General features: G+C 29.3%; 119 protein-coding genes, 10 tRNA genes and 1 riboswitch (2 of these 130 only partly in view). Of the genes, 100 read left to right on the forward strand and 29 right to left on the reverse strand.

From position 1 onward, the window contains the following. From O3I44_RS01085 to O3I44_RS01125, 9 genes are all read left to right on the forward strand, one after another. Positions 1-299, forward strand: partial view of a hypothetical protein gene (locus O3I44_RS01085; RefSeq protein ID WP_303717353.1) — the 3' portion only. Its footprint begins 94 nt before the window's first position; the window shows 299 of its 393 coding nt (coding positions 95-393); its start codon lies off the left edge, out of view; it ends in the stop codon at positions 297-299. Positions 300-501: 202 nt separating this feature from the next. Beyond that, on the forward strand, positions 502-1,443 hold the full coding sequence (locus O3I44_RS01090) for a Rho termination factor N-terminal domain-containing protein (protein ID WP_303717354.1): 942 nt from the start codon (positions 502-504) through the stop codon (positions 1,441-1,443). A 1,001-nt stretch (positions 1,444-2,444) separates the two neighbouring features. Then, the gene (gene rpsL / locus O3I44_RS01095; RefSeq protein WP_303717355.1) at positions 2,445-2,864 is read left to right on the forward strand and encodes a 30S ribosomal protein S12; all 420 of its coding nucleotides are present in this window, start codon (positions 2,445-2,447) and stop codon (positions 2,862-2,864) included. Next, positions 2,864-3,334: a 30S ribosomal protein S7 gene (rpsG, locus tag O3I44_RS01100; RefSeq protein WP_303717356.1), complete on the forward strand. Its 471-nt coding sequence runs from the start codon at positions 2,864-2,866 to the stop codon at positions 3,332-3,334. Before rpsL ends, rpsG begins: the two co-directional genes overlap by 1 nt. 9 nt (positions 3,335-3,343) lie before the next feature. Next, the gene (gene fusA, locus O3I44_RS01105) at positions 3,344-5,419 is read left to right on the forward strand and encodes an elongation factor G (RefSeq protein WP_303717357.1); all 2,076 of its coding nucleotides are present in this window, start codon (positions 3,344-3,346) and stop codon (positions 5,417-5,419) included. 196 nt (positions 5,420-5,615) lie between these two features. Continuing rightward, on the forward strand, positions 5,616-5,936 hold the full coding sequence (locus O3I44_RS01110; protein ID WP_303717358.1) for a hypothetical protein: 321 nt from the start codon (positions 5,616-5,618) through the stop codon (positions 5,934-5,936). Between the two features lie 225 nt (positions 5,937-6,161). After that, positions 6,162-6,341 carry a hypothetical protein gene (locus O3I44_RS01115; protein WP_303717359.1) on the forward strand — a complete coding sequence of 60 codons (180 nt, stop codon included), beginning with the start codon at positions 6,162-6,164 and terminating at the stop codon, positions 6,339-6,341. A gap of 703 nt (positions 6,342-7,044) precedes the next feature. Then, complete coding sequence (gene tuf, locus O3I44_RS01120; RefSeq protein ID WP_303717360.1) at positions 7,045-8,232, forward strand: elongation factor Tu; 1,188 nt, start codon at positions 7,045-7,047, stop codon at positions 8,230-8,232. A 663-nt stretch (positions 8,233-8,895) separates the two neighbouring features. After that, positions 8,896-9,723: a hypothetical protein gene (locus O3I44_RS01125; protein ID WP_303717361.1), complete on the forward strand. Its 828-nt coding sequence runs from the start codon at positions 8,896-8,898 to the stop codon at positions 9,721-9,723. A gap of 25 nt (positions 9,724-9,748) precedes the next feature. Here O3I44_RS01125 and O3I44_RS01130 read toward each other — a convergent pair whose 3' ends face one another. After that, entirely contained in the window at positions 9,749-10,594 is an 846-nt protein-coding gene (locus tag O3I44_RS01130; RefSeq protein WP_303717362.1) for a DegV family protein, read from the reverse strand. Between the two features lie 74 nt (positions 10,595-10,668). On the opposite strand from O3I44_RS01130, the gene O3I44_RS01135 reads away from it, so the two are divergent. The 6 genes from O3I44_RS01135 (at position 10,669) to O3I44_RS01155 (ending at position 15,914) form a co-directional block, all read left to right on the forward strand. Beyond that, on the forward strand, positions 10,669-11,565 hold the full coding sequence (locus tag O3I44_RS01135) for a DnaJ C-terminal domain-containing protein (protein WP_303717363.1): 897 nt from the start codon (positions 10,669-10,671) through the stop codon (positions 11,563-11,565). A 37-nt stretch (positions 11,566-11,602) separates the two neighbouring features. Then, positions 11,603-11,700: riboswitch (TPP riboswitch) on the forward strand. Positions 11,701-11,727: 27 nt separating this feature from the next. Continuing rightward, complete coding sequence (gene cypl, locus O3I44_RS01140) at positions 11,728-12,921, forward strand: ABC transporter thiamine pyrophosphate-binding lipoprotein p37/Cypl (protein ID WP_303717364.1); 1,194 nt, start codon at positions 11,728-11,730, stop codon at positions 12,919-12,921. 34 nt (positions 12,922-12,955) lie between these two features. Then, on the forward strand, positions 12,956-13,204 hold the full coding sequence (locus tag O3I44_RS03645; protein WP_373317547.1) for an ATP-binding cassette domain-containing protein: 249 nt from the start codon (positions 12,956-12,958) through the stop codon (positions 13,202-13,204). Next, on the forward strand, positions 13,104-13,631 hold the full coding sequence (locus O3I44_RS01145; protein WP_303717365.1) for an ATP-binding cassette domain-containing protein: 528 nt from the start codon (positions 13,104-13,106) through the stop codon (positions 13,629-13,631). The genes O3I44_RS03645 and O3I44_RS01145 overlap by 101 nt, the downstream gene beginning before the upstream one ends. A gap of 133 nt (positions 13,632-13,764) precedes the next feature. After that, positions 13,765-15,249: a hypothetical protein gene (locus tag O3I44_RS01150; protein ID WP_303717366.1), complete on the forward strand. Its 1,485-nt coding sequence runs from the start codon at positions 13,765-13,767 to the stop codon at positions 15,247-15,249. After that, entirely contained in the window at positions 15,234-15,914 is a 681-nt protein-coding gene (locus O3I44_RS01155; RefSeq protein WP_303717367.1) for a hypothetical protein, read from the forward strand. The genes O3I44_RS01150 and O3I44_RS01155 overlap by 16 nt, the downstream gene beginning before the upstream one ends. Before the next feature lie 922 nt (positions 15,915-16,836). On the opposite strand, the gene O3I44_RS01160 is transcribed toward O3I44_RS01155, so the two are convergent. Next, complete coding sequence (locus tag O3I44_RS01160) at positions 16,837-17,118, reverse strand: hypothetical protein (protein ID WP_303717368.1); 282 nt, start codon at positions 17,116-17,118, stop codon at positions 16,837-16,839. Between the two features lie 251 nt (positions 17,119-17,369). Here O3I44_RS01160 and rplJ point away from each other — a divergent pair, with 251 nt between their 5' ends. Further along, a complete protein-coding gene (rplJ, locus tag O3I44_RS01165) occupies positions 17,370-18,059 on the forward strand; it encodes a 50S ribosomal protein L10 (RefSeq protein ID WP_308446396.1) in 690 nt (229 codons plus the stop codon). 1 nt (position 18,060) lies between these two features. After that, positions 18,061-18,432 carry a 50S ribosomal protein L7/L12 gene (rplL, locus tag O3I44_RS01170; protein WP_303717369.1) on the forward strand — a complete coding sequence of 124 codons (372 nt, stop codon included), beginning with the start codon at positions 18,061-18,063 and terminating at the stop codon, positions 18,430-18,432. 586 nt (positions 18,433-19,018) lie between these two features. Here the strand turns inward: rplL and O3I44_RS01175 are convergent. Beyond that, entirely contained in the window at positions 19,019-19,822 is an 804-nt protein-coding gene (locus tag O3I44_RS01175; RefSeq protein ID WP_303717370.1) for an aldose epimerase family protein, read from the reverse strand. A gap of 76 nt (positions 19,823-19,898) precedes the next feature. Here O3I44_RS01175 and hrcA point away from each other — a divergent pair, with 76 nt between their 5' ends. The 4 genes from hrcA to O3I44_RS01195 all read left to right on the forward strand — a co-directional run bounded on the left by hrcA (position 19,899) and on the right by O3I44_RS01195 (position 24,210). Beyond that, positions 19,899-20,882 carry a heat-inducible transcriptional repressor HrcA gene (gene hrcA, locus O3I44_RS01180; RefSeq protein WP_303717371.1) on the forward strand — a complete coding sequence of 328 codons (984 nt, stop codon included), beginning with the start codon at positions 19,899-19,901 and terminating at the stop codon, positions 20,880-20,882. Beyond that, positions 20,875-21,498: a nucleotide exchange factor GrpE gene (gene grpE, locus O3I44_RS01185; protein WP_303717372.1), complete on the forward strand. Its 624-nt coding sequence runs from the start codon at positions 20,875-20,877 to the stop codon at positions 21,496-21,498. Before hrcA ends, grpE begins: the two co-directional genes overlap by 8 nt. Before the next feature lie 171 nt (positions 21,499-21,669). Beyond that, positions 21,670-23,484, forward strand: a complete 1,815-nt coding sequence (gene dnaK / locus O3I44_RS01190; RefSeq protein ID WP_303717373.1) for a molecular chaperone DnaK — start codon at positions 21,670-21,672, stop codon at positions 23,482-23,484. 33 nt (positions 23,485-23,517) lie between these two features. Beyond that, entirely contained in the window at positions 23,518-24,210 is a 693-nt protein-coding gene (locus O3I44_RS01195) for a TrmH family RNA methyltransferase (RefSeq protein WP_303717374.1), read from the forward strand. Here O3I44_RS01195 and O3I44_RS01200 read toward each other — a convergent pair. Then, positions 24,207-25,115 (reverse strand): Cof-type HAD-IIB family hydrolase, encoded by a 909-nt coding sequence (locus O3I44_RS01200; protein WP_303717375.1) that lies wholly within the window; start codon positions 25,113-25,115, stop codon positions 24,207-24,209. The two genes, O3I44_RS01195 and O3I44_RS01200, sit on opposite strands and share 4 nt — an antisense overlap. Before the next feature lie 157 nt (positions 25,116-25,272). Here O3I44_RS01200 and deoD point away from each other — a divergent pair, with 157 nt between their 5' ends. The 13 genes from deoD to O3I44_RS01265 all read left to right on the forward strand — a co-directional run bounded on the left by deoD (position 25,273) and on the right by O3I44_RS01265 (position 32,322). After that, the gene (deoD, locus tag O3I44_RS01205; protein WP_303717376.1) at positions 25,273-25,971 is read left to right on the forward strand and encodes a purine-nucleoside phosphorylase; all 699 of its coding nucleotides are present in this window, start codon (positions 25,273-25,275) and stop codon (positions 25,969-25,971) included. Positions 25,972-26,360: 389 nt separating this feature from the next. Then, positions 26,361-26,867, forward strand: a complete 507-nt coding sequence (locus O3I44_RS01210) for an adenine phosphoribosyltransferase (RefSeq protein WP_303717377.1) — start codon at positions 26,361-26,363, stop codon at positions 26,865-26,867. A gap of 224 nt (positions 26,868-27,091) precedes the next feature. Beyond that, positions 27,092-27,466: a hypothetical protein gene (locus O3I44_RS01215; RefSeq protein ID WP_303717378.1), complete on the forward strand. Its 375-nt coding sequence runs from the start codon at positions 27,092-27,094 to the stop codon at positions 27,464-27,466. Between the two features lie 204 nt (positions 27,467-27,670). Beyond that, positions 27,671-27,747 (forward strand) — tRNA-Met (locus tag O3I44_RS01220). 3 nt (positions 27,748-27,750) lie between these two features. After that, a tRNA-Asp gene (locus O3I44_RS01225) sits at positions 27,751-27,826 on the forward strand. Position 27,827: 1 nt separating this feature from the next. After that, positions 27,828-27,903: transfer RNA gene (locus O3I44_RS01230), tRNA-Phe, on the forward strand. A gap of 167 nt (positions 27,904-28,070) precedes the next feature. Continuing rightward, positions 28,071-28,820, forward strand: a complete 750-nt coding sequence (locus tag O3I44_RS01235; RefSeq protein WP_303717379.1) for a glycosyltransferase family 32 protein — start codon at positions 28,071-28,073, stop codon at positions 28,818-28,820. Positions 28,821-28,898: 78 nt separating this feature from the next. After that, positions 28,899-29,717 carry an HAD-IIB family hydrolase gene (locus tag O3I44_RS01240; protein ID WP_303717380.1) on the forward strand — a complete coding sequence of 273 codons (819 nt, stop codon included), beginning with the start codon at positions 28,899-28,901 and terminating at the stop codon, positions 29,715-29,717. 63 nt (positions 29,718-29,780) lie between these two features. Beyond that, positions 29,781-30,131, forward strand: a complete 351-nt coding sequence (locus O3I44_RS01245) for an MG284/MPN403 family protein (RefSeq protein WP_303717381.1) — start codon at positions 29,781-29,783, stop codon at positions 30,129-30,131. Positions 30,132-30,162: 31 nt separating this feature from the next. Then, the gene (locus tag O3I44_RS01250) at positions 30,163-31,299 is read left to right on the forward strand and encodes an MHO_1580 family protein (RefSeq protein WP_303717382.1); all 1,137 of its coding nucleotides are present in this window, start codon (positions 30,163-30,165) and stop codon (positions 31,297-31,299) included. Positions 31,300-31,387: 88 nt separating this feature from the next. Then, complete coding sequence (locus tag O3I44_RS01255; protein ID WP_303717383.1) at positions 31,388-31,972, forward strand: MHO_1590 family protein; 585 nt, start codon at positions 31,388-31,390, stop codon at positions 31,970-31,972. A gap of 7 nt (positions 31,973-31,979) precedes the next feature. Then, positions 31,980-32,198, forward strand: coding sequence for a phosphopantetheine-binding protein (locus tag O3I44_RS01260; protein ID WP_303717384.1), 219 nt, complete (start codon positions 31,980-31,982; stop codon positions 32,196-32,198). A 48-nt stretch (positions 32,199-32,246) separates the two neighbouring features. Further along, a tRNA-Trp gene (locus O3I44_RS01265) sits at positions 32,247-32,322 on the forward strand. Between the two features lie 5 nt (positions 32,323-32,327). Here O3I44_RS01265 and O3I44_RS01270 read toward each other — a convergent pair. Then, on the reverse strand, positions 32,328-33,158 hold the full coding sequence (locus O3I44_RS01270; protein WP_303717385.1) for a DegV family protein: 831 nt from the start codon (positions 33,156-33,158) through the stop codon (positions 32,328-32,330). Positions 33,159-33,338: 180 nt separating this feature from the next. Here O3I44_RS01270 and O3I44_RS01275 point away from each other — a divergent pair, with 180 nt between their 5' ends. Genes O3I44_RS01275 through tyrS form a run of 4 tightly spaced genes read left to right on the forward strand, consistent with a single transcriptional unit; the run spans position 33,339 to position 35,867 of the window. Beyond that, positions 33,339-33,749: a hypothetical protein gene (locus tag O3I44_RS01275; protein WP_303717386.1), complete on the forward strand. Its 411-nt coding sequence runs from the start codon at positions 33,339-33,341 to the stop codon at positions 33,747-33,749. 28 nt (positions 33,750-33,777) lie between these two features. Next, positions 33,778-34,254, forward strand: a complete 477-nt coding sequence (locus tag O3I44_RS01280; RefSeq protein WP_303717387.1) for a hypothetical protein — start codon at positions 33,778-33,780, stop codon at positions 34,252-34,254. Further along, positions 34,254-34,625 carry a hypothetical protein gene (locus O3I44_RS01285; protein WP_303717388.1) on the forward strand — a complete coding sequence of 124 codons (372 nt, stop codon included), beginning with the start codon at positions 34,254-34,256 and terminating at the stop codon, positions 34,623-34,625. The genes O3I44_RS01280 and O3I44_RS01285 overlap by 1 nt, the downstream gene beginning before the upstream one ends. A 6-nt stretch (positions 34,626-34,631) precedes the next feature. After that, entirely contained in the window at positions 34,632-35,867 is a 1,236-nt protein-coding gene (tyrS, locus tag O3I44_RS01290) for a tyrosine--tRNA ligase (RefSeq protein WP_303717389.1), read from the forward strand. A gap of 25 nt (positions 35,868-35,892) precedes the next feature. Here tyrS and O3I44_RS01295 read toward each other — a convergent pair whose 3' ends face one another. Beyond that, positions 35,893-36,687, reverse strand: a complete 795-nt coding sequence (locus tag O3I44_RS01295) for an alpha/beta fold hydrolase (RefSeq protein WP_303717390.1) — start codon at positions 36,685-36,687, stop codon at positions 35,893-35,895. A gap of 28 nt (positions 36,688-36,715) precedes the next feature. Continuing rightward, entirely contained in the window at positions 36,716-37,315 is a 600-nt protein-coding gene (gene rpsD / locus O3I44_RS01300) for a 30S ribosomal protein S4 (RefSeq protein ID WP_303717391.1), read from the reverse strand. A gap of 182 nt (positions 37,316-37,497) precedes the next feature. Between rpsD and O3I44_RS01305 the strand changes: the two genes are divergently transcribed. From O3I44_RS01305 to O3I44_RS01385, 17 genes are all read left to right on the forward strand, one after another. Further along, positions 37,498-39,168: a septation ring formation regulator EzrA gene (locus O3I44_RS01305; RefSeq protein ID WP_303717392.1), complete on the forward strand. Its 1,671-nt coding sequence runs from the start codon at positions 37,498-37,500 to the stop codon at positions 39,166-39,168. Next, entirely contained in the window at positions 39,168-40,310 is a 1,143-nt protein-coding gene (gene thiI, locus O3I44_RS01310) for a tRNA uracil 4-sulfurtransferase ThiI (protein ID WP_303717393.1), read from the forward strand. Before O3I44_RS01305 ends, thiI begins: the two co-directional genes overlap by 1 nt. Positions 40,311-40,329: 19 nt before the next feature. Then, positions 40,330-43,242 carry a DNA polymerase III subunit alpha gene (dnaE, locus tag O3I44_RS01315; RefSeq protein WP_303717394.1) on the forward strand — a complete coding sequence of 971 codons (2,913 nt, stop codon included), beginning with the start codon at positions 40,330-40,332 and terminating at the stop codon, positions 43,240-43,242. After that, positions 43,235-44,149, forward strand: coding sequence for a 5'-3' exonuclease (locus O3I44_RS01320; protein WP_303717395.1), 915 nt, complete (start codon positions 43,235-43,237; stop codon positions 44,147-44,149). Before dnaE ends, O3I44_RS01320 begins: the two co-directional genes overlap by 8 nt. Before the next feature lie 238 nt (positions 44,150-44,387). Then, positions 44,388-45,281 (forward strand): replication initiation and membrane attachment family protein, encoded by an 894-nt coding sequence (locus O3I44_RS01325; protein WP_303717396.1) that lies wholly within the window; start codon positions 44,388-44,390, stop codon positions 45,279-45,281. After that, the gene (locus tag O3I44_RS01330) at positions 45,281-46,111 is read left to right on the forward strand and encodes an ATP-binding protein (protein ID WP_303717397.1); all 831 of its coding nucleotides are present in this window, start codon (positions 45,281-45,283) and stop codon (positions 46,109-46,111) included. The genes O3I44_RS01325 and O3I44_RS01330 overlap by 1 nt, the downstream gene beginning before the upstream one ends. Before the next feature lie 86 nt (positions 46,112-46,197). Beyond that, entirely contained in the window at positions 46,198-47,196 is a 999-nt protein-coding gene (gene gap / locus O3I44_RS01335) for a type I glyceraldehyde-3-phosphate dehydrogenase (protein ID WP_303717398.1), read from the forward strand. 62 nt (positions 47,197-47,258) lie between these two features. Further along, positions 47,259-47,810: a ribosome biogenesis GTP-binding protein YihA/YsxC gene (gene yihA / locus O3I44_RS01340; protein ID WP_303717399.1), complete on the forward strand. Its 552-nt coding sequence runs from the start codon at positions 47,259-47,261 to the stop codon at positions 47,808-47,810. Positions 47,811-47,865: 55 nt separating this feature from the next. Beyond that, entirely contained in the window at positions 47,866-48,831 is a 966-nt protein-coding gene (locus tag O3I44_RS01345; RefSeq protein WP_303717400.1) for a hypothetical protein, read from the forward strand. A 93-nt stretch (positions 48,832-48,924) separates the two neighbouring features. Beyond that, positions 48,925-49,362 (forward strand): 30S ribosomal protein S6, encoded by a 438-nt coding sequence (gene rpsF, locus O3I44_RS01350; protein ID WP_303717401.1) that lies wholly within the window; start codon positions 48,925-48,927, stop codon positions 49,360-49,362. Beyond that, the gene (locus O3I44_RS01355) at positions 49,355-49,834 is read left to right on the forward strand and encodes a single-stranded DNA-binding protein (protein WP_303717402.1); all 480 of its coding nucleotides are present in this window, start codon (positions 49,355-49,357) and stop codon (positions 49,832-49,834) included. The genes rpsF and O3I44_RS01355 overlap by 8 nt, the downstream gene beginning before the upstream one ends. A gap of 9 nt (positions 49,835-49,843) precedes the next feature. Next, positions 49,844-50,095 (forward strand): 30S ribosomal protein S18, encoded by a 252-nt coding sequence (rpsR, locus tag O3I44_RS01360; protein ID WP_303717403.1) that lies wholly within the window; start codon positions 49,844-49,846, stop codon positions 50,093-50,095. Between the two features lie 34 nt (positions 50,096-50,129). Further along, positions 50,130-52,097, forward strand: coding sequence for a GGDEF domain-containing protein (locus tag O3I44_RS01365; RefSeq protein ID WP_303717404.1), 1,968 nt, complete (start codon positions 50,130-50,132; stop codon positions 52,095-52,097). Next, complete coding sequence (gene rplI / locus O3I44_RS01370; RefSeq protein WP_303717405.1) at positions 52,097-52,534, forward strand: 50S ribosomal protein L9; 438 nt, start codon at positions 52,097-52,099, stop codon at positions 52,532-52,534. Before O3I44_RS01365 ends, rplI begins: the two co-directional genes overlap by 1 nt. After that, on the forward strand, positions 52,527-53,849 hold the full coding sequence (dnaB, locus tag O3I44_RS01375) for a replicative DNA helicase (protein WP_303717406.1): 1,323 nt from the start codon (positions 52,527-52,529) through the stop codon (positions 53,847-53,849). The genes rplI and dnaB overlap by 8 nt, the downstream gene beginning before the upstream one ends. Then, positions 53,849-55,057, forward strand: coding sequence for a CNNM domain-containing protein (locus O3I44_RS01380; protein WP_303717407.1), 1,209 nt, complete (start codon positions 53,849-53,851; stop codon positions 55,055-55,057). The genes dnaB and O3I44_RS01380 overlap by 1 nt, the downstream gene beginning before the upstream one ends. Before the next feature lie 32 nt (positions 55,058-55,089). Next, on the forward strand, positions 55,090-56,043 hold the full coding sequence (locus O3I44_RS01385; protein ID WP_303717408.1) for a YitT family protein: 954 nt from the start codon (positions 55,090-55,092) through the stop codon (positions 56,041-56,043). An 18-nt stretch (positions 56,044-56,061) separates the two neighbouring features. On the opposite strand, the gene trpS is transcribed toward O3I44_RS01385, so the two are convergent. Continuing rightward, positions 56,062-57,048, reverse strand: a complete 987-nt coding sequence (gene trpS, locus O3I44_RS01390; RefSeq protein ID WP_303717409.1) for a tryptophan--tRNA ligase — start codon at positions 57,046-57,048, stop codon at positions 56,062-56,064. Between the two features lie 27 nt (positions 57,049-57,075). On the opposite strand from trpS, the gene O3I44_RS01395 reads away from it, so the two are divergent. Continuing rightward, positions 57,076-57,429, forward strand: coding sequence for a PTS sugar transporter subunit IIB (locus O3I44_RS01395; protein ID WP_303717410.1), 354 nt, complete (start codon positions 57,076-57,078; stop codon positions 57,427-57,429). On the opposite strand, the gene O3I44_RS01400 is transcribed toward O3I44_RS01395, so the two are convergent. Beyond that, complete coding sequence (locus tag O3I44_RS01400; protein ID WP_303717411.1) at positions 57,426-59,108, reverse strand: ribonuclease J; 1,683 nt, start codon at positions 59,106-59,108, stop codon at positions 57,426-57,428. The genes O3I44_RS01395 and O3I44_RS01400 overlap by 4 nt on opposite strands. Positions 59,109-60,277: 1,169 nt before the next feature. After that, a complete protein-coding gene (gene def, locus O3I44_RS01405; RefSeq protein ID WP_303717412.1) occupies positions 60,278-60,817 on the reverse strand; it encodes a peptide deformylase in 540 nt (179 codons plus the stop codon). 30 nt (positions 60,818-60,847) lie between these two features. Between def and rsmD the strand changes: the two genes are divergently transcribed. Genes rsmD through O3I44_RS01435 form a run of 6 tightly spaced genes read left to right on the forward strand, consistent with a single transcriptional unit; the run spans position 60,848 to position 65,136 of the window. Then, complete coding sequence (gene rsmD / locus O3I44_RS01410) at positions 60,848-61,396, forward strand: 16S rRNA (guanine(966)-N(2))-methyltransferase RsmD (protein ID WP_303717413.1); 549 nt, start codon at positions 60,848-60,850, stop codon at positions 61,394-61,396. A 7-nt stretch (positions 61,397-61,403) separates the two neighbouring features. Next, positions 61,404-61,970, forward strand: coding sequence for a guanylate kinase (gmk, locus tag O3I44_RS01415; protein ID WP_303717414.1), 567 nt, complete (start codon positions 61,404-61,406; stop codon positions 61,968-61,970). After that, entirely contained in the window at positions 61,970-62,695 is a 726-nt protein-coding gene (locus O3I44_RS01420) for a PP2C family protein-serine/threonine phosphatase (protein ID WP_303717415.1), read from the forward strand. Before gmk ends, O3I44_RS01420 begins: the two co-directional genes overlap by 1 nt. Next, entirely contained in the window at positions 62,695-63,663 is a 969-nt protein-coding gene (locus tag O3I44_RS01425) for a serine/threonine-protein kinase (RefSeq protein ID WP_303717416.1), read from the forward strand. Before O3I44_RS01420 ends, O3I44_RS01425 begins: the two co-directional genes overlap by 1 nt. Then, positions 63,663-64,493, forward strand: a complete 831-nt coding sequence (gene rsgA / locus O3I44_RS01430) for a ribosome small subunit-dependent GTPase A (RefSeq protein WP_303717417.1) — start codon at positions 63,663-63,665, stop codon at positions 64,491-64,493. Before O3I44_RS01425 ends, rsgA begins: the two co-directional genes overlap by 1 nt. Then, on the forward strand, positions 64,486-65,136 hold the full coding sequence (locus tag O3I44_RS01435) for a ribulose-phosphate 3-epimerase (protein ID WP_303717418.1): 651 nt from the start codon (positions 64,486-64,488) through the stop codon (positions 65,134-65,136). The genes rsgA and O3I44_RS01435 overlap by 8 nt, the downstream gene beginning before the upstream one ends. Here the strand turns inward: O3I44_RS01435 and rpmB are convergent. Continuing rightward, complete coding sequence (rpmB, locus tag O3I44_RS01440; RefSeq protein ID WP_303717419.1) at positions 65,133-65,327, reverse strand: 50S ribosomal protein L28; 195 nt, start codon at positions 65,325-65,327, stop codon at positions 65,133-65,135. The genes O3I44_RS01435 and rpmB overlap by 4 nt on opposite strands. Positions 65,328-65,469: 142 nt before the next feature. On the opposite strand from rpmB, the gene O3I44_RS01445 reads away from it, so the two are divergent. The 10 genes from O3I44_RS01445 to O3I44_RS03655 all read left to right on the forward strand — a co-directional run bounded on the left by O3I44_RS01445 (position 65,470) and on the right by O3I44_RS03655 (position 74,251). Beyond that, positions 65,470-65,769, forward strand: coding sequence for a hypothetical protein (locus O3I44_RS01445; protein ID WP_303717420.1), 300 nt, complete (start codon positions 65,470-65,472; stop codon positions 65,767-65,769). Next, on the forward strand, positions 65,769-67,409 hold the full coding sequence (gene fakA / locus O3I44_RS01450; protein ID WP_303717421.1) for a DAK2 domain-containing protein: 1,641 nt from the start codon (positions 65,769-65,771) through the stop codon (positions 67,407-67,409). Before O3I44_RS01445 ends, fakA begins: the two co-directional genes overlap by 1 nt. 10 nt (positions 67,410-67,419) lie before the next feature. Further along, the gene (gene plsX / locus O3I44_RS01455) at positions 67,420-68,403 is read left to right on the forward strand and encodes a phosphate acyltransferase PlsX (protein ID WP_303717422.1); all 984 of its coding nucleotides are present in this window, start codon (positions 67,420-67,422) and stop codon (positions 68,401-68,403) included. Then, positions 68,403-69,080: a ribonuclease III gene (gene rnc / locus O3I44_RS01460; RefSeq protein WP_303717423.1), complete on the forward strand. Its 678-nt coding sequence runs from the start codon at positions 68,403-68,405 to the stop codon at positions 69,078-69,080. Before plsX ends, rnc begins: the two co-directional genes overlap by 1 nt. Further along, complete coding sequence (locus O3I44_RS01465) at positions 69,067-71,985, forward strand: SMC hinge domain-related protein (RefSeq protein ID WP_303717424.1); 2,919 nt, start codon at positions 69,067-69,069, stop codon at positions 71,983-71,985. The genes rnc and O3I44_RS01465 overlap by 14 nt, the downstream gene beginning before the upstream one ends. A 160-nt stretch (positions 71,986-72,145) precedes the next feature. Further along, positions 72,146-72,805 (forward strand): winged helix-turn-helix domain-containing protein, encoded by a 660-nt coding sequence (locus tag O3I44_RS01470; protein ID WP_303717425.1) that lies wholly within the window; start codon positions 72,146-72,148, stop codon positions 72,803-72,805. Continuing rightward, entirely contained in the window at positions 72,805-73,023 is a 219-nt protein-coding gene (locus O3I44_RS01475) for a hypothetical protein (RefSeq protein WP_303717426.1), read from the forward strand. The genes O3I44_RS01470 and O3I44_RS01475 overlap by 1 nt, the downstream gene beginning before the upstream one ends. 276 nt (positions 73,024-73,299) lie before the next feature. Further along, positions 73,300-73,542: a hypothetical protein gene (locus O3I44_RS01480; protein ID WP_303717427.1), complete on the forward strand. Its 243-nt coding sequence runs from the start codon at positions 73,300-73,302 to the stop codon at positions 73,540-73,542. Positions 73,543-73,592: 50 nt separating this feature from the next. After that, complete coding sequence (locus O3I44_RS01485; protein WP_303717428.1) at positions 73,593-74,066, forward strand: DDE-type integrase/transposase/recombinase; 474 nt, start codon at positions 73,593-73,595, stop codon at positions 74,064-74,066. A 20-nt stretch (positions 74,067-74,086) separates the two neighbouring features. Beyond that, on the forward strand, positions 74,087-74,251 hold the full coding sequence (locus O3I44_RS03655; protein WP_373317548.1) for an IS3 family transposase: 165 nt from the start codon (positions 74,087-74,089) through the stop codon (positions 74,249-74,251). 16 nt (positions 74,252-74,267) lie between these two features. Here O3I44_RS03655 and O3I44_RS01490 read toward each other — a convergent pair whose 3' ends face one another. Further along, positions 74,268-75,002 (reverse strand): potassium channel family protein, encoded by a 735-nt coding sequence (locus O3I44_RS01490; RefSeq protein WP_303717429.1) that lies wholly within the window; start codon positions 75,000-75,002, stop codon positions 74,268-74,270. Positions 75,003-75,077: 75 nt separating this feature from the next. Here O3I44_RS01490 and O3I44_RS01495 point away from each other — a divergent pair, with 75 nt between their 5' ends. The 10 genes from O3I44_RS01495 (at position 75,078) to rpsO (ending at position 79,207) form a co-directional block, all read left to right on the forward strand. Further along, a complete protein-coding gene (locus O3I44_RS01495) occupies positions 75,078-76,616 on the forward strand; it encodes a TrkH family potassium uptake protein (RefSeq protein WP_303717430.1) in 1,539 nt (512 codons plus the stop codon). A 57-nt stretch (positions 76,617-76,673) separates the two neighbouring features. Beyond that, positions 76,674-76,748, forward strand: a tRNA-Asn gene (locus O3I44_RS01500). A gap of 4 nt (positions 76,749-76,752) precedes the next feature. After that, positions 76,753-76,828, forward strand: a tRNA-Glu gene (locus tag O3I44_RS01505). A gap of 4 nt (positions 76,829-76,832) precedes the next feature. After that, a tRNA-Val gene (locus tag O3I44_RS01510) sits at positions 76,833-76,908 on the forward strand. Between the two features lie 4 nt (positions 76,909-76,912). Further along, positions 76,913-76,988, forward strand: a tRNA-Thr gene (locus O3I44_RS01515). 8 nt (positions 76,989-76,996) lie between these two features. Beyond that, positions 76,997-77,072 (forward strand) — tRNA-Lys (locus O3I44_RS01520). Positions 77,073-77,075: 3 nt separating this feature from the next. Continuing rightward, positions 77,076-77,158: transfer RNA gene (locus tag O3I44_RS01525), tRNA-Leu, on the forward strand. A 56-nt stretch (positions 77,159-77,214) separates the two neighbouring features. Further along, complete coding sequence (gene truB / locus O3I44_RS01530; RefSeq protein ID WP_303717431.1) at positions 77,215-78,033, forward strand: tRNA pseudouridine(55) synthase TruB; 819 nt, start codon at positions 77,215-77,217, stop codon at positions 78,031-78,033. Further along, positions 78,034-78,852 carry a hypothetical protein gene (locus O3I44_RS01535; protein ID WP_303717432.1) on the forward strand — a complete coding sequence of 273 codons (819 nt, stop codon included), beginning with the start codon at positions 78,034-78,036 and terminating at the stop codon, positions 78,850-78,852. An 88-nt stretch (positions 78,853-78,940) separates the two neighbouring features. Further along, a complete protein-coding gene (gene rpsO / locus O3I44_RS01540) occupies positions 78,941-79,207 on the forward strand; it encodes a 30S ribosomal protein S15 (protein WP_303717433.1) in 267 nt (88 codons plus the stop codon). A gap of 69 nt (positions 79,208-79,276) precedes the next feature. Here the strand turns inward: rpsO and O3I44_RS01545 are convergent, their stop codons facing one another. Next, the gene (locus O3I44_RS01545) at positions 79,277-80,173 is read right to left on the reverse strand and encodes a nucleotidyltransferase (RefSeq protein ID WP_303717434.1); all 897 of its coding nucleotides are present in this window, start codon (positions 80,171-80,173) and stop codon (positions 79,277-79,279) included. A 78-nt stretch (positions 80,174-80,251) separates the two neighbouring features. Between O3I44_RS01545 and rpmF the strand changes: the two genes are divergently transcribed. The 13 genes from rpmF (at position 80,252) to O3I44_RS01610 (ending at position 91,436) form a co-directional block, all read left to right on the forward strand. Next, positions 80,252-80,416: a 50S ribosomal protein L32 gene (gene rpmF, locus O3I44_RS01550; protein WP_303717435.1), complete on the forward strand. Its 165-nt coding sequence runs from the start codon at positions 80,252-80,254 to the stop codon at positions 80,414-80,416. Between the two features lie 131 nt (positions 80,417-80,547). Continuing rightward, the gene (gene mraZ / locus O3I44_RS01555) at positions 80,548-80,988 is read left to right on the forward strand and encodes a division/cell wall cluster transcriptional repressor MraZ (RefSeq protein ID WP_303717436.1); all 441 of its coding nucleotides are present in this window, start codon (positions 80,548-80,550) and stop codon (positions 80,986-80,988) included. Next, the gene (gene rsmH, locus O3I44_RS01560) at positions 80,988-81,887 is read left to right on the forward strand and encodes a 16S rRNA (cytosine(1402)-N(4))-methyltransferase RsmH (RefSeq protein ID WP_303717437.1); all 900 of its coding nucleotides are present in this window, start codon (positions 80,988-80,990) and stop codon (positions 81,885-81,887) included. Before mraZ ends, rsmH begins: the two co-directional genes overlap by 1 nt. Positions 81,888-81,890: 3 nt before the next feature. Next, positions 81,891-83,117: a cell division protein FtsA gene (locus tag O3I44_RS01565; protein ID WP_303717438.1), complete on the forward strand. Its 1,227-nt coding sequence runs from the start codon at positions 81,891-81,893 to the stop codon at positions 83,115-83,117. Next, positions 83,104-84,303, forward strand: a complete 1,200-nt coding sequence (gene ftsZ, locus O3I44_RS01570; RefSeq protein WP_303717439.1) for a cell division protein FtsZ — start codon at positions 83,104-83,106, stop codon at positions 84,301-84,303. The genes O3I44_RS01565 and ftsZ overlap by 14 nt, the downstream gene beginning before the upstream one ends. Before the next feature lie 363 nt (positions 84,304-84,666). After that, positions 84,667-84,945, forward strand: coding sequence for a hypothetical protein (locus O3I44_RS01575; protein WP_303717440.1), 279 nt, complete (start codon positions 84,667-84,669; stop codon positions 84,943-84,945). Positions 84,946-85,025: 80 nt separating this feature from the next. Beyond that, positions 85,026-85,178: a hypothetical protein gene (locus O3I44_RS01580; protein ID WP_303717441.1), complete on the forward strand. Its 153-nt coding sequence runs from the start codon at positions 85,026-85,028 to the stop codon at positions 85,176-85,178. Continuing rightward, positions 85,178-86,332 (forward strand): aminotransferase class I/II-fold pyridoxal phosphate-dependent enzyme, encoded by a 1,155-nt coding sequence (locus O3I44_RS01585; RefSeq protein WP_303717442.1) that lies wholly within the window; start codon positions 85,178-85,180, stop codon positions 86,330-86,332. The genes O3I44_RS01580 and O3I44_RS01585 overlap by 1 nt, the downstream gene beginning before the upstream one ends. A 1-nt stretch (position 86,333) precedes the next feature. Then, positions 86,334-86,711, forward strand: coding sequence for a RidA family protein (locus tag O3I44_RS01590; protein ID WP_303717443.1), 378 nt, complete (start codon positions 86,334-86,336; stop codon positions 86,709-86,711). Between the two features lie 485 nt (positions 86,712-87,196). After that, on the forward strand, positions 87,197-88,477 hold the full coding sequence (locus O3I44_RS01595; protein WP_303717444.1) for a cytosine permease: 1,281 nt from the start codon (positions 87,197-87,199) through the stop codon (positions 88,475-88,477). Position 88,478: 1 nt separating this feature from the next. Continuing rightward, positions 88,479-89,690 carry an amidohydrolase family protein gene (locus tag O3I44_RS01600; protein ID WP_303717445.1) on the forward strand — a complete coding sequence of 404 codons (1,212 nt, stop codon included), beginning with the start codon at positions 88,479-88,481 and terminating at the stop codon, positions 89,688-89,690. Between the two features lie 147 nt (positions 89,691-89,837). Beyond that, positions 89,838-90,572, forward strand: coding sequence for a class I mannose-6-phosphate isomerase (locus O3I44_RS01605; protein WP_303717446.1), 735 nt, complete (start codon positions 89,838-89,840; stop codon positions 90,570-90,572). 93 nt (positions 90,573-90,665) lie between these two features. Then, complete coding sequence (locus O3I44_RS01610; protein ID WP_303717447.1) at positions 90,666-91,436, forward strand: PHP domain-containing protein; 771 nt, start codon at positions 90,666-90,668, stop codon at positions 91,434-91,436. 27 nt (positions 91,437-91,463) lie between these two features. Here the strand turns inward: O3I44_RS01610 and O3I44_RS01615 are convergent, their stop codons facing one another. Next, positions 91,464-92,456: a hypothetical protein gene (locus tag O3I44_RS01615; RefSeq protein ID WP_303717448.1), complete on the reverse strand. Its 993-nt coding sequence runs from the start codon at positions 92,454-92,456 to the stop codon at positions 91,464-91,466. A gap of 243 nt (positions 92,457-92,699) precedes the next feature. On the opposite strand from O3I44_RS01615, the gene O3I44_RS01620 reads away from it, so the two are divergent. Continuing rightward, positions 92,700-92,987: a hypothetical protein gene (locus O3I44_RS01620; protein WP_303717449.1), complete on the forward strand. Its 288-nt coding sequence runs from the start codon at positions 92,700-92,702 to the stop codon at positions 92,985-92,987. A 281-nt stretch (positions 92,988-93,268) separates the two neighbouring features. On the opposite strand, the gene O3I44_RS01625 is transcribed toward O3I44_RS01620, so the two are convergent. After that, positions 93,269-94,654 (reverse strand): glycoside hydrolase family 1 protein, encoded by a 1,386-nt coding sequence (locus O3I44_RS01625; RefSeq protein WP_303717450.1) that lies wholly within the window; start codon positions 94,652-94,654, stop codon positions 93,269-93,271. A 356-nt stretch (positions 94,655-95,010) separates the two neighbouring features. Here O3I44_RS01625 and O3I44_RS01630 point away from each other — a divergent pair, with 356 nt between their 5' ends. The 3 genes from O3I44_RS01630 (at position 95,011) to O3I44_RS01640 (ending at position 97,637) form a co-directional block, all read left to right on the forward strand. After that, positions 95,011-95,532 (forward strand): hypothetical protein, encoded by a 522-nt coding sequence (locus tag O3I44_RS01630; RefSeq protein WP_303717451.1) that lies wholly within the window; start codon positions 95,011-95,013, stop codon positions 95,530-95,532. Next, positions 95,523-96,191 (forward strand): protein kinase family protein, encoded by a 669-nt coding sequence (locus tag O3I44_RS01635; protein WP_303717452.1) that lies wholly within the window; start codon positions 95,523-95,525, stop codon positions 96,189-96,191. The genes O3I44_RS01630 and O3I44_RS01635 overlap by 10 nt, the downstream gene beginning before the upstream one ends. Positions 96,192-96,479: 288 nt before the next feature. Next, positions 96,480-97,637, forward strand: coding sequence for an ATP-binding protein (locus tag O3I44_RS01640; RefSeq protein WP_303717453.1), 1,158 nt, complete (start codon positions 96,480-96,482; stop codon positions 97,635-97,637). An 85-nt stretch (positions 97,638-97,722) separates the two neighbouring features. On the opposite strand, the gene O3I44_RS01645 is transcribed toward O3I44_RS01640, so the two are convergent. The 4 genes from O3I44_RS01645 to dcm all read right to left on the reverse strand — a co-directional run bounded on the left by O3I44_RS01645 (position 97,723) and on the right by dcm (position 103,190). Further along, on the reverse strand, positions 97,723-99,324 hold the full coding sequence (locus O3I44_RS01645) for a DUF6119 family protein (protein ID WP_303717454.1): 1,602 nt from the start codon (positions 99,322-99,324) through the stop codon (positions 97,723-97,725). Positions 99,325-100,022: 698 nt separating this feature from the next. Further along, positions 100,023-100,430 (reverse strand): hypothetical protein, encoded by a 408-nt coding sequence (locus tag O3I44_RS01650; RefSeq protein ID WP_303717455.1) that lies wholly within the window; start codon positions 100,428-100,430, stop codon positions 100,023-100,025. Between the two features lie 547 nt (positions 100,431-100,977). Beyond that, positions 100,978-102,027 (reverse strand): MAG4270 family putative restriction endonuclease, encoded by a 1,050-nt coding sequence (locus O3I44_RS01655; protein ID WP_303717456.1) that lies wholly within the window; start codon positions 102,025-102,027, stop codon positions 100,978-100,980. After that, positions 102,027-103,190: a DNA (cytosine-5-)-methyltransferase gene (dcm, locus tag O3I44_RS01660; protein WP_303717457.1), complete on the reverse strand. Its 1,164-nt coding sequence runs from the start codon at positions 103,188-103,190 to the stop codon at positions 102,027-102,029. Before dcm ends, O3I44_RS01655 begins: the two co-directional genes overlap by 1 nt. Before the next feature lie 121 nt (positions 103,191-103,311). Here dcm and O3I44_RS01665 point away from each other — a divergent pair, with 121 nt between their 5' ends. Next, positions 103,312-104,046 (forward strand): tyrosine-type recombinase/integrase, encoded by a 735-nt coding sequence (locus O3I44_RS01665; protein ID WP_303717458.1) that lies wholly within the window; start codon positions 103,312-103,314, stop codon positions 104,044-104,046. On the opposite strand, the gene O3I44_RS03660 is transcribed toward O3I44_RS01665, so the two are convergent. The 10 genes from O3I44_RS03660 to O3I44_RS01710 form a co-directional block, all read right to left on the reverse strand. Continuing rightward, entirely contained in the window at positions 104,036-104,173 is a 138-nt protein-coding gene (locus tag O3I44_RS03660) for a DNA/RNA helicase domain-containing protein (protein WP_373317541.1), read from the reverse strand. The two genes, O3I44_RS01665 and O3I44_RS03660, sit on opposite strands and share 11 nt — an antisense overlap. A 344-nt stretch (positions 104,174-104,517) precedes the next feature. Then, the gene (locus O3I44_RS01670) at positions 104,518-105,321 is read right to left on the reverse strand and encodes a hypothetical protein (protein ID WP_303717459.1); all 804 of its coding nucleotides are present in this window, start codon (positions 105,319-105,321) and stop codon (positions 104,518-104,520) included. Positions 105,322-105,606: 285 nt separating this feature from the next. Beyond that, positions 105,607-105,888, reverse strand: a complete 282-nt coding sequence (locus tag O3I44_RS01675; RefSeq protein ID WP_303717460.1) for a KTSC domain-containing protein — start codon at positions 105,886-105,888, stop codon at positions 105,607-105,609. A 1,223-nt stretch (positions 105,889-107,111) separates the two neighbouring features. Then, the gene (locus O3I44_RS01680; RefSeq protein WP_303717461.1) at positions 107,112-109,292 is read right to left on the reverse strand and encodes an ATP-binding protein; all 2,181 of its coding nucleotides are present in this window, start codon (positions 109,290-109,292) and stop codon (positions 107,112-107,114) included. Positions 109,293-109,298: 6 nt separating this feature from the next. Further along, complete coding sequence (locus O3I44_RS01685) at positions 109,299-109,499, reverse strand: KTSC domain-containing protein (protein WP_303717462.1); 201 nt, start codon at positions 109,497-109,499, stop codon at positions 109,299-109,301. A gap of 58 nt (positions 109,500-109,557) precedes the next feature. Continuing rightward, the gene (locus tag O3I44_RS01690; RefSeq protein ID WP_303717463.1) at positions 109,558-109,818 is read right to left on the reverse strand and encodes a hypothetical protein; all 261 of its coding nucleotides are present in this window, start codon (positions 109,816-109,818) and stop codon (positions 109,558-109,560) included. Between the two features lies 1 nt (position 109,819). After that, positions 109,820-111,451: an AAA family ATPase gene (locus O3I44_RS01695; protein ID WP_303717464.1), complete on the reverse strand. Its 1,632-nt coding sequence runs from the start codon at positions 111,449-111,451 to the stop codon at positions 109,820-109,822. Next, positions 111,451-112,110, reverse strand: a complete 660-nt coding sequence (locus tag O3I44_RS01700; RefSeq protein WP_303717465.1) for a PHP domain-containing protein — start codon at positions 112,108-112,110, stop codon at positions 111,451-111,453. Before O3I44_RS01700 ends, O3I44_RS01695 begins: the two co-directional genes overlap by 1 nt. A 543-nt stretch (positions 112,111-112,653) precedes the next feature. Continuing rightward, positions 112,654-115,011, reverse strand: coding sequence for a GmrSD restriction endonuclease domain-containing protein (locus O3I44_RS01705; RefSeq protein ID WP_303717466.1), 2,358 nt, complete (start codon positions 115,009-115,011; stop codon positions 112,654-112,656). A 169-nt stretch (positions 115,012-115,180) separates the two neighbouring features. Continuing rightward, a protein-coding gene (locus O3I44_RS01710; protein ID WP_303717467.1) for a DUF262 domain-containing protein crosses the window boundary here: on the reverse strand, positions 115,181-115,343 show its 3' end. 2,135 nt of this gene lie beyond the right edge of the window; only the last 163 of its 2,298 coding nucleotides appear in the window; its start codon lies off the right edge, out of view — the gene reads right to left on this strand; it ends in the stop codon at positions 115,181-115,183.

The following is a 115,343-nucleotide window of genomic DNA, read 5'->3' on the forward strand; positions in this document are numbered from 1 at the left end:
ATCAACTTACAAATGCAATTGAAGGTGTTCAAGCAACACAAATTGCCAAAACAATGAAACACGGGAGAGCATTCTCTAAAGAGGTTGGACATAAGGTGATTATGCTAAATGTTGCAAGATATAATCAATGAGAAATAACGACTGATCTGGAAGAGGGAGGAGTTAACTTTTCTGAAATATATGAATCTCATTCTGATATTGTGTTACATACAAAGCAACTCAAACCATCTTATAAAATTCCTGCTGCAGAAACGGACTCAGTTGGTATTGCAAGTATATTGAAAAACCTTGTTTATTAGTTCAAGATAGTCATTAAAATGTTAAAATAAATTTATCATTGTTTGATAAAGACTTTTTGAATTAAACTTATTTAGAGGATTAAGCATAATTTCTCTAAAATGTTTAAAAACAAAAATTCCTACTAAATAATTTTGCCCACAAGATAGACAGAAATGTTTATTTTTTTTAAATTGATATATAATTTATTTGAAAGAGGTGATCATGATTAATCCACAAATGTTTGCACAAGGTGGTCAACTGCCCAATGTTCCATCAGTTAAAGAACTGTGAAAAAAAGAGAAATCTGAATATAGGCAATGGATACTAATTTTTGGTATTGGTATTTTAATTATTTTTGCTTTAATGTGTACTTCCATGATTATGAATTTATTATCAGAAACATCTATAAAAAGTTCCCTTGAACAAAATTTTAAGGATAATGGAACATATAAACTAGATAAAATTCCGAGTTTTGTTGATCAAACTTGAAGAGAGCAATTCTTAATGTTGCCATCAATTAAGGTTGCATTCATTGGCATAGGAATTATATTATTTATTATTACTACAATCCAATCTTATAATGAAAAATCATTCGCTAAATTATCTGGATGATCAACAATGGTAATTGGAATCGGAACGCTTCTTGCCGCATTCAATTTATTTCAAATGATGTGAAGCAGAAATGCAAGAGCATCAATGTTGGATATAAATATCCGCGGTGGTGTCTTTGCCTTTATTAACAATTTTTTAATTATCGGAGTTTACTTTGGCGCATCTATTAAAGTTAGCAAAATTAAAAGGGTATTTGCCATCTCTGAAAGGGTAGAACAGCTTAAAAATGATCCACAATATCAGGCACAAATGAATATGTTTAGAAACATGCAAAATAATCAGGGCATGAACACAAATAATGCTCCATTTGGTCCAACTAATTCTGGAAGAACTGATGGCGCTGCATCTTTCAATGGTAATGTGGCCGCTCCAATGCAGGGTGCTCCTAAAGAAACTGTGATTGAAAAAATGTCACAAGAGCGCAAAGACTTATTAGAAATGAAGGTGGAAGACTTAAAAGAAGTAGCTAAAAAATTATCAATTTCCGGTTTGTCTAAGATGACTAAAAAAGAGTTAATTGATAACATTATGAGAGTGACATCATCAGATTAAAGGAAAAAAAAGAGGAGAATAATGACAGATAAAAAAGATACAAATGAAGAAATAGCCGCTTTAAAAAACTTATCATTAGACGGGATAAAAAATGAAATACGTACTACAAAGTAACTATAATAGTTTTGCTGATATTTATTTTTATATTGTTGGCGGTGGTGGTTGCGTTTCTTGCAATCCAAGACGCATATAATTTATTATATTACATTGAATGAAAAAAAACAGGTTAAATCTAAGCTAAATCTTAGATTTTTTTATAACTATTTATTTTTCCGTTCTTTTAATTATTTTGTAATCCTTGACATCCATTTATTATTATCTTGAAGTTTTTCTTGATCACAACCAATCCATAAAAAAGCAAATAATTTTAAATTAAAGATAATCAATGAATTTTGATGAAACTTATCTAGATTCATACTAAAAATATTCGAACAAATATTTATAATGATCATGATTACAACGGCAAGATTTAAGTTACTTGCTTTTGTACAACTTTCTATGTATTAAGAAAATTCCCGATATAAGCAAGTCTAAAATGATTATAATCATAAAACATGGATTATTTAGCAATGTTTGGACAATCATTTTATCTGTATTTATGAGAATTAAAATTGAATATCGCTTACAAATATAAAATTATAAACAAACAAAGCATTAGCATGACTTAATTACATTTGTTATTCCGTAGCTAAAGAAATATACAAACATGTAATATTAAAACCAACATGATCTTTTAAAGTCTCATTTTAGTAAATACAAATAATGATTAGTGTTGAAGGTAGTAAAATCCGGCTGAATATCAACTTCCAGTAATAATAATAAGTTTATGGAAAGATTCAGATTATGGTTGTTCACAAGAGACTATTGTTTTAAATATGTAACTAAAATTATTTTAAAAATAAAACCGACACACTAGGCTATGTTGTTGTATAATTTTTTATGCTATTCAATAGCTAATAATTAAAATATTAAATAATAAAATAAATAAAGAAAGAGGAACAATGCCTACAATTAACCAACTAGTTAATAAAGGACGTACTAAAAAAGTTAAAAAAACCAAAAGACCCGCTTTGATGCAAGGTTATAATTCACTTAATAAACGTCCAATTAAAAATCCATCGCCTTTTAAGCGTGGTGTATGTACAAGGGTTGCTACAATGACTCCTAAAAAGCCTAACTCAGCTTTACGTAAATATGCAAGGGTTAAATTATCAAACGGAATGGAAGTAACGGCTTATATCCCCGGAGAAGGACATAATCTTCAAGAGCACTCCGTTGTGCTAATTCGTGGTGGAAGAGTTAAAGATTTACCCGGAGTTAGATATACAATCGTTAGAGGTACTCAAGATACAGCTGGAGTTGATGGAAGAAATCAATCTAGATCTAAGTATGGAACTAAAAAACCAAAGGCAGGTAAATAATGGCAAGAAGAAATCAAGCACCAATTAGACAAGTTTTGCCTGATCCAAGATTCCAATCAAAAGTAGTTACTAAACTTATCAATGCAATTATGTTTGATGGTAAAAAATCTACTGCTGAAAGAATTATTTATTCTGCATTTTCAATCATTGAAAAGAAAACTAATAAAAAACCAATTGAAGTATTTGATGATGCCATCAAAAACATCACTCCTAAATTAGAAGTAAAAACAAGAAGAATTGGTGGAGCTAATTATCAAGTTCCCATTGAAGTTTCTGAAAGAAGAAAAGGAACACTATCATTAAGATGACTAGTGAATTATGCTAGACTGAGATCAGAACATACAATGGATGAAAGATTAGCGAATGAAATTATTGATGCTGCTAACAATACTGGAACATCAGTGAAGAAAAAAGAAGATACACATAAAATGGCTGAGGCAAATAAAGCATTTGCTCACTACAGGTGATAGGAGATACTTATGGCTAGAAAATTTGAACTAAAAGATTATAGAAACATAGGCATTATGGCTCACATTGATGCTGGTAAAACAACAACAACAGAGCGTATTTTATACCATACTGGCAAAGTCCATAAAATTGGTGAAACTCACACTGGTGAATCACAAATGGATTGAATGGAGCAAGAAAAAGAAAGAGGTATTACAATTACCTCAGCTGCCACAACGGCCATCTGAAATAAAAAGAGAATCAATATCATTGATACTCCTGGACACGTTGATTTTACAGTTGAAGTTGAACGTTCATTACGAGTACTTGATGGAGCGGTTGCTGTACTTGATGCACAATCAGGAGTTGAGCCTCAAACTGAAACAGTTTGAAGACAAGCGACTAACTACAAAGTTCCAAGAATGGTCTTTGTCAATAAAATGGATAAAGCAGGTGCTAACTTTATGGAAGCTGTTAAATCAGTTAAAGAAAGACTTGGAGGAAATGCTGTTCCTATTCACTGAAACATCGGACAAGAAACTGAATATGAAGGTCATATTGATTTGGTGACAATGAAAGCACACTATATAGACGGTGATGCTGATGAAACAACAATAATTAAAGACATTCCAGCAGACTTATTGGAGATTTGTCAAATTAAAAGACATGAATTAATCGAAGAAGTTGCTAATTTTGATGAAGAGCTAATGATGATTGTGCTAGATGGTAATGAACCAACTGAACCGCAATTGAAAGCAGCTATTCGTATAGCAACTATCTCATCTGAATTTTTCCCAGCCGTTTGTGGAACTGCTTTTAAAAATAAAGGTGTTAAAGCCTTATTAGATGCAGTTGTAGATTATTTACCATCACCACTTGATGTACCACCAATGACTGGCCATGATGATGACGGAAATGAAATAGTCAGAAGACCATCTGATGATGAAGAGTTTTCAGCTCTTGCTTTTAAAATCATGAATGACCCATTTGTAGGATCATTAACTTTCTTTAGAGTTTACTCCGGAGTCCTTAAAAAAGGTTCATATGTTTATAACTCTACAAAAGAAAGAAAAGAAAGAATTGGTCGGATTTTGGCTATGCATGCTAATTCTAGAGAAGAAATTGATGAAGTAACTACCGGAGATATTGCTGCAGCTGTTGGTCTTAAAGGAACAACAACTGGTGATACACTAATTACTGAAAAAGGGCAAAGAATTGTTCTTGAAAAAATGAATTTTCCAGAACCAGTTATTACTCTTGCGCTGGAGCCAAATTCAAAAGCATCAACCGAAAAACTATCTATTGGTTTGCAAAAACTTGCTGCTGAAGATCCCACTTTTAAAACTTACTCTGATGATGAAACTGGTCAAACTATTATTGCCGGTATGGGAGAACTACACCTAGAAATTATTGTCGATCGTTTGAAAAGAGAATTTGGTGTTGAAGCTAATGTTGGCGCACCCCAAGTTTCATATCGTGAAACTATTACTAAAGCTGCTAAGGTTGAAGGAAAACATATTAAACAATCTGGTGGTAAAGGTCAATATGGGCATGTTTGAATTGAATTTGAACCAAATCCTGGAGAAGGTTTTGAGTTTGTTGATAAAATTGTTGGTGGTAAAATTCCTAAGGAATATATTAAACCAATTCAACAAGGTTTAAAAGAAAAAATGGAAATTGGAGTACTAGCAGGATATCCATTAATGGATGTTAAGGCAACTCTATATGATGGTTCTTACCATGATGTCGATTCTTCTGAAATGGCTTATAAGATAGCCGCTTCTAAAGCGCTAACAAAAGGTAAAGAAGAACTTGGAGTGGTATTACTTGAACCAATTATGGATGTATCCATTGTTGTTCCTCAAGATTACTTTGGAGATGTGATGGGTGATGTATCAAGAAGAAGAGGCCAAGTTAAAGAAAATGAAGTTAGAACTGATGGAGCTCAAGTTATTAAAGCTGATGTTCCTTTGTCTGAAATGTTTGGTTATTCAACCGATCTTAGATCAATGACTTCTGGTCGCGGTACATATCAAATGCAATTTGATCATTACCAAAAGGCGCCCAAATTTGTTACAGAAGAAATTATTAGAAAAATAAGTACTTAATGAAAATAAAAATCTGGGATTTTAATCCAGATTTTTTTATATGCTTTTTTATGTAATATTTTTTGTCAAGTGCCATCTGTATCTTGTGGATTGGAAGTTTTAATGTAACTATGATTCGTTTTCCATTTGTAGATTTTGCTCCATTACAAGAAATATTAATAGTTACTTGTAAGTATCCATCTTTGTTAATGTTGGAATGAGAATATATATAGATATAACGAGTTTTAGGAACGATCCAGTGATATTTAATGCAACACAATCAGCAATGCTATCAAATGGCGTATTAGCTACAACAAGGGTTTCACTTTCTATTTTGGTGTTGACCTTTTCCTTTGCAATGCCAACAACACCAAATTTTAATCAGAAGTGCTTTGCAGAATCTATAGTTGGAATTGGAATCATATCAATATACAATTTTGCCTTAAATTTTGCAACCGTTAACTCATCACCAAATATCACATTAATTGTAATGGGTTTTGGTTGGACACTTCGAGGAACCCCTGCTTTATGAACCTAGATTGTTACTAATAAATCTCCGCTTGTTGTAAGTGTGTCATGCGAATATATATGTAAAATTGGAATTTAAATCAGTGAAATTTGAATTAAAAATATCAAAATCAACATTGGTCTTGGATTTTCTTTATTTAAAGTAATATGATTTGCTTCAACTACCTACCCACTTTATTGGACAAATTTTAATCTTCATGTTTGTTGAATCCACATCATAATTGTCTTTGCTTTTATGGCATCCGGGAAATTAAAATTAATTAAATACATTACATATGGTGCTTTCATTGGCGTTATTATGGTATTTTATTTTGGAACTGAAATTTCTACTATTGTTAATACACATCCCAAGACTTGTCAAACATGATCTGAGGCTATCGCTGTTGAAAAACCCAAAGAATACAAACACCATTAACATGACCAACTGATTTACCAAAGAGGTTTTATTTTTTATAATGTTGACCTGGATAATTGATGATTATACGATTTTGCATTTGCTCATTTAGCTATTATGTTTTTACCATTTTTCATTAGAGCAGTTTATAGTCCAAAAGATGTCAAACAAAGAAGTTAAATGAATTATATTTGTATATAACATCGGGGCAGTTATTATTTGGACAATGAATTACTTAACAAGCATTAGTTCTAATCCTTCATGAAGAATAAACAACTGGTATATTTGCAATAACAAAACTAATTATAACCTCGATTCTTTAGGTTAATTATCGAGATGACCACAAAATCTATTTTCACTAATTATTGGAGGTTCCATTGTAACTATACTCTTTCATTATATTTGAATCTATCTTGATAAATGTCATTTCTTTATCAACAATAAAATCATTAACATTCAGAAATCAAGATCATGGATTGCAAGTAAAAAAGAGTTTTTATATCATAATAAGTAATATAATTAGATAGTTAAAGTATTTAGCAAGAATGAGACCATTTGTAATAATTACCTGCACAAAAAATATGTGCAATTTAGGAATCATTTCTATATAATAATTTAGCATACTTTGCAAGGATGATAATGGATAGGTCCCAGATTAGAGGCTGGGCTCAGGTGGTTTAAACTAGTTTAAACAAACAATTTTAAAGAAATGAAAGGAAATAATATGATAAAAGAAAATTTTGACAGAAGTAAAGAACATGTCAATGTTGGTACTATTGGTCATGTCGACCACGGTAAGACTACTCTTACCGCAGCTATTGCAACTGTTCTTTCTAAATCTGGATCATCAGAGGCACAGTCTTATGACTCAATTGATAATGCTCCAGAAGAAAAAGAAAGAGGTATTACAATCAATACTTCGCACATTGAATATGAAACAGTAACAAGACATTATGCTCATGTTGACTGTCCAGGACACGCCGATTATGTTAAAAACATGATTACAGGTGCTGCTCAAATGGATGGAGCAATCTTAGTTGTGGCCGCAACTGATGGGCCAATGCCTCAAACAAGAGAACACATCTTATTATCTAGACAAGTTGGTATTCCTAAAATGGTTGTTTTCCTTAATAAGGTTGACATGCTAGAGGGTGAAGATGAAATGATCGAATTAGTAGAAATGGAAGTAAGAGACTTACTATCATCATATGACTTCGATGGAGATAACACACCAGTTATTAAAGGATCAGCGCTTAAAGCTCTTGAAGGAGATGCTAAATACGAAGCTGGCATTATTGAATTAATGGCAGCTGTTGATTCTTATATTGAGGTGCCTGTAAAAGACTTTGAAAAACCATTTTTAATGGCCGTTGAAGATGTCTTTACAATCACAGGGCGCGGAACAGTAGCAACTGGTAAAGTTGAACGTGGAACAATTAACATTAATGATGCAGTTGAAATTGTTGGTCTTACAAACACAACCAAATCAATCGTAACAGGAATCGAAATGTTCAGAAAATTACTTGATCAAGCTATTGCTGGCGATAATGCAGGTATCCTATTAAGAGGTGTAAATAGGGAAGATATTCAACGTGGACAAGTTATCGCTAAGCCAGGATCAATTATTCCTCACACAGAATTTAAAGCTCAAGTTTATGCACTTAAAAAAGAAGAAGGTGGAAGACATACTCCCTTTTTCAAAAACTATAAACCACAATTCTACTTCAGAACTACAGATGTTACAGGTGGGCTAGTATTCCCGGATGGAACTGAAATGGTTATGCCAGGAGACAATACAGAGTTAAGTGTTAAACTTATTGCTCCAGTTGCTGTTGAAGAAGGAACAAAATTCTCAATTAGAGAAGGCGGAAGAACAATTGGTGCTGGTTCAGTTACTACAATTGTTAAATAATTAAGATTATTTAAATCAAGACAAAAAACATGTTTAAATAGGCTCTCATTGGCTTATTTTTTTAATTTTAAATAATAAAGAAAATAATATAAAGTGTACAATTGTGTTACAAATGAAAGTGTTTACACATATGACATTATTCTTTAGTTGCTCCAAATTGTAGTTAGGTGATTTTTGATATACGATATTGACGAAATGTATGATCAATTAAAGGGGATGGATGCATGTATCTAGAAAGTATATGCAACATTACTTTGATGAATTATCATTTAGACAAAATTACAGAAATGAAAATATATTTAAGGAGATTATCAAGAGATTATTTTGCCCAAGCAAGTAAAAGTTTATATAATAACTTTATGAACAAAAAAAGAAAAATTCCCAAAAAGTGATTTAATAGTGTAGTAGTCAAAAAATTATGATTTTATCAATTTTTTGGGTTCATCTTAAAATAATTACATTCACACTTATTATTAATTTGAAATATGTTATCGACATTTTGTTATAATAAATTTGTCGTTATAAGAGCCGATAGAAAAAGTGTTAAGTGTTTTAGGACGGGAGTATAGCCTAAAAACGAATCGGGTAACCGAGCTGTGATCTATTTCATCCACTTGTGCAATTAGTGTTTTTTCATATAACGCAATTATTTTAAGGAGTTTTATGAAAAAAATATCTAGTTTTCTTTTTCCCATTAAGAATCCCATAACTTTAACTGCTATGGGTGGAATGATGTTGGCTTTAAGATTGTTTATTGGCGTCTTTTCTATTAAGTTAGGACCTACAGTTCTATCGTTTTCATGATTATCATTATATTTGGCTGGTTTCATTTTAGGCCCAATCATTGGTTATTTGTTTGGTTGAATTACTGATTCAGTTTCCTATGGGATTCGTGGTGGAGTTTATATGTGGGAGTATGCCATCCAGGAATCATTTATTGTTTTGATTGGTGGTTTGTGTGCAACTATGTACCACATCTTGAAGCAATATAAATCAAAATGAACAATGTTTATTATTTTTGAAGTTGTCTTCACAACCATGATGATTTTTTCTTTTTATATGTTGCTCAAGTATTTTGACTTTTCTCATGTTGCCAAAAATGGCGGTGACCAAAAATGAATTGATTCTAAATTAATCAAAATTTTTGGTCTCATACTTGCTGCAACTTTTTATGTTTTGATCAACGGGTTTATCATTTATAAAGTGATTAGAAATAACAATGCTAATCTTTTGATCTTTGCTTCACTTGCTGTGATTATTTCATGAATCGTTTTTTCATGAATTATTGGCCCGTGAGCTCAAGTGCGATATTTGGAAAAATTAACCGGCCATACATCCAAGGGTTATCAAGAATATGGATATAAGTGATATGCATTATCAAGAATATTAAAATCAATGTTTACAGTTCCCATTGAAATATCAATTACGTATCTACTATGGAAAGCTTATGAGGTTTGAATGAAAACATCAAGAATCAGCAATCATTTTTAAAACAAAAAAGTATTTATTAAATACTTTACTTACTAAATTTTGGGAAAACATTAATACAAATAGCTCCTATTCCAGTATGAATTGCGACAACAGAAGATGTTCATGATTTAATTACGTCTTTAATTCCAGCTTCATGATAAGCATTAACAACGATATCACTTGTTTTTTTAATGCCAGAATGAATCACTTCTCAGTTGTAATTTTCAATTTTATGATCTATTGATTTGACTATCTTTGTAACTGATGATTTTACTATCTTCCCAAAATTACGTCCCACTTTAGTCACTTTAATTCCATCTAATCCCAAATCTAATCTAGGGATTAATTTGCTTTTTTGCATAATAAATTTTTTAGCATTATTTAATCTTCCGCTTCTTATTAAGGCATCAAGATCTTTCGGAATTACATAGACAAATGTATTATTTGATGTTTCGTTAATAAAATTTATTGCTTCTTCAATACTTGCTCCGTTGTTTACCATTTTAATAGCTTCAAGAGATGTATAAGTAGTTGAAGAAGAAACTAATTTATTTTCAATCACGGATATTTTTGGAAAATCAGCTGCCGCAGCCATAGCCACGGAAAATGTTGATGAAAGCCCTTTGTTCATAGGTAAATAAACTATATTTTCATATTTATTGGATATTTCCTCAAATTTTTCTATAAATAATCCCACAGACGGTAGAGATGTTTTAGCACCTAGATCTTTTTGAATGTCTTCGAAAGAATCCTTTAATTCAATCTCAATTCCTTCTTTGTATACTTTGTCAAATATAATTGTTGAGTGATTAATGTATTCTAAACCCATTTTCTCAACTTCTTTTTTTGAAAACCCACAGAATGAGTCAACTAGTATTCCTATTTTTTTCATACTTTTATTATAAACTAATAATCGCAATAAAAAAATTGGCACTCTTAATTATATTATGCTAAAATATATTAACTATGAATAAAAAAGAATATTACGAAATTCTTGGTGTTTCAAAGGAAGCATCTAAAGATGAAATAAAAAAAGCTTTTAGAAAAAAAGCGATGCAGTATCATCCTGATAAAAATAAAGATTCCGATGCTGAAGACAAGTTCAAAGAACTTAATGAAGCGAATGAGATTTTATCAGATGAAACTAAAAGAAAACAATATGATCAATTTGGTCATGCTGCTTTTCAAAATGGTGGTGGGCAACAAGGTGGAGGTTTTCAGGGCTTTGAAGGTTTTGGTGGTTTTGATGATGTTTTCAGTCAATTTTTTGGTGGAGGCAGAAGAAGTAATGCACCTCATAAGGGATCCGATGCCCAAGCAAGAATTACAATCAGCTTTTTAGATTCATATAATGGAACAAAAATTAACGAGAAATTACATAAATGAGTTGATGGTAAACATGTGGTTAAAGAAGTTGATATCAAAATTCCGGCCGGAATCACGGACGGAATGTCTGTTATTGTTAGAGGTTATGGAGGACAAGGATCTAACGGTGGTCCTAATGGAGATCTTTATCTAATTGTACATGTATCTTCTCATAAAGAATTTATCAGAGAAGGCAATGATATTCATATTTATATGCCTATTTCTTTTTTAGATATTATGAATGAAGCTAAAGTTGTTGTGCCCACACCAAATGGACAGGAAACACTTTCTTTAAAACAAGCATATACATCAGGAACTATTTTACGTATTTCTGGTAGTGGGTTCAATGATGTTAATGGTTGGGCCGCGGGTGATATTAAAGTCCATCTAAAGGTTTACGTACCAAAAATGAATCAAAAGGAACGAGATGCTATTAATAAAGCCGCTCAAAAAGTGAAAGATAAAATAAAAACAAAATGATTAAAAGATTTTAAATAAAATGGTTTTAAAAATCTTATAAATAATATATAATTATTTTAATAGACAGGGGCACCATAAATTATTTATGGTTGAGAAGTACTCTTACTAGCTGATCAGATTAATATCTGCGTAGCAAGTCTTAAGGGGGATCCTTTGCCTATTAGAAAAGGATCTTTTATTATGAAAAAAAAATTATTACTACTGAATATACCATTATTTGCAACAGCAACAGCGTTTTTGCCAATAAGTTGTTCTTTAGATAAAGAAGAAGATAAGGATGAGCATTTCGAAAATTTAAAGAGTGCTTCATGAGATAAAGAAGTACAAATACAGGTTAAGACTCCGTGAAGTACAGTAGATATAGATACATATTCAGATAATATTGAAAGAGAATTTAATAGATTGAAAAATAATGATCAATTTTTAAAAAGTAAACCAGATATAAATGTCATAGTTAATAAAGAAACATCTGATGATAAAATATTAGTTCAAAATGTGGAAGCCAAAAAATTTGATTTTGCAATATCATCAATTTCATCAGTAAATAATGCCAAAAAAAGTTTAATTAGTCCGAAATTACAAACACTAACTAATGCATTTAAATTTGATAAAACTTTAACTTATTATAAGGACGGAAATGAAAATGGAGACGAATTAAAAAAAATTGCTGAAGCACAAAATACACTTTTTCATGAAACTCTTCATAAAAATTTAGAAAATGATGATTCAAAATGAACTGGCTCAATTTATAGAAAGTTTTATGATTTTTCTACAAAAGTTAATTTTTATAGAGGGATGATTTGGATTGCAGGAGCAGATGAAGAAGTTAATGCAATTAAAGATGCATGAAGAGATAAAGATTGAGCAGGATTTAAAAGTTTTGGTATTTTGCATGGGAACAAAAAATCTGGTGGTAAGTTTATATTGCAAGAGAAATTACTAAAAAAACATTTTGGAAAAAATGCATTTACAACTCTCGCTGAAGAAATAACGAATTTTCCAAATAATTTTAGAGAGGCTGGATCGAAAACTATGATTGAAACAATTACAGAATATAAAATTGCTTTTGATTATGAAGGATCCTTTGCTTGAACAAAAAATCAAGACAGAGATAGCAATATTTTAACTTACTATGATGCTCAAAACATGCAGGTTTTGGTGGTTACTGAACCATTAAAATATGACATTGGATACTATCGAAATGACTTTGATTTGTTACAAGCCAATTTATTAACAAAGGCCATTATTAATCTTACTGAAAAATCAACATCAGAAGACATTTATGGACCAACAATCGGATACAACGGATATGAAAAAATAAATGACATTTATGAAGATGTTGAAAGACCATACAGAGAAGTAACAAGTGCTTAATTTTGAAGATGTTACAATCAACATTGATAATAAAGTGATTTTAGAAAATATAAATCTTTCATTGAAGGAAAATGAAAAATTCTTTTTAATTGGATCTTCAGGAGCAGGGAAAACATCGCTATTTAATTCGATAATTGATAGCAAAATAATCAAAAAAGGAAATCTTACTTATAGAAACAATAATGTATTGGGACTTAAAAAAAAAAAAAAAAGAAATGCTAAAGTCAATTGGATTCATCACTCAAAGAGACTATTTTTTAGAGTGAGAAACAGTTTATTATAATGTTAAAAATTTATATCCTAATTACAAAAATCATTTTTGTGAGTTTTTTAATATAATTAATGCCAAACAAAAAATAGAAATAAAAACTACTGCAAGAAAGCTTGGTATTGAAAAAATACTATTTAAGAAAATTTCAGATATATCCGGAGGAGAGAGACAAAGAATTAAAATATTATTGCTTTTACTAAAATCACCATCCTTGATTTTAGCAGATGAACCAACAACTTCTTTAGACATTAAAATTTCAAAGGATATTATTAAATTGCTTTGTGAAATAAATAACTCCTCACTAATGATAAATATTCATAATTTGGAATTAGTCCCAAGTGGCGAATACAGAATAATTGCAATTAAAAACAAGAGAATCGTATTTGATGGACCAATGAAGAAATTGTCAAATAAATTAATTAAGGAAATATATGAATAATTTTTTATTTGAAAAATCTTCGAATGATAAAGATTATTCCAAAAGAATAAGACCTATATATAAAATATTTTTGTGGATTTCAATCGTTTCTATAATAATATTTTCTTTTTGACAAATAAACTTTCGTTTAAATATGGATGGATTACATCTTTTTAAGATTAATCTTAAAAAATTGTTTTTATTTGAAAATCATGATCCTAATTTTCCGTCGAACACAATACTTTCTAATTCTTTAAAATACTTGTGAATAACGATTCGAATTACTTTGTGTGGAACTACACTTGGATATATTCTTGCTTTTTTTACTTCATTTTTGTCAAGCAAAATAATGAATAAATTTGTTGCGATATTTAATCGAATTATAATATTATTTATAAGATCATTCCCTTTAATAATATTTGTTCTTGCCACACAAAAAGGGTTCGAAAAAGAATTTGCTGCTTTTTTAATTATATTTTGATTTACATGAATATGATCAAATAGATATTTGTCTGATATTATTGAAAATTTAGATTTTAATGGGTATGAAGCATGAATAAAAAAAGGATATAGTAAGCCCTATTCTTTTAATAAACAAGTTCTTTCTAGAGCTAAAAACAAATACATTGCAATTTTTCTATATTCTTTAGAGTCTAATTTAAGATGAACCACAATGCTCGCCACTGTAGGAGTAATTGGAATTGGATTCTTTATAAGTGATAACATTAAAAATCATTTTGAATTTATCGGTATTCCCCTTTTACTATTGTTTGGAATATTAATAATTTTTGAAATAATAAATACTCTTTTAAATAAATATCTTTTAGTAGTTAAATCAAAAGATAATGAAGCATTTAATTTTAAAAAAATGATAAATTATGTGCTTATATTGATACTTATTTTCATTACTATTTATCAATTGGCAATTATAAATTATGAAAATTTATTCTTTGGTAATTTTTTTAGTTTTTTTGGTAATTTAAAATCCATTGATAAAAATATGTGAAATACTAGCAATCCCGATAAAAATTCGTGATTGTTAATTTTACAATTAATCTACCAAACAATTGCTGCATTAACAATAGCAATTATTTATGCTATTATAGCTTCTTTATTTTCTTCCGAAAAAAGAAATAAATTTTATGTATGAATGCCCATTAAATTTGTCAATAATTTTATTAAAATAATTCCATTATTAGTTTTAGTATATTTATTTAATTCTTTGTTTTTCAACCCGATTGGTCTTGGGGTAGTCTTCATAGGAGTTCATACTGGTACCACTTTGTCAAATCAGCTAACAGGTTCGATTAATAACATTGATGATAAAATTGTTTATGAATACCAAAAAACGGGCTTTTCAAAATTACAAATTATTAAAAAACTTATATTGCCAACGATTATAAAAGATATAAAAAATTTATCATTGCTAAGGGCTGAAGGAATATTGAGAAACATGATTATACTTGGGACAATAGGATTATCTTTAATAGGTGCTGAAATTTCTATATTTCAAGATAGATCAAAAATCAGTGAATTTTCTTCTCATATATGAGCAATTACGATAACAATATTTACATATAATCTTTTGCAAATATTTTTTAAAAATATTAAGGGCTGAAAATTATGAAAAAAACTATAAGAAAGATTCCGTCTTCGCTTTTTGAAAATGAATATAATAATTTAATTATTTGAGAACCTGAAAAAATGGACGGAAATACTCCTGTTATTTTTATTTATGATGGACAAATATTAAAAACAGAAGAAAAAGAGTTTTTTGAAAAAAAAGGAATTGAAATATTTAAGCATTCTCAAAAAATAATTGGGAGCTGTGTAATCATAGCAGTAAATTCTATGCGTAAAAATGATAAGCATAAATATAAAAAAAGAGTAATGGAATTAAAAAATTATAAAAACAAGGATTATGCTTTCATGAAAATTATAAGAAATGAAGTTTTAGCTTTAAATAAAATTTATATTGGTCCTTGATTTGGAATCGGATTTTCTCTATCAGGATGATTAATTGGAAAGGAAAATATTTTTGATTTAAACATTATGATTTCACCATTTGTAGAAAATGATATTTATAATTTAAGTCTAAATTCAGTTGTATTTTTTGGATCAAAAGAATATTACTTTTTTTCAAATAAAAAAATTAATAAACCACTATTAAGCTTACAAGAAAAAAATAAAGATATTAAATTCTTTGAAATAAAAAAAATGAAACATACATTCAAATCATGAAATAAATATATGCATTTTATTTTAAAAGAATCAATTGCTACTTATTTAAAATTAAAAAAATAATACTGATGAATACATTTGTAACATTCTTTACTAAATATAAAGATAAATTTACTCAATAATTATATAATCTAAACATATGAAAAATTGGAAATATTGAAATTAAAGGTAAAGTAATACTGGCTCCAATGGCAGGAATTACTAATATTTTTTTTAGAAAAATAGTTGCTAAAAATTGTAGTGTGTTTTGTCCAGGGATAAGTGGATCTAATTTTCAGTAATTAAAAAAAGGTCTTTCAATGTCATTATTGGTTCTGCTTCATTATATTCTATTAAATGTTTTTGAATAGCAGTTATTGACAAATTTATTTAAATTTTTCCCCTTAGGGATTAATCTTCTTATAATTCTATGTTTATTTTCTAGTGTCCCTTTTTCTTCTGAACAATATGGATGACAATTAAACAGCTTACTTAATATCGATGATTTCATGAAGCAAATTATTTTCACCACCATTATCCATAGTGAGAGTATTAATAGTTATATCATTTGTCCCTATAATACTTTTTAAAGATTTTTTGAAACCTATCATTGTTCGATCTAGCAAGCTGAATAGAAATTTCCACTATGGATATCAATAAGGGTTAGTAGGGCTTGATCATCATCACTTTTTCAACAATACTATCTATTTCATAATTATTTAGTTGTTGCCTTAATAGTATCTTGTCAGGCCTTGCTTCTATACTGTTATATTTAACTGGTTTTTTGCGTTCATCATCTGATTTAAGACTAAAAAAGGGCTTTTTAGTGTTTGGTAATCAGAGGAATTATGCCATTGTAATATATTCAACTCCTTTTGGATGCATATCCATCAGGATATCTTTTTTTTGAACTCCCTCATAAATTCATCAACGGATCTTTTAGCTTTTACTTCCAATATTTTTTCGTGAAATAAATGCTTACAAACCTTAATAAAGTTTAGGTAAATTACTTCAGATTCAGAAGCACACATATAAGCCCGATTAACTTTACTCTGATCTCTTTGCTGTTGGTATTGCTTGAAACTATAATAGATGCAGATGCGAGGACCTTGTCAATTGTTTTGTTTATTTTTTCTTCACACTTCTCTTTGCAACTATTCAAACAACTTATTATTTTTCCGTTGGATATACCCCTTTTCCTACTAACGTCATATATTGATAATTTTTTGTTGGCTAAAGTAATAATTTCCTTGGCATTATCTAATGCTAAATGTTTGTATAATTTCATTGGTTCCTTTTCTTTCTAATTAGTTTGCAAACCAATTGTAAGGCAAGGGGTCTTTTATAATGAAATTTCTAGGTACACTTAGGTGTGGACAGAATATGATTAAAAGATTTTAAATAAAAAACATCTTGGTATATAATTAATGTGCAATATATTAAGATAGTAACTGGGAGACCTTAATTTGTTACCGAGTGTATAAACTTTTAAGTCTGACACTAGTCGGGTTTTAAATATTGCAAATAAAAGGAGATCTTATGAACGCAAACAGAATTGCTAAAGAGTCTCAAGTCAAGGAAATTGTTGATAAAATTAATAATTCTAAATCATTAGTTATTGCTGAGTATGCTGGACTTACAGTTGTTCAAACACAAGAACTAAGAAGAAAATTAAAAGCTCAAGGAGTAGAATTAAAAGTTTATAAAAACAGGCTTTTTAAGATCGCTGCCAAAGAAGCTGGATTTGATGGATTAGCAACAGACCTTGTTGGGCCAAATGCATTTGCATTCGGTATGGAAGATGAAATTTCTCCAACTAAAGTTTTAGCAAAATTTGCCAAAGAACATGAATCACTAAAACTGAAGATGGGAACTTACGAAGGAAAAGTTATTGGTCAAGAAGAATTGCATGTTATTGCAACACTTCCATCATATGATGAAGCACTTACAATGCTTGCAATGTCAATGCTTTCTCCAATTAAATTTGTAGGTTCAGGATTACACATGCTTGCTACTGAAGGACATTTAGAAGCTGGAGCACAAGATGCACCTGTCGCTAAAGAAGAAGTAAAAGTTGATCAAGTTAAAAAAGAAATTCAGGTTGAAGATTCTAAACAAACTCCTGAAACTAGTGAAGAAGCTAAAGTTGATGAAGCTCCAGAAGTTCCTGGAACTAAAGAAAAAACAAATGAAACTACTGAAAAAGTAGAGGAAGCTAAAGGAGAATAATATGGATAAATTAACAAAAGAATCATTTATCAAATCTTTAAAAGAGATGAATATTAAAGAAGTAATGGAATTAGTAGATGCAATGAAAGAAGAATTTGGAATCGACCCAACAGCCGTTGCTGTCGTTGCAGGTCCTGCTGCTGGAGATGCTACTGAAGCTAAAACAAAATTTAATCTAGTTCTTAAAGCAATGGGCGGAAATAAAGTTGCTGTTATTAAAGCTGTTAAAACTATTACTGGAGTAGGACTTATGGATGCTAAAAAAATGGTTGAATCAGCACCTGTTACTGTTAAAGAAGCATTAAAAGAAGAAGAAGCAAATACACTAAAAGCACAACTTGAAGAAGCTGGTGCTGAAGTAGAATTAACTTAATTTATGTGATTTAGTAATACAAAATTATAAAAAATAATTAAAACACTTTATACTTAATTATGTGCTGATGTAAAAGACCATGTAAATATTGTATAAAGAAGCATTAAGTGAAATTAAAATATTATGACGAATACCCAAACATTCAAGAAGCGATTGAATACTATAAAAAATATTTAATTTAGATATCGTCAAGACCACAAAACACCATGTTAATATCTGGTTTTTTGGTGAGATAACTTTATTACTTCATAAAGAGAGTTCTTTTAGATCCAAAGTTGGATATTATATTATCAAGTTTGACGATGATGAAGTTTATAAATACTATTAAATCATTAAAAAATAAAAGATGATAATGAAGTAAATATTAGTTTTGATATTATTGACGATAAATTAGGTACAACATTTTTGAGTTTATTGATAAATATGGATATAGCTGAAATATTGAAATTCACACAAGAGCATTGGCTAAATCTGAAATATAAAATTAATAAGCAAACCAAATGTAGTGGCATTATTGCAAATGTTAAAAGCTATTTGAGGATCACCCATATCTGTCAAAAATAAATTATTTTAAAGATATGATGACTTAATTATTGTGCTCTTTTATTTCAATAATCATTTTTGATTTTCACCTTTCCCCTTGTTTTAATTTCATAATGCCAAGTTTATTTTCAACTTTAGCTTCAAATAAAACCTCATCACCCGTACCATATCAGGGTTCAATACAAACAAAATCTGCGTCTATTGGTTTCCATATTTGTAGATTATTGGCATCATGGGTAATGTTTATATCATAATCTTCATTTTTTAGAGTTATTCTATTTGTTGAAACATCCCTAAAAATAAGCGTATCAAATGACTCTCCAAAAGGAATCTTATTTATTTTTTGATTAACATTTATTTGTTCATTAGTTAATTTATTTGTAATTAAAAATGGATTATTTTTATCATCACTAATTAATTCTGCATTTACATCCGTTTTAAAAGCCGGGTGTAATCCAAAGTGAAAATAAGCTGTTTCAAAAGAAACATTGGCAAATTCTGTTTCAATCATTATGCTATTATCATGGATTGAAATAAATTGTTGAATATCAATTGTGAAAGGGTATATATCATTGGCCATATGCAGACCCGACATAGCTATTGAATCATTTTCCTTATAGAACTCTCACATAATATCTTTTCAAAAGCCATGCTTTGGAAGATCATAGTTTTTCCCATTTATTTGTCAAGCTTTTGAAATTCCTAAAACAGGTCAAATCATAGGAAAGGTTTTTTTTCATTTTATATTTGTGGTGTGAAGAATTTCTTTGCCTTTAAAAAGAATTGATGATATTTCACCTTTTGTCTCATTTGTTTGGACTATTATTTTGCTATTTTCAATTTTCATATAAATATTTTAACTCATAAATGTTATTAATAAATTTAAATTAGCAAAGTATTGATGTGTTTGCTATAATTACAATATGACAAATAGACAAATGGAGTATTTAAGACTATCAATTGAGAGTTATATTGAAGATGGAGTACCAGTGGCATCTTCGAGATTAATTAATAAATATAAGTTGAAAATTTCCTCTGCAACAATTAGAAATGAGCTTCACACCCTGGAGAAAGATGGATTTTTAGAAAAAACTCACACATCTTCTGGCCGAACCCCCACAATTAAAGGTTATGAAAATTATGCCAAAAATGCTTCAAGCGATATTGATAGAAAAATGAAAGAAAAACTTACAGATATTTTTGCCAAAAGAAGAATATCCATTGATGCAACACTAGATGAGGCAGCAAGCGCTATCTCAGAAATGGCTAGTCTAACATTAGTGACTTCTACTTCCGAGACGGAAGAACTTTTAAAGTCTATTCAATTGACGCCCTTATCAGATACAAAGGCAACAGTTGTGATAGTTACATCAACCGGACGAGTAGAATCAAAATTATTATCATTAGACTCTAAAGTTGATGTCCAAGATGTTAGAATAGCTATTAGGCTTTTTAAAGAAAGGTTGATTAACACAAGATTAAGAGATCTTTCATCCAAAATTGAATTATTGGCACCCATTCTTTCAAAAACGGTAAAAAATTTCGAAGCCCTCATTCAAACGTTTATCAAAAATGTTTTTGATTTTCATACCAAAATATTTAATAAGGTTTATGGTAACGGTAACCTTATTACATCTGAAGGTGTTAAACGAGAGGATATCGCAAAACTAATTAACACAATGGAACATAAATCAGTTTGATCTTCCATTGAAGGGAAGATGGACGAAGATGAAAATATTAAGATTGACATAAGATCCAATAACACATCTATCATTTCAAAGAAAATAGAGCGTGATGGCATTTCAAAAGAAATATCTATTATTGGCTCAAACAGAATGAATTATAGTGATGCAAAACAAGCCATTAAAGCTTTAACATATATTTTAAATGGAGGTAAAGATGACTAATAAAAAAGAACACACAGCAAACAAAACAAAAGATCCTAAAGAAAAAAAGATTCCCGTTAAAGAAGTATCCAAGAAAAAAAATGTGAATTACAAAAAAGAAAACAATAAATTGAGTGACCAAATAAATCTTCTTGAAAAACAATTGGAGTCTTCAAGAGTTCAAAATCAAATTGATATTCTATCCTTTCAGGAAAAGGCAAAAGGATTTCAAAGCAAAGCCCAGGAAGAGATAAATAAAGTTCGTGATAAACTTGAGAAAAAGGCAGAAAGTTATCAAAAAGAGTTCAAGAAATTTGCTTCGCAAAAACTTTTTGAATCCATTATTGGACCATTAACTAACATTGAAATTGCGATTAATGTCGGAAAATCACAAGGTGCTGATGTTTCAGCATATGTTATGGGATTTGATATGTTATTGAACCAACTATTCTCGGAGCTTGAAGTTTTTGGTCTTAAAAAGATTAAACCAAAAGCCGGCGATGAATTTTCACCAAAACTTCATCAAGCAATTGCTGTGGAAAAAGGTGTTCATAACAAAATTTTAAAAGTTAACAAGAATGGATTCCAACTTCATGATCGTGTTATAAGTCCAGCTATTGTCATAATTGGCAAATAATTAAGAAAATATTTTTATTTGTTGATTTATTTCATAATTATATTTCCTAATAGCCTTATAAATAAAGCTTTAATTTAAATATATATATATATTTAAAAAATTAGCACTTTATTGGGTAGACTGCTAATTTTATGTTATACTTTAGTTATGTAGGAGATAAAGGAGGCTATAATGGCTAAAGAAAAAATATTAGGAATAGATCTAGGGACAACTAATTCAGTTGTTGCTATTATTGAAAACAAAAAACCGATTGTATTAGAAAATGAAAACGGAAAAAGAACAACTCCATCAGTTGTTTCATTTAAAAATGACGAGATTATTGTTGGAGAAGTTGCCAAAAGACAAGTTGAAACAAATCCCAATACAATTTCCTCAATCAAAAGATTGATGGGTACAAATAAGACCGTAAAAGCAAATGGGAAAGAATATAAACCAGAGGAAATTTCAGCAATGATTCTGACTCATTTAAAAGAGTATGCAGAAAAGAAAATTGGAGAGAAGATAACAAAAGCAGTTATTACTGTTCCAGCTTACTTTAATAATGCTGAACGTGAAGCGACAAAAAACGCTGGAAAAATTGCTGGACTTACTGTTGAACGTATCATCAACGAACCAACAGCCGCTGCATTAGCATTTGGAATTGATAAGACAGATAAAGAGCAAAAAGTTCTTGTATTTGATCTTGGTGGAGGAACATTTGATGTATCAACTTTAGAATTAGCAGATGGAACATTTGATGTATTATCAACATCTGGTGATAATAAGTTAGGTGGAGATGATTGAGATCATAAAATAGTTGATTGATTAATCAAACAAATTAATGCAAAACATTCTTTTGATCCATCTGATGATAAAATGGCGATGCAACGACTAAAAGATGCTGCTGAAAAAGCCAAAATCGAATTATCAGGTCAAAAAACTACAACCATTACACTTCCCTTTTTGGCTATGACAGATAATGGTCCATTAAATGTTGAAGAAGAATTAACAAGAGCTGAATTTGAAAAAATTACTCATGAATTAGTTGAAAGAACAAGAAAACCGATTGAAGACGCACTTAAAGAAGCTAAAATAACTGCTAATGATTTACATGAAGTTCTTTTAGTTGGCGGTTCAACTAGAATGCCTGCTGTACAGGCAGTAGTAAAAGAATTAACAACAACGAAACCAAATAGATCAATTAACCCTGATGAAGTAGTAGCACTGGGCGCTGCTGTTCAAGGCGGAGTATTAGCTGGAGATATTGATGATATTTTATTGTTAGATGTTACACCATTATCATTAGGTATTGAAACAATGGGTGGAGTAGCAACACATATAATTCCAAGAAATACAACTATTCCAGTTTCAAAATCACAAATATTCTCTACTGCAGCAGATAATCAACCAGAAGTTACTGTCAATGTTGTTCAAGGTGAAAGACCTATGGCATCAGATAATAAAAACTTAGGAAGATTTAGTCTTGGTGGTATTGAATCAGCTCCTAGAGGCGTTCCTCAAATAGAAGTTACTTTCTCTATTGACGCCAATGGTATTACTAAGGTAAATGCCAAGGACAAGAAAACAGATAAAGAAACATCTATTACTATCGAAAATGCATCATCATTAACAGAAGATGAAATTAATCAAATGATTAAAGATGCTGAAAAAAATAAAGATGCTGATGCTAAAAGAAAAGATGCTGTTGAAACAGATGTTAGAGCAGAATCGCTCATTAACCAATTAGAAAAAAGCCTTAAAGATCAAGAAGGCAAAATTGATAAAAAGCAAAAGGAACAAACAGAAAAACAAATCAAGAAATTAAAAGATTTAAAAGAAGCAAAGAAAACTGCAGAACTTAAAATGAAGTTAGATGAGATTGAAAAAGCTGCACAAGCATTTGCTCAACAAGTAGCACAACAAAAGAGAGATTCGGAAAAACCAAAACCAAAAGAAAAAGGTAAACCCGGTGAAGAAACTGTTGAAGCAGAAGTTAACGAGAAATAATCCATAAGGGTTATTTTCTTTTATAATAAGTATATGATTACTTCAATGGCAAATCCAAAAATAAAACAATATCAAAAGTTACTTAAGAAAAAATATCGTCGAGAATACAAACTTTTCATAGTTGAGGGATTCAACATGCTCGAAGAAGCACAAAAAAATGCTAAAGTAATCGATGTTATAACTACAAATGAAAAAATAAATGGAACATTAGTTGCCCCATTTATCTTTGAAAAATTAACAGATTCTGTTTCCCCTCAGCCAGTTATTGGAATTGTGAAGATGCCTAAGCATAACCCACTTGGTAAAAGAGTGCTTGTGTTAAACAATGTTCAAGATCCTGGAAATGTTGGAACATTAATTAGGAGTGCAAAAGCTTTTGGTTTTACTGATGTAATTGTACAAGGAGTAGATGTTTATTCTCCTAAAACATTAAGATCTTCTCAAGGAGCTATTTTTGGTATTAATGTTATTCAAACAAGGGATGTTGTTCCGTTTTTAAGTGATTACCAAGTTATTGGAGCAATGCTAGATAAAGATGCTCAAATATATGATGACATTAAATTACAAAGTAAATTTATTTTGATTCTTGGTAATGAAAGTCAAGGGGTTGAAAAAAAAATCCAAAAATTCTTAACTGATAAAGTTTATATTCCGATTGATTTTGAATCTCTAAATGTTGCTTCTGCTGGAGCAATACTACTAAATCAATACAAAAAAAGTAACTAATGGGACACTGTTGTATTATCTTTTATATGCTTTTGTACTCTTCTAATTTTTCGTAATTCTTTTCTAAATTCTGGATCTTTAAGAAATTTATTTATAAATTCTCCTACACCGCCTTGTTTGTTTGTCTTTGTTGTGGCATATGTAGCAATTTCTTTAATATCTTCAGATGAGTTTGCCATGGCAACTGAATATTCTGTTGATTCAAACATAGGAACATCATTGTATCCATCACCAATTGAAATAGTATTATGAATACTAATTCCATAGTAACGAGCCATCAATGAAATAGCTTTTGCTTTTGTAACTCCTAAGTTTGTCATATCAAATACGGGCGTTAATCCTTCGCCTTTAGACCAAGAAGAAAATTCTACTAAATCTCCATATTTTCTTTGTAAATAATCTTTTAATTTGAGAATATTAACACCTTTTTTGGTGTCAAACACTACACCAGTTGGTCTAAGTGGTAGTCTGTGGACATCTAAACCTATTTTAAGTTTAACAGCTTTATCATATCCAAAAACTCTTTCTAAACTCTTATCTCTTTTATCAAGCATCACCCATCCCGGGCCTTCAATGGCTGTATTTGTCATAACATTTTTAATTTCTTTGTCTCCTAGGATATACATAACATCATTAAGGTTCATGTATGAAGTAACCGGAATAAAATCATAGTCAGTAGGATTATGAATGTGTGCACCATTGTAATTTGCAATAATAGTATTAAATCCTAATTTCTCATACGCTTTTTTACTTGACCTTCATGGTCTACCTGTTGCAATACAAACTATGTGACCCTCTTTTTTTGCTTTATTGATTGCTTCAATTGTGTCCTTATGAATTTTTGATGTACTCGAGTCTGCTAAGACAGTTCCATCTAGATCTATAACAAATAAATATTTTTTCATTTTTACTCCTTGTTTATTAATTATATTGTCTTTTAAATATTTTGTTATTTTATTAAAAATAATTTATCAAGTTTTTTATAATTATTTTTTAGTATAATTTTCATAACAGTTTTTAATATTGGGTTCCCTGTTAATTTAACCTGTATAAAGGAGAAATATGACACCACATATTCAAGCAAAAAAAGGCGAAATAGCCAAAACAGTTCTTATGCCTGGAGATCCATTAAGAGCAAAATACATTGCCAAGACATTCTTAACGGATGTTAAAAAAGTTAACGAAGTTAGAAATATGTTTATGTACACTGGAAAATATAATGGCAAAGAAATAACTGTTGCTGGCTCTGGAATGGGTCAACCATCAATCGGGATTTATTCATATGAATTATTTAAATTCTATGATGTAGATAATATTATTAGAATTGGTTCTGCTGGAGCATACACAGACGAATTAAAATTATATGATACTATTTTAGTGACATCTTCTTATTCAGATTCAACAGCTTTTTCAAAATTAGTATTGTTGGAAGAAAAGCATGTTGAAATGCCTTCTGAAGAGTTAAATGAAAAAATTAAGGCAATAGCAGCTAAATTAAATATTAAATTAATTGAGGGAAGAGTTCATTCTTCAGATGTATTTTATAACTCAAAACCGCTTGAAGACATAATTAGAGAAACTGGAGCTATTTGTGTTGAAATGGAATCAGCAGCATTATTTACAAATGCAAAAAAACTAAATAAAAATGCAGCATGCTTATTAACTATTTCAGACAATCTGATAACAAAAAAAGAAACAACAACAGAAGAAAGACAGACAGCATTTAAAGACATGATGAAAATTGCATTAAAGCTAGCATAAGTTGTTTTTTTCTTTATAATATATAAGTATGAAAAATAATAGTTGAGCAAACACATTATTCGCAATGGTATTTCTTGCTGTTCCTTTTATAATATTAAGATTTTTTGTGTTTCAACTTGTTACATTTAGTGAATATAAGTGAGTCGCTTTGTGTGCTAGTCTATTTATTATTTATTCACTTGGGTTGACATTTTTAGTTGTGGTATTTAAAATACTCCATATTAATTCATTGCTGTTTAATATTCCGATATCAATTGTATTTGTATTATTATTATTTACATATGACTTAGAATTATATATTGTCTTGCCTTTATCTGTTATGGCGATATTAACTTCTATTCCGACAAATATTTATGTAACAAAATTTAAAGAGAGCAGGAAATATTAACATGGATCTAAAAAAATATATAAGAAATTTTCATGACTTTCCAATCAAGGGTGTTTTATTTAGGGATATATCACCATTACTAGCTGATGGGGAAGCACTTTCGGAAACAGTGGATTTAATTGCAAATCACTGTGCCGATGCTGATGTGATAGTCGGCCCAGATGCAAGAGGTTTTATTTTTGGAACTCCTGTTGCTGCACGTTTGCATAAACCATTTGTTATGGCTAGAAAGCCAAATAAACTGCCAGGTGAAGTTATTAAACAAACATATGATTTAGAATATGGATCAAATACACTAGAAATTCAAAAAGGAATGATTAAGCATGGACAAAAAGTCGTCATTGTTGATGACCTTATGGCAACAGGCGGGACTACAAAGGCATTAGTTGATTTGTTAAGGAAAATGGGTGCAGAAGTTATTAGAATTATTGTGCTTATAGAATTAGTTGATCTTAAAGGAAAAGATAAATTAGATGGAGTTGAATTCAAGACAATTTTAAAATATTAGAAAAAAGAACTGTTACTAATTTTTAGTGAGTTTTGCTATATTCCACAATTTTTGGGCAAATAATAATGTTGCATATTTATATACCCAATTTGTACAAAACTTGGTAGGTAAAAGAATTAAGATCAACTGAAATATAATTCAACACAAAACAATGAAGGAAGTAAATAAATATATTTTATCTTTAATGATGATGAATTAAACATTAACCATGAAACTTGAGAAGTTTGATTTACAAAAATCCAAAATGAAAATATGGGCAAGATGAAAAATTTCTTGATTCATATCAGAGATGTTTCAGGGATCAACTTACAAATGCAATTGAAGGTGTTCAAGCAACACAAATTGCCAAAACAATGAAACACGGGAGAGCATTTTCTAAAGAGGTTGGACATAAGGTGATTATGCTAAATGTTGCAAGATATAATCAATGAGAAATAACGACTGATCTGGAAGAGGGAGGAGTTAACTTTTCTGAAATATATGAACCTCATTCTGATATTGTGTTACATACAAGGGAACTGAAGCCATCTTATAAAATTCCTACTGCAGAAACGGGCTCAGTGGGTATTGCAAGTATATTGAAAAACCTTGTTTATTAGTTCAAGATAGTCATTAAAATGTTAAAATAAATTTATCATTATTTGATAAAAACTTTTTGAATTAAACTTATTTAGAGGATTAAGCATAATTTCTCTAAAATGTTTAAAAGCAAAAATTTCTACTAAATAATTCTGTGCACGTTGAGATAATTATCAACTGAGTAAATATTAAATAGTATATAATTATTTAGCAATTACACATATCGCGGGATGGAGCAGTTCGGTAGCTCGTCGGGCTCATAACCCGAAGGTCGTCAGTTCAAATCTGGCTCCCGCAACCAATGGGTCCAGTAGTGAAGCGGTTAACACGCCTCCCTGTCACGGAGGAGATCGCGGGTTCAATTCCCGTCTGGACCGCCATGGCTCTGTAGCTCAGTCGGTAGAGCAACGGATTGAAGCTCCGTGTGTCGCTGGTTCGATTCCTGCCTGAGCCACCATATCATCTAAGATGACTATTAAATTAACACACGAAGCATAAATGCCCTCAGGGTATTTTTTATTGTGATTTTATTTCCATAATATCATGAAGATAGTAAAATTATATGAATTGCAGACAACGCCCTTATAACATTAAGAATATAATATTCATTACTAGGAGCTAAAAATGATAAATAAAATAATTCACTATATATGGGTCGGAGACACGCCGATGAATGAGACAGTTAAAGGATATGTTGCACAATGAAAAAAAGTTTTAGGATCAGAATGGAAATTTATGTTTTGAAATGAACAGAACTTAGATATTGATAAGTATCCTTTTACTAAATATCATTATCAAAGAAAGAATTGAGCATTTATTTCTGACTACATGCGAGTCTATGTTGTAAACAAACATGGTGGTTTTTACCTTGATGTTGATGTTGAACTTAAAAAAACACTTAATCCTTATGTAAAATATGATGGTGTTTTTTCGCGTTTGCTTGCAATCAACTTAACTGCATCTACTTTTGGAGGCAAGGCCAACGACCCAATTTTTAAAAGGTATTTGGAAATATATGAAAATGAATGAATCATAAAAAATCAACCAAAAATTATTTCAGCGGATATTCTTGCTTTTGTACTTAGAGAAAAAATGGCGTGACCTGATAATTGAGATACATTTATTAAGAACAACTATATCATTTTGGATGAAAAATTTTTGCAAGTTGATATTGATGCAGAAAGTGTTGCTATTCATAAACACCACATGAATTGAAAAAATAAAAATGCTTATCCTAAATCATCAAAATTTTATTATTATAAACAAAGTAGTTATCGGGATCCTGAAGTTAAAAATAAAATGATTAAATATGTTTCTGATAGAAGAAAATATATAACCCAGTTAATAATAGAAAAAAAAGAAAAACCATATTAACAAATATGGTTTCAAAATATTTATAATCAAAATAAAATTTTAAAGCTAACGATCTTCATATCCAACTATAATATAATTATGAACAAAGGTATATTTATAGATTTAGATGGAACATTATTAAATAAAAACAACAAAATCTCAAAGAGAAACTTTAATGCTATTCAAAAAGTAATCAATAAAGGCTATCGAGTTTATCTAACAACTGGTAAGTCATTTGAAATAACAACTGTCTATCACAAGGAGCTTAACCTAAAGACCCCTATAATTGCCTCACAAGGACAAGTTATCATTAATCCTAGTCCTTACAAGGCTTATCGTATTATGACGCTTGATTACGGCTATTTTAAGAAGATCTTAAAAAATAAAGATTTAGCACCATTAATTAAAAATTGAACTATTGAAACTATCTCCAAATTATGGGTTTATATGAAAAAGAATAATGAATCATTAAGATTGATTGATAACAATGATAAAATAATTCAGGAGTATGACCAATCACATGATGAACAAGAGTTACTTCATTCAGCTATTTTTGGTGCATACATAGATGTGGCATTTTTAGAAGAAGATGATAAATTAATGCTTGTTAAAAAATTAGCTATGAAATACAAATCAAAAGATTTTCAGTATTGATATACTGAACATGATTTTACAACCATTACTGTTAAACCCAAAATATGTAACAAATGGGAAGCTATTAAAGAAATTAAGGCAATTGATAAATTGGATTATGTCATAACATTTGGAAATGGATGATCAGATAGAGATATGCTTATTAATGCCGATCTTGGTATTGCTATGATTAACTCCTCAACCAAAGTAAAAACATTTGCTAAAAATGTAACGGAATTTAACAATGATGATGATGGTGTTGCTGTTGAATTGGAAAAATTGTAAATTGTTTTATAATTTTTTTGAAAAACTTTTCCTATTTTAATACATATAGATATAGGAGGGAAAATGAATTTAGAAATAATTAAAAATATTCCATTTGCAGAAAAAAAGTTTTTAGTATCAGAAGCATGTCTAATGTTTAGAAAATTACAAGAATCTTCAAAAGTAATTTTGGACAAAAGTTTAACAATGAAACTTAGTGATTCTGTCAAATTGAATAGTTTGGAAAACATCAAATCAATATCAATATTTGAAACGATATTTTCTTTATTAGAACCAGAGCAATCTCAATTAATAAAGAATGATTTTATAAATAAAAATGACAAATTTTGATATCTTGAATATTTTTCAACAACAGCTTATTACAAACTTAAACACAAATCCATAAATATGTTTTTGTTTTTACTTTATGCTTAATTACTCAAACGAAATAGTAATTGAAGAGAAAATGAATAATACTGCTAAAGGTATTTTTCATTCCCCATCGCTCAATAGATGAAATAATGCTCATGACCCATTGAGTCATGGAAAGATTAAAATTGTGAGGAACCTTAATGCAGATTCTTTTAATATTGAATACGAAAAGTTTGGAGTCGGCTATGATAATTTTTACCCATTTGCAAATATGGGTCTTAATAAATCAGGACAAGAGTCATTTGACCTAAGAGAGATTGGTAGAAACCCATCGAATGGCCCTTATATCAAAGTCCATAGGACGGTATTTAATAATCCTAAATTGTATGATGTTGGAACAATGACACTGGGATTCAACATCGGAGGAACGCTAGTTGACCCACAAAATAACTTTATCTTATCAAGATATATTTTTAATCCTCAATTTTTGGAAGTGCCAAAACATATTAATTCAACATTTGACAAGATCATCCATTTTAAAACAATTAAAACAATTATTTTGCAAAAACACAATAAATATAAATACACAAAATCAAATAATTTTAATCCTATCGATGTTGACGATGTTGATGTAAGTTATACATATAATCACACTTATCTTGTGCCGACAGAATTAAATAGGATGAGTACCAACACAACCCCATTTCTTATTTATATGTCCAATGATGAAGATATTGAAACTACACATGATCAACTAATTAAGGCAGAGGAAATTACCTCAACTGGGTTGGGTAAATCAAGTATGAGAACTATTTTTTCATATGGTGGAAATGATAGTATTATGCCTGCAAATGGCAAGAGAGCTAATCTGATTGGTAAAACAACGATCATTGATAAAAGTTATTATGACTATGAAATAGGTAAAACAATTGTTGGAAATGAGCAAAATGCTTTATATGGTGAACAAGTTCCATTTTCATTTAGGGGTAATTACACAAGAAATTTGAAAATAAATTTAAATTGCACGTTCAAAGGATTGACAATTAGCTTGTCAAAGACAATTGATCAACCTATATTAGATCCAAGTGACGGAATGGTGAAATTACAGGTTGAAGAAACAGTAAAAGATGATCAAAAGCTATTTATATTAAAACAAAATGGAATAGATGCCATCAGAAACAACAACCTGACATTAGAAGGAATTGCAAGGATATCTTATTATGATGCATAAATTTATAAAGATTTCGATATGAGTGATTCTAACACTTTTAGTTTTTACCTCTTTAACATTTTTGACCCTTACATTAACTCAAAAATACATGCGCTCTGATATTATTGAACCTCAAACACAAATAAACAAAGACCAAACAGTTGATAATAATATTGGAAACAATAATGGTGATGATTCAAATGATGAAATAAATGATGCTAAATATACTGGAAAATATCCATGGACTAATATAGAAATTAGAAAAATTGATCCAAATAATAATGATGTAGATGTGATTCCAAGCGAAAAAAATACCGAGATAGTAAATATTCCTGATATGAATAATTTTAAAAATATTGAAGATTTAAAAAAATCAGCTAAAAAAAATTATGATAAAAAAAAGAAAACTAAAAATGACGATTTATTCCAGGTATTTCCTGTATTAAGCGGATATGATTTCTATAAGTACATCATTATCTCGAAATCCGGAGCAGAATCTTTGTTTACTGACAAATTTATTGCTGCTGTAATAAAAAAAGTAGTCACAGAAATGAACATAACTCAAGGAGTATTAAAATGAGGTTTTGAAAGAGTTTCTTCATCTATTCTTGATATTAAATTTAGTTGAGTAACACCAAAACCAGAAGAAAGGATATATTCTAAAACATATCATTTTACATTAGATATAGTATAATAATTAAATGAAAATAAAAAAATTAATATATAAGAAATTATCATCATTAACAAAACAAAAATTTGATGATGAATCAGATGTTTATGAAATAGGAATTGATTCATTGGATTTGGTTGAATTAGTAACCGAAGCGGAAGAAGAATTAAATTTAAGTGTTTCAGATGAAGATTTAGAATCTATCAAGAAAGTCAAAGACATATTAAAAGTTTTTAAAGAAGTAAAATAAAATACGTTTAAAACGTATTTTTTTATATAATGTATTAGCAACTACCGTAGGGGTGTAGTTCAGCTGGTAGAACAACGGGCTTCAACCCCGTGTGTCGAGGGTTCGAGTCCTTTCACCCCTGCCATTTTTTTATAAATTTTTGTAGGTTACTATGGCAACAGCGCCTTTGCCGACATGAACACCAACAATAGGAGGAAATGAATAAACATTGATTTTCCTACCGACTATCTTTTCAATATCAAGCTTAATTGAATCAATTTCTTCGTTTCTTGCATTATAAATAAGTCATTCAACATTTTCATCACGGCCATCTTCTTTTAAAAGCGCTTGAGCTGATTTTTTTAAAGTTTTTCTGAAAGATCTTCCTTTACCGTATTTATCTAATTTTCCATCTTTAAGTTCAATGATAGGAATTATTTTGAGCATTCCTGCCATTTTTGCTGCAGCTGGAGAAATACGCCCCCCAGATACTAGTCAATCCATATATTGCGGAACAACAAGGCCATGAAGATTATTACTCATTTTCTCCCCTAGTGCCAAAAGTTCATCAATTTTCGCGCCATTATTAGCGTGTTTTTCTATTTCTTCACAATTTTTCACGATCATGTTTCCAACACCTTTTGACTGAATCACATCAACATTTTTAAAATCCTTTGCAGCCATCGAAATATTACTTGTTTGTGATGAAAGATTTATTGAAATAGCATAAACAATAATATGATCATATTTCTTAACATGATCTTTCAATATTTTTGTAATTATTCCTGGCGACGTACATGCAGTTTTAACTTTCGATTCAGGAGTTATTTTAGAATAAAATGTTTCTGGTTCTATATCTACTCCATCTATGTACTCTTTTCCATCTATAGTAAGGGAAAGTGGCATGAATATTCAACCTCTTTTTTCTACTTGGTCTTTAGTAAGACCACAAGATGAATCAACTATTATTCCTAATTTCATATGCACCTAATTTCACATATATTATATATAATTATTATATTTCATAGATAGCATTTTCAAATAAAATAATTTAAATAACTTTTTATTTATAACATTAGCAAATAATGATTTGTTAAGAACATTTTGAACAAATGGTGATTTGATTGAACTAAGACATGGGAAACAGTTTCTGGGTATAATTTGCTTAACACAAGCAAATATATTACTTTAAATAATTGTGCTCACGCCCGGTGGTGAATCGTAACAACAATTAGGGAGTTAAGCGGGTCCATTATCGATTTCATTTCTTTTGTTGTTTGAAAAATAAAAGAAATAAAGATTAATGAAAAATCCAATAAATTATTTACCTTAAATGTTGAAACAGACAGAAAATTACAAATTGTCAAAAATGCCAATAATGTTGCTGTATGTTTGAATATTGTGGTGACTTATTTAGGTGCAACATTAGCAAACAAAACTACCATCCTTAATTCAAAAATTATGGGAATTATATCCGAAGGGATGTTATGCAGCAATGAAACTTTTGGTCTTAGAAAAAAAGATGAGAAAATCATAACTGATCTAAAAAACGGGACACCATATATATTTTAATAAAGTATAATATTTAAAAGAGGTATAAATGGAACAATTGATAATGACATTAGTAATAGTATCAATAATTGCGGTTTCGTTGTCAATTGTTGCAATTTTTTATATAATTGCAGCTTATAGAAGAAGAACTATTACAATGAAAAAAGTGGACTACTTAGTCGAAGACCTTACATATAAATCAGAGTCTCTTTCATCGACTGTCAAGACTGTTGGTAAGGTTTCTAATTATGTTGATGCTTTTGAAGTTATTTCCAAGAAAAATATGAAATCAGCAGCAAAAATTATCGCAAGAAATAAGGATGATATTTATAAAATAGGAAATAGAATTTTAGAATTGGCAATTGGAAAAGAAAAGAAAAAAGAGGAAGTTGTAAACCAAGACGCTATGGCAGCATCAAACAATGATTCATCTGATTCAATTAAAGTTAAAAAAAGTGTTGATATAAAAAATAGCGTTGCTTTTAAAGCATCAATAAAAAAAGTGAATAAAAAGGATGGTAAATAATGGGAATTAAAACAATAATTTTAATGGGTGTTGCTGCTGTGGCTGGTATCTATTTAACATCAGAAGAAGGCAAGAACGCAAGAAAATCACTTCAAAAAAAGAAGTCTGTTTTACTTCCGGTTGTTAGAGAGTTGTTAAATGAAGTTAATAGTATGTTAGAAGGTTCAAAAGAAATAAAATCTGATGAAATTAGAGCAAATATTGAAAAAATTGTTAGCGAAATTAAATTGTCGCTAATTAATTTAGATCTTGAAAAAGCTTTTGAAACATCCAAAAAAGCTATCAAGGTGGCATCTGCAAAACTTAATGACACATCAAATGTCATTGATAGAGCCAAAAGAAATCAGCAAAAAGCATTGGTAAAGAAATAGAGCACTATGAATATTATTGATGAATTAAAAAATAGAAAAATGTTTGATAACATAACAAATGAAGAAAAATTTAATAAACTTTCATTTGGTGATGGTATTTATATCGGATTTGATCCTACTGCTAAATCACTTCATTTGGGAAATTATATGCAGATAACCATTTTAAAAAAATTTGAAAAAGCCGGTTTTAAGCCGTTTGCCGTTTTAGGTGGAGCGACTGGAATGATTGGGGATCCATCTGGTAAATTAACAGAAAGAAACCTATTAGACAATAGAATTCTCTTGGAGAATAAAAATGCAATAAGAAAACAATTAGAGTATTTTGAATTTAACATAATTGATAACTTGGATTTTTATAAAGATATGTCCGCTCTTCATTTTTTACGTGATGTTGGGAAATTACTAAATATAAATTATATGACCAGCAAGGATAGTGTTAAGTCAAGACTTGCTAATGGCATTTCTTTCACGGAATTTTCTTATCAGTTGATACAAGCTTGGGATTTTAAATGTTTATTTGAACAACATAATGTAAAAATGCAGGTTGGAGGCTCTGATCAATGAGGAAATATCACAAGTGGTGTAGAGGTAATTAGAAAGAGTCATGGAGAAGCTATGAATGCAGTTGGAATAACAACAAAATTATTAACTACTTATACTGGCGAAAAATTTGGAAAATCTGCTGGTAACGCTTTGTTTCTTGACAAAAATATGACATCACCTTTTGAAATATATCAATATTTATTAAATATTTCTGATTCGGATGTAAAACGAATGCTATTATATTTAACTGATTATCCAATTGACAAGGTGGACAATATAGTTAATGAACACAACAAGAATAAGAAGTTAAGGCATGCTCAAAAAGAATTGGCATGTCAAATAATAGTTGATCTTCATGGTGAAGAAGAATTTCAATCTTGTCTTAAAATAACAAATATTTTATTTGGTCAAGCGGATGTTAATGATTTAAAAATTAATAATATGAGTACCATAAAGTCATTGATACCCCACTCTACAGTTGCTAAGAATGCGAAGATTATAGATGTGTTGATATCATCTGGAGCTTCATTATCAAAAAGAGAAGCCAAAGAGTTCATAAATCAAAACGCAGTTGAACTTAATGGCGAAAAAATTATTGATGAAAATATGTTGGTGCAACCTGGAAGCCTATTTAATGGCAAGGCAAGCATCCTTAAGCGTGGCAAAAATAAATTCTTTTTTCTTGAATTTACAAATTAATAAATATGATTTTATGCATAAACATTTACATGCTTGTCATTTTTCTTTTTCTTTTCTTAAAATCAAATAAGCTATTTAGATAGTCATTTACGTGATCGGGCTGTTGTTTCATTGGATTATGTTTGGCTCCAGGGATTAACTTAGTATCCACATTAAAACTATTTTGAAAATACTCTTTATATTGTTTTCTTGGGATAACAAGATCTTTTGCTCCTATCATTGAATATATGGGTTTGTTAACAGATTGAAACTTTTCACTCAAAATATTACGGATATAGTTTTTGTTAATTAAACACTCATTTCTTATTGTTTCAAATCCCTTTGTGAGGGTAATGAAACTAAGGGCAAATTCAGCATCATAACCAAATTTCTTAGCATGAGTTGTGGCCATTTTTCCCATTATTGTCTTGGGTATATTTTTATTTGCCATTGTAATGAGTGAAGAATGAATCCTGGAATTAAGTAAAGATGGTGTTAATGAAGCAACAAAAACATAACCTTTTATTCTCCTAGTGTTTTTAAGAGATACAATTACAGCACCACCAAAGGAATGACCAACTAATATTATTTTAGTTTTTATTTTCTTGATAAATTTATTAAATAAATCTGTAATTTCTTCCATATTCATATCAACATGTTTTGAATATTTATTCCCTGGAATGTTGATTGAAATTATATTAAAATTATTTTCAATATCATATAGTTGATCAAAGGTATCTGATGATGAGTCATAACCATGAATACACAAAAGTGTTATTTTTGAGTTGTTGTCTTTCTCTAAGTATTTTATTCATGTGTTATTTATTTTAATTTGTTTCATGGACAAATTATAAAGAAAAATAGAAAAGCTATTTACTATAATATTCAACAATCAATGATTCCTTTATTTCACTATTTAGTTCATTTCTTTGTGGATCTCTATCAATATTTCCTTTGAATCCATTTCTTGTCATTCAAGACGCTGTTGTTTTTTCTTTTAATGACTCAGTAATTTGAACATTTTTTCTTGATTTTTCTTTTAGCTCAACTATATCATACATATTAACATGCATTGAAGGTATATTAGCTTTTTTGCCATTTAATGTGAAATGATTGTGATTTACTAATTGTCTAGATTGTCTCCTTGTAGAAGCGAATCCTAATCTGTAGACAACATTGTCCAATCTTGATTCTAATAGAATTAAGAAGTTTAGACCAGCAACACCTTTTTGTTTAGTTGCTTTAGCCATTGTTGATTTAAATTGTTTTTCATTCATTCCGTACATGTATCTAAGTTTTTGTTTTTCATGTAAATGTAGTCCATAGTCAGACAACTTAACTCTTCTTTGTCCATGTTGACCAGGTGCGTATTCTCTTTGTTTACCTTTTGCAAACTCTTTTCTAGTTTCTAAAATTGAGAAACCATATCTTCTTGACTTTTTGAATGTTGGTCCAGTATATCTTGCCATCATTTCCTCCTTTTTGCATAGAGGGCATAATTCTATGGTTGGTAATTTATCTCAAATATTTTCAGCATTCAGCAAGCTTACTAGTAATCTTTGCATAGATAAATTAATCAACCAATATTATGCAGCTGTATTTATGCTAATGTATTTTAACATTATTTGAGTATTATTTATATAATAAATACATGAAAAACAATCTTCTAATAATTTTGTTGGTTTTAATTGTAATTACTATTTTAATTATATGTATTTTTATTTTTTTGATTAAAAAAACCCATATCAGCAAATATAAAAGAATTCAAATTCAGAAATTGGGCGAGTCTATTAGCATTAATCCTCTTGATAAGATGAGTGCTACTTTAACTCGAGTGAATACAATATCTCAAAATGATGATAATTTTTCTAAGTTATTTAAAAGATTGACAAAAAAATATGATGAGATAGATGAAAAACTAAAATCAGCAAGAACATTATTATCAGATCTTTCAGTAAATTATAAAAACATTAATAAGAAAGAATTTAACGAAAGTGCTGTAAAGATACGTGAATATACAAAATCAGTTTCATTAATCGAAAATCAATTTGATATTGATTCCAAAAGAATTGTTCAACAAGATGAATTTGTAAGATCAGAGTTTATCCATCTTCAATCAAATTTAAGAAAAATTATTGATGTATATAAAATAAAAAAATTGTTTATGAAGGATATCGTTCCGTACACAGATAAACTCTTAGATAAAACAGAGGATATTCAAAAAGTATTTTCTGATTTTCTTGAAAAAGGTGATGCAACAAAAATTTATGAACAAATTAACATTTTCAAAGAATACATTTTAAAAATAGCCATAATTATTGACAAGGCACCATCTGTTCAAACATACTTATCTAAGACAATTCCTGAAAAAACAAAAGACTTACTTGCTATTTATAAGCATAAAAAATCAGAATTAAAAACCGATTTTAAGAATCTTAATTTTCTTAAATCAGTTGAAGAAATTAAGAATAAATATTTGACTGCTAAAAAAAGATTTACAAATGGTTCTATTAAAAATACTGTTGCATCAATTAAACAAATTTTAAAATCATTAAAAATGATGGAAAGAATGATTAATATTGAGATTCAATCTAGAAATATTTTTATCCAAAATTATAAAATGGTGGTTGATTCCATTAAAGAGTCATTCACTTTATATATTGTGGTTAAATATGATTTAAAAAATATGAGTAAGGATCTACTTGTGCAGGAACTAAAAGAAACGTTTATTGACCTTAAAAATGAATCTAAACAAATTGATGTTAAAAGTTTAGATTTTTTAAATTTAGTAAAAAATATGGATATACCTTTCTCATCTAAATTAGCAAGGATGAAGATCATATTAAAAGAATTAAACATTTTTATTACAAAGATCAACGAAACTTCTTCCTTAATTTGAGAGCATAAAAATAACAACTTAATGATTAAAAACAAATATATAAGGATGGTGAATGCCATCGAAAAATTAGAAGCAGAAATTAAAAATGAAAAAATAATTACATCTGATGATGAAAAAAATAAACTGAATTTTATTGATAACCAACTGATGGAAATATCTAAGTTCATAGATTTTAAAATTATTAATGATAAGCAAACAAGAATAGTTAACATTTTTTTAGAAAGAGGGGCTAATTACTATAAAATTGTGAATGCTAAGAGTATGATGGCAAAACTAATAAAGGATTTAATTTATAAGTTATCTTCAAGAAGATCTATTGATAGTTCGGTTAATATTACTGTTGAAAGTGCTGAAAGAAAATATTTACAAGGTAAATATGCTTCTGCATTAAATATCTTAATTTCAATGATGGAGGAGGAGTAATGTATACAAATATACTATTAAGATTTGGTGAATTGTCAACAAAAGGAAAGAACAAGATGACTTTTGTTAGGCATTTAGAAAAAAACATCAAAGCACTTATTTGTGATGAACCTGATGTTCTTTATGACAGGATGTTTTTGAAGTATTCTGATGACGCCCTGAAAAAACTCAATTATATTTTTGGGCTGCAATCATTTTCTCCCGTTGTTAAAGTTGACACAGATATCACAAAAATAAAAAAATGTATTCTGACGCTAATTAAGCCTTCTAATAAAAAGACATTTAAAGTAATCACTAAAAGACATTGAAAAGGTTTTGGAAAATCATCAATGGACTTCAGTGGTGAAATTGGTGGCTTTATTTTAGAAAATACGGATATGAAGGTAGATGTTAAAAATCCGGAATTAAAAGTTGAAATAGAGATAAGAGATGATTTTTCCTATGTTTTTGTTAAAAGATTTAGTGGACTCGGTGGTTACCCTACAGGCATTAATGGGAAGGTTTTACATATGATGTCTGGCGGAATAGATTCACCAATTGCTGCACTCGAAATGATGAAAAGAGGAATACATGTTGATTTTTTAAATTTCATTACTCCGCCTCACACAGATAAACGAACAGTTGATAAAGTGAATAATATTATTAATCTTTTGATAAAATATCAAGGAAGTGCCATCCTTTATAGATCAACATATACAAATCTTATGTATAAACTAGCAGCTATTTCAAATCCTGCTTATAAGATTACTTTAATGAGAAGATCTTTTTATAGAATCGGAGCAGCCATTGCCTTTAACAAGAATTATCAAGGAATTTCTAACGGAGAAAATTTAGGGCAAGTTGCATCGCAAACACTTGAATCAATGAGTGTTATTCAAGAAGTTATGACAATACCTGTTTACAGACCCATTTTAACTTCCGATAAAATTGAAACAATTAACAAGGCCATTAAAGTGGGAACATATAGTTTATCAATTGGAGAATCTGATGAAACATGTGAGATGTTTGCACCAAAAGCTCCGGTTATAAAACCAGCTTTATCTGTTGCGAAAAAATTAGAATCTGAAATTAGTGATTTAATTGAATTAGAGAATAAAAACATAGAAAATCTTTTGGAAACAAAACACTTCAAGTTGTCATAGTTTTATCTATAATTATATTATGAGTAGAACCCCGTCCTTGCATTTAAATTCTGAATATACATTACTTGATTCATCAGTTAGAATTTCTGATTTGATTTCTTATGCATTAGAAAATAAAATGTCATCGCTTGTTTTAACTGATCATAATGTAATGTATGGAGCATTCGAATTTTATACAGAGTGTAAGAAAAACGATATTCACCCAGTTATAGGTTTAGAGCTAGATGTAGAGGATTTTAGATTAGTTTTACTAGCTAAAAATTATAATGGATATAAGGAATTGCTGAGGCTATCATCCAAAAAAATGAACAAACAAGAAATTTTTGTTAAGGAAATTGAATTTTATAATCTATTTATAATTGATCACCCTGATTACGGATATTTTAAAAAAACAGGCAGAGAATTAGAAATTAATGATTATTTTATTGGGACCACAACAGACAAACTTCCTAATTCTGTTTTTATGCAATCCACAAAATATATTAATAAAACAGGTGCAAGAAAACTTGGTCTTTTAAATGCTATTAAAGATTCCCTAGACATTCAATCTGTTTCGGGTGATTATAATTTATTAAAAATGCCAGAAAGTGACATTAGAGTACAGCAAGCAGCATTAATAATTAAAAATTGTGTTTTGGAATTTCCTATGAATCCAAACCCCTTTCCTTCATTTAAAGTAGAAGGTAATATCACAAAGGAGAAATTTTTAAGCAACATTATTGAAGAGTCAGCAAAACTGCATTTAGGTAGCAAGGAAAATAAAGAAACATATCTCAAAAGAATAGAAATGGAATATAAAGTTATCTGTGAATTAGGATTTGTAGATTATTTCTTAATTATCTGAGACTTAGTGAGGTGAGCTAAATCTCAAAATATTTCAATTGGTCCAGGCAGGGGTTCTGCAGCAGGATCGCTTGTTGTTTATTTGCTGGGGGTTACTGAGGTAGACCCGATTCAATATAATTTAATTTTTGAAAGATTCCTTAATGTTGATCGTGTGTCGTTACCTGATATTGACATTGATATCCAAGATAATAAAAGAGAAGAAGTGGTTAATTATTTATTTGAAAAATATGGAAAAGATAGTGTTTCATTAATTTCAACATTTTCTGTCATTGGCGCTAAAACTGCATTAAGAGATATTGGTAGAATTTACAAACTTCCAACGAGGGATGTTAATGCGCTATCTAAGTTAGTTGGAGCAAATAAAACCTTAGATTTAGCTTATAGCAATTCAAGTAGATTTAAAGCTGCCATTGAAAAAAATGAAACATTCAGAAATATTTTTTATGATGCCAAATTAATAGAGGGCTCAATCAGACAAAGAGGAACACACGCTGCTGGGGTTATTGTTTCTAATGGCAAAATTGAAGAAAAAGTACCAACAGTTTTAAATGCCGAGGGACATAATCAAGCTCAATTTACAATGAATCAATTGGAAGCTAATGGACTCATAAAATTTGATTTATTAGGGTTAAGAAATTTAACAATTATTAATGAAATAAAACATCAAATATTTCAAAAGGTTAAAAAAAATGTTAATCTGCTTAAAATTCCTTTGAATGATAAAAAAACAAATAAATTATTATCATCTGGCAACACTGACGGCATTTTTCAATTAGAATCATATGGAATGAAAAAAACTTTAAAAGAAGTTAATGTTTCTTCTTTCAATGATATTGTTGCTATTATTTCGTTATTTAGACCTGGCCCAATGGAGTATATTCCTCTTTATAAAGATTTAAAAGATGGTCGGAGAAAAATCCAAAAGATTTCCCCGGAATATGATGCAATTCTTAAGTCAACATATGGAATTATCATCTATCAAGAGCAAATTATGGAAATAGCTAAAGTTGTTTCAAATATGACAAGAGGTGAAGCAGACATTTTGCGAAGAGCTATTAGTAAAAAGAAAATTAGTGTTATTGATTCCCTTAAAACAAAATTTATAGATGGTGCAATAAAAAATGGGTATGATAATGAGAAGGCTAAGAAAATATATTTAATGATTGAAAAATTTTCTAATTATGGATTCAATAAATCTCACGCTGTTGCATATGGAATACTAGCATATCGGATGGCTTATCTAAAAGCATGGTTTCCTGAATCCTTTTATATCTCTTTAATTAAGATAAGTACTGGATCAAGTGAGCAAATAAGCAAGTATATAAATGGCGCAAGAGCTAAAGGAATTGTCATTGTTGCACCTTCAATTAACGATTCAAAGATCGATGCTTACTCCGAAAATAATAAAATTATTTTGCCACTAAATTTAATAAAAGGATTTGGAAAATCTAAAAATAATGCATTGATCGAAGAACGGAATACAAATGGACAATTTACAGATTTTTTTGATTTTGTTTCTAGATTAAAAATAAAAGGAATTGGCGAAGAACAATTATCTTCACTTATTGCAGCCGGAGCATTAAGAGAATTTGGGAATTTCCAAACTTTAATTGATGGATTGCCTTCAGCTCTCAGATATTCATCTATGATTACAACAGAAAAAAATGGTATTAAATATATTGACAGTAACATTCTCCCACAACCACTACTCGTTGAAGTAGATAACAATATAAGTGTGGATATTAAAAACGAAATTAAATATTTTGGGTTCCAGTTTTCCAAATTTATTACAAGTGATAAAGAGTTCAGTAATAAATTGATAAATTTAGAATTAAATAAAACTGCAGAAGTTGTTGTTTTATATGAAAAAAAGAGAGCTTTCAAAGATTCTAATGATAAGGATATGGCTTGAATAACCTTATCTGATTCATCTTCTTGTATTGAGGTTAAAGCATTTAATGATGTTTATAAATTCATCGAAAATCAATCAACCAATGTCATTGTTACTGCCCTTATTAAGAAAAATGAATATAATAATAAAGAGAACTTTATATTAGTGAAACCATGAAAGGTCATAAATGAATAAAATAATGTTAATTGATGGTAACTCCTTGATGTATCGAGCGTATTTTGGTTCAGCTTATGGGCCGGCTGGTATTTTAACAAATTCTAAAGGGTTCCCAGTTAATGCTATATCAGTTTTTAATCGTATGATTAGCAAATTGTTAAGAAATTATGACCCTTCACATTTGTTTATCGCTTTTGATTCGGGAAAAAAAACTTTTAGACATGATAAATTAGAGTCATATAAAGGTGGAAGAAAAAGCACTCCTCATGAATTAATAAAACAATTCCCCGTTGTTAAAGAGATGCTCAATATAATGAATATTAAGCATTTTGAAATGGATCAAATAGAAGCGGACGATATTATCGGAACATTATCAGTAAAACTACCAGATAACGATAGTATCCTTGTTGTTTCATCTGATCGTGATTTGTATCAGCTTGTCAAGGAAAATGTAAAAGTTATTTTACCGCAAAACGGGGTAAAAGAGGACATTGTCCTGGATATGGATAATTTTGAATGTATTAATGGGTATCTTCCAAACCAAGTTATCCATATGAAAGCTATTGTGGGGGATGCTTCTGATAATTTATCGGGTGTTAAAGGCATCGGTGAGAAAGGTGCTTTAAAACTGATTAACAAGTATAAAACAATTGAATCTGTTTATGAGCATATCGACGATTTTACGCAGGGTATTAAGGATAAGTTAATTGCATCAAAAGAAAACTCGTTTTTATGCAAGGAGTTAGCAACACTTGTATTTGATGTTGACGTGCCTTTTGTGTTGGATGATTTAATGTTTGAAGAAAAATCTAGTCTATCATTGGTTAATTTTTTTAATGATTTGGAAATAAAATCATTAGTTTCTAAATATGAGAAAATGCTTCCCACTAATATGGAAGATAATTTTGAAAAGCTCATATTTTAGTCTATAAATTAGTGTGCTAAATTAGCAAAAAATAACAACCACTTAATTGCATTTTTTTATTGATGTTGATAACTTGTTATATTATGAATTAGACCCATTATCAATGGGTTTTATTATAAAAAAATGTTGATTAGTATATGAGAAAATATAGAAAAAATAACTAAAAAAATCTTTTTTAAAATATATTGATTTATTAAGAATAAAATTATTTTGTGCACATTGTAAAAAAGGAGTGATTATGAAGTTTTCTACAGAGTTAAAAACAAATATGGATGACAATAACCTTATAATTCTAAGAAATTTATATTCCCCCGTTATAGGCATCCATGCCGTTAGTTTATATCAATTATTGATTGATTACAACAATTTCTCTCAAAATGGCATATCTTTTTTTTCGTTTAAAGATATCCAAAACACATTGGGAATCAATGAAGTTGAAGTTGTTCAAGCAAGAAGAAAGCTTGAAGCAGTAGGGCTTATCAGAACATATGAAAAAGCAGATAACAAACATCAAATAATAACAATCAATAGCCCTATATCTGTTGCTAATTTTAAGAAAAATAAATTATTGTTTAATAATTGCATTAAAGTGATAGGTGATGAGTCATTTGAAAGGGTCCAGTACCTTATGAAAAATAGAATTCTTAATAAAGAGGAGTTTTATGAGGTTTCAGTTAAGTTTCAAGATTTATTTGAAATAGATGATATTGAAAAGAAAAAACAACTAATAACTGACGAAATGATTTCTCCTACAATTGAATCAGTGAGTGATGCAATAATAGGTTTACCCCCATCACAATTTGCTTATTTTTTAACAAAACGAAAATCTCCTCACTCGTTGGTTGCAAACATTTTGCATATGCAAAATATCGGATTATCAGAATCGTCTATTAATGAAATCATAAATTATTCATTCAATGTTAATGGCAAAATAGTGGCTAATCATATTTTAGTGATAGCAAATGACTTATTTAAAAAGGATAAAATTACTCATCAGGAAATAAAAGATGAGTTATTAGCGGCTATTCATTCAAAAATAACAGCTAATTCTGATGAGGATAAACAAATTACTGAATCAAGTGGTGAAATATTAGAATGAGATGATCTGTTTGATTCGTTGGGTGAACTATAATGAATATTTCAAATAAAAAAATGGATTATGAAAAAATTATTAAAGAATTATTGCAAGATGATCGCATCATGAAAGAAGTTTCTAAAAACGGATTAACCAAAGAGCAGATTATTGAAGCTATTCCTATTTTAATTGATATGAAAAATCAAGATAAAAATGATGATTATGTTACAACTTTTTATATTTCTAAAACCGGAAAAGTAATGCGTCAAGAGGTGCTTTCAGCAGCAGGAGAAAATAATTTATTCATACAAAATATAATTACCTTTGGGATTAATGCATTTGACTATTCTGATAATGAATTTTTTAAGGAGGATTCTAGGAAAGAATTGGTTAACAAATTTTTGCCATTTTTAAATGCTGATAATACATATAAAAAAGGTCTTTATATATATGGTAATATGGGCATTGGGAAAACATTTATTGCTAAAAAGTTTCTCATTAAGTTAGCAAAAATGGGCAAGAAAGTTGGGATGGTTAATCTTTCGGAGCTTTCCACAAAAATTAAGTCTACTTTTAGTGGACCAGAAACTTATGGAGTGATTGTAAATGATCTCAAGAATGTTGAATATTTATTTATTGACGACATAGGGGCCGAATCAATTTCTTCTTGATTTAGAGATGAGATACTTTTTAACATTTTAAATTATAGAATGGAGAGACATAATACAACCTTTTTTACATCTAATTATTCAATAAAAAACTTGGAACAAATTGAGGCTAAAACAGCAAATTCAAAATATAGAGATTATGATAAATCTAAGAGATTAATTGAGCGAATCAAGGCCCTTTGTACCGAAATTCATTTAACTGGCAAAAACCTTAGATAAATATTTATTAATATATATAAAATGTATATAATAGAAAAGCAGACGAAACTGCGCGCAAAAATTACACACAAAAGCGAAAGGAAAAAATGAAAAAAATCGCAATCAACGGATTTGGAAGAATTGGTAGATTAGTTTTTAGACAATTAATCGAAGATAAGAACTTAAAAATTGTCGCTATTAATGATCTAACAGATACTAAAACATTAGCTCATCTATTAAAGTATGATACATCACAAGGCAGATTCAATGGCACTGTTGAATATACAGCAGATTCACTAGTTGTTAATGGAGTAGCAATTAAAGTTATTGCTGAAAGAGATGCAACCATGTTGCCTTGAAAAGCTCTTGAAGTTGAAGCTGTTGTTGAGGCAACAGGAATATATAAAACTAAGAATGATGCAAGTAAACATCTACAAGCAGGAGCTAAAAAAGTTGTTATTTCAGCACCTTCAAGTAGTGCTGATATTAAAACAATTGTTTTCTCGGTTAACGAGGGCACATTAACTGCCGATGATCAAATTATTTCTGCTGCATCATGTACAACAAATGCTTTAGCACTAGTTGCGAATGTATTAGAAAATATATTTGGAATTGAAAAAGGATTTATGACTGTAGTTCATGCTTACACTGGAGACCAAAAAATTCAAGATGCACCTCATAGAGACTTAAGAAGAACAAGAGCTGGTGCTCAAAATATTATTCCTACTACTACAGGCGCAGCTGTTGCTATTGGGAAGGTTTTGCCTGAATTAGTTGGAAAACTTAGTGCTATTGCAATTAGAGTTCCGGTAATAACTGGATCAATAGTTGACTTAACTGTGGAATTAAAAGATAAAAATGCTAGTGTAAAAACAATTAATGAAGCAATGAAAAGCGCTGCTTCTTCATCATTTGAATATGAAGTTGATCCGATTGTATCTTCTGATATTGTTGGCAATACACATGGCTCAATCTTTGATTCACTAATGACAAATGAAATTACAGTTGATGGTAAGAAACTTTTTAAAGTTGTAACTTGATTTGATAATGAAAGTTCATATGTATCTCAATATGTAAGAACTTTCAAACATTTTATTAACCTATAGTGAATATAATTATCGCTTGATAAAAACACTTTATTTAAAGTGTTTTTCTTTATAATTTTTTTATGTGAACATTTATCAAATCATCAACCAATAACAAAAATTTCCTAATGGGTCACTCCAAGGAAATCTGTTTTATTGGTCGCTCCAATGTTGGTAAATCTTCGCTCATTAATGCAATTGTGAAACAAAAAGCATTAGCAAGAACATCCAACACACCAGGAAGAACGCAACTAATTAATTTTTTTCAAGAAGAAAATAAAACCATTGTCGATCTACCTGGATACGGATTTGCTAAGATGCCTATAAAGGTTAAAAATGAAATGAATATTATGATTCAGAATTATTTTGAAACACGAAAAGAGCTGGTTCATATTTTTATTTTAATTGATGCAAAAGTAGGTCCTACAAATGATGATCATGGTATGATTGAATATCTCAAATCCATTAGCAAAGATTTTAGCATTGTTTTGACAAAGCATGACAAACCAAATCAGAAGGAATTTTTTAAAACCTCAAAGAAATTAAAAATGATTACCAAGAACTTTATTGCTGTTTCATCAAAAACTGGAAAAAATATTGGAAAACTTAGACAAGATATTATTAACATGTTCTAAAAGTATATATGATTAGTTTGTTAAATAATGATTAGATTGATTTTAAAGGAGACATATGGATTTTATTACGGATAACCAATTTGATTGATTACCACCAATTATTTTAGTGGTTTTATTGTTAATTGGTGGATTAGTTGGATGATTTCTTGGTTGAAAATCATCACTATATTTTTTAATTTGGAATATATTGGGATTAGTTACAGGAGTTCTAATTGTTTATTATTTATATGATATTTTTATTAATAAAACTAATTTTGAAATAATTATTATTAACATTAAAAAAATATTAACTGAAAACAAATTCATTACTAAGTCAATTATTGGTGCCATAATCACACTGGTTTCACTTATTGTATTTAATTTATTTGCTTTTATATTTTATTGAGTGTTTAGAAGTACATTAAAAAGATCTCTTAAAGATGCAAAAAAAGCAAAAAAATCTATACTTTTAACAAGAACATTAGGGTCGACAATTGGTGTTATCTCAACTATTCCTGCATCATTATTTGCAACAACCTTATCAACCACAATGTCCGGTCTGAATAAATTCACTCATTCTACATCAAAAATGGTTGATTTCATTACAATTGGACAATTTAAAAATTTAGACGAAAATATTAAACATGTTATTTATTTAGTTGATGCAACATTAAAATTCAATGATTTTAAATCAGAATTCTCAGAAATATTTAAGAATATTGAAGTAAAACCAATGAATAACGAATGAATTAGTAAATTAAATATTCCTGAAAACATTGAAACAATTAAAAAAATATTAAATTCTCCTATTTTAGCTAATTCCTTTGAGACTCTACTTGGCGATACATTGAAGATAGATAAAACTAAAATAGATTTTTCTTTAAATCCGAAAAAAGTCTACAATGGCGCACCTTTAGTAACTAATACAATCCAAAAAGGAAAATTAATTACACAAATTGAAATTTACTTTAAAAATAATGCTTCATCAATGGCATCTTGAGAAAATATTAATGCATATTTAATGAAAATTGGATTATTTTAATAATGATAAAATGTGCTATTATAGGTTTTTTTGTATATAATAAATTAGAGCTTATGCTCCTGCCATTTAGGCCAAATGACCAGAGGAGGCGAAATGCCCAATTATGAAATTATGCTAATTATCGACCCTAAAGACGATATTAAAAATGTAGAACAATTAGCAAAAGATACATTCTCAAATGATATAAAGAAGTTTGAGAAATTAGATAGAACAGAACTTGCTTACTCAATAAACAACTCAAAAACAGGTACTTATATTCTTATGGATGTGAATACTAGTGGAGAAAATATTAAGGAATTTACAAGGAAAGTTAATTTAATAAAAAATGTTTGAAGGCAGCTTACAATTAACATTGATGAAGAAAAAGCAAATAAAATTGCTAAGCCAAGAAAAGTATTTAAAAAAGTTGGTGATTTTTCATCTAACAAAGGTTCTAATTATAGAAGAGATGCAAGTTACAGAAGCAGACAAGCACTTAGAAACAATCTAGTAGTTGAAATAGGAAAAACAGAAAAAGGTATTAATGAATAAAATACTTTTAGTAGGAAGGTTTGTTAGAAATCCAGAAACAAATTTAACAAGTTCCAATATTAAGTACACTAGATTCACAGTAGCAGTAACAAGGCCATTTGGTGAAAATCAAGCAGATTTTATACCGATCGTTGCTTGAAGATCACAGGCAGATTTTGTAGATAAATACATGGTAAAAGGATCATTAGTTTCTGTTGAGGGAAGATTTACATCTAATACTTACAAAAACAATGAAAATATGAATGTAACAAGATATGAAGTAACTGCTGACAGGATTGAGGGTCTTGAATCAAAAGAACAACAAAAAGCAAGAATAGGGAGATCAGATAAAGTTACTGAATTTAAGACTAGCGATGAAAAATTTACTGAACAAATCCCTTCAGCAACAGACACTAAAGTAATGAATTTTGAAAAAGAATCTAATGTAGAAAAGAGAGAGGAAAATGAAGTTCCATGAGAACTTGATTTATAGAAAACAATAATGGAAAATTTTAAAAAAAGCAAAAAAGTGATTAAAAGGAAAAAATGAAATCCGTTTTTACCTAAGGAAGTAAGATATGTTGACTACAAGAATGTTGAATTATTAGAGAAATTTATTAACTCTCATGGTAAAATACTTGCGGCCCATGTTACAGGTTTATCTGCTGCTCAACAAAGAAATATGGCTAGAGCAATCAAGAGGGCAAGAATGATGTCGTTATTACCATTTACAAAAGAAAGAATAAGAAGATAGTATATAATGTTATTTTTTTTATATAATGTAATGTATGAGAAACAAAAATCTAAATGCATTGATTGTGTTCGTCGTGTTTCAGGCATCCGGTCTGATAACTCTTGTAGTATTATCCAACATGTATTTAACAGCCAACAAAGCTATATTATTTATTTCATTAATATCTATTTTAGTATTTGCAAATTTTATAGTTTTTGCTTTCGCCTTCATTTTTGTTAATAAAAGAAGAGAAAAAATCAAAAAGTCCTTTGATTATTATATTGACTATATGGTTGCATCTGTTGGTGTTGGTCTTATTTCATATAATGGTGAAGGTGACATTATATGAACATCAAAGTTCATTGATCAAAGAATTGATAGACAATTAGTTGGTAAAAAACTTATTAATCTTTCTGAATCATTTAAAAAAGAGTATGAACATGGTAGACAAGAATTTCAGTTTATGATTGATGAAACTAAATACGAAGTGCAGATAAACTTAGCTCATAAATCAATTGTTTTAAAAGATGTTACAAATGAATCTGTCTTATTAGAACAGTACACTACTGAAAAATTAGTTATTGGTGAATTGGAAATAGACAATTTTCAAGAATATCAATTAATTTTGCCTCCCGAGGAATTATTTAGAATAGAATCTGCAGTTATTAATATGCTTGATGACTTGTCTGAAAAATACCTTCTTTCATACCGCCAATATGTTAAAGGTAAGTTTTTAATTACCACAAACAATAAAACCCTTTCAGAATTTGAAAAAGGTAGATTTAATTTTTTAGATGTTTTGCGAAACGTAAATGTTATTGACGGTATAAAACTATCAGTATCAATTGGATTTGGTACTAAGGCATCAAATGCAAAAAGATTAGCTTCACTTGCAAAAGATGGTTTATTGCAAGCCCAATCAAGGGGGGGAGACCAAGTGGGATGTGTCGCAGATGATAGTGCAAAACCAATATTCTATGGTTCTAAATCAGAGATAGCAAAATCAATCTCCCGTATTAAAATAAAACAAGTTGCAACCTTGTTTGAAAAAAGTATTTCAGATAAAAAAATTATGGATGTTGTAATATTTGGTCATGATTTTGCTGATCTTGATGCAATTGGAGCTGCTCTTGGCATTGCAGCCATTGCAAAAACATACAAAAAAAATATTTATATACAAAATGTTAATATAGACGGAACAACAATAAATGCAATGAAAGATAGTTTATCTGATGTTCAAAATAAATACTTTGTTAAACCATCAAGAGTTAAAAAAATAGTTGGATTAAAAACAACTATTGTTGTTATGGTTGATATTAGTGATGCAGCCAGAACTGAGTCACCCGAATTTATTGATAATGTAATTGATTCAAACTTTTTTGTTTTTGACCATCACAGAATCGGTAAATTACATGAAAAGATACTGCCGTCTAATTCTTACATTACAACGAATGCTTCTTCAGCCTCTGAAATAGTTGTTGAATTAATTCAATTTATGAAAAGATCAATATTATTACCCAAGCAATCTGCACAAATGATGCTTAGCGGTATATTTCTTGATACAATGCAATTTCAAAAATCAACATCATCAAGAACATTTGAAGCATCAGCTTTCTTGGAAAATATTGGAGCTCAGTCATCGATATCCAATGAAGTCTTAAAACTTTCAGAAGTCAATTCTAATATAATACGTTCTATACTTACAAACACAATAGAAGTAAAACCGGGATATTTTTTGGCGTCATATGCTGGAGAAGTGCCAGTTGATGTTATTTCCAAAGCAGCCGATGAAATCTTAAGAACGTCAGGTAGAAAAGCTGCATTTGTTGTGGGGAAAGTTCCTGGAAAAAAAGAGTTCAAGTTATCGGCAAGGAGCCTTGAAACAAATGTTCAGATTATCGCTGAATTAGTGGGTGGTGGTGGACATTTTAGCGCTGCAGCTGCAGTATCTAAAGAACCATTAAATATTTTTACAGATAATGTTATTCAAGCAATAGTTGGTTCAGTAGAAGGAGAAAAATAATGAAGGTAATTATTATTAAAGATTGTAAAGACGGATCAGTCAATGATGTTATTGATGTGTCAGATGGATATGGGAAAAATTTTCTTATCAATAAAGGATTTGCTATTGCGATAAATAATGCAAGTAAGCACAAGCTCGAAAGTAAAATTCATGAAAAAGAGTTAGATCGAGAATCTAAAAGAAAAAATACTTTAATAGTAAAAAATACAATTGATAATATGCATTTGAGTTTTACTTTAAAGGCAACTGGCGATGTTATTCATGGTTCAGTAACCAGGAAACAAATAATTAAAAAACTGAAAGACAAAAAAATTTATATTAATCCAGTGAATATTGAAAATAAGAAAATTCATGCTCTTGGAATATCATATATTTCCGTAAAATTATTTGATGGCATAAATGCAAAATTAAAAGTAGAGGTGGAGAAAGATGGATAATCATAAAGTACTAGAAATAGAAAGAGCATTGTTAGGACTTTTATTGATTGACAACAGGTCTGTTAATAATACAATGAATTATCTTGAACCAAGTGATTTCTTTGATCAAAATAATAAGGCTGTATACGAAGCCATCTTAGATGTCAAAAATAAAGGAATGAAAATTGAGGTTGCGACAATCCTTTCTTCTTTAAAACAAAAAAAAGCGCTTGATAAAATAGGTGGAGCTAATTACATTTCTTCACTAATGAATGATGCTGGATTGCATGCAAATCTTTCAAAATTTATTAAAGAGATTACCGACAAGGCTCAATTAAGAAAAGTTGAATCCGTTATCAAGGGCTTATCATCCGAGGTTAGTAAATCTAATGCTTCTACTGAAAGTATTTTGGAAAAAGTTGAGCAAGATATTTTTTCTACAACAAGAAAGGTTCAAACACGAGAATTTCAACACACAAATATAATTATCAAGGATGCATTGGATAACTTAGAAAAAAAGGCGGTTCATGAAGGACCAACAGGAATAGCTTCTGATTACGCGTCACTGGATAAGATGACTTCTGGTTTTCAAAATGGTGATCTAATAATTATAGCTGCACGTCCATCAATGGGAAAAACTGCATTTGCTTTAAATCTTGCTGCAAATATAGCAAAGAGAAGTATTGTGGGGTTTTTCTCGCTTGAAATGCCGTCAGAACAACTGATCAATAGATTAATATCCTTTGGAAGTTATATTAACGGAAATAAAATTAGAGAGCCACACTTACTTAACGAAACTGAGTGAAGTAAAATCCATGCGGCTTCTGATCAAATAAAGGAAATGGATTTATATATTGATGATTCCCCTGGTTTAAAATTATCAGAGCTAGTTTGGAAGACCAAAAAACTAGCAGAGACTAAAGGTCTTGATATTATCTTTATTGATTATTTACAATTGTTAACTGTTGCAAGCAGCAGATCCGAAAATAGGCAGGCTGAAGTGTCTGTAATTTCACGAACTTTAAAGAAGCTTGCTAGAGAATTAGAAATTCCCATTATTGCTTTATCTCAACTTTCACGTAAGGTCGAGAGTAGGGAAAATAAACGGCCAATGATGTCAGACATTAGGGAGTCGGGTGCAATAGAGCAAGATGCAGATATTATTACATTTATACATAGACCTGTTTACTATGAAGATGATAAGGGGAAAGGGCAAACATTCCATGATTCAGAAGTGATCATTGCAAAACATAGAAATGGACCTATCGGAAATGTTAAACTTAAATTTAATCCTAAAATAGGATTATTTACTGATACGTTAGATGGTGCTAAATAATGCCAACTGGGTACCTCATTGGAATCATTTTTTTGTTAATCATTTTAATAATATTATCGGCTATCTTTTCAGCAGCTGAAACTGCATATTCATCTGTTAGAGATTTAGAAATTGAAAAGAATTTTTTAAAAAATAAAAAATCTGCTAAATTAATAAAAAAACATCATAAAAGTTTCGGGTGAACACTTGCAACTATTTTAATTTCGAATAACCTGGTAAATATTTTTGCTACATCAGCTGTTACATTTTTTATTTCTCAACTTATATTTTCATCCGGTGCAACAACAATACTCGCAACCGTTGTTATGACTCCATTAATAGTTATTTTTGGTGAAATAATGCCAAAGTTATTTGCAAAAAAGTATCCCTACAAATATCTTACAAAAGTTGTTTATCTTATGGAAATATTAAATTGACTATTTTTACCATTAACTTTTTTCATTAGAAGGTTTACTCTTAAAACAAAATTAACTAATACAGAAAATGATTTAAAACTATATATTGATATAGCTTCTAAAGAAGGTGTCTTAGAAAAGAAAGAGGCAACTTTGGCAACAAATGCTTTAGATCTTGATTCAACAAAAATATCCAATATTTATACACCTATAAAAAATGTTTCGACAATAAATGAGAAGGATTCTAGGAGTCAGGCTCTTGATATTTTTAAAAGGACAGGTCATTCAAGACTCCCGGTTATATCTAATGGGGAGATATCCGGTGTCTTACTACTTAAAAATGTTATATTCAGTGATGAAAAAAATATTGTTAATTTATTTATTTCTGTACCAAAATTATCACATAATTCTGTTGCCACCAAAGCGCTTGAAGAAATGCGCATGAATTCATCACATATGATTTTAATCGAAAACAATAAAAGAAAAATTGTTGGAATTCTAACCCTAGAGGATATTATTGAAGAATTATTTGGTGAAATATATGATGAACATGATAAACAAATATTATTTAATCAAATTTCACTTCATAAATTTATAGCAACTGAAAAGACAATGATATCTGATGTTGAAAAAAATTTAGGTATTGTACTGAATAAAAATGATAATGATTTAACTGTTAAAAAATGAATTTCACAAAAAATCAATCGTAATTTTAAAAAGAACATTGTTTACACATATAAAGGAATTATAAAGTTCAAAATTATCGAGAATAAAAAAAATGGTTCAACAAAAATAGAAGTTACACAAAAATAAAATTTTAATTATTTTTTCTTTATAATCATTCTATGATTAGAAAATTTTACCCATTTAAAAGTGTGAGCCATAAGAAATGATTCTCATTTTTAATGATTATATTTGCATCTGTATTGTATACAACTGGTATTAACGCTTTTATTCAAACTGCTGGAACATTTTCGTTGGGTGTTGGCTCAATTGCAGGTCTTATAACTTATTCTTACAAAGAATTATTATCGTATTTCTCGTTGTTTTATTTATTGCTTAATCTGCCGTTGATTATATTTTTTTGGAACAAAGTTAAGAAAATATTTATGTATAAAACATTGGTTTTTCTGCTTAGCCAAGCAACATTTAGTCTTATCTTCATATTTAGTGATTTGTTATCTTGATTTAATGATGTCATTGATCGCCATGATATCCAAAAAGATGGGTGACCTATCATTGTGTTACCAATTTTCGGTGGTATCATTTGTGGTTCAGCTATTGCTATTTCATATATGTTTGGTGGGTCTAGTGGCGGTACTGATATTATTGTTTTTTATTTATCCACAAAGAAAAAGATTGCCATTGGCAAGTTGGCATTAATTGTATCGATGACAATTTTGTTGTTTTCGTTTTCGATATCTATGCTACTATACAGTGATAAAAGAAATAATTGATATTTAACACTTTTAGGAACACTGATATCCACAATCATAGCATCTTTAATTATTGATATGCTATATCCCAAATATTCTAAAGTTCAACTTGAAATTCATTCGAAAATGACAGAAGAGGTTAAATCATATCTTTCTAATATAAACAATCCTCATTCTTATTATTCTTTTATGGTTACATCAGGTTACACCAAGAGAAAAAGAGAAGTAATTCAAACATCAATTTTATTACTTGAAGCCAAGCGAATGATTAAGGACCTAAAGAAAATTGATCCTAAAGTATGGGTTTCTGTAACAAAGGTTAATACCATCATTGGAAACTTTAACACTATTACAGTTGATTAATCCAAATAATAAAATTGGCTAAAGGCCAATTTTATTATTAACTATCTTGATTGTTTCTTGAGCAACTAATTTTGCTTTTATTCTGCCCTCTTCAGTAATCTTATCCACTAGTTTTAAACTTTCTTCAAATCGTGATTGCAAATCAATTAAAAATTCACAAACAACATTAGCAACAGCATTTTTAAAATCCTTATAATTATCATCTTTGAATTTATCTGCCGCATCAATGATGGATATACCTTCTAATGAAGAATAAATGGTTAAAAGATTTCTAATGCCAGGCTTTTCATTTGATATGTAAACCTTTTCCTCAGAATCAGTGGCAGACTTCATTATTTTTTTTCTTGCTTCATCTGGTGAATCATTTAAGGAAATGAATGATTTTTTAGATGGGGATGATTTAGACATTTTTTTATTAGGATCTGTTAATGACATAATTTTAGCTCCTTCTTTAGCTATTTGAGGAGCTGGAATCTTAAATACATCACCATATCTATTGTTGAATCTTATGGCAATGCTTCTAACTAATTCTAAATGTTGCCTTTGGTCTTCACCAACAGGTACATAATCTGGGTTATACAACAAAATATCTGCAGCCATTAAAGCAGGATATGTAAGTAGGCCAGCTTTAATTTTTGTTGTGCCATTTTTACTGTTTGATTTTTGAACTTTATCTTTAAATTGAGTCATTCTTGACAGTTCACCAATTGTGGTTTGGTTTTCTAAAATTCATAGTAGTTGTGAGTGTTCAGCAAGAGATGATTGATAATAAATTGTGGTTTTTATTGGATCTAGGCCTGCAGCTAAATAAGTTGCAACAATATTTTTCCTGTTTTCTCTAAGAGTTTGTGGATGAATATCAATTGATAAGGCATGTAAATCTGCAACAAATATAAACATTTCATTGTTATCTTGTAACTCAATAAATTTTTGGATAGCACCAATATAATTTCCGATAGTTAATATCCCGGTTGCTTGAATACCACTAACCATTCTTTTTTTCATAATAGATTAATTATATATAATTAATTTATGAAAACTAAAGATAAAATAATATTGATATTCATATCTATTATCACACTAGGCATTTATCCGTTAATAATATTCAGAAAACAAAAATTTGTTGAAACATCTGATGAACTTTCTAGAAGTAATTCATCTATTATTGATGTTAAAATCTTGATCAATTTGTTAGGTGGAAAAGAAAACATATTGTCTACAAATAATACACACACGAAAATAAAAATTTATTTTCGTGATAAAAAAAAGGTAAACATAGATGAAATTAAATCATCGAAAGGTGTTTCTGGTATATTCATTTCATCGGATGCTATAACCATTATTGTCGGAAATTCAGCAAAATTTCTTAAAGAACAACTCAATTAAGCATTTTTTTGTGCCTGTTTATCTGTTATGGAAACAATTATTACTGGTCTTCTTCTTTTGTTTTTGAAAAAGAATGGCTCTACTCTGCTTTTAACAGAAGCCTTGATATCTTCTGATATCCAATTTTTTTTATTTTTAATTGTATAAAGAGCTGCTCCATGAGCCAATCTTTGAACTTCATTCATTAAATCTCTTGAATCGTTAATAAATAATGCTCCTCTTGAGATCATTTTACTTCTACCAACAATGGTGTTATCTTTTGAATTAATTGTTATTGAAAAATGAATAAAACCATTTTCTCCAAGTTTTTGTCTTTCGCCAATAGCCGTTGCTGTTCCTCTTGTGGCGTTTTTACCATCTATATAAATGGGACCAGGATCAATAAATTCTTTTGATTTGGTTAAAACATGGTTTTCTAATTCTAGAACTTCACCATTTTCAATTAAAAAAACATTTTCTTTCTTAATTCCAGATTCAACAGCAGTAAGGCCGTGAACTGCAGATTGCCTATAAGCTCCATGATATGGAACAAAATACTTGGGTTTTGTTTTATTGAAGATTGTCATATGTTCTTCATGATAGGCATGACCTGATGTATGTAACATACCATCAATTTTATTTTCTTTAATTTCAGCACCAACTTTATATAAATTATTAATTAGACTTTCAATTTTCATTCTATTGCCGGGAATGGCCGATGAAGAAAAAATAACAACATCTTTATGCTTTAATTTTACTTGTAAATGTTTTCCAGTAGCCATTCTTGTAAGGGCTGCTAGTTCCTCGCCTTGAGATCCTGTAGATAAAATCATAATTTCATTATCTTTGTATTTTTCAACTTCTTTTTTATCTATCAAAACACCATCGGGTATTTTCATGGCACCCATTCCAGTAGTTATTTTAATTGTATTAACCATTGATCTACCAAATGGAACTACTTTTCTCTTATATTTAATGGCTAAATCTATGGCAACTTTAGTCCTATTAACGTTTGATGCAAATGTTGTAAAAATAACTTTTCCCTCTGTATCTTTTACTATTTTTTCAATATCTTTTAAGATCTTTTGTTCAGTAGGAGAATGGTTTTCGGACATAGAATTAGTTGAATCTGAAATTAAAACATCAATACCATCTTTTGCCATTTCTTCTAATTTAGTAAAATCAGTTAGATTTCCAATCGGTGTATAATCAAATCTAAAATCGCCAGTATCAAAAATATTTCCATTAGGTGTTTTGACACGAATTCCAAATGAATCAGGAATTGAGTGTTGTGATGTCCAAAAATCAAGCGACAGATTTTTAAATTTAAACTGCTTTTCTGCAGTTATTTCCACAAATTCAACCGGGACAGTAATTCTTTTATCTTTAAGTTTATATTTTAAATAAGCAATAGCTAAACTTGGGGCATATATTTTTTTAATTTTAACTTGTTGAATTAAATATGGAACTCCACCAATGTGATCTTCATGTCCATGAGTTATAAATAAACCATGAATCTTGTGTTCATTTTCTTTTAAATATGAATAGTCAGGGATGATTCCTTCGACACCTGTCTCCATTGTATTTGTAAATTTTATCCCAGCATCTATTATTACTATTTCATCCTCATGTTCAACAACAATTGTTGTTTTACCGATCTCCATCATTCCACCCAATGTGAAAAGTTTTGTTTTAGACATACCGTCTCTCCTTTATGATTATTTTTTAAAAAACTAAGAACTTTAATATAACTAGTATAACAAAAATAAAAGCCCCTATAGCAATGTTTCTAAGTTAGGATAAGAAATTAAGACAATTAAAAGCTAAGCATAATTCTAGATGAATTGGCTTGGCTTTTTATATTCTAAGTTCTTTTGTATTCTATCATAAGTGTAATAGTTAATATAATCATTTATTATTTTGTTATGTCCACATCTAAGTGTACCTAGAAATTTCATTATAAAAGGCACTTTGCCTTACAATTGGGTTACTGACTAATTAGAAAGAAAATAACCAATGAAATTATACAAACATTTAGCATTAGATAAAGCCAACAAAAATTATCAAGATATGACATTAGTAGGGAAACAGGCATATCCAACGGAAAGATAAGAAGACGTTTGAATAGCTGTAAAAGAGAAGTGTGAAGTAAAAATAAACAAAAACTATTGACAAGGTCCTCACATCCGTATCTATTATAGTTTCAAGCAATACTAGCAGCAAAGAGATCAGACGAAAGTTAATCAGGCTTATATGTGTACTTATGAATCCGAAGTAATTTACCTAAACTTTATTAAGGCTTGTAAACATTTATTTCACGAAAAAAATATTGGAGTAAAAGCTAAAAGATCCGTTGATGAATTTATGAAGGAGTTCAAAAAAAGATATCCTGATGGATATGCACCCAAAAGGAGTTGAATATATTACATGGCAAAATCCATCCCCTATTTCTAATAATTCTTATATATCTTAATTTTGTCTTAAACAAAAATGTTTTCTAGACACAAAAACACATCCCCTTCTGAACTTGGAATATGTCTATCAATTTTTATTCTAGCTTATATAGCAATGTTTCGTTATCTTTTTTAATCCATAGATTATTTGTGACTTTGTTAGTTTTTGTGTTTAGTAACTTTGTGATGTTTTATTGTTTGATCTTTTATTGGAAATATATAAACTTATATAATTTTATTAATTTATTCAGATATTTCATGATTATCTACCTAGCATGTCAGTCATTAAAAGTCTTTTGTTATAGATTTTATGTCTATATTATGTTTAATAATCAATTTTATGCAAAAATATAGTGATATATTGTAGTGCCATTCATTAATCATAATTCCACTTTATTGCTAAAAGGTTATCGCACCTAAAGCAATGTTTCGTTATCTTTTTTTAATCATTTATTTTTTTTATGGATTTTATCAACAAACAACACACCATTCAAATGATCATATTCATGTTGTAATACCACTGAATGATAACCAGTTTTAGTTATTGTTACATCTTTCTTAGCAAAATAGGAATATCCTTTCATGATAATTTTGAATCTGCGATGAACCAACCCTTCTGTATTCGTATCGTTTTCATCAACAGACAAACATCCTTCTCCGCTTTCTAATGCAGTTCAACTTTGACTTTCAGCAACGATGATCGGATTAATTAAAAACTCCTTAAATTCAGGTATTAAATCATTTTCTGGAACATTTATATAAAACATTCTTTTAGAAACACCTAATTGTGGTGCTGCAATGCCGGCCCCCGCTCTTAACTTGCTCTTACTACTTTGAGAATCATCTATATGTTTAATCATTGTATTAATTGTTAATTTATCTTCATCAGAAATAGGAAAGGTTACATCTTTTGCTCTTTGTCTTAATATTTTATTTGGCGCAATAATTAATTTCATATATTAATTTTATCATGGTAATATTAAAATATGTTAAGAGTTATCGCCGGTAGTTATAAAGGAAGAAAATTAAGTCAACCAGATTTTGGTATTTCAAGGCCAACTTCAGATAGAACAAAAGAAGCTTTGTTTTCAATGATTCAGTTTGAAATTAATAGGTCAATTGTTTTAGATTTGTTTTCTGGATCTGGAGCAATAGCAATTGAATTTGCTTCTAGAGGTGCAACGAAAATTATTGCGATTGAAAAAAATAATTCTGCCATTGAAATTATTAATAAAAATTTAAGTAATATGTCAATTAATAATGTTTCTGTTGTTAAAAACGATGTGACTACATACTTACCAAGATTATTAGGAACCAAATTCGATTATATTTATATGGATCCTCCATATCTTGATATTAAACTTTATAACAAGACCCTTGAAGATATTGTGAGACTATCACTTTTAAAAACAAATGGAATTATAATTTTGGAAACATCTAAACCTCAACTGATTAAAATTCCTGATAACATTGCGATACAGAAAACAAAGAAATATGGGAAAACTACTATATTGCTTTTAGCAAATAATATATAATTTGAATATGAATAATAACAAAATAATTATTTTTACTGGCCCATCTGGTGTTGGAAAAGCTACTTTAGAGAAGTTGCTTTTTGATAATGAGGATTTAAAATTAGAGTTTTCCATATCAGCAACAACAAGAAAACCCAGAAAAACTGAAAAAAACGGACAAGAATATTATTTTTTAACAGAAAAGGAATTTGATCAAAAAATTGATGATGGAGATTTTATTGAATGAAATGAACATTTTTCAAATAAATACGGAACACTTAAATCCGAAATAAAAAGGATACAAGATAACGGAAATCTTCCCTTCTTAGAAGTTGAAACATTTGGAGCAGAAAATATTTTAAATGAGTTAAACAAAGAAGATGTTATTAGTATTTTTGTTGAACCTCCATCTATAGTGGAATTAAAAAGAAGAATTATTTATCGTGAAACAGAGTCAATAATTGAAATAGATGAAAGAATGAAAAAAGTTTATGAAGAATTAACTAAAACCAATATTTTTGATCTTGTTGTTGTTAATGATTATCCTGAAAAAGCTGTCGCTAAAATTAAAGCGTTCATATTAGGGAATATATAATGGAATTTATTGTTAAAACAGACATAGGTGTTGTTAGATCAGAAAATCAAGACAGAGCAAATGTATTTCAAAAAAATGGGGATATTCTTGCCGTATTATGTGATGGCATGGGTGGTCATGAGGGTGGTTTGCATGCTTCGCGCATTACGATCGATACCTTTGAAAGAGAATTCAATAAAAAATTACCAAGTAATCATAATGATTATGATAAGTGGTTTACAAATACTTTAAAAAAATCTAAAAAAAATATGGAAAAGTTTGTTGGTTCTGATTCGTCATTAATGGACATGGGGACAACTATAACAGCGGCATTAATTAACAAGAAAAAAATCCATATTTTTAATGTAGGCGATTCTAGAACATACGTTTATAATGGCCTGCTTCATCAAATAACAATAGATCATAATCTTAGAAATTACTATATAAATAAATTTGGATATTCAGAAGAAAATGCAGCTACAGTTATTGGGGCTGCCGCTTTAACATCAGCCTTAGGACCCAAGAAAAAGGCTTTTGCTGAGCAATTTTTAATTGAAAACGATGAAAAAACCAAATATGTTATTTTAACATCCGATGGAATTCATGATTATATTGCAAAACCTAATTTTGAAAAAATAATTGCAGCAGATGCTTCATTGAATAAAAAAGCTATGACGTTGATAAGACAAGCCATAAAAGGGAAATCGTCTGATAACTTAACGATTATTATTTTGGAGTTAAACTAATGATTGAATTATTAAAAGATAAGTTTGATATTATTAGGGAAATTGGTTCAGGAGGTATGGCTAAAATATTTTTAGCTAAAGATAAAGTCCATGAAAAAGAAGTTGCTATTAAAATTCTTATACCTGATAAAAAAAACTCTTATGTTGCAAAAAAAAGATTTAAATCAGAAATGGAGCTCACACAAAAGGTTAATTCACCATATGTTATTAAAATATTTGATGCTGTTTGAGAAGATGATTTACAATACATTGTTATGGAGTATGCTGAAGGTGAAATTCTCAAAAATTATATCGAAAAAAGAACAAGACTTACAGTTGATGAAACAATTGAATTCATGAAACAATTAACTCTTGGGTTTGAAGAAATTCATAGCAAAAATATTATTCATAGAGATGTCAAATCTTCAAACGCAATGGTCACACTTTATGGTGGTATTAAAATCATTGATTTCGGGATAGCACTTACAGAAGGATCTGAAAGGCTAACTAAAACGGATAATGTTATCGGATCGGTTCACTACATAGCACCCGAAATAATTAATCAAGAAGAACCAACATTACAATCTGACATTTATGCACTCGGAATTTTGATGTATGAAATGCTAACTGGAGAGGTTCCTTTTAAGGAAGCTAATCCATTAAAAACAGCTTTAAAACATAAAAGTTCCAATGTGCCACATGTCAATAAATCATTTAAAAATATACCACAATCAGTGGCTAATATTGTTATTAAAGCCACTAGTAAAAACAGGAAAAATAGATATAAAACAATGTATGATTTTTATAAGGATTTAACTACCTCACTTTCAAAAACAAGATTATATGAAGAGGTCATAAGTTTCGGCCCTAAAAGGAAAAAATCTTTTACAAAAATTATCAATTCACCATTTTCTCTTGGTGTGATTATTACTGTATTTGTATTCTTGCTAATAATATTCATTGTGTTATTAGTGGTATTGGTGATTTAATGGAAGGACAAATTATCCAAATACTTGCTGGTTTCTATGATATAAAAAGCAAGGGTGAAATTTATAGATTGCGTGGTTCTGGTAAATTAAGAAACTCAAGGATTGTCCCGCTGGTGGGTGATTATGTTAGATTTGAAAATAATGAAATGCTTACAACAATATTGGACCGAAAAAATTATTTAGATAGACCTAAAGTAGCTAATGTTGACCAAGTTCTTATTGTGATATCTCTTGTAGACCCTGAGTATTCATCATTTATGTTAAATAAGTTTTTATCCATTATTGAAGATAAAAATATAAAACCCATCATTTTGTTTACAAAGACAGACCTTTCAGAAGTTAGTTATCTTGAAGAATATCGAAGTCAGGGTTATGATGCACATGAAATTTCAAATAAAAATGGTGATGGTATACAAGATATTATAGGTATATTCAAGGGTAGGTTATCGGTGTTTACTGGTCAAACAGGAGTCGGAAAAACATCAACAATTAATTCATTAGCAAAAACTGATTTTGAAGTACAGGAAATATCAAAATCCCTTGGGCGAGGTAAGCACACTACAAGAGTTACGAAAATCATTCCATGATTTAATGGACAATTAATTGATAGCCCTGGATTTTCGTCACTAGAGTTTAATTTAACAAAGCACCAACTATCAAGATCATTTCATGATTTTAGATTATATTCAGCTTTATGTAAGTTCTCAAGATCATGTTCTCACGACAAAGAGGAAGATTGTGAAGTCAAACGACAATTAAAAAATGGTAGTATATCAAAACAAAGATATCATGATTATTTGAGACTACTAAAGGAGGTAAGTGATGACTAAGATTTCAGCATCCATATTGTTCAAGGATAATCAAGTTGACTTAATAAATAAACTAATTGGAAGTGGTGTTAAAACAATCCACTATGATTTAATGGATGGACATTTTGTGACTGGTTTATCATTACCTACAAAGAGAATAATAGAATTAGTTAAAACCACAAACAAGCATATTGTTGATATTCACCTTATGTCTAATAATGCCAAAGAAAATATCGAGGATATTGTAGAAGTGGCAAATTATATTACCATCCACATTGAAGCTTTTCAAAATAAACAAATAATTAATAATCTCTTAAAAAAATATGTTGAGAAGAATATAGGGATTGCATTAAACCCTGAAACAAAGATTAGTAAAGTATTTGAATTTTTACCACATATTTCTCATGTTTTGGTAATGTCTGTTGTTCCTGGAAAAGGTGGCCAATCATTTATCGAGACATCGTTAGATAAAATTAAGGAATTAAGAAAAGAAATTCAAAGACAAGGGCTCAATGTCTTAATTCAGGTTGATGGTGGCATTACTTATGAGACCGGACCCAAGGCAATTAAGGCTGGCGCAGATTCATTGGTGTCTGGTTCATTCTTAATACAACACATAAATGATCATGATTTTTTTGAAAAAATAGTCCAAAAAAAGAACTAAGCAATAAGTCCTTTTTTCTTTAGAGTTTTAGCTGTTTTAGCTGACACTTTAACGTTTTTCTTTTGTCCATTATCCATAATTGTAATTTTTTGGAGATTCAGATTAAATTTTCTTTTTGTAGCATTAAGAGCATGTGATCTGTTGTTTCCAGATAAAGCACCTTTACCACTTATATCATCTTTTCTTGACATGGTTCCCCCTTGACTTTTAATTTATGGAATTATTATAACAATATTTATCACCTAAAGCAATTTTATTTATTCATTTGTTTTATCTTACACTAACAAAAGAATTAAATCAAGGTATAATTAATTTAATTAAAATGGAGAAAAAATGAATAAACAATTTGAACAAAAAGTATTAGATAATATTTCACTTGTGCCTGGATTAGTTGGTTTATCATCATTAGATTTCATGAATGATGCGAAAAAGCTAAACACAAATAACTTAAAGGCAGGAACATCATATGAAGAAACTAGCAAAGGCAATATTATAAGAGTAGCTATATTTATTAACAAAAATGTCAGAGCAAAATTAATTTGCACGCAGATTCATTCAACAATAGTGCAATTATTTAAAAAAAGTAACAAAAAGCTAAATAAAGTTATTATTTATGTAATGGGGATTATCTAATGAAAACAATTAATGGAACAAAATGAAAAGAATTGCTTGAATCTGGTGTTAATGCCATTTCAAATAACATTGATAGAATTGATGCTTTAAATGTATTTCCAGTTCCCGATGGTGATACAGGATCTAACATGGGTGCAACTGCGCTATCTGCATTTAAAGATATAACTAAAATTAACTCTGATGAAATTAGTGTTGTTTCAGCAAAATTCGCTAGGGGTATGTTGCTTGGAGCAAGGGGTAACTCTGGGGTTATCGTTTCTCAAATATTTAAAGGATTATCTATTGGATTTGAAGATAAATCCACAGTAAATGCTTTTGATATTGTTGAAGCTTTCAAGCAAGCAAAAATTTATGGTTATAAATCAGTTATGAAGCCTGTTGAAGGTACTATGTTAACTGTTATTAGATTAATTTCAGAAGATTTAGAAAAAACAATTACTCCAGCTATGACGATTGAAGAGATTTTTGAAGAAGTGGTTAAATCAGCAAGAACTGCTTGTGATTTAACACCTTCTTTGCTTCCTGTTCTTAAAGAAGTTGGTGTTACTGATTCTGGCGGAGAAGGATTATTTCTGATTTTAGAAGGTATTTTGCTTGCCCTAAAAGGAAAACATGTTAAGTTATTAGCTGTACAAGCTGGTACCGACAACATTTCATTTATAAAACTTGAGAATGATAACCATGAAGGATTATTTGGTTATTGTACAGAATACATACTTCAATTGGATGCGCCCAAGCAATTCAAAATAGGAAAATATAGTGAAAATCTTACGAAAATGGGTGATTCAATCGCTACTGTTCATGATGATGATATTCTAAAAGTGCATCTTCACACTTTAAATCCTGGTAAAGTCTTTACTTTTGCGCAAAAATATGGTGAATTTGTAAAACTTAAATCAGAAAACATGACATTGCAAGCAAATGAATCTGCAGGTAAAAAACAAGCCAATGCAAGAATTAACAAAAATAATACTGATGAAAAAGTAAATATTGCTATTATTTCATGCAATATTGGTAGCGGCATTATTAATGACATGAGGGACTTGGGTGTTGATTTTATTATTGAAGGTGGTCAAACAGTGAATCCTTCTGCGGCAGTTTTCATTGATGCGATTAAAAAGCTTAACACTAATAAAATTATCATTCTTCCAAATAATTCAAATATTATTTTAGCTGCTCAGCAAGTTGCTCAAACTATCAAAGATAAGGAAATAATTATCGTTCCATCAAAAACACAACTTGAGGGATTAGTGGCCATTATGAACTTTGATAGAGACTCGACTTTAGATGGTAATAAAGAAGAAATGTTAGAAGCGATTAGTACTATGAAGACAGGACAAGTGGCAAAAGCATCAAGAACGACAAGAATCGAAGGAGTTAGTATTAAAGAAGGGGAATATTTAGCAATTGCAGAGAAGAAAATTTTAAAAAGTACGAATTCATCTGTGAAATCTGCCATTGCTATCTCAAAGAAACTGATTGACGATGATACTGAAGTTGTTACTATTTATTATGGAGATGAATCATCAGCAATTGATGCTGAAGAACTATCTTCATATTTAGAAACTCATTTTGATGTTGAAGTTGAAGTTAAAGACGGAGCCCAACCGTTTTATCATTTTTTAATTGGGTATGAATAAAGGAGATTTTATGAAAAGAATAGCATTTGATGTAATGGGTAATGATAATGGTGTTAAAAATGGTGTTTTAGCAGCGTTAGATTTTTCTGATAAATTTTTAGATTATACATTTATTCTTGTCGGATCAAAAGTAGAAATTAATAAGTATGTTAAAGAAAGCGAACGAATCAAAATTATTGATATGCCAGAAATTGCTAATAAAGATATAGGAGCAAGAGCAGCAAGATTAACTAATAACTCAATGTCGGCAGCTATTAATCTTGTTAAAGACGGCAGTGCAGATGCCGTTATTTCTGCTGGAAATTCTGCAATCTATCTCTCAATGGCAACACTATCACTAAAAAGAATGAATGGTGTTAAGAGACCGGCATTTATGGCAGTTTTTCCAACTATTATTAAGGATCAAAGATTTGTTATGACAGATGTTGGGGCTAATTTAACTGTAACACCTGAAATGCTTATGCAATGAGCTACTTTAGGGTCTTCATTTTCTAATGCTGTCTTAGGGATTGAAAACCCCAAGGTTAATATTGTTAATATTGGTGAAGAAGACTCAAAAGGTCCAAGTGTTTCAAAAGAAGCCAATTTAGAGCTAAAAAAATCTAAAATTATTAATTACAAAGGGTTTATTGAACCAAAAAATTTACTGTCCGGAAAAACTGATGTTGCCATTGTTGATGGCTATGCAGGTAATATGATTTTGAAAACTATGGAAGGTACAATGTCATCACTGTTTAATATAATAAGAACAAATTTAAAATCAAAATTAAGATACAAAATTGGAGCATTAATTTCAAAAGGAGCATTTACTCAGATTAAGGAAGACCTTAATTATAAATCAGTTGCATTAGCATGGGTTGTGGGATTAAAAAAATTTGCCATAAAGATTCATGGTAATTCTGATCGAGAATCATATATGGGCGCCTTTACAGAACTTTCAAAAGCTCTTGATAATGATGCGTTAGCTAAACTGCAAAAGGAATTTAATAAATAATGTCTCTTGTCAAACTATTTGAAAAAATAAATTTAAAACCAAACAACAAGGATTTATATTATGAAGCATTAACACACTCTTCATTTGTCAATGAAAAAAGAAGCGGTAGGTCATATGATCGGTTAGAATTTGTGGGAGATGCATTGGTTGCCGCTGAAATCGCTATTTATTTATTTAATAAATTTGAAGATATTGACGAGGGAACTATGACAGTTATACGAGCGAATTTTGTAAATAGTGAGGCTCTTGCTAATTACTCAAGAGCACTTAATTTACAAAATTTGATTCGTGTTGGTAATGGTGCTGAAGAAATAAGAAATAATACTAAAGTTCAGGCAGATCTTTTTGAATCATTATGTGCTGCGATTTATTTTGATTTTGGCATTGGAAAATTAAGAATGTTTCTTAAATTTAATATTTTTAAGGATATTGATAATTCAAAAGGAGCAGCTATTAAGAATCCTAAAACCATTTTGCAAGAATATTTACAATTAAATTTTAGGGGCGTTATTAAGTATGAAACAACCAAAAAAAGCGATATGTTTCATACTTATGCTATTTTCGACGGTGTTAAACTTGGTAGTGGAGTTGCTAAATCCAAAAAACAATCAGAAATTGAAGCTGCTAGAAATGCATTAGATAAATATAATAAAGGCGGTGATAATGAAACTAATTAAACTTGAAACAAAAGGTTTTAAGTCATTTGCTGATTTGACATCACTTAGATTTGATGGGGGAATTGTTGGGATAGTGGGTCCAAATGGTTCTGGTAAATCTAATATCAATGATGCCATTAAATGAGTGTTGGGAGAGACATCTGTTAAATCACTTCGTGGTGATTCTATGGAAGATGTTATTTTTGCTGGATCAAAGACTGTTAAAGCATTGGATCAAGCGTTTGTTTCACTTACTTTTGATAATTCTGACCAGGCCGTTTCTTTAAGACATAAAATATTCACAATCACAAGAGCAATAAAAAGGGGTGGTGGAAGTAAATACTTTATTAATGGCGAAACAGCTAGATTAAAGGATATTAAAGAAATAGCTATGGAATCAGGGATTAGCAAATCTTCACTTGCGATTATTTCACAAGGAACAGTATCTGATATATCACAAGCTAGCCCTGATCAAAGAAGAGGCATCTTTGAAGAAGCTGCCGGTATTTCCAAGTATAAAAATAGAAAAAACGAAGCATTAAGAAAATTAGAAAAAACTTCAGAAGCGTTTGAAAAAATCAAAACTGTTGTAAATGAGTTAGAAAGACAGTTAGTTCCCCTGAAAAAACAAGCTGACAAAGCAAGAGTCTATCTTGATAAGAAAAAAGAGCTTAAAGATGTAGAAATAGGACTAATAGTTGAAGATATAACATTTTATTCTCAAAAATTACAAGAGTTAAACAGTGATTTAGAAAATGTGCTTGCCACAAAAGACGATCTTAATCATAGAATTGATAAAGCATCAGATTTAATGGAGTCAAAAACATCATATAAATTATCACTTGAAAATGAAATTATGGATCTGAATGCCAAGTTTCAAGATATTTCGGAAAAGTTGAGAAATATAGAAGTTTCTGATTCACAATTGTCAGCTAAACGAAAAATGATCATTGATGGTTCTATATCATCAACAAACGACGCTAAAATTGCAGCTATGAAAGCCGAATTAGATGTTTTAAGATCTAAAGTGCACCAATACAACTTATGAGAAGAAAAAGCCAAAATTGAGATCGATGAAAAAAGATCATATATTTCAGATGTCCAAGCCAACATTTCTTCATTTAATATTGACGTGGAAAAATCCAAATCAGATTTATTAAGAGTGAAAACAAGAGTTTTAGTGTTAAAAGAATATCAAAGTAAAAAAACTAATTTATTCTCAGGAACTAAAGCTATTGTGGAAAATTCATCTATTTTCCCAGGTTTTCATGGTATTGTCTCTAATCTTTTTGACGTTCAAACTGATTATAGAACTGCCATTGAAAGTATTTTGAATAATGCCCTACAAAACATTGTTGTAGCCAGGTCTGAAGATGCTGTTAAATGTGTTAACTTTTTAAAGAAAAATAACGCTGGTCGAGCAACATTTATCCCTTTGGCATCCATTTCACCCAAGGGCATTAGACAAGAACATATTCAAGTGATGAATTCATTAGAAGGATTTGTTGGTATTGCTCATGAATTAGTGGACGTTAAACCTCAATTTGAAATATTAAAGAAATTTATGCTTGGAAACATTATTATTGCTCAAAACATTCAATTTGCTAATGAAATTTCTAAAAAACTTGATAAAAGATACATGGTTGTGTCTCTAGATGGTGATGTTATTAGGGTGGGGGGTGTTATTTCTGGTGGTACAAAATCAAGAACAAAATCAATGCTTGGTGTTGAAGATCAAATTATGGCACTTGAATCAAATATCCCGCCTCTAGAAGCGGATATTCAAAGCAAAACAAGGCAGCTAAATCAATTATCTAATTCCATCAACGAAGATCATGCCTTTATTGCTGAATTAAACATTGAAACTGCCAAGATTAGAGAAAAGCGTTCAATTGTTAACACTCAATTCTCAACACTTAAAAATGAATATGAAGCCTTAACACAAACAACGTTAGAGTTCAATGACGAAGTTAAAAGCATCGATTCAATTCAGACATTGGATGCTGAAAAATCGTCAATCCAGGCGCTTTTGAAAGCTAAAAGGAATACTGTGATTGATCATAACAACGTTTTAGCAAGAATTACTATTGAAAAAACAGAATTAGAGAAATCTATTCGGAAATTAATGGATGATTCTTCGGAAAAAATGTCTGAGAAAAATCAAGCCGAATACATTCTCAACTCCTCGAAAGAAAGATTGTCAGAAGAGTACGAAATTACTATTGAATCAGCTTCTGAGAAATATTCTTTAAAAATAGATAGAGAAGCAGCAAGAACCATCGTTTCCGGCCTAAGATCAGACATTAGAGAGCTTGGTAATGTTAATATTGATTCTATCCAGGATTATGATGAGGTTCATGCAAGACATGAAAGAATTGATGCTTCACGTGAAGAGCTATTCAATGCACAGCAAACTATTTTATCCGCCATTGATAAAATGGATGAAATCATCATTGCTCGGTTATCACAGACAGTTTTAGATGTTAATAAAGAAATGGACATTATCTTTAAAACGATGTTTGGAGGGGGCTTTGCTGAAGTTAAATTCATTGACCCTAATAATCCCCTTGAAACTGGAATTGATGTCATTGCTCAACCTCCTGGCAAGACCGTGAAGAACCTTAAGTTATTTTCAGGCGGGGAGAAAGCATTAGTTGCTATTTCGCTTCTATTTGCTATTTTAAAGTCAAAGCCATTACCCTTATGTATTCTTGATGAAGTTGAAGCGGCGCTTGATGATGCTAATGTTATTAGATTTGCAGATTATTTACAAGAATTAAAAGCAGATACTCAATTCCTTGTTGTTACACACCGTGTAGGAACCATGTCAAGGGTGGATCATTTATTTGGTGCCACAATGCAACAAAGAGGTGTTACAAGTATGTTTACAGTTAACCTAAAAAAAGCTAACGAATTGATAAAATAAGAAATAAAGTGTTTCAGAAAATAACATATTTTATTAAATAGTTATTAGAATGTTAAAAACAGCTCTTTTTTAGTTGATTTATGCACTTTTTTAACTTATTTTAACATATTTTTTTTACTTATTATCTATTATTTATGAGCTTTCTTGGTATAATCAATATATGAAAAAAATTGAAATAGTAGTAATAGCAAATGACAAAGAATTTATTAATAAAGCAGCGAAAGAATGAGAAAAATATTTTCAAATCGAATTGATTATAATTGAGCCGCATGAATTTGATTCTATTAAGAAAAAAAAGATAGATATTTTGTTTATCGAAAATAATTCTAAGGATATTTTCAAAATAAAATATCACAAAATGTTTAAAGACAGAAGCCATAGATTTAATTTAATTGCATTCAAAAAGGAACAACTTGAAGATGATAAAAATATATTTAAAAAATTATATGACAGAATTGTTTATACTCACATTGAGGAACTTGCAATATTAGACACAATTGCAATTTTAAGACGACATTGGAACGCAAACTTTAAAGTTACAACGATTATCTATAAGTCTATTGTTGCTGATTTTCTAGAAAATAAAATTTTCGTAGATGGTACTAAAGTTAGTCTTACTTCTAAAGAAACATCTTTATTAAAGTTTTTACTCTTAAATAAAAACAATTATATTTCCAAAAATGAATTATTTAGGAAAGTTTGAAACGTTAATGATTATGATCGCACAAGAGTTCTTGACCAAATTATTTTTAAACTGAAAAACAAAATCGGGCGTAATTATTTCCATATCTCACGGAAAGAAGGAATCAAAATAATATAATGACAATAGATCTGCATGGCTACACCGAAGAAGAATCCATCCCTGTCATATTAGGGGCGTTTTTAGAGTTTGAATCTAATCCCGATTTAACAATTGAATTGATAACGGGGAATGGCTATGTTTTAAGAGATGTTGCAATTGAGTTAATTGAAGAAGAAGGTTTAGTGTGATCTTTACTTGGCAAAAACACTGGGGCATTAATGATTACTAAAAAATAGACTAGTTAAACCTGGAAAAAAATATTTTACACTTCTAATATAAAAGGAGTGTATTTTTTTATGACAAAACACAAAATAAGAGATCAATGAATCAGGTTATTCAAAGAATACGAATTAGAAACTATAAACTGGGTGATATATTTTGAAACATTAGGTTTAAAATAACATAGCATCGCAAGAAATAGACATGCAAGAACAATGGTCAATAAACAAATGTATGCTAAAGCAAAATTTATTAATAAATATAAATTATGAATAATAAATGATAATTTATTCATGAACAACAAACATGAAAAAGAAGGTCAGAAAAAGAGATTAAAGAAGTTGTTTCTAAATTTAACAGATGAGGAATTAAAGAAAATTGCCAAAAGATACTTCGAGATAATTGAAGACAAAGATAAGAAACATGAAGCAAGTAGAATTAAAATAAATAATTCAAGAAAAACTTATATATATGGTTTATATAGAACTATTTTTTATAAAAAAGCAAACCTAAAATATATACATTCCATTATTTAAAAGATAAAATATTTAAAGTTTTCCATGAACACAAAAGTGTTTATGGCAGCATGATAATTGCTATGGAGTTAAAGGCTAGGGAGTTCATAATCTCTGATAGAACCTTCAGAAACTACATGAATAGATGAAAATTAGAATGAACTACTAGAAAGAAGAAAAGAAAATCTGAAAATAAAAATACAACTGTTGAATTTCAAGATCTCGTCAAAAGAAACTTTAATCCAGCAAAAGACAACATAATTACCACTGATGTCAGCTACATACCAGCAAAGTGTCACACAAAATTTTATCTATTTGTGGTAATTAGTCATAAGAACAAATTAATAGAATCATATAAACTAAGTATGACAAATAATACTAAATTAGTTTCCGATACATTAGAAACATTAACAACAAGGGAAAACATGATTGTGCACTCTGACCATGGGAGTCAATATAGCACAACGGATGCTAGAAGATTAAGCAAAAAAAAGAAATGCAAAATATCAATGAGAAGAGTCGGCAATTCTCTAGATAATAGATAAGTTGAATATTTTTTGGAAACATAAAATCAGAATGCTTCAATCATTTACTGACACATAATTATTCTTTTGATAAAATCAAAATCATTATTGATGATTATATCAGGTGGTATAATACAAAACAATACAAAGTAGACTACAATGAAAAGCATCGACTCATGTCAATGCTTACGCAATCTAAAGTGTAGAAATATTTTTCCAGGTTTAAGTTGTCCATTTTTTTCTTCTAATTCTAGTTCTTGCTTTTGCAGTCTTTTCTAGCTTAATTAACTTAGTAGCTTTACTTTCATCATTAAATGTTTGATATGCTTTTGTAATGGCTACTATTTTACCGACAATAGTAACAATGTCACCTTCTTGGAGAATGAAATTACCATCAACAATGTGAACTCTAGTTCCTCTTTTAACAGAAACAATTTTAACTTGTTGTAGATGAAGATCTTTTACAGGTGTGCCTGTTAAGCTCGTATCAGAGACCTCTGTTGAACCAATGGCATATCCATCACCAATCTCTTGTAATAATGAACTATATTTAATGAAATTAGCATTTGTAGCAATTAAGGCTGTTCTAATTCCCGCTTCAGCTTCGGGTCTAACAATAATATCAACCCCAATTTGTTCTAAAACTCTTTCATGCCGCTTTGATTTGGCTTTCGCAATAATATGTTTAACACCTAATTCTGATAAAGCAGCAACAATTTCAATATTGTCTTCAGCAGCAACAATAATTGTTTTAAATTTAGGAATACCAAGTTCTCTTAATGCACCAATATCAGCAGCATCAGCAATTGCTGTCGTTGCGATTCTGGCTGGTTGGATCAACTTTCTTTCATCGATATCAATTGCTAATACGAATTTCTTCATTTCTACTAATTGTTCAACAACAGATAATCCGAATTTCCCGACACCAATGACAGCTATATCTTTTTTATTGTTCATAAATCCCCTTATAATGTTATGAGGTAATTATAATAGAAATAAGAGTTTTTTTGTTTATTTTAGTATAATTATTAAATGAAAAAATATGGAAAAGATAAGAATTTATTAGTAAATATTAATAATAAATTGGCAAAATTATGGTTTGGTTTTAGGAGACTATCATTTGCGAAGCATATTATCTTTTTTTATTTTTTTATAACTTTGATTGGCTCACTGATCTTATTACTGCCAATATCTCGTAAAGTCGATGTGACATACATCAATTCTTTATTTACATCTGCTTCAGCTTTTTCTGACACAGGTTTAGTCACTATAACCACATCAGAAACATGAACCTATTTTGGGCAAGCTGTTATTGCAGTTTTAATTTTAATTGGGGGTATGGGTTGATTTGCTCTGAAGGTATACTTATTTAGTATTATCTTCAAAAGGCCCATCTCCTTTAAAACGCGAGAGGTTCTTTCTGCCGAAAGAGGTTCAACAAAGATTGGATCAACAACACAACTGATCAAGATATCAATCACGGTAATGTTTATTGTGATTATCGTTGCTTCAATTGTTTTAACATGTTATTTTTATTTTGTGCCAGTTGTTGGATCAAATAATCCGATTGCTAAACAAGATACAAATAAAATGCTCCATCAAGTTACACAATCAGGATTTACCAATGGATCATCTCCATATGGAAATTTAGAAAACGCAATTAGATTTGGTATCTTCCATTCCATCTCTGCAATTAATAATGCTGGTTTTGACATTATGGGACGTAATTCAATTTCGCCTTATTATCACCACTATGGTATGCAAATTATCTTTATTGTGTTATTCATTTTGGGCGGTATGGGATATCCGGTTATATATGATTTCTATTTATATATAACTAAAAAAATCAAAGGTGAAAGACATCTATTTTCACTTTTTTCCAAAATTTCATCTGCCACATATTTAATTATCGCTTTACTCTCAATCATTATTACCTTTTCGATTGAAGTAAATGCCAAAGATGCCTTTTGACACAATGATTACTATGGTTCTACTGGTGACAAAACTATGGCTTTGATTTTCAATACTCTTTCTACAAGAAATGCTGGATTCTCAACAATTGATATTCATTCGCTATCAAGTTCCACATTAATTGTTTTCTCCATATTAATGTTTATTGGTTCTGCTCCTTCTTCGACAGCTGGGGGAATCCGAACTACAACCATTGCTATTATCTTTATGAGTATTTGAGCTCGTATTAGAGGCAAAGACAATGTAATTGCCTTTAATAAACGTATTTCATCAAAAATTGTTTCGAAAGCCTTTATTGTTTTTGTGACTGCCTTTTTCCTAATTGTGCTTGCATCTATTATTACCGCCTCTTCATATCATGAACTGGATGGTAGGCAGCATACATTTACCGACATTGTCTTTGAGGTCACATCTGCCTTTGGAACAACAGGACTATCTACCGGGATCACGCCAAATCTCTCTGTAGGTGCGAAAATAACATTGATTATTGTCATGTTTATTGGACAATTAGGTGTCTCTTCATCATTGCTTGTATGAGGCGGAATAAAAAATAAAGGTAAAAGATATTCTCATATAAAAGAGGATATTACTATTGGCTAGAATTTCATCATCTTTTTTCCTTATTTATGTATAATTAATTAGCAAATAATTAGATGTGCCGGATTAGCTCAGCGGTAGAGCAGAGGACTGTTAATCCTTTGGTCACAAGTTCAAATCTTGTATTCGGCGCCAATAAGGCCTATTGGTGAAGCGGTTAACACACATGGTTTTCATCCATGCATTCGCGGGTTCAAGTCCCGCATAGGTCACCAAAATGCGAGATTAGCTCAGTTGGGAGAGCAACGCCCTTACAAGGCGTGGGTCGTGGGTTCGAGCCCCTCATCTCGTACCATTTTGCTTGCTTAGCTCAGTTGGTAGAGCAACGGTCTTGTAAACCGTAGGTCGTAGGTTCGACTCCTATAGCAAGCACCATTTTATTTGCGCTGTTAGCTCAGTAGGTAGAGCAGTTGGCTTTTAACCAATTGGTCAGAGGTTCAAATCCTCTACAGCGTACCATTTGCGCGAGTGGCGGAATTGGCAGACGCGCTGGTTTTAGGAACCAGTTCTTCGGAGTGAGGGTTCAAGTCCCTCTTCGCGCACCATTTCACATTAGTGATCAAGATACCATTTATGGTATTTTTTTATATATAATGAGCATATGTTTTATTTAATTGACAAACCAAAAGGAATGACATCCTTCAAAACTATTAAACAATTTGCTCGCGATAATCATATTCAAAAAATTGGTCATACTGGGACATTAGATCCTTTAGCAACAGGATTACTGCTAGTGGCCAGTGATGATGATACGAAGTTAATTGATTATATTGACAAAGGATTTAAAACTTACCACGCTTCTTTAGAGCTAGGCAAAACTTCTGATACTTATGATGTTGATGGTAATATAACAATTACTAATCAAACCATCCCTGCAAAAGAATTAATTGTGGATACCATTAATTCTTTTGTTTGTAAGCAACAACAAATGCCACCCATCTTTTCCGCCAAGCAAGTTAATGGTCAAAGAGCTTATGATTTAGCTCGTAAAGACCAAGTTGTAGCATTAAAAAGTGTTGCTGTAGAAGTGAAATCAATTACCAACATTCATGTGGATAAAATTATTGAATTTGATATTGAAGTTTCCAGAGGTACTTATATCAGAAGCATCATTCATGACTTAGGGACTAAGTTGGGATGTGGTGCAATCATGAGTGATCTAAGAAGAACCTCGATTGGTGATTTAACAACCGAAGATATTGGCAAGAAGATTAACATTTTTAAACTCTTAACTATTCCCATAATCAGGACTCCAGAAATGCAGGAATTAATTCAAGGTAAAAGAGTTAAAATAAAGAAAGAAGATGGTTTATATGCCTTGCAATATAAAGATGATATCTTTGGTATCGTAGAAGTTACCAACAATGTTTTAATTGGCAAAAAATTATTTGGTAATAAATTTAATCAAGAAAGGTTTTAAATGTATGTGACAAGATTTCCCAATAAGATAACTAACAAAAAGACGACCTTAATTCTTGGATCTTTTGAGTCTTTTCATAATGGACATTTTAAGCTTGTAAAAAAAGCAAGAGAATTCAATAACCAGATTGTTATGATGATTATTGAAAACCCAGAAGATATCCCTGGGGCATCTAAAGAGGTATTTCAACCATTAGATATCAGATTACAAAATTTATCGAATGTAGATATTGATTTTGTGGTGGTGGTAAAATATGACACATCAATTGCAGCTATGGATGGCCATAAATTTTTAGAAAAAATGATAAAAATAACCAATGCTAAAAAAATTGTTTCGGGTAAAGATTTTGCCATGGGAAAAGGAAGACATTTGAAAGCAACCGATATTAAAGATAATGTTATTATTGATATTTTAAAAGTTAATGGAGCAAAAGTGTCTACTTCCATTTTAAAAGAATCATTGCAACTAGGAAATGTTGATCTGATTAAAAAGATTACACCATTTACCTATATTAATAAATTTAAAGTAAATGCCAAGAAGGAAATAAACTTTGATCATTCCATAAAATTACACAATGGTTTATATGCTTGTTTTTCTATTGTTAATGATATTAAATATTGGTCATACCTTGAAGTGCCAATTGATGAAAAACCCAAGTTAATTATTCCACAATTAAAGGTTGTCAACAAGGCTTTTGAAGCAATTGTTGAGATTCATAAGAGAGTGAAAATAATTGTAAAAGATTCCCAAAATAGAACTACTGAAGAAGATATTGCTAAGGTAATAAATATTTTGCAATTAGAATCTTTTTCACTATAATAAATGAGCATAAAAAATGTAGTCGTACTCGGTTTGAATGTTTAAATTCTTGCTGGGACGTACTTGAAATAAACACGAAAGGATCAACATGATCTCAAAAGCAGAAAAAATTGAACTAGTTAAAAAATTCGGCAAGAATGAAAAAGACTCAGGAGATTCAGCAGTTCAAGTTGCCATTTTAACAGCAGAAATTGAATCTCTAAAAAAACACTTTGAAGTCAATAAGAAAGATAAACATTCTAAAAGAGGTTTCTTAGCTAAAATTGCGCTCAGAAAAAAATTATTATCTTATTTAAAAAAACAAGATTACAACAGATACCAAGAAACAATTAAAGCGCTTGGTCTAAGAAAATAATTATTTATACATTTTAAAGTAAATCAAAAGACATATATTTTGAATGGAATATGTGTCTTTTACTAACAATTATTTTTCAATCCCAAGCAATACATATAACATTACTCTTTTAATGCGGGATGAGGTATATCTTCGGGAGTTGGTGCGATCAATAAAGTCGTCAAATGTTCTAGCATCAATATGTTTTTTAAAGAGATTTTCCATCCCTTCAGAAATCATTTTATTTTTGGCTAATTTCTTGGCAGGAGTTTCTAAAATTATTTTTTGAAATTTTTTATAATGATCTTCAATTCTTTCTGGTATTTTTTTAAATTTCACAGGAGTATATTTTGATATATCTCTACCCATGAATATTTGTTTTCTGATATATGAAGCAGATGCAAATTCCATATTCGGAACATCAGAATGAAAATCAACTGTTCTTTTAATAGTGTGAGGAGTTATTGGCAAATCATTATTAACAATTACTTTACAATACTCTAATCCTAAAATGTCATTAGGCAATGAAATAGGATTTCCAATTAATTTAGTTAAAGATTGAGCTGCGGCTTTTGGAAAAGAATATCCCATTTTTAAAAATTGCTTAAGGATAACATTATATTTTTCTTCATTATCTTTTATTGCTTTTGCTATAGTCATTAAACGTTTTGGGTCATTTGATTCAGAACCAAAGAATAATTTATCAATCTTTAATTCACTTGCAATCATTACAGCACCATAAGCAAATATATGAGCTGCTTGAGTAGCATACTCAAAAGGCAACTCGACAACTTTATCAGCTCCATGTTTTAATGCCATTTCCATTCGATCTGAAAACGAGGCAATTGCTAATTCTCCTCTTTGTACATATTTACCAGACATGATAATCGTTATCTTATCATTGGGTCACCTTCTTTTAGCTTCTTTTAATTGGTGTATGTGTCCATTATGAAATGGATTATATTCTGCAATGATTCCTATACTCATATACAAATCATAAAACATTTACAATAAATTAAAACTTTTTGTTATAATTTTTTAGCAAAACACACATAAGGAGACATCATGGCTATAGTACCAAAACGTAAAACCTCGAAACAGAGAAAAAGAACCAGAAGATCTCATCATGCGCTTTCTCAACCAAACTTGGCTACAGTCAATGGTGAAAAAGTTCCACATAGATTAGTTAATTTTTTTAAGAGAGAAGACTTATCAAATAAAGATAAGTAATACATATATTTAACCACTGCTTCTAATTGCAGTGGTTTTTTTATAAACAATATTTAAAAATATTATTTTATTGCAACACAATTATTTTATTTATATATAATAATAGTGGTAAGAAATGGGAGGAAGTGGTAATGTTTGGAAATTTCAACAGAAGTTTAGATGACAAAAACAGAGTTATGATTCCTTCTAAGTTGCGTTTGCAGCTTAGTGAAATTTGTTACATCACAAGAGACTTAGATAATGTTCTAGTTTTAAGAGATGAAACTAATTTTAAGGAATGATCAACAACCTTAATGTCATTAAATACACTTGATAAACAGGCTCGGAAATTTGCGCGTGTGTTACTAGGAAGAACTTCTGAAGTTACCATCGACAAACAAGGTCGAATCCAATTTAATCAGAACATCATGACCCAAACATCTCTTACCAAAGAATTAGTATTTATTGGAGTCGGAAATAAAATTGAAATACATTCTAAAGAAGATTTTGAAAAAATACAACAAGAATTTGAGAAAACTAATTCATTAGATGAATTAGCCAATCAACTTCTTAATAAAGGTGCAAAACTGTAATGACTAAACACATTTCGGTGATGCTAACAGAATCAATGACTGCTCTTTCACTTAAACCTGATGGGGTATATGTTGATTTAACATTGGGGAGAGGTGGACACTCTTCCGAAATTTTAAAGACACTTGAAAATGGCATGCTCTTGGCATTCGATAAAGATAAAACAGCGCTTATTGAAAGTGCAAGCGATCTTAATCAAATATCAAATAAATACCAACTAGTACATTCAGACTATAGAAATTTAAAGAACGAACTAGATAAACTTGGTATTAATGTTGTTGATGGCATCTTTGCAGATCTTGGAGTCTCATCTCCTCAACTAGATGAAGCGCAAAGAGGATTTTCTTATTCTAAAGATGCTCCTCTTGATATGCGGATGAATCAAAACCAAGAAGTAAGCGCTTATGACATTGTCAATTCATACAGTGAAGAAGAGTTGGTCAAGATATTTTGAAGTTTTGCAGATGTAAAGCTCCCAAAAAGAGTTGCGAAAGGTATTATTTCAAATAGACCAGTTAAGACAACATTAGAATTAGTCGATGTTATTAGGAGTTCACTTCCAGCAGCTATAGTTCGTAAAAAGAATCCAGCTAAAGCTGTTTTCCAAGCGATACGAATAGCTGTGAATGAAGAACTAGAAAGTCTTGAAAAAATGTTAATTGATGCTACTGACTTGTTAAGAGTTGGTGGTTCGTTAGCCATCATTACTTTTCACTCTATCGAAGACAGAATTGTTAAAAGGTTTTTTAAGCAGTTTATAGAAGATAAAACCGGGAAACTTCCAATCATTATTGAGCGGAAATGAACGGCCAAAAATTATAAACCTTCAAAAAACGAAATTGAAGTAAATCGAAGATCTCGTAGTGCGAAATTAAGAGTACTTACAAAACTAAAGGATTAAAACATGAAAAGAAACATTGCAACTACTATCCAATTTACTAAAAAGAAAATTTTCTTGATAGTAATTGAATCAATAGCAACCAACAAGGTTGAGATTTTTAGTAGTTCAGCACACCTCCATGATGCCTCATCTTTTTTAGATGAAGCATTAAGAGAAGCTAATGCAATAATAGGCGGCGTGATTGAGGATGTATCTGTTGTTGTTAATTCATCAAAAGAAACTAAGGCAAGCATTAAACCCTTTTTACAATCGATTAAGATTTCTGGCACAATTGTCTCAGAAGTTGACATCGAAAATGCGGTCCAATTGACTAAGTCAAGTTTTGAAGAAAAAGGCAGAAAAGTTATTCTTGTTCAACCTATTAAATATAAAGTCTTTGACATATTATGAAAATCATATGACAAAGCACCAATTAATAAAACTGGTAGTAAATTAAAAGTTACATCTGTTGTAACAACGATCGCCTTTAATATTTATGAATTTATCACTCAACTAATTAATTCAAAAAACCTGAAGATAAATAAGTTTTTACTATCGCATCAAGCGATTAGTCAAAATAATTTATCTGAATCTGCATTAGCAGAAGGGGCTATTTTGATTCATGTTGAAGGCAACGAAACGTTTATTACGATAAATAAAAATTCATCAACAATAGCGTCAATGTCAATTTATGATTTTGGATTCAAATCTCTTGAAGCCGGAATTAGTAAATTGTTTGGTTGTTCTAAAGAAGAAGCTAAAAAAATGATTACTCTTTATGGATCATTTAATCAAAATATAAATCGTGTTATCTTTCGAAAATACGTGAACCATAAAGAAAAATTATTTATGCAAACTGATTTAAATAAGATCATAGATTCATTTGTTGAAAAACTATTAATGGTATCAAAACAATTCATTACCCAGAAAAAAGTTTCAATGCTGCCAATTATTATTTCAGGCAGGGTTGAACAAATTGATGGAATACTGGAATTTGCTAAAGCGAGTTTTGGGGCCAATCATGTTTCAATCTATAATCCTTTGACTTATATTTCTGCAAGTTCAAAGAATATTTGTGCAATTGGTATCACTTTATTTAACGAAAGGATTAATGAAATTCTTGGGCGGCAAAATAACACTATTGTGGAAACTAACCCCCAAAGAATCTCATCACTGAAAAAAGAAGATAGTAAAAATAATATCATGAAAAGGATAATTGAAAAATTAGGAGGAAAAAATGTTTGAAAATAATAATGAAAAAAATAATACAAGCAACAACGAAGTAAGACAAAAAGTTGATGCAGTTGCAAGAATTAAAGTAATTGGAGTTGGCGGTGGAGGAAACAACACTATTCATTCAATGATTAGAGAGGGAATTGAAGGTGTTGAATTTATTGTCGCTAACACTGATGAACAAGTATTAAATTCAACAATTGCAAACACCATTTTACCTTTAGGTAGATCTGTTAAAGGGCTAGGAGCTGGAGCTAATCCAGAAGAAGGTCGTAAAGCAGCTTTAGAATCTGAAAACGAAATTAAGGAAACTATCAAAGGTGCAGATATGGTAATTATTGCTGCAGGTATGGGAGGTGGAACGGGTACTGGAGCAGCTCCTATAATCGCTAAGATAGCTAAAGATATGGGCGCATTAACAATCGGAATTGTAACAACACCGTTCTCATTCGAGGGTACACAAAGATCCAAGAATGCTGCTGAAGGACTTGAGAATATTAGGGCAGCTTGTGATTCACTAATAGTTGTGTCTAACGATAAGTTATTAGAACAATTTGGAGGAATCTCACTTAAAGATTCATTTATCTATGCAGATAAAATCTTAAAGCAAACTGTTAGAACCATTACAGACCTGATTGCTATACCGGCTCTGATTAATCTTGACTTTGCTGACGTAACAACAGTTATGAAAGACAAAGGAACAGCATTAATCGGTATCGGTCGTGCTACAGGTGACGATCGAGCTTCAAAAGCGGCAATACATGCAATTTCTTCTCCAATTTTAGATGCTTCTATCAATGGAGCATCACATGCAATTATCAACATTTCAGGTGGAGATATCACATTAGCAGAAGCAAGTAAAGCCGTAGATACAATTAAGCAAGCAGCTAATTCAGATCTTAACATTATATTTGGTGTTTCTATTGTCGAAAGCCTAGGTAAAGACATTCAAGTTTCGGTCATTGCCACAGGTCTTGTCGAAAATAAAGAGCTAACAAGTGAAGAGATTTTGAAAGAAGCTTCTAATGCTGTTGAAACTATGAATATCGATTTTGAAAATGACAAAACTCGTGAACTGCTTATGTCTGATCCACTTCCTGAAGAAGAAAAACTTCAAATCGATGATGAGATCGAACTTCAAAATTCACCTTGAGATAGTGACGATGATGACGATGATGAGCTTCCAGCTTTTTTAAGAAAATAAAAAGTTATTTTAAAGATGATGTATTGTTTCCATATTCATATGGATTTAGCAAAATCTAATATCTAACTGCTATCGTAATATAAAAGTTGAAAATTTATTTTCCAATCTAGATAGATTAAAAGGACCAATAAGGGTCCTTTTAATTACTCTTTTTTATTATTTTCTGTTCATATACCTAAACTGATTAATGCTTATTTGCTATAATGAAATTGTCTCAACTTGGGACGCAAATTCACGGAATGAATCTGATTGTGATAAAAAAGGTAATTACGCTACCTAATGTTGTAGTTACTACTGTATACCAAAAAAACAAATGTATTAAAAGATTTTTTTAATGTGCCATGTTGAATGTGTTTATGCAACATGAGATTGGGCCATCGTCCGATCAAGAATAATAAACGATGATGTTTATATTCCTTTGACAACCACAGTCGTAAGATTGGTAAAGTGGCGGCCATGAATATAATGGGTAAAAAAGAAGAATTTTTTGGCACACTTGGGTCCTTTGGATTAAGGTTCCACAATATGGAATTCTTTAAGACAGGGATGACTAGCGACCTAGAAACAAAAAGACAAAATATAAAGATTATTACTTCAATTATCCAAACATCTGATGCAGCAAATTATAGTGGTGTATCATAATCAGTGACGTTGAAGTTAGTAGCGACCGAAAAAATGTTATTATTTGCAATGAAGCAATCGGGACAAATAAATCAGCGGCGATGATAATTTCTGTGATTGCCACTGCAGTATGGAACAAAATGCATGTTACTGATTTGGATCAATTCAATTGATTTTATGCATCACTATTTTCTAGGACGACAGATATTATTCATATAGCAGCAACACAGTTAAGTAAAAGGGTGGTTAAATAATGAATCAACTAGTTTCACTAAAACGTAAGAGGTTGTACGATAAAAAATGCAGAAGATACACTAATTCAATTAATGGAAAATTGTATTTAACAATTGCTGATGCTGATTTTAAGGTATCGAAAGCAATCATAAAAGATGTTGTTTCATGTGTTGAAATAGGTGATATTTCTTATAAATATCAAAAGGATGAGTTGTATGATGCTGTTAACAAATGGTATAAAAAATCATGAGATATTGATTTTGATAAAGAAGACATTTTATTTGCAAATGGCGTTCTTTATTGAATACATGTTGCTATTTATGCCTTTAGTAAAAAAGGTGATAACATCTTAGTAATGCCACCTGTTTATGATCCGTTTTATAATTTGATTAAAAGAACTGATCGTAAAATGATTAAGAGCAATTTAGTTTATAAAGACCATAAATGAGCAATAGATTTTAAAGATTTAGAAAAGAAAATGGTTCTTTCTAAATTATTACTTCTTTGTTCACCTCATAATCCCACAGGTAATATCTGAACTAGAGAGCAATTAATTAAAATAAATGATTTAGCTATTAAACATAATGTTATTTTAGTGGCGGATGAAATATGGCAAGATGTTATTTTGGATGGTAACTTTGAACACTCTTTAAATCTGAAGAATGTCTCCAAGGTTGTCCATATTGCTTCCCCGGCTAAAACTTATAATCTCGGTGGACTACAATATGGTCATATGATTTGTAAAAATACAACATTAATGAAACAAATGGCTAAAGGGCATGATGCCTTAATGAGTTATTCTTCCTCACAACCATGAATAACAGCTGCAGTTGTCTCTGCTTATACAAATCCCAAAAACAATGTTTGAAAAAATGAATACATTGATCTTCTAAGTTATAATGCACACAAATTATCAAATTTCTTAAAAGATAATGATTATAATTATGCATATCCATATGGAGTATCATTGATGTTTATTGAATTGGGTGATAAAAAAATGCATTCTGATGTTATGTTAAAGAAATTATTTGATCTTGGGGCGGTTGTCACGCCTGGACATAATTATGGAAGTGAATATAAAACTTGAGTAAGAGTAAATATTGCTATTAGTGCTAAAGATATGGCTTTATTTATTAAAATTTTAGAACAATTAAAAAACAATGGAAAGGATTAACATGAAAATAATTAATTCAAAAAATGCACCTAGTGCAATCGGGCCATACTCACATGCTGTTGCTGCTAATGGAATGTTATATGTATCTGGACAAATACCTTTTGCTCCAAAGATGATGATATGTGTTGGGGGTGGGATAAGAGAACAAACTAAGCAATCATTAGAAAACCTTAAAGCAGTGATTACTGAAGCGGGAACTTCACTAGATAAAGTTGTTAAAGTAGGGGTCTTCTTAAAGGATCTAAAACAATTCAATGACATGAATGAAGTTTATGCTACATACTTTAATCATCATAAGCCCGCTAGGACTTGCCTTGAGGTTGCGCGTTTACCAAAAGATGTATTAATTGAAATAGAAGCAATTGTTTCACTTACTTAAAAATCACTATATATGATTATCTAACTCTATGATTGAACAAAAACGAGAAGAGCTTTATAACTTAGAAAAATAACTTGATATGCCACTTTGTTATAAATAAATTTTCTTGTAATCTAAAATTAAGTGTTAATAGGTAATGAATGAAGCAACTCATTAGAACTAACATTTAAGATTAATAAATGCAACAAAATGCTAATTAATCGCGTAAAACTTATGGAAAATTTATGTGTAAAAAATAAATAACATATTATTTAGTTTAAATATGGTTTAATTATAATTGATGATAAAAATTAATTGAGAATTAAGCGATTGCAGCAACCCCCTTTCCAAGGGAAACTATTACATTCAATTATCTATTTCAAATATATAACCTACATGGTTATATTTTTTTATTTTTTTCATTAAAAAAGGAGAACAAATGAATAAAAATATGAAAGAGAATGAGAGTAGATCAATAATAATTAATATTAAAGAAAAGGAGACACATGAATAAGCACATAAGTTATAAGGGATTTTGAACAATGCTAGCATTAATGTTTGGCTTTACCATTTTTTCAGCTTCTGTAATGTCAGGTGCTGGACTAGCAAAAGAGATGGCCACATGAAAAGGAGCAATAGCTATATTGATGGGTAATGTTATTTTAGCATTATATGGAGCAACATTAGCATTTATATCTAGTAAAAGAAAGAAGAATTTGGATGGTGTTTTAAAAAGAGCCTTTGGCAAAAATGGAGCCATAATTCCTTCGATGGTCATGATCGCGACACAAACAGGATGATTTGGAGTTGGAATCGCAATGATAGCAATCCCGCTAGGGATGTATTCTAATGTTTCACCATGAGCATATGTTTTTATTTTTGGTGGACTTATAATGCTTACAGCCTTTTTTGGTATCAAATCATTAACTATAATTTCTATTGTTGCGGTGCCGCTTGTGCTTATATTGGGATTTATCGCTATTGGTATGTCTGTTGGTCTTGGAACATATAAGCATCACATTACCGGTAATACAAATTTTTGGGTCGCGATTTCCATAGTAATAGGCACCTTTATTTCTGGTGCAACCTTTGTGCCTAATTTTGCTGTAAATGCAAAATCAACAAAAATCGCAGTTTCAACAACAGCCTTAGCCTTCCTTGTTGGTAATGGTTTAATGATTTCTTTTGGATTTATTTCACAACTATTTATTGCAGACCAAGTATTGGGGTTTGTAACTATAACAGATGCTATATCAAACAAAATAACAAACGGAATGTTTTTAATCACAATGGGTATAATCATCTTAATTTTAAATATATGAACAACAAATGATTCTGGATTATATTCTATTTCTCTTGGATTAAACCACTGAATCAAGATGCCGATATACTCAGATGGTATTATTAAGTGAAAAGAAATACCCAAAAGAATATGAGTTGTCGTTTTTGGACTCTTGGGATCAGCTGCTTCCATATGATTGTATACCAACTTTATTGTATTTTTAAGTTATATGAATAGATTTGTTCCACCAATTGGAGCTCTAATCATGATTAATTATTTATTCAAAAACCAGGAGACAAGATTCACATGAAAGGAATGTAAGTTATTGGAAATATTTTTCATGGCATTATCAACGGGATTAACATTTATTCCATTATTCACAATTTATGCTCCGCTTGTATCTTTCGGGTTTACAGTTGTTCTTTACTTGCCATATATTCTCTTAGAAGAAAAATATTTTCCGACAAAAATTAATATTATAGAAGATAAAAAGGATGGAGCCTAAAATGAAATTATTGCTACAAAACGTATCGTTAAATAATGATACTACTGACATAATGATTGAAAATAATGTAATAAAAATAATTCAAAAAAATATAAAAGGCATAATGGATAAATCAATTGATTGTCACAATTCATTAGCATTACTACCTTTTAATGATGCACATGTACACATTGATTCGGCTCTAACTGCAGGAGAACCAAGGTTTAATGAATCTGGTTCATTGTTTGAAGGGATAGAAATATGAAGTGAAAGAAAAACAAAATTAAATGAAAAATGTTTTATTGATAGAACCGATAAGTTATTTGAAAAATATATTAATAACGGAGTTCAAAACATCAGAGCCCATGTTGACATAACTGGCAATGGCGTTGAAATCATAAAGTGAGCAGTAAAACAAAAAAAGAAATGGGAAGATAAAATATATATCCAGCTAGTAGCTTTTCCTCAGGATGGAATTTTAACTAAGCCAGAATTTAAGAATAATTTATTGAAAGCCATTGAATATGGAGTTGATGTTCTTGGCGGAATTCCACATTATGAAATGTCCCTAAAGCACGGATGAGAGTCTATTGACTATATTCTCAAAACCGCTAAGGAAAATGATGTGTTAGTTGATATGCATTGTGATGAAATTGACGATCCAAATTCAAAATTCTTAGAATACCTTGCAGCTAAAACTTATGAATTAGGATTAAGTGGAAAGGTCACAGCTTCACATACAACCGCTTTTGCTAGATATAACAATGCCTATGTAAGAAAACTATGGGGTATACTAAAAAAATCAAAAATGAATTTTATTGCCAATCCTCTTGTTAATATTCATTTAGGAGGAAGATTTAATGAAGTGGATAAAGGCAGAGGGATAACAAGGGTGAAAGAGATTTTAGATCAAAATTTAAATGTCGCCTATGGGCATGATGATATACAAGATCCATGATATCCATTAGGTGATGCAAATTTATTGCAAGTGCTTTTTATGGGGATTCATTTGAATCACTTAACAGGTTATAAACAAATTTTGAATTCCATAAATTTAATAACAAGAAATAGTGCTAAGCTAATGTTTATTGATTATCCAGAAATAGCAGAAGGTAACGTAGCGAATTTTTTGATAATGAATGAATCAAACATCTACGATGTCATTAGAAAAATCGATAGAGTTAAGTTTAATATCAAAAACGGCATCATTATAAATAAATCCGATTCACTGTAATAACTCTAATATTAATTTAGATAAATTATCAAATATATTACTAAATATAGAAACGATTGTAAATACAATGGTTTAATTTATTGGATTTTAATTAGTGTTTTTTATTCTATAATTAATACAAACAATTAATGATGATTATGGAGAAAAATGAAAAAAATTATTAGTAAAAAAATTGAAAAAATTTGAGGGTATGAAATATGGATGTACTCTCCAGTAAAAGGGATGGAAACAACATTTGAGGATGGCAAATTAACAACCCATGGTCCCTTGATTAAAATTATTCAAGCAAATAGACCACTATCTGTACAAGTGCACCCCGATGATGATTTTGCTAAAGAATTAGAAAATGAGGAAAATGGTAAAACAGAATCATGATATATCTTAAATCACGATCCTGATGCTAAAATAGTGATTGGTTTAAAACATTATGATGAACAAATTATTAGAAAAAAAATATCTGATGGATTATTTGAAGATAATTTAAAATTTATTAATGTTAAAATAGGTGATTTTTTTAATATTCCAGCAGGATTAGTCCATGGGATTGGAGCAGGTATTAAAGTGTTGGAAGTGCAACAGCCTTCTGATACAACATATAGATACTTTGATTACAATAGATTAGAAAATGGTAAGCCAAGAGAATTGCACATTGACAAGGCAATCAAAGTCCAAAAAAAACTTGCTTATAACTTGGAACCTATCTCACAAAAACCATTGACATATAAGAACGCAGTTGGGAGACAAATTTTTTGTGTAGAACCTTCAACATTAAAGGAAGATTCTATCGTGATTGATTTGAATAACGAAGTTGCATATTTAGCCGAAAAAAATGAAATGATTAACTTTAGCAAGTATGTTATTGTTAGCTTATGAAATACATAATTTTCTTAGAAAGATCTACATGTCAACCTGAAAAAAAATATTCTATACTTCTAAATAAAAGAAGTGCATTTTTTATTTGCTATAATGGTGATAATGTTAAAACATAATTACCACACACATACTGTTTTATGTAACCACTCAAGTTTGACTATAGAAGATCAAGTGTTGCTTGCTATTCAAAATAAGCTTAAGACGATTGGTTTTTCTGAGCATATTGATTTACCATCTGGCGATGATGGATTAAGACTTGCAAATTTTGTTGCATTTAAAAAATTCGTTAAAGGCGCTTTGCTAATGAAAGAAAAGTACAAAAACCAGATCGATGTGAGAATTGGTTTGGAATCAGAAATTATTGATCCACAAACAGGCCTGCTTCTTTTTGACCATATCAAAAAGCGCCTTTCTTATCCTGGTGTGGAATATTTTATTATTGGTCATCACTTTTATCGTGATGGAGTTTATTCCAAGACAAGACTCAATACCATGAAAGAATCAAAGTTCTATGTCAACGCCTATAAAAAGGCTTTAAAAGAACTAAAACCTTTATATCTTGCTCATCCAGACGTCTTTTTAAATACAAGGGGTGATGCCGAGTGACAACCGCAAGAGAAATATATCGCAAAGCATATTCTGAAGCTTTCAAAAAAACATAATATTATTTTAGGAATTAATCTTAGTGGTCTGCGTCACAAAGAAAACTACCCCAATATGCGCTTCTTTGAAATGGCAAAAGATGAAGGATGTGTGGCCATTATAGAATTAGATGCTCATAGCACTAATGATTGAAGTGCTGAATATATTAAAAAAACTTATGCCTTTGCTAAAAAAACTAAAATAAAACTTGTAGATAAAATAGACTTTTAGGGCAAGTCAATATTTTTGTATTGTGGATTATATGTTTTTTAAAATTTTGATTATTTTTATGATACTAGCTCTATTTGCTGCTATTAATTTAGGCATAAGAAAATCAGTTGAATGAACAATTCCGTTTATAATGGTGCTCCATTGAGCTAACATATTATGCTGTATTTTATTTCCTTTTTTAGCAATGAGTTGTCTGCCAATAATTCCATTAATAAATAAATCAAAGTTTACTTCTTTTAGTGCAGACATATCGTTGATTATATCATCCATATTATCCATTGAATATTGCAATTGTCCGTCGATGGATATATATTTTTTAATTTTTTCTGCAGAAAGATATTTCGGCATCAAAATATTGTCTAAAAAATAATCAACATTAATAATGGAACTCCTGTTATGGAAGAATACGTTAGTAATGGTCTTGAAATATTCTACATTAGTATTGGTATCAATATCAAATATTTGATCAGCTTTTCCTCAGTATCTCGAGGATATTAATAGTGCAGCAAAATCAGCTTCATTCATCACATATTTATCCCCGTCAAGATTAATTTCCCCTTCTCCATATAGGAGTTGATTTCAAAAATAGTTTATATATATTTGGTTTCAACGTAAGCTGTGTTCATTTGTGATTATTTTAAAATCTAATTCTTTATCTTCTTCTTCATTGGTCATATCTAAACTCATTGATGAATGAATAATTTCATTGTTATTTGACACTATTATTATCTTTTTATCTAATCCTTTTAAATATTTCAACTCCATTGATATTTGGAAATCACAAAGACTATCAAATACCCCATCAATAATTATAGTTGGCTTGTCTGACTTCTTAATAATGTCATTAATTTTTTCGGTGATCTTGTTATGATCAAAAATATTTTGAATATCTGCAGGAGATATCAGCAGGTGCTCCTCATTATTAGTGAGCGCATTCACTGTTTCTGTTTTTCCAGATTTTGGTTCTTTCACAAGTATGTGCACATCATTCCTAATGGATTTTATAGCATTTTTAATCATTTATTCTCCAATTGTTAGTTATAAATTGTTTTTAATCCAAATCAATAGACTTAAATATAAAATAACATTTAAATTATATAAACATATTGATTTACCATATTTTATTTTTTGATAACAATTCATTAATTTTATATTGTTTTTTATTATTATGCATATTTTATATAATAAGATAGTGAAACAATTAACTGAAAAGCTATTAATGAAATAACAAAGAAGTATAATTATGCTATTTATATCGAAACATTGTTAAAAAATAATGACATTATTGAAGAAAACTACAAATTGTCCATTATTAACATGTGCATTAGTTATGAAGCATATATATCTGATTTATTTGATATGGTTTTTCACAAAAACCCTAAATATAACCATCCATGATCAAACACTAGAGAAATAATTAATCGTTTTAAGATTGATGTTACTAATGAATATAAAAATGCTCATGATGCATGAGATTACTACAACACTCTTAAGCATATTAATCAGGCAATGAACCATGAATATGAAAAATTAGTAAAAAATATGATTTAATAACTAGTTGCAAAAAAGCATCATCATTTGTTTATCATACATTAAAATCATCCTTAATGATTTGATCCAGTTAATATTTGCTTAGGGAGTTTGACACAATTATTTTGTCCTCTATAATGTAGAACTTTTATCTCAAAAACAAAAATTAAATACTACAAAATGCTATTTTTGGCATAATACTATGGATGAGAAATTATTTATCTTTTTTGATTGTTGAAAAATTCATTGTTTGCATTGTAATTATACATTGAGTGGTATTGTCTCCAGTGTTAAAATATGATTTATTCATTGTATTGTCCGTGCTTTGCTAATTCTCCATATCATTTTGCAGACTTTTTAGCACTTATCTTGCCTGTTTTTATATCTAAACTATAAAGACCGTATCTGTTCTTATATGCATTAAGTCATGACCAGTTATCAATATATGTTCACATATGGTATCCGATACAATTCGCGCCTTCAGAAATCGCTTTATGAACATAGTGCAAATGTTCCTTGAAAAATTCAATACGATAATCATCCATGATAATTCCGTCTTTTTTTCATATTTCTTCATTTTGAATTCCGATACCATTTTCAGCAATAAACATCTTTTGATTATTGTAATTATTTTGTATATTCTTAATCATTAAATAAATTGCTTCAGGAAAAATTTCTCATCCTCTATGTTTGTTAATTTTCCTATTGGGCATTTCATAGTCATCATAAAGTTGGCCTTCCAAAGGTTTATATAAATTAAATGATTGTTTGTTTACAACTTCTTTTGTCCTTTTTGGTGTGTAGTAATTTAATCCTAATAAATCAATTCCGATATTTCTTTTAATTATATTTATTTCCTCATTTGTCATTTCTCACATATAACCATTTTGTTTTGCATGATTAATTATTTCTTGCGGAAATTCTCCTTTAATAATGGGATCCAGAAATGATCTATATTGAAATAATGATGCTCACTTTGCTGAATTAATATCTTCTTCAGTATCTGATCTTGGTATAACAGGAGTGATATTTAATATAATCCCTATTTCACTTTTTAGATTCATTTCTTTAAATAATTCCACACTTCTTAAATGGGCAATTAAATAATTAAATAATGATTGGTATCCTTTTTTAACATCATATATAGCTGGCAAATGAAACTTATTGAAATATCCCATTTCAACTGGAACAATTGGTTCATTGAATGTAAATCAATAATCAACAATATGGCCAAATTCTTCAAAACAAATCTTAGCATAATAAATATAAGCATCTATGGCTTCTTTAGTTTCAAATCCGCCTTTTTCATATAGTCATAATGGCATATCAAAATGCATCAAATTAACAAGTACTTTCATCCCAGAATTTTTAATACATTGTAGATAGTCTTTATAAAATTGAACGGCATCTTGTGAAACATTTTTTCCATCTGGAATTAATCTAGTTCACTGTATTGATGTTCTTAAAGAATTGAAATTTGTTTCTTTTGCTTTTTGGACATACTCTTTATAACGGTTTCTTGCATCACCCAGAACATATTTATTGTCATAAAAGTTGCCACCATTTTTATATCAATAATCTCATACGGATTGTGTTTTTCCGTCCATATTAATTCCGCCTTCTGTCTGTGGTCCTGACGTTGCTGAACCAAACATGAAGTTACTTGGAAACTTTATAGTTTTTGTCATATTTAATCTCCTATTTACTTAGAGTGCATAACTTAAATCATCTTAAATTATAATATATTACATCTATCATATAGTATTAATTTCTAATCTGAAAATTAGGTTCACATATTCCTGGACAAAACAATCAATTTTTAATCTCTCATATAAAACGTAAAACTACATTAATTATTTATTGAATATAATTTTATATTATAATAATAATGTCTGACAGGAGTACCACAAGGTTGAGATACATCCTTAATGACCTGATCCGGTTAATACTGGCATAGGGAGTCGACACAATTCTTTTTGTGTCCTCCTAATCATAGGAGGATTTTATTTTCAAAATTAAAAAAATAGCAATATTACAAATTACTATGGTCGGAATTATGTTAGGACTTATCACTGTCTTTAAATACATAGATGGAATTATTCCAAAGACACCACTTGGATATGCATGATTAGAGTTATATATGGTTTTCGGAGTAATTATGTTGTTAGTCTTACCTTTTATGACATCACTTTTAGTGTTGATCACAGCTCCGTTTTTACGGTTTGCTTTAGGACAAACATTTCAAGCAAGTCTAGCAAGTTTTATTTTAGATTATACATCACTAGTATTGGGTTTATTAATTGTTTATCCAATGAAATTTATTAAAAACAAATGAATCTTCATACCATGCTTAATTTTGTTGATTATAGTTATTTTTAGTATTAAAGAATTTTGGCATACCACTTCAGGAGTTGTGGCTTATAAAGTCAGTTGAGGATTATCATCATCATTAAATGCCCTTATTGTTTTCATTACAATGGCAGCAATGGTTTTTGCCTTGATTATGATACCTAAACTAAAAATGTTGCAAAAACTTGCTACAAAAAAAGAGTTCAAATGATCTTAAAAGATAAAACAACAACAAAGATAATCCGTAAAGGTTATTTAAATACAGTTTATAAACAAGATGATTTATATATTAGAGAACCAAAAGAAGTTAAATCTAATCTAGAAAATGAAGTTAAAATCTTTAACGCCCTGAATATAAAAACCCGCCTGAATAATAGTGGTGTCATGACTCGTTCATGAATTAACGGAGAGACTATTGTAAAGTGAACATCGCCCATTTTGAATTTAGTTAAAGAGAAGATTGAAGAACTGCACAAGTTGCACATAGATGGTCTTTCAGTCCATGATTGGACTAAATATGATAAGTGGTTAGCTAAATTACCGATGGAGTATTTAAGTGATTTTAAAAACAAACGTAATTTACTTAAAAATTATAACCATGTGGTTTCACACAATGATTTAAATAAAGAAAACATGTTGATTAATAAAGGCAAAATAACCTTTATTGATTATGAATGGTCTAACATGAATGTTGAGTTATTTGATTATGTTCAATTTTATGTTACCGAAGGTGAGTTACTTGTTAAAAAAAGTAATGAATTCAATGAATTATTATTTGTTTCTTTATGTTATTTTTATTTATGGACCTTTGATGTGCCAAAGTCTAATTTTGTTCTTCATTTACGTGCTAAATACAAAAAGATGCTCTCAAAATAACTAGTGTTGTGAAGCAGTAATTTATTGAAGCAGTAATGAAACAACACGGGCGGTTTCTTCGGAAATGCTTTGATAAAGATCAAGATTATTGCCATTAATGAATTCCTTCACTTCTGCCACCATTTTGTTATTCATGTGGCCGCAAGATATATTTGTAAATGCCTTCTTGCCATCTAAATAAACAACGTTATTACCATCTTGCGTTAACTTTATAATTTTCTTGGTAGCTAGTATAGTGGTCTATACAATTATTGTATACACCACTATACAATGTGTTATAATAACACCATGGAAACAAAACTAATCAAAAGAGTTGCATACAAACAAGTAGTTATGACACTAAAGGATAATCAGATACCGCTGATCATAGGTCTTAGAAGAATAGGTAAGACCACAATTTTAAAACAATTAAATAAAGAGTTTAAAAATTCCTTCTATCTTTCGCTTGATGATTTTGAAATTTATGCTTTAAAAGATTTAGAACTATGAAATTATTTAGTTGATTTATCTGCTAAATATGATTTACTATTACTGGATGAAGTTCAGTTAAGAAAAGGATGAGATTTAATCATTAAAAATTTATTTGATAAGTTCACTAGTAACAATATATGTAAATATGTTGTAACGGGCTCATCATCTATTAATCTGTTAGGTAAAGAAATGGGTGTAAATCGAATCAAAAGAATTTATTTAGATACTTGAGATTTTGATGAATATTTGACATTATCAGGTAAGAAGAAAACATTTGCTGAATTTGAAATTTTTTTAGGAAGAGGATTTCCTGCATATATACAATCTGATAAAAGTATCTTTGACATGCTCAATGAAACTTTAAAACCCATTATATTGAATGATATTCCAAAGGCATTTAATAATATTGATACATTAGCTTTAATGAGGTTTATTAAAGAACTATCGCATTTATCAAATGGAGAGGTTAATGAAACAACCTTAGCTAATAAAGTTGGGATCACAAGAGTAACGGCTAAAAATTATTTGGATATTTTAGAAAGAGCTTCTTTAATTAAAATTATCTTTAAAATGGATGAAAGATTAATTATTGGAAAGAAAAAGACTAAGAAAGTATATTTGAATCCTCATTTACATGTTTGATTGCTTGGAAAACAATTTAGCGAAATAAACGGTAAGTACAAAGGGCATATTATAGAATCATATTGACTTTATTGAGCTACATCTATTAATGGTTGAACTAAGCAGTTTTATTATTATCAAGATAGCACATCTAAGGAAGAAATTGACTTCATATTATTAAATCCTAATGGATCAATTAAGACATTGCATGAATTTAAGTATTCAGATAGTCCTAGCATTAATAAAACATTTAGAACAACAATTAGTCAAAATAAATTCCTTTGATGTAAAGAAACAAAACATAAAGATAACTATGAAATGGTTTCAATACTTGATATGAATGGAAATTGATAACCACATTATTTTTTATGATGGTGACAAGAATTTTTTGTAAATATGATTATATTTTATGCTTAATTATATATTGTGAATACTTGCCTTATTTTTGCTTTATAGCAACAATTTTTAGTTCTATTTTATCAGAATTTCTATCAATAATTTCATCTACAACTATGGAACGGGCAAAAAATGGTAGATAAGGTTTTCCGTCATCTAATATTTTTGATGTTCCTATAGCTAATACAAATTCACTTATATCAGAGACATCTATTTCCATTCCTGATTTATTATTTAAATGATTATTTAAATAATTATTTATTTTCTCCGAATTCCGCTTAATTGCACTAATAGAATTTCTTACTTGAGCAACTAAATGTGAAATGGAGGCAGAATTGTGAAGTGCCTTTACAGCAATTAAGGTCTTATTCTTTATAAGTAAATCTGCAATTTCTAATTTTTCTAAATTTCCAAATTGAACCATTTTCTTATCAATATTTATTCATAATTTTTCTGATGCGACTCTTGTATTATATTCGGATTCGTGTTCTTTTGATGGTCAATTTGGGAATTTAATTTTAGAAGTAGCAATAGATTTATATTTTTCATTTACCTCATCTTTATAATCTTTATTTACTAATAATCATTTCCCTTCATTTAGAATATAGAATTCACCATTCAATTCCTGTTCTGTTGATAGCAAATATTTTAATTTTTTATGACTTAAAGATGAATCACCAGAACTACCATCATCCATAGAGTGAACAATCATATTCTCTATTTGGGTTCTACCTTTTACGATATTAGCTTCTTTAATCAACTTATTTGATAAATCATAAAACTGCTCTTTTAATTTATCGAGATGAAAGTATGCATGATTAGTATCTTCAAATGTAGGTCATGCAATCAAGCCTTTGTATTCATTACCTTTTAATTGTTTTTTAACAATATTTCAAAGCTTATTCTCCATATCGTTATCAACATTTTGATAAAAATCTAAAAAATCAAAATCTTTTTTATATAAACTCTTTTTAGAATCATTTAGAAAATATTCTTTTATAAAATCTTCAATGCAGTTAGTTATTTCTGAGGGATTGTAATCATTATTGATGGCGATTCTTATTCCATCATTAAGATACATTACACTTCCTGTTTTTTCAAATAAAGTATATTTTATCTTCATACTTTTAAGGTTATCATATATTTTTTTAAATCTGTAATTGTTAAAATCTGTATATTTATTTTTACCCTGCATCAAATTATCACCACTTACCTTATTTTTGCTAGATAATAAATTTATTTTTATTTCTTTATTTAGTGATTTGGAATGGTTTATTATTGATTTTATCCCAAAATTATCTTCAAAATATTCATAATTAATAAGTTCACTTGTGTTTCCTATAGAAATTGAAAAATAACGATTATCTATTTTTTTGAAAATAATTGCCTTTAATTTTGAGACATATTTTTTAATTTTTGCACCAGAAAAAGAATCAATCAAAGGTTCATGTATTGGAAAGATTTGGCTTTTTCTTATGTATGTTTGGTATACATCTCCAGATATAAAAATATATTCATTATCCTTGTGGGATTTATCAATCTCTTCGGACTTCGTTAATATATACTTTTCATGATCGATTAAAATGTCACTTATTTTAAAATCATTTTTATATAAATTTATTTTAATATCTCTTTTTATTGCCATTTAATAATTATATAGGAATCATATTTAAACTATGTTTTTTTCAAGTGAGCAGAATTATTTAGTAGGATTTTTGCTTTTAAACATTTTAGAGAAATTATGCTTAATCCTCTAAATAAGTTTAATTCAAAAAGTCTTTATCAAATAATGATAAATTTATTTTAACATTTTAATGACTATCTTGAACTAATAAACAAGGTTGTTCAATATACTTGCAATACTCACTGAGTCCATTTTTGCAGCAGGAATTTTATAAGATGAGTTCAGATGCCTTGTATGTAAAACAATATCAGAATGATGTTAATATATTTCAGAAAAGTTAACTCCGCCGTTATTGGTTCTGCTTAATTGTATTATATTGAATGTTTTTGAATAGTAGTTATTGACAAATTTATTTAGGATTAATAAATCTTTATTTGTATATTTATTTAAACTTTTCCCCTTAGGGATTAATCTTCTTATAATTCTATGTTTATTTTCTAGTGTCCCTTTTTCTCTTGAACAATATGGATGACAATTAAACAGCTTACCTATATTGATGATTTCATGAAGTAAATTATTTTCACCACCAATTATCCATAGTGTGAGTATTGATAGTTATATTATTTGTCTTTATAATGCCTTTTAAAGCTTTTTTGAACCCCATCATTGTTCGATCTAGTAAGTTGAATAGAAATTTCCGCTATGGATATCAATAAGGGTTAGTAGGGCTTGATCATCAGCTCTTTTTCCAATAACATATCTATTTCATAGTTATTTGGTTGTTGCCTTAATAGTATCTTGTCAGGCCTTACTTCGATACTGTTATATTTAACTAGTTTTTTGCGTTCATCATCTGATTTAAGACTAAAAAAGGGTTTTTTAGTGCTTGGTAATCATTTATAAATAAAACTATAATGTGGGGATTTTGCCATGTAATATATTCAACTCCTTTTAGGTGCATATCCATCATGATATCTTTTTTTGAACTCCTTCATAAATTCATCAACGGATCTTTTAGCTTTTACTCCCAGTATTTTTTCGTGAAATAAATGTTTACAAACCTTAATAAAGTTTAGATAAATTACTTCGGATTCAGAAGCGCACATATAAGCCTGATTAACTTTCATTTGATCTCTTTGCTGCTAGTATTGCTTGAAACTATAATAGATGCGGATGCGAGAACCTTGTCAATAGTTTTGTTTATTTTTCCTTCATACTTATCTTTTACAGCTATTCAAGCATCTTCTTATCTTTCCGTTGAATATGCTTGTTTCCCTACTAATGTCATATCTTGATAATTTTTTGTTGGCGTTATCTAATGCTAAATGTTTGTATAATTTCATTGGTCCCTTTTCTTTCTAATTAGTATGTAGCCCAATTGTAAGGCAAAGGAGCTTTTATAATGAAATTTTTAGGTACACTTAGGTGTGGACAGAACAAAAATAAAAATATATGAATCCATAAATTATTTGCTACTTAGCAAGTTTTTTGGACTGTTTTTGTATATATATTTTGTTTTTATTATATTTTCAGTTTTGTTATATTAGCACCTAGATATAGAATTATTCACTAATCATAAACTGATTTTTTTGCAAATAATTACGCATTTAAGTTCTTTTCTGAACTAACAAAGTCACTAAGCGATTATCCAATCTCATTGATTGTGTACAATGGTTAAACTCCCTTTTTATATACGTTTTCTCTGTGGTATTTTAGATATCCCAATCTTTTATCATTTAACAATGAACCATCTAATTTATAATTATCAAGTTCTAGTCTTTGAACTTCTTCTTTGCTTAGGTTAAATGGTTCATGATTTTTATTTGTGGAATAAACAACACTTCCTCTATCATTAAAAGTAATTGCTCCGGAATCAAATAATTTGTGAATATCAGGTGATAGTAATAATCCGTTATTTATATCCTTAATTTCATTTTTATATTCAGATGAAATATGTGAAACAGGTTTAATGTGTGCAGCTTCAACCATTTTCATTGCTTTAAATATTTTATAAAGATGGTCTTTTCTATCAAAAGTACTTATTAAGACATTTCTAAATTCATTTCTAAGCCTTGAGGTGGAGTCTGATATGTCATTAATTCTTAAATAGCTTCTCATTTCATCAATATAGAAAAACTTATAACTTTTAGAAAATCAATTGTCTATAACAAATTTATATTTATCAATTTGTCTAACATTGTTTAGAAACTGTTCGAATGTAATGTGATTAGAATAATCAAAGTCACTTGACTTAAGAGTTCTTTTGTCGGTGAAAACTCTTAATAAGTTTATGAATTGAAAATTTTCATTATTACCTGACTTAATAATGAATTCTCCATTTAATTTATCTTGCTGTGATCCTGTGGGATTATTACCGGATAAATACCCGGAAATTGAAAGAACGGATCCTTGAGTAGACATTTTGTTATTTCATCACAAAATTTCATCATCTGACATTCCAATTAATTTCTTTGTTTTAGATAGGTGATTAAATTTATTGAATTTATCAGTGAATTTTTGTCTTAGTCCTTTGGACTTACTTCATGTTGACTGCTGATGTTCATTAAATTCATTTTCTCCATTTAGTAATATTTTTGCACCTTCGATTTTTAGGAAATTATTTTTAAGTGAATATTTAAAATATATGTCTCCTTGTATTTTCGTGCTCCTATTTAAGCGATTACTATTAACGGCTTTATTAATAAATGAAATTTTACATACCATTATTCAAACCCCCTCATTATTTCTTCTAATACTTCTACTGATATTGAGTTACCACATGTATAGATCATTTTAGTTTGTGTTAAGAAATTAAGAGCATTTACTTTGTTATAGTCTTCTTCATCAAACCCCATATATTGATATGCCTCTCTGGCGTTCATTTTTCTAATTTTGTTATCATACTTCATCTTGATTCTTGAATTAGCTCCTGAGGCCGTTAGTGTGGGGCCTGTATGTTTTAAGTCATAGACATATGCTTCTGAATTAAATGTTGAGTAATTGATTAGTGTACCTTTATTAATATTTGATTTAGTTAATCTAAAGTCCGAGATATCATATTTATCAAGGGATGGCATAAAGTCTTTATTAGATGGTTTCTTATCCAGGACGGTCTTAATCGCCTTTGGTAATTGTTTACCTTCAGGTAATTTTACTTCTTTTTTAAGCGAGGAGATCATATAAACCCTTCTTCTGGCTTGAGCAGACCCAAAATCCCCAGCATTTAAGATTTTGATATTATTTTTATAACCAAGTTTTTCTAGTCTCTTCATTCATTTACTTAAATCATCTTTAAATGTCTTATGTATTAATGCGGTGACATTTTCCATTAATAAGTATTTAGGCAACTTAGTTTTAGGAGTACTTTCTAATGCTTTTTCTACTTCTCATAAAAGACCAGAACGAGTACCTTCTTTTATTCCTCTTTGTTTTCCTTGTTGTGATAGGTCTTGACAAGGAAAAGAATAAGTAATGAGGTCAACATCAGCTAGTTTTCGCTTATATAGAGTTCTAACATCGAAGATGTTTCCTTCTGCTTCTGATGCTTTTACTGCCTTATAAATAATTCTTAATTCATTTAGTTTCTTTCTTTTCCAATATCCCTTTTTAATTGGCTGCTTAGAATCAAGGGACAAAGGTAATGATTCTAAATATTTAATCATAGTTTTAGTTGTAGTCTTATGATCAATAGGATCTATGGTGAGATGATGATGAATGGCTTGATATGAGATTATCGCAGTGATGAACCACTCTGCCATTCCAACTACTTCATATTTCTTATTGATATTTGCTAGAGCCTTTCTTTGGGCTCCGATACCAGCAAAAGCTTCAAATACCCTTAATGGTTTGGTGTTAACCTTAGTTTTATCCGTTTTTTTAGTACTCATTATTAAGAAATTATACAAGTTTTTTATTAAAATATGGTTTTTTTAATACTAAAATATACATGGAACTAAGGTTATATCAAATTATTGGTTTAATTGTTTAATGTAATTATGATTAAAAGGTATGAAATATACAAATTGATTAAAAAACATAAAGGGTTATTCGGACAAAACAATAGAGGTTTATGGTAGGTACATTTTTGAGTTGGAAATTTGCGAAAATGATTGGGAAAAATTAATTGAAAAATATAGTAATAAGTCTAATTCTACAAAGAGGATTGTATTATCAGCAGTTAAAAGTTATTATTCTTTTAAGAGCGATAAAAGAGCTGGTGATATCACGTTGCCAAAAAAAAATATAACAAAAAGTGATTATGTAACATATGATCAATATAGAAAATACATATTTTCAATAAATAAGCGAAGTAAAATGGGATTTCAAAAATATCTTATACTTAGAATTCTTTTTGAAACAGGTATTAGATCAAGTGAACTATTATGAATAACACAATCAAGCATTCAAGGTAATAGGATAAAAATAAGAGGAAAAGGCAACAAGGAAAGATATGTTATTGTTTCTGAGTGACTAAAAACAGAGATAGCTGAGTATATCAAAACAATTCAAACTGAAAAACTTTTTACTTTTGGATATAAAAATCTTTACATGAAAATACAAAGAGTTGATAAAAATAGGAATTTATCACCTCATATGTTTAGACATGGATTTGCTAGATATTGCAATTCTCAGGGCATCTCAATATATGATATTTCTTTATCTATGGGTCATTCTAGTATAGATACAACTGCTAAATATGTAAATAAAAATAGCGAAGATGTCATGATCCATACTATTTTTTAATAATTTTATTATTTATTCATTTTTCTAATTTCTCATCTTCACAATAGATAAAAGTACCTTTTGTTCCCCTAGTCAAATTGACTAATAACCCGTTTTTAAAATAAATCTTATTTAGTTCCTCTTTCATTGGATCAGGAACTTGGTTTTTTGTTCAAACCTACGATTTCATATCAAACATGTCTAACTCTGTAAGAGGAACATAGAATTGTAAGAAGATTAATGCCTAAGAGTAAAAAGTTTAAATAAATATACAAATAAAGATTTATTTATCTTAAATAACTACTATTTCAAACATTTAATAGAATATAATTAAGAAGAACCAATAATGGAATTGAAAGACCTTATTTTTATTACTGAAAATTAAATCACTTATACCTGGGCAAAACAAATTATCTCATTCCTTTATAATTTTGTCCAATGCATATAATGTAACTTTTTGCACATACACAACTTCCTTATAACAGTACAAATCTATTTCTCCATTATCTCTTCTTTTAATTTAATTATTTTATAAATTGGCATTTCGATAATTTTGGATCATTGAACGTTATTTACATGAGCTAAAAAATTCACCATATATTTTTTATATTTTTTTAAATCTTCTGATAATTCATTACATGCCAAATTCCATTCGTCATTGCTTTCTCACAATAATTTGGCTTTTATTGCTCTCTTGTCATAATATTGTTTTTTCTCAATTTCAAATCTCATTTGTGTACCTAAAAAAGATTTATTTATAATATATTCATTTAGAGATTTCATAGATGTTCAATCTATTTTCTCTTCAATAACAATATCTCCAATAATTTTATTCTTCAATAATTGAATTTGCTCTCTCAAATGAATTATTATTGGAAGATTTCTAAGAACATTTTTCTCAAAAGCCCTATCAAACTCACTCAAAAGATGATTGACATCTACATTTCCTTTAAAGTGTCTTATACATTGATCAAAGAACTTGTTCGCTTTAGTGATATCTTTATTTTCATTATGAATATTTACTAATTTTAATTTGGTATATTCATCTTGTGAAAGATCAGACACAAGTAAATACTTTGTTGAAAAATATGAACCTATAGTCTCTCTTAATATATTAGATATTCCCACTATCACTTTAATCGATGAAAGTTTATCCTTGATAATATCCTTACTATTCATTAAGTTTTGGAAATCAGTGCTGTCTGACTTATTTAATCATATTTTATCTTCAATTTTATCCATTATGCATAATTGTGTATTTTTTTTAATAGGATGAAATGCAATTGATTGTGCCAATTCAAAATTATGTGTAAATATTATTTTTTTATTTTTTTTGAATTTTTTACTATTTAAAACATCTAATATCTCATTTAAGTGATGATTATCCAATGATAAAAAAGCATCATCTATATTACAATCAATTTATTATTTTTATATTCAGACAACAATGACGCTATAAGAAAAAGCACTCTTTTTTGCCCATCAGACGCAAATGTATTTAATTCAGAAAAGGTCTTTTTGTCTCCATCAAATTCAATATTTACATTTTTTTATCTGATAGCGAATGAATAGATGGTATTTCTAATCTCCAGTCAAGAATGTCGCTTTTAATTTTTTGAAATCATACTTTTCACTTATTTCTTCTGATACATATTTTCCAATGGATTCTGATGATATGATATTTTTAAAATTATTGGCCGCCCCAATATAATTGTAAACACTCTTATCTTTAAATCCTACCAACAGGTCTTTCCCGTTAATTGCAATTGCACAAACATTAGTGGAAGAAACATTTGTTCACATTATTTCTCCTTGTAAAAATTTATTTCCGATCATTATCTCAAGATTTTCCTCTATCTTCATATTGCTCCTTTTAAGATTATGCTATGTTATATGTATGGAACATCAGGTATGTGACCTTCCGCTGTTTGTTCCTTGTTAATTGATAATTAACGAGTTTTAATCTCATAAAAATTATAACACTATTTATTTCTTTATTTTCACATTTTTGCATAGCACATTGTTGATGACAATTTCAATTTTTATCAACTATGAAAATGATAAAATTCCTAATGTGTTATGGGGCAAATCGGAATTTTTCAAAAGAAAATGTATTTAGAGAATAATTCATAATGAAGAATAGTGCTTGGAGTTTATCTTAAAGAACAACATAATTCAAATATTTTTGACACCTATAACAAATATACTAAATTTAGAAATATGACAGGAAAGTCAAGAATATATATATCAACTTACAGACATATAATATATCTTCTTTCATGGGGGCATCTAACAGATTACCATTCTAAATTAGTTGATTTATTTTTGTTATTTTTCATATGTTAATTTCTAAAAACAGCTAAAACTGAAGTTATTAGTTTTGATTTCTTGTCTTATTCTAATGATCACTTCTTATTCAGTAAATTGTACATCTCATTTTCTCTATCATCAATAAGAACCTTTAATAGTTCCTAGGCATTTGATTCATTTGAATTATAAAAATTTCTTAACATAATTTCTGATAACAAATGGGTCTTAGATATTATTTCGATTGCAGATGGTATATTGACATTATCAACATCTTTCATTAAATATTTTTTTGGTGAATTATTCTTTATCTTATCTCTATTTTCCTTGCTTTCAATTATTGAATTACCAGCTTGCCTATATAGCTTTTGTTCCCCTAGTCAAGTTGACTAATAACTTGTTTTTAAAATAAATCTTATTTAGTTCCTCTTTCATTGGATCAGGAACTTGGTTTTTTGTTCAAACCTACGATTTCATATCAGACATGTCTAACTCTGTAAGAGGAACATAGAATTGTAAGAAGATTAATACCTAAGGATAAAAAGTTTAAATAAATATACAAATAAAGATTTATTTATCTTAAATAACTACTATTTCAAACATTTAATAGAATATAATTAAGAAGAACCAATAATGGCATTGAAAGACCTTATTTTTATTACTGAAAATTAGATCACTTATACCTGGGCAAAACAAATTATATCATTCCTTTATAATTTTGTCCAATGCATATGATGTAACTTTTTGCACATACACAACTTCCTTATAGCAGTACAAATCTATTTCTCCATTATCTCTTTTTTTAATTTAATTATTTTATAAATCGGCATTTCGATAATTTTGGATCATTGAACGTTATTTACATGAGCTAAAAAATTCACCATATATTTTTTTAATTTTTTTAAATCTTCTGGTAATTCATTACATGCCAAATTCCATTTGTCCTTGCTTTCTCACAATTTTTTTGCTTTTTTTGCTCTCTTGTCATAATATTGTTTTTTCTCAATGATAAATCTAATTTGTGTACCTAAAAAAGATTTATTTATAATATATTCATTTAGAGATTTCATAGATGTTCAATCTATTTTCTCTTCAATAACAATATCTCCAATAATTTTATTCTTCAATAATTGAATTTGTTCTCTCAAATGAATTATTATTGGAAGATTTCTAAGAACATTTTTCTCAAAAGCGCTATCAAACTCACTCAAAAGATGATTGACATCTACATTTCCTTTAAAGTGTCTTATACATTGATCAAAGAACTTGTTCGCTTTAGTGATATCTTTATTTCCATTATGAATATTTACTAATTTTAATTTGGTATATTCATCTTGTGAAAGATCAGGCACAGGTAAATACTTTGTTGAAAAATATGAACCTATAGTCTCTCTTAATATATTAGATATTCCCACTATCACTTTAATCGATGAAAGTTTATCTTTGATAATATCCTTACTATTCATTAAGTTTTGGAAATCAGTGCTGTCTGAATTATTTAATCATATTTTATCTTCAATTTTATCCATTATGCATAATTGTGTATTTTTTTTAATAGGATGAAATGCAATTGATTGTGCCAATTCAAAATTATGTGTAAATATTATTTTTTTATTTTTTTTGAATTTTTTACTATTTAAAACATCTAATATCTCATTTAAGTGATGATTATCCAATGATAAAAAAGCATCATCTATTACAATCAATTTATTATTTTTATATTCAGACAACAATGACGTTATAAGAAAAAGCACTCTTTTTTGCCCATCAGACGCAAATTTATTGAATTCAGAAAAGGTCTTTTTGTCTCCATCAAATTCAATATTTACATTTTCGTTATATGGTAGCGAATCAGTAGATGATATTTTTAATCTCCAGTCAAGATTTTCACTTTTAAAAAACAAGTTAATATTTTCGATGTTTTTATTTACTTTCTCCCGTATTTTTTTTGTTTCAAAATCATATTTTTCCTTTATTGACGTCCATTCCTCTTTTCTTTCTTTTACCCATAAAGTAACTTTTTTAGAAATTGATTGTTTTATTTCCTCCTCTAATGTGTTAATAAATTTAGTTATATTTTTTCCAGCTGAAAATGAATCATTTTTATTTTTTCTCAAGATAGATTCATTAGTCAAGATAAATTTATTATATTCTATATTTTGTAAACTTCTCGAGAAGTTTATATCTTCATTTGTGTATTTTTCTTTTATTGATTGGATGTATTTATTTGTCATTTTCGATATTGGTTTAAATGAATCCTCAATATTTTTTCTATAACCAAAAACATTGCCCCTTTTAGAGTCCTTTATATCAGACAAAAATTTACCATCAATAACAATGGTTTTATCTACACCATCTTCAAGTGTTTTTGTGTTTGTTAAATTTGCGTATTCACCAATCTTCTTCTCTTTGTCACTTATTACATTGGCACCCATTATTATATTTTTATATGACTTAATATTTTTATCTAAAAATGATTTTTCAAATTCTATTTTCATTGACATTTTTTCTTCAACAAATAAAATTATATCATCAATTTTTTCCAAATTTAGGAAATCATGTTCAGGTGCAGCATCTTTCATATCCTTAAAAAAAGCTAAAATTAATTCATCATTAACAACTTTTTTAATATCAGCATCATCATAGTTGCCAACTAAAGGAATTAATGAGTCGAAATTTGATTCCATTTTATTGTTTGATATATATGAATAATTAAGCTTGTTGTTGTTTTTGTAAGAATATACTTGGTTTAGGATTATAATTTCAAACATTCTTTCATTATGACTTGCTTTGTTTTTATCCATTCCATCGTACTTTATATTTGAAAGAACCTCGTGTATAGCTTTTGAAATAGACGTTTTTCCAACTCCATTTGGTGCAAAAATAACCAAATTATTTTTTTTTGAATTTATTTCAAGATGGTTCCTTATTCCATAGACTTTATTTGCTTCTATATTCATGATATATTAGCATAATTTTTTGAAATTATACTTATCCCTTATTTTTTTTCATAAATATTTTCCAGCGGATTCTGATGACACGATATTTTTAAAATTATTGGCCGCCCCAATATAACTGTAAACACTCTTATCTTTAAATCTTACCAACAGGTCTTTCCCGTTAATTGCAATTGCACAAACATTAGTGGAAGAAACATTTGTTCACATTATTTCTCCTTGTAAAAATTTATTTCCGATCATTATCTCAAAATTTTCTTCTATTTTTTTATTCAACATTAAATTCTTTTTTAAAGGTTCAAAATAAATTTTTGATATGCTTATAAACTTTATTTTCTTCTTTTTCATCATAAATAATTTCTATACTATCTCCATCTTCCACAGCATCAGCTAAATCAATTAAGAACTCATTAATCTTATTAGTTGTTCAATCTGTTAAATTTGTTTCTGGATCTAATGACACTTCTAATGTTTTTTTATTAAATCCAATAATGATATTTTCTTCATTCTTTTTTATTTGTAGTTTCATATTATTGTCTTTCTCCTTCTATGATCTCTAATCTAGTTGTAATCTTGTCTTTGCCACCTTCTAAGAAGTGAGCGCCATCAGATTCTAATTCTGGTTTTTCAATTAGTGTCCCCACTTTGTATTGTTCAATAGTTTGTAACTCTTGATCTTCTTGGAAATCTGCCACTATTATTTTGTCTGGTTTTGGTAATAATCCTATATTAGCATTATGAGTAACAATAAATACTTGTTCTTTCTTGCTTTCCACTAACTTAACTAATTCATTAGCAATTGTATAGTTATCCAAGTTATCCTCTGGTTGGTCAAGGAATATTGGTTTTCCAACTGAGTGATTAAATTTATACTTAATACCATAGATGGATCTTTGGCCAAGTGATAAGGTATCATAATCTTTTCCATTAGCTAGGACCTTAACCATCTCTTTAACTTTACCTGCCAAATGATTGATGATTAATTCATTTTTAAATTCTTTTGTTTTACTAAGTTGAGCTTTAATTCAGTTCCCGATCAATGTTTGCACATTATGACTTGAATAGAGAACTTTCTTTAACAACTCAAATTTTATTTGCTGATCAAGTTCATATTTTTCAGTTATGGCTAACTCAAGCATGTTTTCAGTTTCGATGATCCTATTAAGATCAAGCCAAATTTCTTTTCTAATAATATTGTTGAATGCTGTTCTTGAATCTCTTAGTAGTGTACCCATCTCTTTAAAGTGATTTTCTGTTTGACTTTCATAAGAAGCCATTCTTGAAGCGCTATCTAAATCTTTTCTTAAATTTAAAACAACTTTACGATAAGCATCAGAAAAATTCTCGATAGTAGCATCAATTCTCATGATTCTTTTATGTTCTTGGTTTGAAATTTTTATTAATGATTCATTTGTTTCGATCAAAGATTTGTATGATTTAATTGCATCTTGAGTATATTTTTTTGAAATAATTTGTTTACTACTATTTTCCAGATTCATTATTTTGTTCTTATAATCCGATATTAGTGATTCTATATAGCTTGTCTCCTCTTTAAGATATGACTTATCATTTTTAAGGATTCTGTTTATCTCATCTCTGGAATAATTTAAATTAAATAATATTTGGTCTTCACTTTTAGATGTATCTAAAATAGTTAAAGAATTTGATCAATTGATATTAAAGTTATTTTTTAATGCTATATTGCCAACAATTCAGGTAAATGTCTTTATTTTCATAATAAGATCATTAACATCCTTTGATTCATTAACCAGTGATTTTGCAAAATCTTGCTTTTTCTTTCTTAAATCAGAAGACTCAGATAAGTTCTTCTTGATGGGGTCATCTTGATAAATGACATCATTTCTATCAAGGTAGTGTTCATCCTTTGCATTACTCCTTTTGCTGATCTTAACTTCTCCAACATTATTGAAGGGAAATAACTCTCCATCAATGTTATATGATTCAATTTCTAAATGGTGTTTTTCTAAAGCATCGATTGATGTTGAAAAAACTTTGCCGTTGTTGAGGTTGGCTAATATATCATATAAAGTTGATTTACCACCACCTTTAGGACCAATGATGATATTTGTTCTGCCAAATTCAATTGTTTTCTTGGTGTTATCAAACTGATCGTTTGATTTGATTGTTATTGATTTAATCACTATATTCTCCTTTTGCTGAATGTTTTACATTCTTTTAATATGCTCTTTAAGTCTTTGAAAGTTCCATCATAATCAATCTCTGTATATAAAAATGATTGTTGGGGATAGTCCCTTCAAATATGGGTGTCCGAAAAAGATACGACCGACTTATCTGAAAGTTGTTTCACTCACTTCATATAATTCGGATTTTTGGTTGATGTTGTTTCAATAGCATCATGATCTATTTCGTGTAATTCATTTGGTTTAAAATAATCAGACTTACCTACATGAGGTATTCTGATGGTTTCAAACTTATTAAATAAATTACTTAATGTTTCTATACTCACTCCGCTTTTTCTTAACTTTAGTTTTGATTCATTATAGATATCTTCAATTTGATCTTCTGATAGGTTATCAGGAAAGATGATTAAGATGTGAGCTTTTGCTCCATCCCTTTTAATCACATCAACTTCAACACCAGGATAGATGAACATATTACCTTTCACAATCGTTTTTGCTTCAAGGTAAAGTTTTTTATCAAAAATATTATGATCAGTAAATGCAAACGCCTTAATTCCTTTATTAAAAAGTGTTTTAATTGTTGAATTAACTGATATTCATTTAATGGAATCTCCATTAAGAGCTGACATTGGGGAGTGAAGATGTAAATCTATCTTCATCTTGCTCCTTTTGAGATTATGCTATGTTATATGTATGGAACATCAGGTATGTCACCTTCCGCTGTTTGCTCCTTGTTAATTAACGAGTTTAATCTCATGTACATGCCACTGTACTAAAAAATTATACACTATTTATTTCTTTATTTTCACATTTTTGTATAGCACATTGTTAATGACAATTTCAATTTTTATCAACTATGAAAGTGACAAAATCCCTAATGTGTTATGGGGCAAATCCGAATTTTTCAAAAGAAAATGTATTTAGAGAATAATTCATAATGAAGAATAGTACTTGGAGTTTATCTTAATGAACAACATAATTCAAATATTTTTGACACCTATAACAAATATACTAAGTTTAGAAATATGACAGGAAAGTCAAGAATATATATATCAACTTACAGACATATAATACATCCTCTTTCATGGGGGCATCTAGCAGATTCCCATTCTAAATTAGTTAATTTATTTTTAGTTATTTTTCATATGTTAATTTCTAAAAACAGCTAAAACTGAAGTTATTAGTTTTGATTTCTTGTCTTATTATAATGATCACTTCTTATTTAACAAATTGTACATCCTATTTTCTCTATCATCAATAAGAACTTTTAATAGTTCCTCGGCATCTGATTCATTTGAATTATAAAAATTTCTTAACATAATTTCTGATAACAAATGGGTCCTAGATATTTCTTTGATTGCAGATGGTATATTGACATTATCAACATCTTTCATTAAATATTTTTTTGGTGAATTATTCTTTATCTTAGCTCTATTTTCCTTGCTTTCAATAAGGAAAATATTTCTAATTGAATCTCCTACATCATCTCTCAACTTCAGAAAAGACTTACATTTTCTTGGTAAAAAATGATGTTGGTCGTTGTTAGCTTTGTTGTATTTTGTTTCTTTAGTAATGACTTTTGTCTCACCATCTATCAAAGATACAGGTTCTAATAAAGCTAATTGACCCATTATTATTTTGTAAATGGCGCTATTGGTTCCGTATTTCGATTCTTTAATTTCATTGATTAATTCCGCTTTTAATTCTACATTTGGATAATAATCATTAAAAATATTAGTTATATCCATATTAACTTTGCTTGCTGTTCCAGAAGAATAAATCTTGTTTATTGATTTTTTTATAATAATAGAAAATCATCTATCAATATCAGAAATTAATGCATCCGTAATTTTAAAATCTAAAGTATCTATTTCTTCTAGATTTTTAATCTTCTTTATTAAAATGGAAGCTGTTGTAAAAAGAAATGCTATATTTGGTATAAATCTATAATTCTTAAATCCATATCTATCATTTAGAATTTCTATGGATAATTCAATCACTTTCTGGGCTGCCATTGCTCCTTGCATGAACATACGGGCATTTTCTACTTTTGTAGTTACTTCAAAAATAGCTGAAATATTTATATTGTATGGTTTGTTGATAGTTCTAGTCTTGTTTGTTTTGTTATCATAAATGAGTTTCAATATCTGTACTATTTTATCCTCTGGCACTTCAAATCTTTTTATAATATAAGATTCATCAATCTTTTTCAATGTTTCAATAAGGTCTATTGTATCATCTTGTCCATATAGGAAGGAATGCAATAAATGTATATTGGATAATTTTTGGGATCCGATATTAATATTTTTAAAAATGTCTATCAGCTGATTAGTTTTTAATTTATCTGTTGTAATTGTAGATACCTTGAAGTCACCCATTAATTCAAACATTTTTTTATTAATATCACTATTAGTTATTAGATAATTTTTTGGACCTTCTTCCTTAGATATTTTTGTTCTCTTTAAAAATTTGTATTCACCATCAATTTCTTTTAAACAAATATCTTCTATTTGTGCTTTTTGAACAATTGATTGTACTGATCTATTTGCATTTCTATAAGAACTCTCTATTATTTTTTTAAATTCAAAACACAATAATATTGTAGTAACTCTTTGTTGCCCATCCAGAACAATCATTTCTTTATCTGAGCGACCAGATTGTATTGATGCAATGATTTGATTTTTATTATTAAATTTGATTGTATCTGTATCTGCCAATAAAATAGAACCAATCGGATAATCCTTAATCATAGAATTTAATAATGGTATTATTTTTTTTAAGTTTCAGACGTATTCTCTCTGAAAAACAGGTACATTTATAAGGCCATCCCTTACTGACATTATTAATTCTTTAACTGAAAGAGAAAAACTATTGTCAGCTTTCTTCATAAAAAAATCATTTGCCAATGGTTTTGCGTTCGACCAACCATTATCCCTCTTTGGTAAATCTATGAGAGAACCAATAAGGCCAGACACCATAATTTCTAGCTTTTCTATCTTTCAAGTTATCAGTAATAGTTTATCCTGTGCATCAATTTGACTTATCAAATCAAGTCTTCTTAATATTTTGTATATTATCAATCTTATTCTCGGAATCACTCATCTAGAATAGTGATTGTTTGTTTTGGACAATTCCTTTCAATAAGGAAAAAGATTTTTTCCTTTATTGTTCATTGAGTCCTCATAAATAGTGATTGTTTCATTTGTATCATGTCACTCATTTAAAAATGTATTCATAATGGTTTCTTCTTTATCATTGGCAAAAGAATTCATAAGTTTTATTTTACTAGGTGTTAGGAGTAAGTAGTCAAATAGATTTGAACCAAAAGATTTTATTTTATTTCAATTACCATATGATAAAACATCGTTATGATTTTTGTATACAAACCTGTATTTTTCCTTGTCATTGCTATTTTTTTCAATTTTGAATGCAATAATTTTTTCATGTGACCATCTTTCAACTTCTTGAAACATTTGGTTATTTCTTGATGGACCTTGTACGTTGTCATCATCTACATATGTAAATCCTAATGTACTTTCCAGAATGTTATTTTTTATCATATTTTATATTTCTCCTTAATATTAATTTGCATATAAACATTTTCGCACAAATCAAATGATTTTTTACTAAGGATTTTTTACTGGAAAGAAAAAATCTAATTAACAATATATTCCATTGTTATATATTTATCTAAACGCCTTATTAATGGGAGCATATCTTTAAAAATTATTATTTTTCGAAGTCAAATTTATATCAAGGTGCAAGTAAATTCGCTAGCTCCTTTGTTCTATTTTCGATGTCCTCAAATGTAAAAGAATCCTTTATTAACAAATTCATCAGTGGTTTTGTAAAATTACCTGTTATTAATTTGGCATCACCATCTTCTTTATAA

It is taken from the genome of Candidatus Mycoplasma mahonii (assembly GCF_030550815.1).
Lineage (GTDB): Bacteria > Bacillota_I > Bacilli_A > Mycoplasmatales > Metamycoplasmataceae > Mycoplasma_O > Mycoplasma_O mahonii.